The sequence below is a fragment of the Micromonospora sp. NPDC051924 genome (assembly GCF_055586005.1).
Window position 1 is genome coordinate 1 of sequence record NZ_JBVJJA010000014.1, and the last position, 110,891, is coordinate 110,891.

Annotated in this window: 108 protein-coding genes, 1 rRNA gene, 2 pseudogenes and 1 riboswitch (1 of these 112 running past the window's edge); of the genes and pseudogenes, 71 read left to right on the top strand and 40 right to left on the bottom strand. The window is 73.4% G+C overall.

What is annotated here, in order from left to right; genetic code table 11:
* Positions 1-142 precede the first annotated feature (142 nt).
* A 5S ribosomal RNA gene (gene rrf, locus ACZ6S5_RS13440) occupies positions 143-259 on the top strand.
* 114 nt (positions 260-373) lie between these two features.
* Here the strand turns inward: rrf and ACZ6S5_RS13445 are convergent.
* Positions 374-1,054 (bottom strand): hypothetical protein, encoded by a 681-nt coding sequence (locus ACZ6S5_RS13445; RefSeq protein ID WP_466000317.1) that lies wholly within the window; start codon positions 1,052-1,054, stop codon positions 374-376.
* Positions 1,055-1,123: 69 nt separating this feature from the next.
* Between ACZ6S5_RS13445 and ACZ6S5_RS13450 the strand changes: the two genes are divergently transcribed.
* Genes ACZ6S5_RS13450 through ACZ6S5_RS13460 form a run of 3 tightly spaced genes read left to right on the top strand, consistent with a single transcriptional unit; the run spans position 1,124 to position 5,513 of the window.
* Positions 1,124-3,742: a valine--tRNA ligase gene (locus tag ACZ6S5_RS13450; protein WP_466000319.1), complete on the top strand. Its 2,619-nt coding sequence runs from the start codon at positions 1,124-1,126 to the stop codon at positions 3,740-3,742.
* The gene (locus ACZ6S5_RS13455) at positions 3,739-5,073 is read left to right on the top strand and encodes a bifunctional folylpolyglutamate synthase/dihydrofolate synthase (RefSeq protein WP_466000321.1); all 1,335 of its coding nucleotides are present in this window, start codon (positions 3,739-3,741) and stop codon (positions 5,071-5,073) included. The genes ACZ6S5_RS13450 and ACZ6S5_RS13455 overlap by 4 nt, the downstream gene beginning before the upstream one ends.
* Complete coding sequence (locus ACZ6S5_RS13460) at positions 5,070-5,513, top strand: DUF4233 domain-containing protein (protein ID WP_466000323.1); 444 nt, start codon at positions 5,070-5,072, stop codon at positions 5,511-5,513. Before ACZ6S5_RS13455 ends, ACZ6S5_RS13460 begins: the two co-directional genes overlap by 4 nt.
* Before the next feature lie 30 nt (positions 5,514-5,543).
* Here the strand turns inward: ACZ6S5_RS13460 and ACZ6S5_RS13465 are convergent, their stop codons facing one another.
* Positions 5,544-6,788: a VOC family protein gene (locus ACZ6S5_RS13465; RefSeq protein WP_466000324.1), complete on the bottom strand. Its 1,245-nt coding sequence runs from the start codon at positions 6,786-6,788 to the stop codon at positions 5,544-5,546.
* A gap of 144 nt (positions 6,789-6,932) precedes the next feature.
* Between ACZ6S5_RS13465 and ndk the strand changes: the two genes are divergently transcribed.
* Positions 6,933-7,358, top strand: a complete 426-nt coding sequence (gene ndk / locus ACZ6S5_RS13470; protein WP_466000325.1) for a nucleoside-diphosphate kinase — start codon at positions 6,933-6,935, stop codon at positions 7,356-7,358.
* Positions 7,359-7,412: 54 nt separating this feature from the next.
* Here ndk and sigJ read toward each other — a convergent pair whose 3' ends face one another.
* Positions 7,413-8,297, bottom strand: a complete 885-nt coding sequence (gene sigJ / locus ACZ6S5_RS13475) for an RNA polymerase sigma factor SigJ (RefSeq protein ID WP_466000326.1) — start codon at positions 8,295-8,297, stop codon at positions 7,413-7,415.
* A complete protein-coding gene (locus ACZ6S5_RS13480; RefSeq protein WP_466000327.1) occupies positions 8,294-8,734 on the bottom strand; it encodes a carboxymuconolactone decarboxylase family protein in 441 nt (146 codons plus the stop codon). Before ACZ6S5_RS13480 ends, sigJ begins: the two co-directional genes overlap by 4 nt.
* Positions 8,735-8,939: 205 nt before the next feature.
* Between ACZ6S5_RS13480 and ACZ6S5_RS13485 the strand changes: the two genes are divergently transcribed.
* The gene (locus tag ACZ6S5_RS13485; protein ID WP_466000328.1) at positions 8,940-10,502 is read left to right on the top strand and encodes an alkaline phosphatase D family protein; all 1,563 of its coding nucleotides are present in this window, start codon (positions 8,940-8,942) and stop codon (positions 10,500-10,502) included.
* Positions 10,503-10,599: 97 nt separating this feature from the next.
* Here the strand turns inward: ACZ6S5_RS13485 and ACZ6S5_RS13490 are convergent, their stop codons facing one another.
* The 4 genes from ACZ6S5_RS13490 to ACZ6S5_RS13505 are packed head-to-tail and all read right to left on the bottom strand — an operon-like array spanning position 10,600 to position 14,248.
* Entirely contained in the window at positions 10,600-11,385 is a 786-nt protein-coding gene (locus ACZ6S5_RS13490; RefSeq protein ID WP_466000330.1) for an ABC transporter permease, read from the bottom strand.
* A gap of 11 nt (positions 11,386-11,396) precedes the next feature.
* On the bottom strand, positions 11,397-12,167 hold the full coding sequence (locus ACZ6S5_RS13495) for an ABC transporter permease (RefSeq protein ID WP_466000332.1): 771 nt from the start codon (positions 12,165-12,167) through the stop codon (positions 11,397-11,399).
* A complete protein-coding gene (locus ACZ6S5_RS13500; protein ID WP_466000333.1) occupies positions 12,164-13,174 on the bottom strand; it encodes an ABC transporter ATP-binding protein in 1,011 nt (336 codons plus the stop codon). The genes ACZ6S5_RS13495 and ACZ6S5_RS13500 overlap by 4 nt, the downstream gene beginning before the upstream one ends.
* Before the next feature lie 60 nt (positions 13,175-13,234).
* Complete coding sequence (locus tag ACZ6S5_RS13505) at positions 13,235-14,248, bottom strand: ArsR/SmtB family transcription factor (RefSeq protein ID WP_466000334.1); 1,014 nt, start codon at positions 14,246-14,248, stop codon at positions 13,235-13,237.
* 324 nt (positions 14,249-14,572) lie between these two features.
* Here ACZ6S5_RS13505 and ileS point away from each other — a divergent pair, with 324 nt between their 5' ends.
* Together ileS and ACZ6S5_RS13515 are read left to right on the top strand one after the other, a co-directional pair.
* Positions 14,573-17,719, top strand: a complete 3,147-nt coding sequence (ileS, locus tag ACZ6S5_RS13510) for an isoleucine--tRNA ligase (RefSeq protein ID WP_466000336.1) — start codon at positions 14,573-14,575, stop codon at positions 17,717-17,719.
* Between the two features lie 135 nt (positions 17,720-17,854).
* Complete coding sequence (locus tag ACZ6S5_RS13515) at positions 17,855-18,544, top strand: lysophospholipid acyltransferase family protein (RefSeq protein ID WP_466000337.1); 690 nt, start codon at positions 17,855-17,857, stop codon at positions 18,542-18,544.
* Positions 18,545-18,569: 25 nt separating this feature from the next.
* Here ACZ6S5_RS13515 and ACZ6S5_RS13520 read toward each other — a convergent pair whose 3' ends face one another.
* Both ACZ6S5_RS13520 and ACZ6S5_RS13525 read right to left on the bottom strand, forming a co-directional pair.
* Positions 18,570-20,039, bottom strand: a complete 1,470-nt coding sequence (locus tag ACZ6S5_RS13520; protein ID WP_466000339.1) for a cryptochrome/photolyase family protein — start codon at positions 20,037-20,039, stop codon at positions 18,570-18,572.
* Between the two features lie 85 nt (positions 20,040-20,124).
* Positions 20,125-21,732, bottom strand: a complete 1,608-nt coding sequence (locus tag ACZ6S5_RS13525; protein ID WP_466000341.1) for a hypothetical protein — start codon at positions 21,730-21,732, stop codon at positions 20,125-20,127.
* A gap of 167 nt (positions 21,733-21,899) precedes the next feature.
* On the opposite strand from ACZ6S5_RS13525, the gene ACZ6S5_RS13530 reads away from it, so the two are divergent.
* The 11 genes from ACZ6S5_RS13530 (at position 21,900) to ACZ6S5_RS13580 (ending at position 34,976) form a co-directional block, all read left to right on the top strand.
* Entirely contained in the window at positions 21,900-23,885 is a 1,986-nt protein-coding gene (locus tag ACZ6S5_RS13530; protein WP_466000343.1) for a TIGR03960 family B12-binding radical SAM protein, read from the top strand.
* 180 nt (positions 23,886-24,065) lie between these two features.
* Positions 24,066-24,509 (top strand): hypothetical protein, encoded by a 444-nt coding sequence (locus ACZ6S5_RS13535; RefSeq protein WP_466000345.1) that lies wholly within the window; start codon positions 24,066-24,068, stop codon positions 24,507-24,509.
* A 13-nt stretch (positions 24,510-24,522) separates the two neighbouring features.
* Positions 24,523-25,938: a hypothetical protein gene (locus tag ACZ6S5_RS13540; RefSeq protein WP_466000346.1), complete on the top strand. Its 1,416-nt coding sequence runs from the start codon at positions 24,523-24,525 to the stop codon at positions 25,936-25,938.
* 10 nt (positions 25,939-25,948) lie between these two features.
* Positions 25,949-27,373 (top strand): type VII secretion-associated serine protease mycosin, encoded by a 1,425-nt coding sequence (mycP, locus tag ACZ6S5_RS13545; protein ID WP_466000348.1) that lies wholly within the window; start codon positions 25,949-25,951, stop codon positions 27,371-27,373.
* A 245-nt stretch (positions 27,374-27,618) separates the two neighbouring features.
* The gene (locus ACZ6S5_RS13550; RefSeq protein ID WP_466000530.1) at positions 27,619-28,338 is read left to right on the top strand and encodes a TIGR03936 family radical SAM-associated protein; all 720 of its coding nucleotides are present in this window, start codon (positions 27,619-27,621) and stop codon (positions 28,336-28,338) included.
* Between the two features lie 131 nt (positions 28,339-28,469).
* Entirely contained in the window at positions 28,470-31,547 is a 3,078-nt protein-coding gene (locus ACZ6S5_RS13555) for an Rne/Rng family ribonuclease (RefSeq protein ID WP_466000350.1), read from the top strand.
* A gap of 121 nt (positions 31,548-31,668) precedes the next feature.
* Entirely contained in the window at positions 31,669-32,145 is a 477-nt protein-coding gene (locus tag ACZ6S5_RS13560) for a hypothetical protein (RefSeq protein WP_466000351.1), read from the top strand.
* Positions 32,146-32,332: 187 nt separating this feature from the next.
* Positions 32,333-32,647 (top strand): 50S ribosomal protein L21, encoded by a 315-nt coding sequence (rplU, locus tag ACZ6S5_RS13565; RefSeq protein ID WP_123240492.1) that lies wholly within the window; start codon positions 32,333-32,335, stop codon positions 32,645-32,647.
* 11 nt (positions 32,648-32,658) lie between these two features.
* On the top strand, positions 32,659-32,913 hold the full coding sequence (rpmA, locus tag ACZ6S5_RS13570; RefSeq protein ID WP_073838295.1) for a 50S ribosomal protein L27: 255 nt from the start codon (positions 32,659-32,661) through the stop codon (positions 32,911-32,913).
* 89 nt (positions 32,914-33,002) lie between these two features.
* Complete coding sequence (gene obgE / locus ACZ6S5_RS13575) at positions 33,003-34,466, top strand: GTPase ObgE (protein WP_466000353.1); 1,464 nt, start codon at positions 33,003-33,005, stop codon at positions 34,464-34,466.
* Between the two features lie 60 nt (positions 34,467-34,526).
* Positions 34,527-34,976, top strand: coding sequence for a GNAT family N-acetyltransferase (locus ACZ6S5_RS13580; RefSeq protein ID WP_466000355.1), 450 nt, complete (start codon positions 34,527-34,529; stop codon positions 34,974-34,976).
* A 7-nt stretch (positions 34,977-34,983) separates the two neighbouring features.
* Here the strand turns inward: ACZ6S5_RS13580 and ACZ6S5_RS13585 are convergent, their stop codons facing one another.
* Together ACZ6S5_RS13585 and ACZ6S5_RS13590 are read right to left on the bottom strand one after the other, a co-directional pair.
* Positions 34,984-35,643 carry a DUF6766 family protein gene (locus ACZ6S5_RS13585; RefSeq protein ID WP_466000357.1) on the bottom strand — a complete coding sequence of 220 codons (660 nt, stop codon included), beginning with the start codon at positions 35,641-35,643 and terminating at the stop codon, positions 34,984-34,986.
* A 118-nt stretch (positions 35,644-35,761) separates the two neighbouring features.
* Positions 35,762-36,244 carry a DUF4383 domain-containing protein gene (locus ACZ6S5_RS13590; protein ID WP_466000359.1) on the bottom strand — a complete coding sequence of 161 codons (483 nt, stop codon included), beginning with the start codon at positions 36,242-36,244 and terminating at the stop codon, positions 35,762-35,764.
* 199 nt (positions 36,245-36,443) lie between these two features.
* Between ACZ6S5_RS13590 and ACZ6S5_RS13595 the strand changes: the two genes are divergently transcribed.
* The 3 genes from ACZ6S5_RS13595 to ACZ6S5_RS13605 are packed head-to-tail and all read left to right on the top strand — an operon-like array spanning position 36,444 to position 38,390.
* Entirely contained in the window at positions 36,444-37,247 is an 804-nt protein-coding gene (locus tag ACZ6S5_RS13595) for a hypothetical protein (RefSeq protein WP_466000361.1), read from the top strand.
* A gap of 31 nt (positions 37,248-37,278) precedes the next feature.
* On the top strand, positions 37,279-37,743 hold the full coding sequence (locus tag ACZ6S5_RS13600) for a phage holin family protein (protein ID WP_466000362.1): 465 nt from the start codon (positions 37,279-37,281) through the stop codon (positions 37,741-37,743).
* Complete coding sequence (locus ACZ6S5_RS13605) at positions 37,740-38,390, top strand: DUF3618 domain-containing protein (protein ID WP_466000364.1); 651 nt, start codon at positions 37,740-37,742, stop codon at positions 38,388-38,390. The genes ACZ6S5_RS13600 and ACZ6S5_RS13605 overlap by 4 nt, the downstream gene beginning before the upstream one ends.
* Before the next feature lie 95 nt (positions 38,391-38,485).
* Here the strand turns inward: ACZ6S5_RS13605 and ACZ6S5_RS13610 are convergent, their stop codons facing one another.
* Positions 38,486-38,785, bottom strand: a complete 300-nt coding sequence (locus ACZ6S5_RS13610; RefSeq protein ID WP_466000366.1) for a hypothetical protein — start codon at positions 38,783-38,785, stop codon at positions 38,486-38,488.
* 152 nt (positions 38,786-38,937) lie between these two features.
* Between ACZ6S5_RS13610 and ACZ6S5_RS13615 the strand changes: the two genes are divergently transcribed.
* Positions 38,938-39,531, top strand: a complete 594-nt coding sequence (locus tag ACZ6S5_RS13615; protein WP_466000367.1) for an SRPBCC family protein — start codon at positions 38,938-38,940, stop codon at positions 39,529-39,531.
* Between the two features lie 118 nt (positions 39,532-39,649).
* On the top strand, positions 39,650-40,186 hold the full coding sequence (locus tag ACZ6S5_RS13620; RefSeq protein ID WP_466000368.1) for a dihydrofolate reductase family protein: 537 nt from the start codon (positions 39,650-39,652) through the stop codon (positions 40,184-40,186).
* A gap of 3 nt (positions 40,187-40,189) precedes the next feature.
* On the opposite strand, the gene ACZ6S5_RS13625 is transcribed toward ACZ6S5_RS13620, so the two are convergent.
* On the bottom strand, positions 40,190-41,437 hold the full coding sequence (locus ACZ6S5_RS13625; RefSeq protein ID WP_466000369.1) for a cytochrome P450: 1,248 nt from the start codon (positions 41,435-41,437) through the stop codon (positions 40,190-40,192).
* 263 nt (positions 41,438-41,700) lie between these two features.
* On the opposite strand from ACZ6S5_RS13625, the gene ACZ6S5_RS13630 reads away from it, so the two are divergent.
* Complete coding sequence (locus tag ACZ6S5_RS13630; RefSeq protein WP_466000370.1) at positions 41,701-42,096, top strand: hypothetical protein; 396 nt, start codon at positions 41,701-41,703, stop codon at positions 42,094-42,096.
* Positions 42,097-42,106: 10 nt separating this feature from the next.
* Here the strand turns inward: ACZ6S5_RS13630 and ACZ6S5_RS13635 are convergent, their stop codons facing one another.
* Positions 42,107-42,325 carry a DUF397 domain-containing protein gene (locus ACZ6S5_RS13635; RefSeq protein ID WP_466000371.1) on the bottom strand — a complete coding sequence of 73 codons (219 nt, stop codon included), beginning with the start codon at positions 42,323-42,325 and terminating at the stop codon, positions 42,107-42,109.
* A gap of 66 nt (positions 42,326-42,391) precedes the next feature.
* On the opposite strand from ACZ6S5_RS13635, the gene pepN reads away from it, so the two are divergent.
* Positions 42,392-44,908 carry an aminopeptidase N gene (gene pepN, locus ACZ6S5_RS13640; RefSeq protein WP_466000372.1) on the top strand — a complete coding sequence of 839 codons (2,517 nt, stop codon included), beginning with the start codon at positions 42,392-42,394 and terminating at the stop codon, positions 44,906-44,908.
* Between the two features lie 48 nt (positions 44,909-44,956).
* On the opposite strand, the gene ACZ6S5_RS13645 is transcribed toward pepN, so the two are convergent.
* Together ACZ6S5_RS13645 and ACZ6S5_RS13650 are read right to left on the bottom strand one after the other, a co-directional pair.
* Positions 44,957-46,153 (bottom strand): FAD-dependent oxidoreductase, encoded by a 1,197-nt coding sequence (locus tag ACZ6S5_RS13645; RefSeq protein WP_466000373.1) that lies wholly within the window; start codon positions 46,151-46,153, stop codon positions 44,957-44,959.
* 165 nt (positions 46,154-46,318) lie between these two features.
* Positions 46,319-46,957 carry a PadR family transcriptional regulator gene (locus ACZ6S5_RS13650; protein WP_466000375.1) on the bottom strand — a complete coding sequence of 213 codons (639 nt, stop codon included), beginning with the start codon at positions 46,955-46,957 and terminating at the stop codon, positions 46,319-46,321.
* Positions 46,958-47,131: 174 nt separating this feature from the next.
* Here ACZ6S5_RS13650 and nadD point away from each other — a divergent pair, with 174 nt between their 5' ends.
* The 6 genes from nadD to ACZ6S5_RS13680 all read left to right on the top strand — a co-directional run bounded on the left by nadD (position 47,132) and on the right by ACZ6S5_RS13680 (position 51,372).
* Positions 47,132-47,728: a nicotinate-nucleotide adenylyltransferase gene (gene nadD, locus ACZ6S5_RS13655; protein WP_466000377.1), complete on the top strand. Its 597-nt coding sequence runs from the start codon at positions 47,132-47,134 to the stop codon at positions 47,726-47,728.
* A 110-nt stretch (positions 47,729-47,838) separates the two neighbouring features.
* Positions 47,839-48,243: a ribosome silencing factor gene (gene rsfS / locus ACZ6S5_RS13660; protein WP_091197022.1), complete on the top strand. Its 405-nt coding sequence runs from the start codon at positions 47,839-47,841 to the stop codon at positions 48,241-48,243.
* Positions 48,240-48,887: a histidine phosphatase family protein gene (locus ACZ6S5_RS13665; RefSeq protein WP_466000379.1), complete on the top strand. Its 648-nt coding sequence runs from the start codon at positions 48,240-48,242 to the stop codon at positions 48,885-48,887. The genes rsfS and ACZ6S5_RS13665 overlap by 4 nt, the downstream gene beginning before the upstream one ends.
* A gap of 35 nt (positions 48,888-48,922) precedes the next feature.
* On the top strand, positions 48,923-49,771 hold the full coding sequence (locus ACZ6S5_RS13670; protein ID WP_466000381.1) for a DegV family protein: 849 nt from the start codon (positions 48,923-48,925) through the stop codon (positions 49,769-49,771).
* 105 nt (positions 49,772-49,876) lie between these two features.
* Positions 49,877-50,644 carry an SDR family NAD(P)-dependent oxidoreductase gene (locus tag ACZ6S5_RS13675; protein WP_466000383.1) on the top strand — a complete coding sequence of 256 codons (768 nt, stop codon included), beginning with the start codon at positions 49,877-49,879 and terminating at the stop codon, positions 50,642-50,644.
* A gap of 5 nt (positions 50,645-50,649) precedes the next feature.
* Complete coding sequence (locus ACZ6S5_RS13680; RefSeq protein WP_466000385.1) at positions 50,650-51,372, top strand: alpha/beta fold hydrolase; 723 nt, start codon at positions 50,650-50,652, stop codon at positions 51,370-51,372.
* Here the strand turns inward: ACZ6S5_RS13680 and ACZ6S5_RS13685 are convergent.
* Positions 51,369-52,460, bottom strand: a complete 1,092-nt coding sequence (locus ACZ6S5_RS13685; protein ID WP_466000387.1) for an IS630 family transposase — start codon at positions 52,458-52,460, stop codon at positions 51,369-51,371. The genes ACZ6S5_RS13680 and ACZ6S5_RS13685 overlap by 4 nt on opposite strands.
* A gap of 578 nt (positions 52,461-53,038) precedes the next feature.
* Between ACZ6S5_RS13685 and ACZ6S5_RS13690 the strand changes: the two genes are divergently transcribed.
* From ACZ6S5_RS13690 to ACZ6S5_RS13705, 4 genes and pseudogenes are all read left to right on the top strand, one after another.
* A complete protein-coding gene (locus ACZ6S5_RS13690) occupies positions 53,039-53,815 on the top strand; it encodes a ComEA family DNA-binding protein (protein WP_466000532.1) in 777 nt (258 codons plus the stop codon).
* Positions 53,815-56,187, top strand: a pseudogene (locus tag ACZ6S5_RS13695) (ComEC/Rec2 family competence protein); the annotation flags it as partial. The gene ACZ6S5_RS13690 and the pseudogene ACZ6S5_RS13695, both read left to right, overlap by 1 nt.
* Positions 56,188-56,338: 151 nt before the next feature.
* Positions 56,339-57,319, top strand: a complete 981-nt coding sequence (gene holA, locus ACZ6S5_RS13700; RefSeq protein ID WP_466000389.1) for a DNA polymerase III subunit delta — start codon at positions 56,339-56,341, stop codon at positions 57,317-57,319.
* Positions 57,316-57,789, top strand: coding sequence for a hypothetical protein (locus tag ACZ6S5_RS13705; RefSeq protein WP_466000390.1), 474 nt, complete (start codon positions 57,316-57,318; stop codon positions 57,787-57,789). Before holA ends, ACZ6S5_RS13705 begins: the two co-directional genes overlap by 4 nt.
* Before the next feature lie 244 nt (positions 57,790-58,033).
* Here the strand turns inward: ACZ6S5_RS13705 and rpsT are convergent, their stop codons facing one another.
* Complete coding sequence (gene rpsT / locus ACZ6S5_RS13710) at positions 58,034-58,300, bottom strand: 30S ribosomal protein S20 (protein ID WP_466000392.1); 267 nt, start codon at positions 58,298-58,300, stop codon at positions 58,034-58,036.
* Between the two features lie 361 nt (positions 58,301-58,661).
* The gene (locus ACZ6S5_RS13715) at positions 58,662-59,648 is read right to left on the bottom strand and encodes a phosphotransferase family protein (RefSeq protein WP_466000394.1); all 987 of its coding nucleotides are present in this window, start codon (positions 59,646-59,648) and stop codon (positions 58,662-58,664) included.
* Between the two features lie 103 nt (positions 59,649-59,751).
* Here ACZ6S5_RS13715 and ACZ6S5_RS13720 point away from each other — a divergent pair, with 103 nt between their 5' ends.
* From ACZ6S5_RS13720 to ACZ6S5_RS13755, 8 genes are all read left to right on the top strand, one after another.
* Positions 59,752-60,288, top strand: coding sequence for a DUF4240 domain-containing protein (locus tag ACZ6S5_RS13720; protein WP_466000396.1), 537 nt, complete (start codon positions 59,752-59,754; stop codon positions 60,286-60,288).
* A 95-nt stretch (positions 60,289-60,383) separates the two neighbouring features.
* Positions 60,384-62,261, top strand: a complete 1,878-nt coding sequence (lepA, locus tag ACZ6S5_RS13725; protein ID WP_466000398.1) for a translation elongation factor 4 — start codon at positions 60,384-60,386, stop codon at positions 62,259-62,261.
* A 314-nt stretch (positions 62,262-62,575) separates the two neighbouring features.
* The gene (locus ACZ6S5_RS13730) at positions 62,576-62,857 is read left to right on the top strand and encodes a GlsB/YeaQ/YmgE family stress response membrane protein (protein WP_466000400.1); all 282 of its coding nucleotides are present in this window, start codon (positions 62,576-62,578) and stop codon (positions 62,855-62,857) included.
* Between the two features lie 246 nt (positions 62,858-63,103).
* Positions 63,104-63,385, top strand: coding sequence for a GlsB/YeaQ/YmgE family stress response membrane protein (locus tag ACZ6S5_RS13735; RefSeq protein WP_466000401.1), 282 nt, complete (start codon positions 63,104-63,106; stop codon positions 63,383-63,385).
* A 222-nt stretch (positions 63,386-63,607) separates the two neighbouring features.
* Positions 63,608-64,900 (top strand): sugar ABC transporter substrate-binding protein, encoded by a 1,293-nt coding sequence (locus ACZ6S5_RS13740; protein ID WP_466000402.1) that lies wholly within the window; start codon positions 63,608-63,610, stop codon positions 64,898-64,900.
* Positions 64,897-65,883 carry a carbohydrate ABC transporter permease gene (locus ACZ6S5_RS13745; RefSeq protein WP_466000404.1) on the top strand — a complete coding sequence of 329 codons (987 nt, stop codon included), beginning with the start codon at positions 64,897-64,899 and terminating at the stop codon, positions 65,881-65,883. Before ACZ6S5_RS13740 ends, ACZ6S5_RS13745 begins: the two co-directional genes overlap by 4 nt.
* Complete coding sequence (locus ACZ6S5_RS13750; RefSeq protein WP_466000406.1) at positions 65,880-66,710, top strand: carbohydrate ABC transporter permease; 831 nt, start codon at positions 65,880-65,882, stop codon at positions 66,708-66,710. The genes ACZ6S5_RS13745 and ACZ6S5_RS13750 overlap by 4 nt, the downstream gene beginning before the upstream one ends.
* Before the next feature lie 42 nt (positions 66,711-66,752).
* The gene (locus ACZ6S5_RS13755; protein WP_466000407.1) at positions 66,753-67,397 is read left to right on the top strand and encodes an MOSC domain-containing protein; all 645 of its coding nucleotides are present in this window, start codon (positions 66,753-66,755) and stop codon (positions 67,395-67,397) included.
* Positions 67,398-67,445: 48 nt separating this feature from the next.
* Here ACZ6S5_RS13755 and ACZ6S5_RS13760 read toward each other — a convergent pair whose 3' ends face one another.
* The gene (locus tag ACZ6S5_RS13760; RefSeq protein WP_466000409.1) at positions 67,446-68,309 is read right to left on the bottom strand and encodes a hypothetical protein; all 864 of its coding nucleotides are present in this window, start codon (positions 68,307-68,309) and stop codon (positions 67,446-67,448) included.
* 104 nt (positions 68,310-68,413) lie between these two features.
* On the bottom strand, positions 68,414-69,199 hold the full coding sequence (locus ACZ6S5_RS13765) for an enoyl-CoA hydratase-related protein (RefSeq protein WP_466000411.1): 786 nt from the start codon (positions 69,197-69,199) through the stop codon (positions 68,414-68,416).
* A gap of 19 nt (positions 69,200-69,218) precedes the next feature.
* On the opposite strand from ACZ6S5_RS13765, the gene hemW reads away from it, so the two are divergent.
* Positions 69,219-70,442: a radical SAM family heme chaperone HemW gene (hemW, locus tag ACZ6S5_RS13770; RefSeq protein ID WP_466000412.1), complete on the top strand. Its 1,224-nt coding sequence runs from the start codon at positions 69,219-69,221 to the stop codon at positions 70,440-70,442.
* Between the two features lie 38 nt (positions 70,443-70,480).
* Here the strand turns inward: hemW and ACZ6S5_RS13775 are convergent, their stop codons facing one another.
* Positions 70,481-71,122: a DUF4870 domain-containing protein gene (locus ACZ6S5_RS13775; RefSeq protein ID WP_466000414.1), complete on the bottom strand. Its 642-nt coding sequence runs from the start codon at positions 71,120-71,122 to the stop codon at positions 70,481-70,483.
* Between the two features lie 193 nt (positions 71,123-71,315).
* On the opposite strand from ACZ6S5_RS13775, the gene hrcA reads away from it, so the two are divergent.
* The 3 genes from hrcA to ACZ6S5_RS13790 all read left to right on the top strand — a co-directional run bounded on the left by hrcA (position 71,316) and on the right by ACZ6S5_RS13790 (position 74,290).
* Positions 71,316-72,338: a heat-inducible transcriptional repressor HrcA gene (gene hrcA / locus ACZ6S5_RS13780; RefSeq protein WP_466000415.1), complete on the top strand. Its 1,023-nt coding sequence runs from the start codon at positions 71,316-71,318 to the stop codon at positions 72,336-72,338.
* A gap of 73 nt (positions 72,339-72,411) precedes the next feature.
* Positions 72,412-73,554: a molecular chaperone DnaJ gene (dnaJ, locus tag ACZ6S5_RS13785; protein WP_466000417.1), complete on the top strand. Its 1,143-nt coding sequence runs from the start codon at positions 72,412-72,414 to the stop codon at positions 73,552-73,554.
* Position 73,555: 1 nt separating this feature from the next.
* Complete coding sequence (locus ACZ6S5_RS13790; protein ID WP_466000419.1) at positions 73,556-74,290, top strand: 16S rRNA (uracil(1498)-N(3))-methyltransferase; 735 nt, start codon at positions 73,556-73,558, stop codon at positions 74,288-74,290.
* Positions 74,291-74,472: 182 nt separating this feature from the next.
* On the opposite strand, the gene ACZ6S5_RS13795 is transcribed toward ACZ6S5_RS13790, so the two are convergent.
* Entirely contained in the window at positions 74,473-75,234 is a 762-nt protein-coding gene (locus tag ACZ6S5_RS13795; protein ID WP_466000420.1) for an SDR family NAD(P)-dependent oxidoreductase, read from the bottom strand.
* Positions 75,235-75,280: 46 nt separating this feature from the next.
* Between ACZ6S5_RS13795 and ACZ6S5_RS13800 the strand changes: the two genes are divergently transcribed.
* From ACZ6S5_RS13800 to ACZ6S5_RS13835, 8 genes and pseudogenes are all read left to right on the top strand, one after another.
* Positions 75,281-75,631 (top strand): histidine triad nucleotide-binding protein, encoded by a 351-nt coding sequence (locus ACZ6S5_RS13800; protein WP_466000422.1) that lies wholly within the window; start codon positions 75,281-75,283, stop codon positions 75,629-75,631.
* Positions 75,632-75,652: 21 nt separating this feature from the next.
* Positions 75,653-77,029, top strand: coding sequence for a serine hydrolase domain-containing protein (locus ACZ6S5_RS13805; RefSeq protein ID WP_466000424.1), 1,377 nt, complete (start codon positions 75,653-75,655; stop codon positions 77,027-77,029).
* Between the two features lie 130 nt (positions 77,030-77,159).
* Positions 77,160-78,218, top strand: coding sequence for a PhoH family protein (locus tag ACZ6S5_RS13810; RefSeq protein WP_466000426.1), 1,059 nt, complete (start codon positions 77,160-77,162; stop codon positions 78,216-78,218).
* A gap of 17 nt (positions 78,219-78,235) precedes the next feature.
* Positions 78,236-78,709: an rRNA maturation RNase YbeY gene (gene ybeY, locus ACZ6S5_RS13815; protein ID WP_466000428.1), complete on the top strand. Its 474-nt coding sequence runs from the start codon at positions 78,236-78,238 to the stop codon at positions 78,707-78,709.
* Complete coding sequence (locus ACZ6S5_RS13820; RefSeq protein WP_466000533.1) at positions 78,685-80,094, top strand: hemolysin family protein; 1,410 nt, start codon at positions 78,685-78,687, stop codon at positions 80,092-80,094. The genes ybeY and ACZ6S5_RS13820 overlap by 25 nt, the downstream gene beginning before the upstream one ends.
* Entirely contained in the window at positions 80,087-80,473 is a 387-nt protein-coding gene (locus tag ACZ6S5_RS13825; RefSeq protein ID WP_466000429.1) for a cytidine deaminase, read from the top strand. The genes ACZ6S5_RS13820 and ACZ6S5_RS13825 overlap by 8 nt, the downstream gene beginning before the upstream one ends.
* Positions 80,474-80,478: 5 nt before the next feature.
* Positions 80,479-81,378 (top strand): GTPase Era, encoded by a 900-nt coding sequence (era, locus tag ACZ6S5_RS13830; protein WP_466000534.1) that lies wholly within the window; start codon positions 80,479-80,481, stop codon positions 81,376-81,378.
* Between the two features lie 152 nt (positions 81,379-81,530).
* A pseudogene (locus tag ACZ6S5_RS13835) lies at positions 81,531-82,536 on the top strand (acyltransferase family protein); the annotation flags it as partial.
* 56 nt (positions 82,537-82,592) lie between these two features.
* Here the strand turns inward: ACZ6S5_RS13835 and ACZ6S5_RS13840 are convergent.
* Complete coding sequence (locus ACZ6S5_RS13840; protein ID WP_466000431.1) at positions 82,593-83,372, bottom strand: DUF4097 family beta strand repeat-containing protein; 780 nt, start codon at positions 83,370-83,372, stop codon at positions 82,593-82,595.
* Positions 83,373-83,473: 101 nt separating this feature from the next.
* On the opposite strand from ACZ6S5_RS13840, the gene recO reads away from it, so the two are divergent.
* From recO to ACZ6S5_RS13860, 4 genes are all read left to right on the top strand, one after another.
* On the top strand, positions 83,474-84,322 hold the full coding sequence (recO, locus tag ACZ6S5_RS13845) for a DNA repair protein RecO (RefSeq protein ID WP_466000433.1): 849 nt from the start codon (positions 83,474-83,476) through the stop codon (positions 84,320-84,322).
* A gap of 53 nt (positions 84,323-84,375) precedes the next feature.
* Positions 84,376-85,152, top strand: a complete 777-nt coding sequence (locus tag ACZ6S5_RS13850) for an isoprenyl transferase (RefSeq protein WP_466000435.1) — start codon at positions 84,376-84,378, stop codon at positions 85,150-85,152.
* A 68-nt stretch (positions 85,153-85,220) separates the two neighbouring features.
* Positions 85,221-85,406, top strand: a complete 186-nt coding sequence (locus ACZ6S5_RS13855; RefSeq protein ID WP_466000437.1) for a hypothetical protein — start codon at positions 85,221-85,223, stop codon at positions 85,404-85,406.
* Between the two features lie 140 nt (positions 85,407-85,546).
* Complete coding sequence (locus ACZ6S5_RS13860) at positions 85,547-85,831, top strand: thioredoxin reductase (protein ID WP_466000439.1); 285 nt, start codon at positions 85,547-85,549, stop codon at positions 85,829-85,831.
* A gap of 3 nt (positions 85,832-85,834) precedes the next feature.
* Here the strand turns inward: ACZ6S5_RS13860 and gndA are convergent, their stop codons facing one another.
* Together gndA and ACZ6S5_RS13870 are read right to left on the bottom strand one after the other, a co-directional pair.
* Positions 85,835-87,277, bottom strand: coding sequence for an NADP-dependent phosphogluconate dehydrogenase (gene gndA, locus ACZ6S5_RS13865; protein WP_466000441.1), 1,443 nt, complete (start codon positions 87,275-87,277; stop codon positions 85,835-85,837).
* 96 nt (positions 87,278-87,373) lie between these two features.
* Positions 87,374-87,706: an MTH1187 family thiamine-binding protein gene (locus ACZ6S5_RS13870; protein ID WP_466000443.1), complete on the bottom strand. Its 333-nt coding sequence runs from the start codon at positions 87,704-87,706 to the stop codon at positions 87,374-87,376.
* Between the two features lie 245 nt (positions 87,707-87,951).
* On the opposite strand from ACZ6S5_RS13870, the gene ACZ6S5_RS13875 reads away from it, so the two are divergent.
* The gene (locus ACZ6S5_RS13875) at positions 87,952-88,197 is read left to right on the top strand and encodes a hypothetical protein (RefSeq protein ID WP_466000444.1); all 246 of its coding nucleotides are present in this window, start codon (positions 87,952-87,954) and stop codon (positions 88,195-88,197) included.
* Between the two features lie 110 nt (positions 88,198-88,307).
* Here the strand turns inward: ACZ6S5_RS13875 and ACZ6S5_RS13880 are convergent, their stop codons facing one another.
* From ACZ6S5_RS13880 to ACZ6S5_RS13890, 3 genes are all read right to left on the bottom strand, one after another.
* On the bottom strand, positions 88,308-89,108 hold the full coding sequence (locus ACZ6S5_RS13880) for an energy-coupling factor transporter transmembrane component T family protein (protein WP_466000446.1): 801 nt from the start codon (positions 89,106-89,108) through the stop codon (positions 88,308-88,310).
* Positions 89,105-90,520 carry an ABC transporter ATP-binding protein gene (locus ACZ6S5_RS13885; protein WP_466000447.1) on the bottom strand — a complete coding sequence of 472 codons (1,416 nt, stop codon included), beginning with the start codon at positions 90,518-90,520 and terminating at the stop codon, positions 89,105-89,107. The genes ACZ6S5_RS13880 and ACZ6S5_RS13885 overlap by 4 nt, the downstream gene beginning before the upstream one ends.
* Before the next feature lie 96 nt (positions 90,521-90,616).
* Positions 90,617-91,201 carry an ECF transporter S component gene (locus ACZ6S5_RS13890; protein WP_466000448.1) on the bottom strand — a complete coding sequence of 195 codons (585 nt, stop codon included), beginning with the start codon at positions 91,199-91,201 and terminating at the stop codon, positions 90,617-90,619.
* 74 nt (positions 91,202-91,275) lie between these two features.
* Positions 91,276-91,382: riboswitch (TPP riboswitch) on the bottom strand.
* A gap of 104 nt (positions 91,383-91,486) precedes the next feature.
* On the opposite strand from ACZ6S5_RS13890, the gene ACZ6S5_RS13895 reads away from it, so the two are divergent.
* The 5 genes from ACZ6S5_RS13895 (at position 91,487) to ACZ6S5_RS13915 (ending at position 96,698) form a co-directional block, all read left to right on the top strand.
* Positions 91,487-92,311: an alpha/beta fold hydrolase gene (locus ACZ6S5_RS13895; RefSeq protein WP_466000449.1), complete on the top strand. Its 825-nt coding sequence runs from the start codon at positions 91,487-91,489 to the stop codon at positions 92,309-92,311.
* Positions 92,308-93,120: an AAC(3) family N-acetyltransferase gene (locus tag ACZ6S5_RS13900; protein ID WP_466000450.1), complete on the top strand. Its 813-nt coding sequence runs from the start codon at positions 92,308-92,310 to the stop codon at positions 93,118-93,120. The genes ACZ6S5_RS13895 and ACZ6S5_RS13900 overlap by 4 nt, the downstream gene beginning before the upstream one ends.
* Positions 93,117-93,866, top strand: a complete 750-nt coding sequence (locus ACZ6S5_RS13905; RefSeq protein ID WP_466000451.1) for a sugar isomerase domain-containing protein — start codon at positions 93,117-93,119, stop codon at positions 93,864-93,866. The genes ACZ6S5_RS13900 and ACZ6S5_RS13905 overlap by 4 nt, the downstream gene beginning before the upstream one ends.
* A 148-nt stretch (positions 93,867-94,014) precedes the next feature.
* Positions 94,015-94,518, top strand: coding sequence for a DUF6328 family protein (locus ACZ6S5_RS13910; RefSeq protein WP_466000453.1), 504 nt, complete (start codon positions 94,015-94,017; stop codon positions 94,516-94,518).
* Between the two features lie 122 nt (positions 94,519-94,640).
* Entirely contained in the window at positions 94,641-96,698 is a 2,058-nt protein-coding gene (locus ACZ6S5_RS13915) for an acyl-CoA dehydrogenase family protein (protein ID WP_466000454.1), read from the top strand.
* A gap of 151 nt (positions 96,699-96,849) precedes the next feature.
* Here the strand turns inward: ACZ6S5_RS13915 and ACZ6S5_RS13920 are convergent, their stop codons facing one another.
* The 8 genes from ACZ6S5_RS13920 to ACZ6S5_RS13955 form a co-directional block, all read right to left on the bottom strand.
* Positions 96,850-97,020: a hypothetical protein gene (locus tag ACZ6S5_RS13920; RefSeq protein ID WP_466000456.1), complete on the bottom strand. Its 171-nt coding sequence runs from the start codon at positions 97,018-97,020 to the stop codon at positions 96,850-96,852.
* 9 nt (positions 97,021-97,029) lie between these two features.
* On the bottom strand, positions 97,030-97,635 hold the full coding sequence (locus ACZ6S5_RS13925) for a hypothetical protein (RefSeq protein ID WP_466000458.1): 606 nt from the start codon (positions 97,633-97,635) through the stop codon (positions 97,030-97,032).
* A gap of 48 nt (positions 97,636-97,683) precedes the next feature.
* On the bottom strand, positions 97,684-98,076 hold the full coding sequence (locus ACZ6S5_RS13930; protein WP_466000459.1) for a Fur family transcriptional regulator: 393 nt from the start codon (positions 98,074-98,076) through the stop codon (positions 97,684-97,686).
* A 52-nt stretch (positions 98,077-98,128) separates the two neighbouring features.
* Positions 98,129-98,422 (bottom strand): ArsR/SmtB family transcription factor, encoded by a 294-nt coding sequence (locus ACZ6S5_RS13935; protein ID WP_466000536.1) that lies wholly within the window; start codon positions 98,420-98,422, stop codon positions 98,129-98,131.
* Positions 98,423-98,474: 52 nt separating this feature from the next.
* Positions 98,475-99,359 (bottom strand): metal ABC transporter permease, encoded by an 885-nt coding sequence (locus ACZ6S5_RS13940; RefSeq protein ID WP_466000461.1) that lies wholly within the window; start codon positions 99,357-99,359, stop codon positions 98,475-98,477.
* A gap of 1 nt (position 99,360) precedes the next feature.
* Positions 99,361-100,122 carry a metal ABC transporter ATP-binding protein gene (locus ACZ6S5_RS13945; protein ID WP_466000463.1) on the bottom strand — a complete coding sequence of 254 codons (762 nt, stop codon included), beginning with the start codon at positions 100,120-100,122 and terminating at the stop codon, positions 99,361-99,363.
* Complete coding sequence (locus ACZ6S5_RS13950) at positions 100,119-101,060, bottom strand: metal ABC transporter substrate-binding protein (protein ID WP_466000464.1); 942 nt, start codon at positions 101,058-101,060, stop codon at positions 100,119-100,121. Before ACZ6S5_RS13950 ends, ACZ6S5_RS13945 begins: the two co-directional genes overlap by 4 nt.
* A 72-nt stretch (positions 101,061-101,132) precedes the next feature.
* Positions 101,133-101,390 carry a DUF6703 family protein gene (locus ACZ6S5_RS13955; protein ID WP_466000465.1) on the bottom strand — a complete coding sequence of 86 codons (258 nt, stop codon included), beginning with the start codon at positions 101,388-101,390 and terminating at the stop codon, positions 101,133-101,135.
* Between the two features lie 27 nt (positions 101,391-101,417).
* On the opposite strand from ACZ6S5_RS13955, the gene ACZ6S5_RS13960 reads away from it, so the two are divergent.
* The 4 genes from ACZ6S5_RS13960 to dusB all read left to right on the top strand — a co-directional run bounded on the left by ACZ6S5_RS13960 (position 101,418) and on the right by dusB (position 105,060).
* Entirely contained in the window at positions 101,418-101,759 is a 342-nt protein-coding gene (locus tag ACZ6S5_RS13960) for an antibiotic biosynthesis monooxygenase family protein (protein WP_466000466.1), read from the top strand.
* A gap of 24 nt (positions 101,760-101,783) precedes the next feature.
* Complete coding sequence (locus ACZ6S5_RS13965; RefSeq protein ID WP_466000467.1) at positions 101,784-102,341, top strand: Rv0361 family membrane protein; 558 nt, start codon at positions 101,784-101,786, stop codon at positions 102,339-102,341.
* A 115-nt stretch (positions 102,342-102,456) separates the two neighbouring features.
* On the top strand, positions 102,457-103,836 hold the full coding sequence (locus ACZ6S5_RS13970) for a glycine--tRNA ligase (protein ID WP_466000468.1): 1,380 nt from the start codon (positions 102,457-102,459) through the stop codon (positions 103,834-103,836).
* Between the two features lie 51 nt (positions 103,837-103,887).
* Complete coding sequence (dusB, locus tag ACZ6S5_RS13975) at positions 103,888-105,060, top strand: tRNA dihydrouridine synthase DusB (RefSeq protein WP_466000470.1); 1,173 nt, start codon at positions 103,888-103,890, stop codon at positions 105,058-105,060.
* 59 nt (positions 105,061-105,119) lie between these two features.
* Here the strand turns inward: dusB and ACZ6S5_RS13980 are convergent, their stop codons facing one another.
* Positions 105,120-105,779: a C39 family peptidase gene (locus ACZ6S5_RS13980; protein WP_466000472.1), complete on the bottom strand. Its 660-nt coding sequence runs from the start codon at positions 105,777-105,779 to the stop codon at positions 105,120-105,122.
* Between the two features lie 756 nt (positions 105,780-106,535).
* Entirely contained in the window at positions 106,536-108,305 is a 1,770-nt protein-coding gene (locus ACZ6S5_RS13985) for a family 20 glycosylhydrolase (protein ID WP_466000537.1), read from the bottom strand.
* Between the two features lie 372 nt (positions 108,306-108,677).
* Between ACZ6S5_RS13985 and ppdK the strand changes: the two genes are divergently transcribed.
* Positions 108,678-110,891, top strand: the 5' portion of a protein-coding gene (ppdK, locus tag ACZ6S5_RS13990; RefSeq protein WP_466000473.1) for a pyruvate, phosphate dikinase. The gene runs 495 nt beyond the window's last position; 2,214 of the gene's 2,709 nt are visible here — the first part of the coding sequence; its start codon is at positions 108,678-108,680; the stop codon falls past the right edge of the window.

Sequence of the window (110,891 nt, forward strand, 5' to 3'; positions counted from 1 at the left end):
CCCGGTAACGGGTTCAGTTGACCGGTACTAATAGGCCGAGGACTTGACTACTAAGCTGCTACGCGTCCACTGTGCAACTCCCGACAAACGAACAACGACACCAGCGAGTATTCGCGGTGGTTGTTTGATATGTCGATAGAGTTACGGCGGTCATGGCGGAGGGGAAACGCCCGGTAACATTCCGAACCCGGAAGCTAAGCCCTCCAGCGCCGATGGTACTGCACTCGGGAGGGTGTGGGAGAGTAGGACACCGCCGGACAATCTTTCGCTCAGGGCCACCCCGAAAAGGGGTGGCCCTGAGCGCATTTCGGTGTCCGTTCCGCAATGCGGAACGCCGCCGACGTGCGGCGGCGTTCCACGGGAAAGTCGAGACTCAACGACGCTGGATGCCCTCCCGCAGTTGGCGGAACAGGGCGGCGGAGTCGTCGACGGACCGCCCCGGGAACATCGCCATCACCACGCTGCCGTGGTCGGCCCAGCCGCACACCGCGAAGTCCCCGCCGTCGCCGCTGGTCGTACCGCACTTCATCACGCCGCCCAGGCGCCCGGCGTCCACCTCGCGCAGGCCGGTGACCTTGCCGGTCTCGTCGGCCATCAGCCCGAAGAGGCTGTCCAGGTCGTGCTCGGGTTGCCACAGCAGGGTCGTGCCGCCGAAGACGAGCACCGCCCGCTTGGCGTCCGCCGGATCGCTGTAGACGGTGCCGAAGCTCCGGTCCAGGTCGATGTCGGCGGCGAAGCCGTCCCGCAGGTAGTCCGCGGTGGTGCGGGCGCGGTCGCTGTCGTCCCGAATCAGCCCGGCGAGCTTCGCCGGCGGGGTCAGCGTGGTGTCCTTCTGCGCGAGGACCTGCCAACCCCCGACCCCGAGCGCGCCGAGGCCGGCGAGCCCGACGACCAGGGCGGCACCGAGCGCGATCCGGCGCCGACGGGAGGCCGGCCGTGCCGCGTCGGGCTCCAGCGCCGGGTCTCGGCGGCTCAGCTGGATCGGCTCGTCGGTCAGGTCGACGGGCTCCGCCCCGTCGCCGACCGGCCGCTCGGTGAGATGTGCGTCGGACATGTCCGCCACCGTACGCGAACAGGAGGTGGCGCACGTCGGGTCTCCGAAAGCGCTCCGTAGACTTCTAGGGTGACCGAGAGACTGGATGCCCGACGCCCCGACGCCCCGACCCTTGCCGGCCAGTACCAGCCCGGCGAGGTAGAGCAGCGACGGTACGAGCAGTGGGTAGCCGCCGGCCACTTCCGGGCGAGGGCGGAGAGCGACAAGCCCCCCTTCACCATCGTCATCCCGCCGCCGAACGTCACCGGTTCGCTGCACATGGGCCATGCGTTCGAGCACACGCTGATGGACGCGTTGAGCCGGCGCAAGCGGATGCAGGGCTACGAGGCGCTCTGGCTGCCCGGCATGGACCACGCCGGCATCGCCACCCAGAACTTGGTCGAGCGGCAGCTCGCCGGCGAGGGCCTGTCCCGGCATGATCTCGGCCGGGAGAAGTTCGTCGAGCGGGTCTGGCAGTGGAAGGCCGAATCCGGCGGCGCGATCCTGGGCCAGATGCGGCGCCTCGGTGACGCGGTCGACTGGGACCGCGAGCGCTTCACCATGGACGAGGGCCTGTCCCGCGCCGTCCAGACCATGTTCAAGAAGCTCTTCGACGACGGCCTGATCTACCGGGCGAACCGCATCATCAACTGGTGCCCGCGCTGCCTCACCGCACTGTCGGACATCGAGGTGGAGCACACCGACGACGAGGGTGAGCTGATCTCGATCCGCTACAGCGACGAGGTCGTGGTGGCCACCACCCGGGCCGAGACGATGCTCGGCGACACCGCGGTCGCGGTGCACCCGGACGACGAGCGGTACCAGCACCTGATCGGCACCGAGGTGGCGCTGCCGCTGACCGGCCGGCGGATCCCGATCGTGGCCGACGCGCACGTCGACCCCAGCTTCGGCACCGGCATGGTCAAGGTGACGCCGGCGCACGACCCGAACGACTTCGAGATCGGCCAGCGGCACGACCTGCCGGCCCTGACGATCATGGACGAGCGGGGCATCATCACCGCGCCGGGCCCGTTCGAGGGCCTGGACCGGTACGAGGCCCGCCCGGCGATCGTGGCGGCGCTGCGCGAGCAGGGTCTGATCGTCGCCGAGAAGCGGCCGTACGTGCACGCGGTGGGGCACTGCTCGAGGTGCAAGACGACGGTCGAGCCGCGGCTGTCGCTGCAGTGGTTCGTCAACACCGCCCCGCTGGCGAAGGCCGCCGGCGACGCGGTTCGCGACGGCCGGGTGAAGATCGAGCCGGCCGAGCTGGCCAAGCGCTACTTCGCCTGGGTCGACAACATGCACGACTGGTGCATCTCCCGGCAGCTCTGGTGGGGTCACCGCATCCCGGTCTGGTACGGCCCGGACGGCGAGATCGTCTGCGTCGGCCCGGACGAGCAGCCGCCGACCGGCGAGGGGTGGCGGCAGGACGAGGACGTCCTGGACACCTGGTTCTCCAGCGGGCTGTGGCCGTTCTCCACCCTGGGCTGGCCGGAGCGCACGCCGGACCTGGCGAAGTTCTACCCGACCAGTGTGCTGGTCACCGGCTACGACATCCTCTTCTTCTGGGTCGCCCGGATGATGATGTTCGGCCTGTACGCGATGGACGGCGTGCAGCCGTTCGACGTGGTCGCCCTGCACGGCATGGTCCGCGACGAGCACGGCAAGAAGATGTCGAAGTCGTTCGGGAACGTGGTCGACCCGCTGGACTGGATCGACCGGTTCGGCGCCGACGCCACCCGGTTCACCCTGGCCCGGGGCGCCAACCCCGGCCAGGACGTGCCGGTCAGCGAGGAGTGGTGCCAGGGCTCCCGCAACTTCTGCAACAAGCTCTGGAACGCCACCCGGTTCGCGCTGATGAACGGCGCGCACACCGACGGGCCGCTGCCCGAGGTGGGCACCCTGTCGACCGTCGACCGGTGGATCCTGTCCCGGCTGGCGCACGTCACCGCCGAGGTGGACGAGCAGTTCGAGGCGTACGAGTTCGCCAAGGTCTGCGACCTGCTCTACCACTTCGCCTGGGACGACGTCTGCGACTGGTACGTGGAGCTGAGCAAGCCGGTGCTCGCCGATGGCGGGCCGGCCGCCGAGGCCACCCGGCGGGTGCTCGGGCACGTGCTGGACCAGCTGCTGCGGCTGCTGCACCCGGTCATCCCGTTCGTCACCGAGGAGCTGTGGACCGCGCTCACCGGCGGCGAGACGGTGATGACGGCGGCCTGGCCGGTGGCCGACCGCACCCTCGTCGACGACGCCGCGGAGGGCGAGGTCGGCACCCTGCAGCGGGTGGTGACCGAGATCCGGCGGTTCCGTTCCGACCAGGGGCTGCGCCCGACGCAGCGGGTGGCGGCCCGGCTCGACGGCCTCGCCGCCGCCGGGATCGCCGCGCACGAGCCGCTGATCCGGTCGCTGGTCCGCCTCGACGCCGCCGGCGACGACTTCCAGGCCAGCGCCACCCTCGCCATGCCTGGCGAGGTGAGCGTCGCGCTGGACACCCGGGGGTCGATCGACGTGGCCGCCGAGCGGGGCCGGCTCACCAAGGACCGGGCGGCCGCCGAGAAGGAGGTCGCGCAGGCGCGGGCGAAGCTGGACAACCCGGCGTTCGTCGGCAAGGCCCCCGAGCACGTGGTCGCCAAGATCCGGGAGCGGCTCGCGGTGGCCGAGGCCGACCTGGTCCGCATCGACGCCGCCTTGGAGGCGCTGCCCTCGTGACCGATCGCACCGAATTTGCCGAGGTGGAAGCCGCGCTCAACGCGCGTGGCTTCACCCGCATGCACTTCGAGCTGGACCGCATCGAGAGCCTGCTCGACCTGCTCGGCAGCCCGCAGCGGGCGTACCCGTCGATCCACCTGACCGGCACGAACGGCAAGACCTCCACGGCCCGGATGATCGACTCGCTGCTGCGGGCGTTCGGGCTGCACACCGGCCGCTACACCAGCCCGCACCTGGAGACCGTCCGGGAGCGGATCAGCCTGGACGGCGAGCCGGTCAGCGAGGAGCGGTTCGTCGCCACGTACCGGGAGGTTGCGCCGCTGGCCGAGCTGGTCGACCAGCGCTCGGCCGAGCCGCTGACCTACTTCGACATGACCACGGCGCTGGCGTTCGCCGCGTTCGCCGACGCCCCGGTCGACGTGGCCGTGGTCGAGGTGGGGCTCGGCGGCGCCGAGGACGCCACCAACGTGATCCAGGCCGGGGTCGCCGTGATCACTCCGATCGGGCTGGACCACACCGAGTGGCTCGGCGACACCATCGAGGACATCGCGCTGCACAAGGCGGGCATCATCCACAAGGGCGCCACGGTGATCGCGGCGGCGCAGGAGGAGGAGGCCGCCCGGCCGATCCTGGAGCGCTGCGCCGAGGTCGGCGCCACCGTCGCCCGGGAGGGCGCCGAGTTCGGGGTGCTGCGCCGGGCGGTCGCGGTCGGCGGCCAGGTGCTCACCATCCAGGGCTTGGGCGGGGTGTACGAGGAGATATTCATCCCGTTGCACGGCGCCCACCAGGCGCAGAACGCGGCCGTGGCGCTCGCCGCCGTGGAGGCGTTCCTCGGCGCGGGGGCGCGCCGGCAGCTCGACGTCGAGGCGGTCCGGGAGGGCTTCGCCGCCGCCAGCTCGCCGGGACGGCTGGAGAAGGTGCGCAACGCGCCGACGATCCTGCTGGACGGCGCGCACAACCCGCACGGGATGACCGCCACGGTCACCGCGCTGCAGGAGGAGTTCGCGTTCAGCAAGCTGGTCGGCGTGCTCGCCGTGCTCGGCGACAAGGACGCGGCCAGCCTGCTGGAGCTGCTGGAGCCGGTGCTCGACACGATCGTGGTCACCGCGAACAGCTCGCCCCGGGCGATGCCCGTCGACGAGTTGGCCGCGTTGGCCCGGGAGGTCTTCGGGCCGGAGCGGGTGCAGGTCGCCGGGGAGATGCCGGACGCCATCGAGGCGGCCGTCGCCGAGGCCGAGTCCGACGTACCCGGCGAGCTGGCCGGCGTCGGGGTGCTGATCACCGGGTCGGTGGTGACCGTGGCCGACGCCCGCCGGCTGCTCAAGCGATGAGCGGCCCGGTGGAGGAGCGACCCGGCGCGGCTGGGGGGCCGGCCGGCGGGCCGGCGGACGTGTCACGGCCCGGGGGCGACGGGCCGGCCGGGCCGGGGGAGCGGCGCTCGGGGCTGCGCAACCCGGAGCGGGCCGTCCGGGGGTTGGGCGCGGGCACGCTCGCGCTCGAGGCGCTGGTGCTGCTGCTGGCCATCCAGCCGATCCGGGTGGTCGGCGGGCACCTGAGCGGTGCCGCCATCGGCGCGATCGTGGCGCTGGCGGTCGCCTGCGTCCTGCTGGCCGGGCAGATGAAGCGGCCGTGGGCCTGGCCCGTCGGCACCGCTCTGCAGGGCCTGCTGATGCTCTCCGGGCTGCTGCACTGGTCGCTGCTCGTGCTGGGCGTCATGTTCGCCCTGGTGTGGGCGTACGCGCTGCACGTGCGGCGGGTCATCCTCGGCTGACCGACCTCCTCCGCTGCCCGGCGGGGGAGGTCAGGCGTCGGCGAGGGTGCGCCACTGGGTGAGGGCGACGCCGTGCCCGTCCGGGTCCCTGAAGGCTGCCGCCCACACCTCCAGCTTGGTGCCCCGGTTCACCACCCGGGGGGCGTAGGTGAAGCGGACACCGGAGTTTCGCAGTCGCTGGTAGGCCGCCTGGATGTCGTCGACCTCGAGGTTGACGTGGACCAGCCGGCGGCTGATCGGGGCGGCCCCGGTCACCCGGCGCAGCACCAGGCGGGTCGGCCCGGAGGCGAGGACGGCGTTGCCGGCGCCCCGGTCCATCTCCTCGAAGCCGAGGTCGCGGTAGAAGTCGAGGGACTGGTCCAGGTCGGTGACGAGCAGGGTGATCCCGACGCCGCTGATCGGGCTGCCGACCACCTCGGCGGGCTCGTCGCCGGCCGGGCCAAAGATGGCCTCGTCCAGCTCCTCGGGCGTGGGTGGCGTCCCCGCGGCCGGCTCGTCCAGCGGGACGTCGATCGAGTCGACCGGCACGGTGTCGAACCGTTCCTCGGCGGGCGGGCGCGGCACCGGGGCCCGGCGGGGCAGCGGAGCGCTCATCGGCTCGACCAGCTCGCCCTCCAGGACCTTCGGGCCACCGGGACGCTGGTGGACCACGACCGGCTCGCGCTCCTCGGGCAGCCCGCCGACGTCGTCGAGGAGCGGGTCCGGCGCGGGCGGGAAGTCGTCGCGGAAGTCGTCCTCCGGGGTCCGGTCGGCCCACGGCGGGGGCTCCTGGGCGATCAGCACCTCTTCCACCGGGTCCGGGCCGGCGTACTCGGGCGGGAGGTCGGCGACCGCGGCGGCGCTCTCGGTGTGGGTGGGCACCTCGTCCCAGAGCACGCGGACGTGCCGCTGGTCGTCGAGGGCGACCCGGACCGGCAGGGCCTGGCCCAGCGACGGCCACTTGGCGACCGGGACCCGGGGTTCGATGATCTTCTTGGAGCGGGGCGGCAGCCCCGGCGCGTCGATCACCAGTTGCAGCTCGCAGCGGCCGAACGCGTACTGCGTGGGCGGCTCCGAGGCGCTGTGCACGTGGCCCAGCCCGACCACCCAGGTGCGCCCGCCCCCGCGTACGGTGGCCAGGGCGATCGCCAGCACGAGCAGCGCCACGCCGAGCGCCACGATGGCCCAGCTCGTCATGCCCAGGCCGAACAGCGTGATGAAGGTCGCCACGGTGCCCAGCACCGCGCCGATCAGCTTGCGTACCGGTGCGATGGGTCGGTTCCCGCCATTCGCCACAGTGGACCTCCCAGGGGTTCCAGGGCCAGGCTAGGCCGGATCGGCGACCGAGGGAAAGAGCGGCCGCCGACCTGGCGCCGGGACCGGGTCGCTAGGCTGACCGTACCCAGCCCGACCCGCTTCCGCGCACAGGAGGAACCCAGCGTGTCCAGCAGCAGCCCGGACGAGCGCACGCTCGTACTGATCAAGCCCGACGCGGTCCGCCGCGGTCTGGTGGGGGAGATCCTCGCCCGGTTCGAGCGCAAGGGCCTGCGGATCGACGCGATGGTGTCCCGGACCATGGACGGCGACTTCGCCGACCAGCACTACGCGGAGCACGTCGACAAGCCGTTCTACCCGCCGCTGAAGGCGTTCATGACCGGCGGTCCGCTGGTGGCCCTGGTGCTCTCCGGCGACCAGGTGATCGAGGTGGTGCGCGGCATGATCGGCAGCACCGACGGCCGCAAGGCCGCCGCCGGCACCATCCGGGGCGACTTCTCCCTCTCCAACCGGGAGAACCTGGTGCACGCCTCCGACTCGGGGGACAGCGCCAAGCGCGAAATCGCGCTCTGGTTCCCCGAGCTCGGCTGACCTCGTCGTCGACGGCCCCGGTCCCCGTCGCGGGGCCGGGGCCGTCGCGCGTGCTCAGCCAGGGACGCGGGTCAGCTTCTCCGGGTTGCCGACCAGGTAGAGGCCGGTGATCCGGCCCTCGGCGGCGGTGGCGGCGAGCGTGTAGCGGACGCCGGTCGGCCAGGTCACCAGCAGGGCCGGCGCGCCGTTCAGCTCGACCGGGGCCGCCTGCACGCCGGCTCCGGGGCGGCCGTAGATCCCGGCGAAGAAGCGGGCGATCCGGTCCGCCCCGTGGATCGGGTTGCGGGCCGCGCGGACCCGCCCGCCGCCGTCGCTCCACGCGGTCGCGTCGGCGGCGACCAGCGCGGTCAGCCGGGCCAGGTCACCCTCGCGGGCGGCGGCGAGGAAGGCGTCCAGCAGCCGCCGCTGCTCGGCCGGGTCGGCGGTGAAGCGCCGCCGTTCGTCGGCGAGCCGGGCCACCGCCCGGTGGTGCAGCTGGCGGCAGTCCGCCGCCGACCGGTCGAGCACCTCGGCGATCTCGGTGTACGGCAGGGCGAAGGCGGTGTGCAGGACGTACACCGCCCGCTCCGGCGGGGTGAGCCGCTCCAGCAGGTGCAGCAGGGCGGTGGAGACCGTCTCCCGCAGCTCGACGGTGTCCAGCGGCCCGAACGGTGACGGGTCGGTGGGCACCGGCTCGGGCAGCCACGGGCCGACGTACGTCTCCCGGGCGGCCTGCCGGGCACGCAGCCGGTCCAGCGCCAGCCGGGTGACCACCCGGGACAGGTACCGGCGCGGCTCGGCGACCGACTCCCGGTCGACGTCGAGCCAGCGCAGGTACGCCTCCTGGAGCACGTCCTCGGCGTCGTGCAGGCTGCCGAGCAGCCGGTAGGCCAGCCCGAGCAGCATCGGCCGGTGCGCGGTGAGCGCACCGGCCGCCTGCGCCGCCGCCGGAAGGGTCACCCCTCGACGGGGGGCTGGTTCTGGCTGGTCACCGAGATCCGGTTCCACACATTGATTGTGGCGATCGCGACGACCAGGTCGGCCAGTTCCTTCTCCGACCAGACTTTCGCGGCGGCGTCCCACACCTCGTCCGGCACGCCGTGCTCGCCCAGCCGGGTGACCGCGTCGGTCAGCGCCAGCGCGGCCCGCTCCCGCTCGGTGAAGAACGGCGCCTCCCGCCAGGCCGCGACGGCGAACAGCCGCCGGCTGGACTCGCCGGCCGCGAGCGCGTCCCGGCTGTGCATGTCGACGCAGAACGAGCAGCCGTTGAGCATCGACGCGCGCAGCTTCACCAGCTCCAGCACGGTGTGGTCCAGGTTGGCGTGGAGGTACTTCTCCAGTCCGAGCACCGCCTGGTAAGCCTGCGGGGCCACCGCCGCAATGTTGATCCGGCTCATCGCCGCCTCCCTCGTGTTCGTCGGTACGCCCACACGACGGGTGGGCCGGCGCCGGGCGTGACAGGTGGTGGGTGTGACCGTGGTCATGCCCGCCGGCCGTCGACGAGTGGTCAGCCGCGGTTCCCCCGCCGGACACCCCGCTCGGCGGTGCGCCTCACCTGTGCCCGGTAGACCTCGGGGGACCGACTCCCGACGGAGGGGACAGATGACTTCTCTCGACCGACGTACCGTGTTGCGCGCCGGACTGCTGACGGGTGCCGGGCTGGCCGGCGGCGGCCTGCTCGGCGGGGAGCCGGCCGGGGCCGCGCCGGCCTGGCGGCCGGCCGACCGGCCGGTGCTCACGCACGGCGTGCAGAGCGGCGACGTGACCGCCGAGTCCGCGCTGGTCTGGGCCCGTGCCGACCGCCCCGGCCGAATGTACGTGGAGGTGAGCCGCCGTCCCGACCTTCGCGGCGCCCGCCTGCTGCGCGGCCCGGTGGTGGACCCGTCGACCGACGGCACCGGCCGGGTCCGGCTGCGCGGCCTGCCCTCCGGCGAGCAGCTGCACTACCGGGTGAGCGTGGAGAGCCTGGACCGGCCCGGGCTGCACAGCGCGCCGCTTACCGGCTCCTTCATCACGGCGCCCGGCCCGCGGGACCGACGGGACGTGCGGTTCGTCTGGACCGGGGACATCGTGGGGCAGGGCTGGGGCATCAGCCCCGACTTCGACGGCCTGGCGATCTTCCGGGCGATGCGGGAGCGCCGCCCCGACTTCTATCTGTGCAGCGGGGACACCGTCTACGCGGACGGGCCGCTCACCGAGACCGTGACGCTGCCCGACGGCCGGATCTGGCGCAACCTGGTCACCCCCGAGAAGAGCAAGGTCGCCGAGACGCTGGCCGAGTACCGCGGCCAGTACGCGTACAACCTGCTCGACGAGCACCTGCGCGCGCTCGCCGCCGAGGTGCCGCAGATCAACCAGTGGGACGACCACGAGGTACGCAACAACTGGTACCCGGGGCAGATCCTCACCGACGACCGGTACACCGAGAAGCGGGTCGACGTGCTCGCCGCCCGGGCCCGGCAGGCGTTCCACGAGTGGGTTCCGGCGCCCGTCGAGGGGACGCTCTACCGCAAGCTGTCGTACGGGCCGCTGCTGGACGTCTTCGTGCTCGACATGCGCACCTACAAGGACCCCAACGACGGCAACAGGTACGCCGACCCGGGGCGCGGCCTGCTCGGCCGGGAGCAGCGGGAGTGGCTGATCCGGGAGCTGACCCGGTCCCGGGCGACCTGGAAGGTGATCGCCAACGACCTGCCGCTCGGCCTGGTGGTGCCGGACGGCGCCGCCGCGCAGGAGGGGGTGGCGCAGGGCGACCCGGGCGCGCCTGCCGGCCGCGAGTTGGAGTTCGCCGAGGTGCTGCGGGCCGTGCACCGGGCGGGCGTCACCGGCATCGTCTTCCTCACTGCGGACGTGCACTACACCGCCGCGCACCACTACGACCCGGCGCGCGCGGCGGTCGGCGACTTCACCCCGTTCTGGGAGTTCGTCTCGGGGCCGGCGCACGCCGGCGCGTTCGGCCCGAACGCCCTGGACGGCACCTTCGGCCCGCAGGCCGTGTTCACCCACGCGCCGCCGCGGGCGAACACCTCGCCCGCCGAGGGCTTCCAGCACTTCGGTGAGGTCGCGATCGACGGCGGGTCCGGCGACCTGACCGTGCACCTGCGCGACCGCGCCGGCGCCTCCCTCTGGACCACCACCCTCCCCGCCCCCACCCCCACCCGCTGACCCCTGACCCCGCCGGGGCGTCGCCCGTGTCGATCATGAAGTTGGCGGCGATGTGGATCTCCACAGGTGCCGCCAACTTCATGATCACCGGGGGGAGTTACAGGGTGTCGAGGGAGGCGCGGCGGCGGGATTCGGCTTCGAAGAGCTTGAGGAGGGCGGCGGCCAGGAGGGCGTAGCCGAGGCCGACGGCGGCCTCGGCGGCGAGCGCCGGGGCGGCCGCCGCGAGGCCCTCGCCGGCCGCCAGGTGGCGGGCGGCCTGCGCGGCGTGGGTGATGGGCAGCGCCTCGCCCACCGTGCGCATCCAGCCGGGCAGCCCGGCGGCGGGCACGTTCACGCCGGTGAGCAGGAGCAGCAGCGCCACCGAGACGTTGGAGACCACCCAGACGTCGCGGAACCGCAACCCCAGCGCGCCCAGGGTGAGGCCGAAGAAACCGCAGGACAGCGCCGCCACCGCGAGGGTCGCCAGCAGCGCCGGCAGCGCCTCCGGCGGCATCCGCAGGCCGAGCAGGAGCGAGCCGACGGTCAGCGTGCTCACCGCGATGAGCAGGCCGTTGCCCGCGTACGGAAGGACCCGGCCGAGGAAGACGGCGGTGCGGCTGCGCGGGGAGAGCAGCACGTGCCCGAGGGTGCCGAAGCGCCGCTCGTTGGCGACCGCCATGGTGCCGCCGAAGACACAGGAGAGCGAGGCGGCGAGCACCGCGTTGCCGACGATGTAGAAGCGGTCGTCGGCGACCCCGAGCTGCCGGCCCAGGTACGCGAAGAAGAGCAGCTGGAAGATCGGACCGACCAGCAGCGAGCCGATGAACATCGCCGGGGTGGTCCAGTTGAACAGGGCCCGGTAGGCGATCACGCCGCCGGTGCCGATCAGCCGGAAGAGTGCCATCGTCGTCCCCCTCAGGCCAGCGCGAGGGTCGCCGCGGCGCGGGCCCGTCGCTCGACGTACGTCATCATCAGCGCGCCGGCGACCAGGCAGCCGAGACTGATCGCCAGGCAGATGCCCAGCGACGGCCAGACCGGGCCGCCGACTGCCGCCTCGTGCACCGCGCGGGCGCCCCAGGTGGTGGGCAGCACGGCGGCGATCGGGCCGGTCCAGCCGGGCAGCACGGTGATCGGCACCAGCATCCCCGAGACCAGCCAGATCGGGTATTCGAGGGTGTTGGTCAGCGCGTTGGCGTTGCGCATCAGCACGAACGTGGAGGCGAGCAGCAGGCCGAACATGCCCAGCCCGAGCACGCAGCCGGGGACCGCGACCAGGAACAGCAGCGGGTGCGCGAAGGTCAGCGGGACGCCGTAGAGCAGCCGGCCCCAGAGTAGGGTGGCGAGCATGGCGTACGTGCCGGTGACCGCGGTGGCCAGGGTGATCGGGAGGATCATCAGCGCCGGCGGGCGGGGCGCCAGCATGATCATCTCCAGGGTGCCCTGCCAGCGCTGCCGCTGGACGGCGCCGCCGGAGCCGAAGAGCACCGACGACCAGACGCCCATCAGCCCGGCGCCCACGGCAGCCTCCAGCAGCCGGCCCGGCTCGCCGCCGGCGCGGAACAGGTGGACCGCCAGGGTCGCCTGCACCACCGGCACGATCAGCGCGGTGGCGATCTCGAACGAGGAGCGGCTGAGCTGCTTGGTGTGCAGCAGCAGGCCCACCCCGAGCATGCGGAGCAGGTTCACGCCGGCACCGCCTCCACCGGGCGGGCCGGGGTGTCCACCCGGTTGACGATCGCCACGTACGCGTCCTCGAGGGTGGGTTGGCGGGCGCTGACCCGGCCCAGCCGGACCCCGTTCAGCTCGCGCAGCACGTCCGCCTGCACGTCCACCCCCGCGTCGGACTGCACGGTCAGCACCTGCGCCGCGCCGGTGACCGTCACGCTCGCCTCGCGTACCCCGGGCAGGGCGTGGATGGCGGCGAGCCGGTCGTCGCTCACCCCGTACGCCTCGACCTCCAGCACCTGCCGGCCGTCGGCGTGGTGCCGCAGCTCGGCCGGGGTGCCCAGCGCCTGGATGGTGCCGTTGGCGATCACCGCGATCCGGTCGCAGAGCTCGTCCGCCTCGGCCATGTAGTGCGTGGTCAGCAGCACGGTGGTGCCGGTGGCGGCCAGGTCGGCGACGGTCTGCCGCAGCTCCCGGGCGGCCACCGGGTCCACCCCGATGGACGGCTCGTCGAGGAAGAGCACCTGCGGTCGGTGCAGCAGGCCCCGGGCGATGTGCAGGCGCTGCCGCATGCCCCGGGAGTAGGCCTCCACCCGCTCGTGCTCGCGGCCGGCCAGCCGGACCAGCTCCAGCAGTTCGGCAATCCGCCCCTTCTGCTCCCGCCCCGGCACGCCGTACAGCTCGGCGAAGTAGCGCAGGTTGTCCAGCGCGGAGAGCCGGTCGTAGAGGCCCCGGTCACCACCGAAGACGTAGCCGATCCGGCGGCGTACCTCCCGGGTCTCGGTGACCACGTCGTGGCCGCACACCCGGGCGGTGCCGGCGGTCGGGATGAGCAGGGTGTTCAGCAGCTTGATGGTGGTGGTCTTCCCGGCGCCGTTCGGACCGAGCAGGCCGAACAGCTCCCCGTTGCCGACCGTCAGGTCGACGCCGCGGACCGCCTCCACCTCCCGGCGCTGGGGTCGCAACCATCCCGTACGGCTGCGGTAGGTGCGGCGCAGCCCGGCCGCCTCGATCGCGTACTCGCTCATGGCCGGGAATCTAGAGACGGCAGGTGGGACGGGGAAACGAATTCGGTGTCGGGCGAATCCTCAGGCGGAGGCGGCCGCCGGGTCCGCCCCGATCAGGGTGACCAGGGCCAGGCCGGCCGGCTCCAGGCCGTACAGGACGCGCCTTCCGGCCCGGCGGCGGTGCACCACCCCGGCGCTCAGCAGCGCGGCGAGGTGCGCCGAGACGGTGCTCGGGGCGAGCCCGAGGGTGGCGGCCAGGCCGGCGGTGGTGGCCGGCCGGGTCAGCGCCCGCAGTACCTGGGCCCGGCCCCGGCCGACGAGCACCGCCAGGCGGTCGGGTTCGGCACCGGCTGACCGCGGCGGCGGACCCGCCTCGGCCAGTACGGCGGCGCCGCGGGCCTGGTAGGAGACCGCGACGATCTCCGGGTGGTCGGTGGAACAGGCCAGCGCACCCCGGGAGAAGATCAGCGGGATCAGCAGCAGCCGCTGGTCCACCGCCCGGAAGCTCTGCTCCAGGGGCTTGACCAGGGTGAGCAGCGGCCGCTCCCAACGCACCCGCTCGTGCAGGTCGGCCAGGAGCGCGTCCGGGCCGTCGGCGGCGAGCGCGCGGGCCCGGTGCAGCACCTCCTCGTCCAGCGCCGCCCGCATCGCCGGCCACCAGGGCGCGACGGCCGCGTCCCAGTACGCCTGGATGCCGTCGGCGAGCTGGTCGAGCGCGGCCTGCCGGTCGCTCACGAACGGGCGCAGCCAGTCCGGCAGGTCGTCGGGATCGTGGTAGCGGGGGATCTGCTCGGCGATCACCTCGGCCGGGGTGGCCCGCAGCGCGGCCAGCTCCTCGCCAAGGGTGGGGGCCGGCGACGGCGGGATCGGGGTGAGGAAGTCCGGGGCGCGGGAGTCGGCGGTGAGCACCCGCGCCGCGGCCGCCGCCGGGCCGGCCAGCGCCCGTCGGGCGTGCCGGGCCCAGCCGGTGTACGGCCAGGGCACCTCCGCCGGGTGGCGCGTCAGCAGGTAGAGGCTGGTCAGCACCTCCCAGAGCGGGCTGGTGGCGATCCGGGTACGCGCCAGCGTGGGCTCGTCCAACTCGATCCGGATCACCCGGCCAGCCTAGCCGTGGTCACGGGGTCGGCCCGGGCCGATACTCGGCGGCGGATCGCCCGCCCGGTCGAGTACGCTGGATCGCACACAGGCGACGACCCGGCCATCACCGGCGAGCCTCCGGAAGAACAGCCGGGTGACCGGCCCAGTAGAACCGGACGGGACCGGCCCGTCACAGCCGGCCAACGAGCGGGCGGTCGCACCTTGACCGCCAAGCGGGGTGGTACCGCGGGCCCGGCCCCGGGGCGCCGGTGACGGCGTACCGGAAAGGGCTCGTCCTCGCAGACCCACGACCGTGAGACTGCGCGAGGAGAGCGACCCCCGATGGCCTATCCGTTGCACGACCCGACCGCCGCCGGCGTGCCGGCGAGCCCGGACCTGCCCGCGGTCGAGCGCCGGGTCCTGGAGCACTGGACGGCCGACAAGACCTTCGAGGCCAGCGTCGAGGCCCGCCCAGCCGGGCAGGACGGCAAGAACGAGTACGTCTTCTACGACGGGCCGCCCTTCGCCAACGGCCTGCCGCACTACGGCCACCTCTTCACCGGGTACGTCAAGGATGTGGTGCCGCGCTACCAGACCATGCGCGGCAAGCACGTCGAGCGCCGGTTCGGCTGGGACTGCCACGGCCTGCCGGCCGAGGTGGTGGCCGAGAAGCAGCTCGGCATCACCAGCAAGGCGGAGATCCTCGACCTCGGCGTGGCCCGGTTCAACGAGGCCTGCCGCACCTCGGTGCTGGAGTTCACCCAGGACTGGGAGCGGTACGTTACCCGGCAGGCCCGCTGGGTCGACTTCGCCAACGACTACAAGACGCTCGACCTGGACTACATGGAAAGCGTCATGTGGGCCTTCAAGACCCTGCACGACAAGGGTCTGGTCTACGAGGGCTTCCGGGTGCTGGCGTACTGCTGGCGGTGCGAGACCCCGCTGTCGAACACCGAGACCCGGATGGACGACGTCTACAAGGACCGGCACGACCCGACCCTGTCGGTCTGGTTCGAGCTGACCGCGGACGAGTCGGCCCCCGAGCTGGTGCGCGGGCCGGTGCGGCTCGGCGTCTGGACCACCACGCCGTGGACCCTGCCGTCGAACCTGGCGCTCGCCGTCGGCCCGGACATCGAGTACGCGGTGCTGGAGCGCGACGGGCAGCGCCACGTCGTCGGCGCCGCGCGGCTCGGCGCGTACGCCAAGGAGCTGGAGGGGTACGAGCAGGTCGGCACGGTGTACGGCCGGGACCTGGTCGGGCGCCGCTACACGCCGCTCTACGACTTCCTGGTCGAGCAGGCCGGGCCGAACGCCTACCAGGTGCTGGGTGCGGACTTCGTGACCACCGAGGACGGCACCGGGATCGTCCATCTGGCTCCGGCCTTCGGTGAGGACGACCAGAACACCTGCAACGCGGCCGGCATCCCGACCGTGGTGACCGTGGACGACCACACCCGGTTCACCGCGCTGGTCCCGCCGTACCAGGGCGAGCAGGTCTTCGACGTGAACAAGCCGGTGATCCGCGAGCTGAAGGAGCGGGGGGTGGTGCTCAAGCAGGACACCTACACCCACTCCTACCCGCACTGCTGGCGCTGCGACACCCCGCTGGTCTACAAGGCGGTGTCGTCGTGGTTCGTCGCGGTCAGCCAGTTCAAGGACCGGATGGTCGAGCTGAACCAGCAGATCAACTGGACCCCGGGGCACATCAAGGACGGCTCGTTCGGCAAGTGGCTGGCCAACGCCCGGGACTGGTCGATCAGCCGGAACCGGTTCTGGGGCTCCCCGATCCCGGTGTGGAAGTCGGACGACCCGAACTACCCGCGGGTCGATGCGTACGGCTCGCTGGCCGAGCTCGAGCGGGACTTCGGCGTACGCCTGACCGACCTGCACCGGCCGGCGGTCGACGACCTGGTCCGCCCCAACCCGGACGACCCGACCGGGAAGTCGATGATGCGCCGGGTGCCGGAGGTGCTGGACTGCTGGTTCGAGTCCGGCTCGATGCCGTTCGCCCAGGTGCACTACCCGTTCGAGAACCGCGAGTGGTTCGAGCACCACTACCCGGGCGACTTCATCGTCGAGTACATCGGACAGACGCGTGGCTGGTTCTACACCATGCACGTGCTGGCCACCGCGCTGTTCGACCGGCCGGCCTTCCGCAACTGCCTCAGCCACGGCATCCTGCTCGGCTCGGACGGCCGCAAGATGTCCAAGAGCCTGCGCAACTACCCGGACGTCTACCACGTCTTCGACTCGTACGGGTCGGACGCGATGCGGTGGATGCTGATGTCCTCTCCGGTGCTGCGCGGCGGCGACATGGCGGTGACCGAGACGCTGATCCGGGACGCGGTGCGCCAGGTGCTGCTGCCGCTCTGGAACGTCTGGTACTTCTTCTCGCTCTACGCCAACGCGGACGGGTACACCGCGCAGCGGCGGGTGGATTCCACCCACCTGCTCGACCGGTATGTGCTGGCGAAGACGAACGAGTTGGTGTCGACGGTCCAGGCGCAGTTCGACGCGTACGACATCTCCGGCGCCTGCGCCACCGTGCGGTCCTACCTGGACGCGCTGACCAACTGGTACGTGCGCCGCTCCCGGGACCGGTTCTGGTCCGGCGACGCGGACGCGTTCGACACGCTGTCGACCGTGCTGGAGACGCTCTGCCGGGTGGTGGCGCCGCTGGCGCCGCTGACCGCGGAGGAGATCTGGCGCGGCCTCACCGGCGAGCGGTCGGTGCACCTGACCGACTGGCCGTCGGCGGACGAGTTCCCGGCCGACCACGACCTCGTCTCGGCGATGGACAACGTGCGGGCGGTCGCCTCGGCGGCGCTGTCGCTGCGCAAGGCCAAGGGGCTGCGGGTCCGGCTGCCGCTGTCGAAGCTGACGGTGGCCTCGCCGGTCGCCGCCCAGCTGCGGCCCTTCGCCGCCCTGGTCGCCGACGAGGTCAACGTGAAGGAGGTCGTCGTCACCGACGAGGTGTCCGCGTACTGCCAGCAGGTGCTGACCGTGGTGCCCCGGGCGCTCGGCCCGCGGGTCGGCAAGGCGGTCCAGCAGGTGATCAAGGCGGTGAAGGCGGGGGACTGGGAACTGGTCGACGGCGCCCCGGTCGCCGCCGGGGTCACCCTCGCCGAGGGCGAGTACGAGCTGCGCCTGGTCGCCGCCGACGCCGAGCACTCCGCGCCGCTGCCCGGCGGCGAGGGCGTGGTCGTGCTGGACACCGAGGTCACCCCGGAGCTAGCCGCCGAGGGGCTGGCCCGGGACGTGGTCCGGGTGGTGCAGCAGGCCCGGCGGGACGCCGACCTGGACGTCTCGGACCGGATCGCGGTGGCGGTCTCGGCCTCGGAGGAGGTCCGCGCGGCGGTGGCCGCGTACACCGACTTCGTGGCCCGGGAGGTGCTGGCCGACACGGTCGACTTCGCCGAGGGCGTCGACGGCTTCGCCGGCGAGGTCGGCGAGGGCGAGCGGGTGACGGTGGCCGTCCGGCGGGTATGAGGTCCTGATGGTGGTGGTCCGGCGGCGGGGACGTCGCCGGGCCACCCCACGGGCGGCCGGCCACCCGATCCGCCCGGCGTGGAACCGTCCGCTACCGTGACACCGCCTGCTCATGTACCGACCGCCGGAGGACCCGTGCCCCTGCTCTACACCATCGGCAAGCTCGCCGTGGCGCCCACGATCCGGTTGGCCTTCCGTCCGACCGTGGAGGGGTTGGAGCACATCCCGGCGACCGGTGGGGCGATCTTCGCGGGCAACCACCTCTCCGTCGCCGACGAGCTGCTGCTCGGCACGGTGGTCCCGCGGCACCTGGCGTTCTGGGCCAAGTCGGAGTACTTCACGGGCACCGGCGTGAAGGGCGCGTTCTCCAAGTTCGTGCTCACCGGGCTGGGCGCCATCCCGGTCGAGCGGGCCGGCGGGCGGGCGGCGCTCTCCGCGTTCGACGCCGCCATTCCGGTGCTCAAGGCCGGCGACCTGGTCGCCGTCTACCCGGAGGGGACCCGCTCCCCGGACGGGCGGCTATACCGGGGGCGGACCGGGGCGGCCCGGCTGGCGGTAGCGGCCGGCGTGCCGATCATCCCGGTCGGCGTGACCGGCACCGACAAGGCGCAGCCCATCGGGACGCGCGTGCCCCGGCCCGGGAAGGCCGAGATCAGCATCCGGTTCGGCAAGCCGCTGGACGTCACCGGCCGGTCCGACGACCGCACCACGCTGCGCGAGATCACCGACGAGCTGATGGCCGAGATCCAGAGGCTCACCGGCCAGGAGTACGTCCCGCGCTACGCCCCCAAGCGCGCCGAACCCACCACCGACCCGACGGCCTGACGCCCGGTCGGGCGGCGGGGACCGGTCACGGCGGGTCGCTGCCGCGCTCCTTCTCCTGGGCGACCACGGCGTCCAGATCGGTGAGGCGTTCCATCTGCTTCATGGTGCGGGCCATCCGGGCGTTGGCCGGGATCCGGCTGCGGTTGGCGGCCAGAAAGGCCCAGTAGCCGGCCGTGAACGGGCAGGCGTTCTCGCCGAGGCGCTTCCTCGGGTCGTACCGGCAGCCGCCGCAGTAGTCGCTCATCCGGTTGATGTACGCGCCCCCGGAGACGTACGGCTTGGTGGTCATCCGGCCCAGGTCGGCGTACTGGCTCATGCCGACCACGTTGCCGGTCATCACCCACTCGTAGCCGTCCACGAAGCGGGTCCGGAACCACTCCACCAGCTCGGCCGGGCGCCAACCCCGTTGCAGGGCGTAGTTGCCGAGCACCATGAGCCGGGGGATGTGGTGCACCCAGGCCCGGTCCCGGACGCCGGCGAACACGTCGTTGAGGCAGTGCGCGTCGACCGCGTCCGCGTCCAGCTCCTGCCACCAGCCCGGCAGCGACCGCCGCGCGCCCAGCTCGTTGCTGTTCCGCCAGGACGGCTCGAAGTACCAGTAGGTGTGCCAGATGTAGTCGCGCCAGCCCATCACCTGCCGGATGAAGCCCTCGACGCTGGCCAGCGGCGCGCCCTGCTTCCGGTACGCCTGCTCCGCGCCCCGGACCGCCTCCAGCGGATCCAGCAGACCCAGGTTGAACGCGGCCGACAGCATGCTGTGCGCCAGCCACGGGTCGGTGGCGAGCATGGCGTCCTCGTACGGGCCGAACGCGGCCAGCCGGTGCCGGAGGAAGTGCCGCAGCCGGGCCTTGGCCTCCGTGGCGGTGGCGGGGAAGCCGCGCGGGCCGTCCCGGCCGGCGAACCGGATGCCCTGCCGCTCCCAGCGGTCCAGGTCGGCCCGGACCTCCGCGTCGATGTCGTCCTCCTTCGGCATCGGTGCGGCCGGCACGTCGAGCTTGCCGTCCTTCGGCGGCGCCTCGCGGTTCTCGGTGTCGTAGCTCCACCGACCGCCCACCGGGTCGCGGCCGTCGAGGAGCACCCCGTGGTGCTCCCGGGCGAACCGGTAGAAGGCCTCCATCCGCAAGGTGCCCCGGCGGCCGTCGGCCCAGTCGGCGAAGTCCTCCAGGCTGGTCACGTACCCGCAGGCCGGCAGCACGGTGACCCGGTCCAGGTCGCGGACGAACGCCAGGGCGGCGCGCGAGGTCGGGTGGCAGACCTCCAGCGGTTCGCGGACCTTCCGCAGTGCCTGCCCGTACGTCTCGGTGCGCAGGAAGATCGCCTGGTCGCCCAGCTCGGCGGCGCGGTGGCGGAGCGCGGAGAGGATCAGGTGCGCCTTCTGCCGGTGGTAGACGCGGCGGCGGAAGACCGCCTTCGACTCGATCAGCAGGACCGGTTGCTTCCGGTCGTCGAGGAAGTGCGGCCCCAGCTGATCGGCGAATAGCCAACGCCGCGACATGTCCCGATTCTCCCCTGAAACGCCCAAAGTTCGAGGGAGGGACACAAGACCTTTACGTGTCCGAGACCTTACTCAGGGTGGCCGGTCAGGACTGCTTCGGGGTCACCACCTCGGTGCGCAACCGGTCGAGCAGGCGGGCGCTGTCGTCGACCGAGAGCCGGGTGAAGACGCCGGTGGTCAGGCTGCCGTGGTCGACCGAGGTGCAGACCACCACGGCGTCGCCGTCCGCCCGGCCCACCGCGCAGCGCTCGTAGCGGCCCCGGACGTTGGTCTCCATCGGCACGGCGTCGCCCAGCGCGTACTGCTCCTTCAGGCGGGCGAGCTCGGCGTCGGCGTCCGACTCCGGGGTCAGCCGGAACCCGGTGCCGCCGAAGAGCGTCACCCGCTTGCCGTCGCTCGTGTCGTAGACCCCGGCGAAGGTGTCCTCGGCGAGCAGGTGCGCCTGGCGTACCTCGGTCTTCAGTTTCTCGGCAGTGGCCTGGCTGCCCTCGTCGTCCCGCAGCCGCAGGCCGGCGACCCGGTCGGGCAGCGCCGCGCTGGCCGGGTACTGGCTGGAGACCGGCGCCGCCCACCAGAGTGGGACGCCGCAGCAGCAGGCGACGGTGAGCAGCAGCACCCAGGGCCAGCGGCGCCGGCGGCGGACCGGGACGGCCACGTACCCCTTGGGCGGCTGCCACCCGGGCGGCGCGGTGACCGGCGGGGCGGGCCGGCCGCGACGCTGCTTCGGCGGGACCGGCGGCGACACCGGCCTCGCGGGGACCGGCGGGGCCGGCGGGGCGGGCCGGGCGACCGGCGCTGGTGGCGGGAACGGCCGGGCGGCGACGGGGGGCGCGGGGGCCGGCGACGGGCTCACCGGCGGCGCCGGGTAGGGCGTGTGCTGCGGCGTCGGGTAGGGGAGCGTCGGCGGCAGCGCCGGCAGCTCGACCGAGTGCAGGTCCCAGCCCGTGGTGTCGACACCCTCCCAGGGGTCCACCGGCACCTGGTGCTCGGGCGAGTCGAGCGGCGGGAAAGGGGTCGGCTCCGCGGACTCGCCCCAGGCCCGCTTGCGCGGCGGCGGGGGTGGGACGGGGGCCGAGCCGCTCCACCGGGGCGCTTCGGCGCGGGTCTCCACCCGCGTCGGGTCGGGGTGGCCGGCGACCCGGGTCGGGTCGGGCGGGCCGGGCACCGGCGTGGCCTCGGTCGACGAATCCCGCGCCGCGGCCGTCGGCCGGCCCGGCACGGCGGCCGAGCCGGTGGGACGCGCCGGTACGGCGGTGGCCCCGGTCGGGCGTACCGGGAAGGAGCCGCGTGCCGGGGTGACCGGGGTCGCGCCCGCCGCCCCCTCTCCGGTCGGCGCGTCGGTGGGGGCCTCGGCCTGGGGTGCGGCGTCGCCGGCGGTCGCGGCCGGCGCGGCCTCGTCGCTCCTGCCCACCGCGTCGTCGGCGGCGGGGTCGGTCACGGTTGGCGCGTCGGTGAGACCGTCGCCCACGGACGACGGGTCGGCCGCGGGGGCGGCGTCATCAGCAGCAGAGACGTCGGCCCCGGGGGAAGTCTCCGTCGGGCCGGCGACGGTGTCGTCCGGGGCGTCCGCGCGCGGCTCCCGGGGCGACGGCGGTACGGGGGATCGGGTCGGCTCGGCGGTGCCCGGATCCTGGTCCGTGACCGGGATGTCCCCGTCGGCCGGCCGGTCCGCCCCCGGCTGCGGCTGCGGCATCGCGGCTATCTCCTCTCGCGCCCGTTGCGAGGTTAGTACCGGCGTGCCACCTCCGACGAATCACGGTCGGCGCGGACTTCTTGATCATCCCGGCGGGGCGTGCGGTGGCGGCGAGCTGCTGCGGTGCGGCGTGGTGACCGGCGGAGCACCGCGTACCCTTGGGCATCATGAGTGCCCCGTCCACGACGCCGCGCCCGGTCGCGGCCAATTCCGTGTGGCCCCGGCTGGAGCCGCTGCTGCCCCAGGTGACCAAGCCCATCCAGTACGTCGGTGGTGAGCTGGGTGCGGTGGTCAAGGACTGGGACGCGGCGACCGTCCGGTGGGCGCTGATGTACCCGGACGCGTACGAGGTGGGCCTGCCCAACCAGGGCGTGCAGATCCTTTACGAGGTGCTCAACGAGCTGCCGGACGTCCTCGCCGAGCGGACGTACGCGGTCTGGTCGGACCTGGAGAAGCTGATGCGCGCCCACAGCGTGCCGCAGTTCACCGTCGACGCGCACCGCTCGGTGCGCGACTTCGACGTGTTCGGCGTCTCGTTCTCCACCGAGCTGGGCTACACCAACCTGCTCACCGCGATCGACCTGGCGGGCATCCCGCTGCTCGCCGCCGACCGCACCGACGCCGACCCGGTGATCGTGGCCGGCGGGCACGCCGCGTTCAACCCGGAGCCGATCGCCGACTTCATCGACGCCGCCGTGCTCGGCGACGGCGAGGAGGCGGTGCTGGAGATCACCGCGATCGTCCGGGAGTGGAAGGCCGAGGGCTGCCCCGGCGGGCGCGACGAGCTGCTGCTGCGGCTGGCCCGCACCGAGAGCGTCTACGTGCCGCGCTTCTACGACGTGGACTACCTGCCCGACGGCCGGATCCAGCGGGTCGTGCCGAACCGCCCGGACGTGCCGTTCCGGGTGCACAAGCGCACGACCATGGACCTGGACGCCTGGCCGTACCCGAAGAAGCCCCTCGTGCCGCTCGCCGAGACGGTCCACGAGCGGTACGCGGTGGAGATCTTCCGCGGCTGCACCCGCGGCTGTCGGTTCTGCCAGGCCGGCATGATCACCCGCCCGGTCCGGGAGCGTTCGATCACCACCGTCGGCCAGATGGTCCAGCAGGGGCTGGAGTTCTCCGGCTTCCACGAGGTCGGCCTGCTGTCGCTGTCGTCGGCCGACCACTCCGAGATCGGCGACATGTGCTCCGGCCTGGCCCAGCAGTACGAGGGCACCAACGTCTCGCTCTCGCTGCCCTCGACCCGGGTCGACGCGTTCAACATCGACCTGGCTCAGGAGCTGTCCCGCAACGGCCGGCGGACCGGCCTGACCTTCGCCCCCGAGGGCGGGTCGGAGCGGATCCGCAAGGTGATCAACAAGATGGTGTCGAAGGAAGACCTGATCCGCACCGTGGTCACCGCGTACACCAACGGCTGGCGGCAGGTGAAGCTCTACTTCATGTGCGGCCTGCCCACCGAGACCGACGAGGACGTCCTCGAGATCGCCGACATGGCGCACGAGGTCATCCGGGCCGGCCGGGCCGCGACCGGTTCCAAGGACATCCGCTGCACAGTCTCCATCGGCGGGTTCGTGCCGAAGCCGCACACCCCCTTCCAGTGGGCCTCGATGGCGCGGCCGGAGGTCATCGACGGCCGGCTCAAGCTGCTCAAGCAGGCGATCAACGCGGACCGTTCGCTGGGCCGGGCGATCGGCTTCCGCTACCACGACGGTGAGCCGTCGCTGATCGAGGGCCTGCTCTCCCGGGGCGACCGGCGGGTCGGCGCGGTCATCCGCAAGGTCTGGGAGAACGGCGGCCGGTTCGACGGCTGGAGCGAGCACTTCTCCTACCAGCGCTGGGTGGACGCCGCCGCCGAGGTGTTGCCGGCCTTCGGCGTGGACCTCGACTGGTACACCACCCGGGAGCGCGAGGAGTTGGAGGTCCTGCCCTGGGACCACCTCGACTCCGGCCTGGACAAGGACTGGCTCTGGCAGGACTGGCAGGACTCCCTCTCGGAGTACGAGCAGGACGACTGCCGGTGGACGCCGTGCTTCGACTGCGGCGTGTGCCCGTCGATGGACACCGAGATCCAGATCGGCCCGACCGGCCGGAAGCTGCTGCCGCTGACCCCGGTCAACGGCCTGAAGCTGCCGACCGGCGCCCAGCAGTAGCGACGCCGCCGACCGGCCCGGAGCGCGGGAACCCGTGGGGTTCCCGCGCTCCGTCGTATCCGCGAGCGGTTGTCCCGTCGGCGTTCCGTGACGTGGGGTGGGGGTGCCTCGACTGGCCGTCACTCGATACGCTGCGTCCGTATTGGACCGACCGCGGTCGGCAGCGGGGAGGGCAGCAGCATGGGTGACATCAGGCCGCCGGACACCGGCGATCTGCACGTCAGCGTCGAGGACCTGGACGCCGCGGCGGAGTACGTGGAGCGCCTGAAGCAGTACGTCGACGACACCATCAGCTACGAGATGGAACGCGTCAAGGAGCGGATGAAGGGCGACAGCAACAATGCGCAGGCCGTCCCGAACGGCACCCCCTTCGGCGCGTACGAGGACGCGCGCATGCAGTGGCAGGCGCTGACCAGGTCGACGGCCAACATGGAGGCGCACCTCAAGGCGCTCTCCGGCAAGCTCGCGGCGCTGAAGAAGGGCACCGAGGACATCGCCAAGGCGTTCCGCGACACCGAGGCGCGCAACGCCGCCAACGGCAAGCAGATCGAGCGGATGCTGGAGTCCGCCGCGCCGCCGCCGACCGCGGGCGGCCAGCCGCCCACCTACCCGTACACGGCCTGAGGGGGAGACGACCATGGCAGGAGGGACCTGGGAGCGGTGCGTCCGCGAGGTGACGCTGTCCGCGGACCCGGAGACCGTGGGTTCGGTCGGGGTCGGGTGGAGCAACCTCGGCACCGGCCTCGGGCACCTGCGGGACGCGCTGATCGGGCGGTCGTTCGTCGGCCCGATCGCGCCCGGCACGGAGCGCCCGCACACCGGCGGCCTCACCGACATGCTCGCCGGCTGGAAGGGCAGCGGCGGCGACGCGTACCGGGAGCACCTGGGTGACATCGGCAAGGAGATCGAGGAGCTGGTCACCCACGCGACCAACGTCAGCGGGGCGTTGTCCCGGATCGAGGGGGACATCCGCAAGTCGGTCGCCAGCATCCCGATCCCGCTGATGGACGACTTCGGCTGGAACGAGTGGAGCCTGCCCAACGGCACCGAGCTGGACGACGCTCGGGACGGCGAGAGTTCCTCGGGCTTCCTCGCCGCGCTGCGCAAGGACTACCAGAGCAACCCGGCGTCGTACGCCGACGGCGCGTTCCGCGACAAGGCCGACGATCTCGAAGCGACCATGAAGATCGACGGCAACGCCGACGACAACAAGCGGGGCGGCTGGTGGGACACCAAGTCCCACCTGGACAACTGGTACCGGGACAACCAGACGGCGGCCAACACCGCCATGTCGCCGCTGCCCACCGCGGTGGAGACCGAGCGGCCCAAGCTGGTCGTGCCGGGGCCGGACGGCGGCAGCACCGACGACGGCTACCGGCCGGACGACCGGACCCCGCCCTCCGGCTACCCCGGTGGCGGGGGTGGCGGCGGCGGCGGCGGCGGGATGCCCGACCTCGGCAGCACGGGGATCAGCGGTGGCGGCACCCCGTACAGCGGTGGCCACTCGTCCATCGCGCCGCCCTCCACCGGCGGCAACTTCGGCAGCGGCAGCCCCGGCGGCGGGTCCCACCTGCCGTCCACGGGTGCCGGGCTGCCGGGCAGCGGCACGCCCGACTACGGCACCGGCCTGGCCGGCGCCGGCACGCCGACCATCGGCAGCGGTTACGGCGGCCCCGGCCTGGGCGGCTCCCCGGGCCTCGGCGGTGGTGGCCTCAGCGGCGGCATCGGCGGTGGCGTCGGCTCGGCCGGCGGCATCGGTGGCGGTGTCGGCGCGGCCGGCGGCCTCGGCATGGGCGGCATCCCCGGCATGGTCGGCGGGGGCAACGGCAAGGTGCCCCCGATGACCAGCGCGGCCAGCGCGCTGCGCAACGCGGCCGGCGCTGGCGCGGGCGCGAACGGCCTGCGCGGCGGCGGGATGATGGGCGGCGGCATGATGGGCGGTCACGGTGGCGCCGGGCACGGCGGGGCCGGCACCGAGCACTCGTCGTGGTTGACTGAGGACGACGATCCGTGGGGCACCGGTGACGCCGCGTCCCCGGGCATCCTGCGATGAGGACGGACGGATGAGGTTGAACGTCGGCGCGCTCCGGCCGGTCTCGGCTGCCCTGGTGGCCGGTCTCATGGTGTTGGGGGCCGCCCAACCGGCGGCCGCCGCACCCCGGCGGGCCGAGCAGTGGTATCTGGACGAACTCCGGATCGCCCAGGTGCACAAGCTCTCCACCGGGCGGGGCGTGATCGTCGGGGTGGTGGACAGCGGCGTGGACGCCACCCATCCCGACCTTCGCGGTCGGGTGCTGGCCGGTGGTCGCAGCTACGGCGCCTCCGGCGACGGGCGGGCGGACGAGGAGGGGCATGGCACCCACATGTCCGGCATCATCGCGGCCACCAACGCCAGCAGCGACGGCGTGGACGGTATCGCCCCGGCCGCGCAGATCCTGCCCATCAAGATCAAAAAGGGTCGAGGGACGAACACCGACGACGCGTCGGCCCTCGGCATCCGGATGGCCGTCGACGGCGGCGCCAAGGTGATCAACCTGTCCTACGGGGCGATGGGTGCGGCCAGCGCCGGAGAGGAAGCGGCCGTCCGGTACGCCCTCGAGCACGACGTGGTCGTGGTGGCCGCCGCCGGCAACACCGGCCGGGGAGACGTCGGCATCATCAACCCCGCCAACGTTCCCGGCGTGATCGCGGTGACCGGGACGACCCGGGGCGGCGCGTTCTGGTCCGGCTCCACCCAGGGGTCGGAGGCGGTGGTCGCCGCGCCGGGCGACGGCATCTACAACGTCGGCCCCGACCACGGCTACGGCTGGGGTGACGGCACCTCCGACTCCAGCGCGATCGTCTCGGGCATCGCGGCGCTGATCCGGTCGAAGTACCCCGACCTCGACGCGCCGAACGTGATCAACCGGATCATCCGGACGGCCCGGGACGCCGGCGCGCCGGGCCGGGACCCGCAGTTCGGCTTCGGCCGGATCGACCCGGTCGCCGCGCTGACCGCGAACGTGTCGAAGGTCTCCGCGAACCCGCTCCTCGACGCGAAGGGGGCCAGCCCGGCCCCGGCGCAGGCGGGCGAGGACGACAACTTCGACGTGACCCAGTACGGCGACCGGGGCGGCCCCACCGACCAGCAGGTGATGATCATCGGCATCGGCATCGCCGTGGTGCTGGTGATCCTGCTGGCGCTGGCGTTCTTCCTGATCTGGAACCGCCGCCGTTACCGCCGGGAGGCGGCCCGGGCGGCCGACGTCCCGGACGAGGTGCTCGACCGGATGGCCGTCGAGGGGCACCCGCCGGTCCCGGCCGGGTACGGCCCGCCGGGCGCGCCTTCCCCGCAGGGCGGCTACGGCCAGCCGGGCGGTCATGTCCCGCCGCCGGGTCACGCCCCCGGCCAGGGGTACGGCCCGCCGGGCGGTTACGCCCCGCCCTCCGGCTACGCCCCGCCGCCGGGTGGGCCGCCCGCGCCACCGCCGGGTGGGAACCGGCCCTGATCGTCGTGGCCGGCCGGGTGACCTGTGCGTCACCGGCCGGCCACCGGCGTTCCCGGCCTGGGCGCGAACGACCCCGCCGACCGGTTTCGACCGGCTTGTCTTGCCGCTGCGGCGGCCCCGGCTGCGTGCCGCCCGGGACGCTGCGCCAGGATGGGGCGGACACGCAGGTAGCACCCGAGGAGCTCACGATCGCCAGAAAGCCTCAACCCGAGGGCGGCCAGGCACCGGTCGTCCAGCGGGTCCGGATCCGGTACGCCAAGCGTGGACCGCTGCGGTTCACCTCGCACCGGGACTTCGCCCGGGCCTTCGAGCGCGCGCTGCGCCGGGCCGGCGTGCCGATCGCCTTTTCCCAGGGCTTCACCCCGCACCCCAAGATCTCGTACGCCTCGGCCGCGCCGACCGGCGTCGCCAGCGAGGCGGAATACCTGGAGATCGGCCTGCGCGAGCCGGTCGACCCGGAGCAGCTGCGGCAGGCCCTGGACGGCGCCCTCTCGCCCGGGCTCGACGTGCTCGACGCGGTGGCGGCCACCGGCGGCAGCCTCGCCGACCGGATCGAGGCGTCCCGGTGGCGGATCGAGCTGCCCGAGGTCGACCCGGCGCTGGTCGAGCAGGCGGTGGCCGCGTTCCGCGCCGCCGAGGAGATCCAGGTCGAGCGGATGACCAAGCAGGGCCGCCGGACGTTCGACGCCCGGGCGGCTGTCATGGCCATCGATGTGCTGCCGGAGTCGGAGACGCCTTCCGGGGTGGTGGCCGTACCGTGTGCGATACTCGAAGTGGTCGTGCGGCAGGTCACCCCGTCCGTACGGCCCGATGACGTCCTTTCCGGCCTCCGCGTGGTGGCCGCCCTGGAGCCGCCGGTCGCCCCGCGGGTGATCCGGCTGGCACAGGGCACGCTGACCGCGCAGGGCGAGATCGTCGATCCGTTGGATGCGGATCGCGACGGGGCAGCCATCGGAGAGCGCTGACCGACGGTCAGCGCTCTGGCAGGCAGACTTCGGCGGTCGCGCGCCTGCGCGCCCGGCGGAAACACCTTTTGCGGCGACCCTGCGTGGCAGCGCTCACCCGCGCCCGGGGCAGCCAGAACTGGAGAACGTCCATGCTCGAGAACGAGCCCGAGGGCGGCGAACGGACCGGCGCAGAACCGGCCGAGGCAACCGCCGCCAGCAGCACCGAGAGCACTCCCGAGGCCAAGAAGCCGGTCCGCAAGCGGACCAGCCGGCGCAAGACGGCCCCGCTCAACCAGCCGGAGCAGACCGAGGCGCCGGCCGAGGCGTCCACCGGCGCCGGCACCGCCAGCGGCGAGTCGCCCCAGGCCGAGGTGTTCGCCCCGGTCGCCGGTGAGCTGGAGGCCGCTCCGAAGACCACCCGGCGGCGCCGCAAGGCGACCCCCGCGAAGGCGGTCGAGGAGCCGGTGGCCGCCACCGGCGCGGAGGCGACCACCGAGGAGGTCGTCCCGCCGGTCAAGGTGACCCGGGCCCGTCGGCGCAAGGCCACCCCGCCGCCCGCCGAGACGCCGCTGGAGGAGTCCGCGACCGAGGCGCCGGCCGAGGCCGCCGCCGTCGAGCCGCACGCGGTGGCCGAGCCGCAGGCGGACGTCGAGGGCGCCGAGCCCCCGACCGCCCCGGCCGAGGAGCCCGCGCCGTCCGCCGGCGAGGACGCCGAGGGCGAGGACGCCGAGGAGGAGCCGACGCCCGCCGAGTCGGGCGCGCGGGTGAACGAGCAGCTGCCGCTCGACGAGGCCACCCTGGCCCGGGCCGGTGGCCTGGAGGACCGGACCGGCGAGATCGCGCCGGGGGCTGCCGTGCCGGCGGCCGCCGAGGAGCCGGCCCCGACCCGCCGCCGCCGGGCCGCGGTCTCCGCGCCGACTGTCCTGTTCATGGCGCCGCAGCCCGAGGAGATGCCGAGCGTCCGGGTCACCTACCCGGTCGCCGAGGAGGCCGCCGAGGAGCCGGTGGAGACCGGCCGGCGCCGCCGGCGGGCCCGCCGCGAGGCGGAGCCCGTCGAGGCCGAGGTCGAGGTCGAGGTCGACGAGGAGCCGGCCGTCGAGGCCGAGGAGATCGCCGAGGCGGAGGAGGACGAGGACGAGGCCGCCGGCCGTCGCCGCCGTCGCCGCGGCCGCCGGGGCCGGGGCCGCGGCAAGGGCGGCGCGGAGGAGGCCGAGGACGAGGAGGCCGAGGAGGCTGTCCGGGCCGAGGCCGCCGAGGCCGCCGAGGTCGAGGAGGAGGAGGCCGCCGAGGAGGAGGAGGCCGAGGGCGACGGGATGACCCGCCGCCGTCGTCGTCGCCGTCGCCGCGGCGCCGGCGACGTGGAGGCCGCCGCCGAGGACGGGGTGCCCACGGTCGTCAAGATCCGGGAGCCGCGCAAGGCCGTCGACGAGGTGCAGGGCGTCTCCGGTTCGACCCGGCTGGAGGCCAAGCGGCAGCGCCGCCGGGACGGTCGCGAGCAGCGGCGTACCCGGCCGCCGATCCTGAGCGAGTCGGAGTTCCTGGCCCGCCGGGAGGCGGTCGACCGGGTGATGGCCGTCCGCCAGCGCGGCGACCGGACCCAGATCGCCGTCCTCGAGGACGGCGTGCTGGTGGAGCACTACGTCACCCGCAACTCGTCCGGCACCATGGCCGGCAACGTCTACCTGGGCAAGGTGCAGAACGTCCTGCCCAGCATGGAGGCGGCGTTCGTCGACATCGGGCGCGGGCGCAACGCCGTGCTCTACGCCGGCGAGGTCAACTGGGACACCACCGGGCTGGAGGGCCGGGCCCGCTCGATCGAGCAGGCGCTCAAGTCCGGCGACTCGGTGCTGGTGCAGGTCACCAAGGACCCGATCGGGCACAAGGGCGCCCGGCTCACCAGCCACATCGCCCTCTCCGGCCGGCACCTGGTGTACGTGCCGCACGGCAACGCCTCGGGCATCAGCCGCAAGCTGCCGGACACCGAGCGCAAGCGGCTGCGGGACATCCTCAAGAAGCTGGTGCCGGACGGCGCTGGGGTGATCGTGCGGACCGCCGCCGAGGGCGCCAGCGAGGACGAGCTGGCCCGCGACGTCAAGCGGCTCCAGGCGCAGTGGGAGGACATCCAGGCCAAGGCGGCCGAGGGCGGCGCGCCGGTGCTCCTCTACGAGGAGCCGGACCTGGTCATCCGGGTGGTCCGGGACCTGTTCAACGAGGACTTCCGCGAGCTGGTCATCGAGGGCGCGCAGTCGTACGACATGGTCGAGTCGTACCTGTCGCACGTCTCGCCCGACCTGGTCGCCCGGCTGCGCCGGCACGCCGGCACCAGCGACGTGTTCGCCGAGTACCGGATCGACGAGCAGATCCTCAAGGGGCTGGACCGCAAGGTCTTCCTGCCCTCGGGCGGGTCGCTGGTGATCGACCGCACCGAGGCGATGACCGTCATCGACGTCAACACCGGCAAGTACACCGGCTCCGGCGGCAACCTGGAGGAGACGGTCACCCGGAACAACCTGGAGGCGGCCGAGGAGATCGTCCGCCAGCTCCGGCTGCGCGACCTCGGCGGCATCGTGGTGATCGACTTCATCGACATGGTGCTGGAGTCGAACCGGGAGCTGGTGCTGCGCCGGCTCACCGAGTGCCTCGGCCGGGACCGCACCAAGCACCAGGTCACCGAGATCACCTCGCTGGGCCTGGTGCAGATGACCCGCAAGCGGATCGGCGCGGGCCTGCTGGAGGCGTTCAGCGAGACCTGCGAGTGCTGCAAGGGTCGCGGCGTGATCATCCACACCGAGCCGGTGCCGGAGAAGCCGCGGGCCGGCGGCGGCGCGGGGGAGAAGGTCAAGGCGGTCGCCTCGGCCGTCACCACCCCGGCCACCGAGGAGAAGGGCCGGCGCCGGGGCCGCAAGGCCGCCCCGGAGAAGCCCGCCGCGGAGGCCGCGCCGGAGCAGCCGGCCGCCGAGGCCGCCCCGGAGCGGACCGTCGCCGAGGTCGTGGCGGCCCCGGAGGACTACTACGACACCCAGGGCTACGACCTCTCCCGGTACGAGACCGAGACGCCGGCCGCCCCGGCGGTCGCCGACAGCCAGGAGGGCGACTCGGCCCGGCTGGCCGCCGCGGACGACCCGGACGCGCTCGGCGACGGGGAGACCGAGGAGGAGGGCGCCGAGACCGGCCCTGGCCGGCGGCGCTCCCGACGCGGTGGCGCGCGGCGGCGTACCCGCCCGTGAGGCGCTGACCAGCACGGCGTTTGACAGGGCCCCTTCCTCGGCAACAGAGTCCGCAGGGAGGGGCCCTTGCCGTACCCGTCGACCCCCCGGTCGGGGCGGCGGGGCCCGGACGGGAGGAGACATGCGTCGGGTGTTCGCGCTCACCGCGCTGACCGGGGTCCTGCTGGCCGGTACGGGCTGCGCCGGGCGGGACGGCGACGACCCCTTCGCGGTGGGCTTCGCCTCACCGGCCCCAACGGCCACGACGGCCACCCCCGCCCCGACCGCGAGCGGCGACGTGGGAGTCTGCGCCCGCGCCAAGCAGGCCGGCTCCGCGGCCGTGCAGACGTACGTCCAGAAGCTGGCCGAGATGCTGCGCGCGAACGCGGTCCGGGACCGGAGGACGGAGGAGGCCGCCCGGCGGGACGCGGAGGCCGCCCTCGCGGGCTGGCGGGACGCTCTGCGGGAGCAGTCGGCGCGGGCCACCGACCCCCGGTTGCGTACCCTGTTGGCGGACCTGGCCACCGAGGTGGGCGGGCTCGGCACGGACGTGCGGGCGATCGACGAGACGGAGTTCGACCGGCTCCAGGGGCGCCTCGACGAGCTCTGCCCGGGCTGACCGGCGGCCCGGTTTGGGTAGCGGGCCCGGTATGGCGTACGCTGGCCTGCGGCGCACTTTGGTGTGCCGAGTTCCCGCGCGCCCGCGCCGCCGGTGTCACGGCTCCCGGCGAGACGCCGTGGGAACGACCGACCGGTAACGGTGGGAAAAGACGCTAGCAGCCTCAACGACAGGGAGTCCGCCTCCGATGTACGCGATCGTCAAGACCGGCGGCAAGCAGTACAAGGTCGCCGAGGGCGACGTGATCGAGGTCGAGAAGCTCACCGGTGCCCCCGGTGACGCGGTGAAGCTCACCGCGGTGCTCCTCGTCGACGGTGACGACCTGGTGACCGACGCGGCGAAGCTTGCCAAGGTTTCGGTGTCCGGCGAGATCGCCGCGCACACCAAGGGCCCGAAGATCCGGATCCACAAGTTCAAGAACAAGACCGGCTACCACAAGCGCCAGGGTCACCGCCAGCCGCTGACCCAGGTCAAGGTGACCGGCATCTCCAGCGGGAAGTAGGTCGTCCTCCAATGGCTCACAAAAAGGGTGCGTCCAGCTCGCGTAACGGTCGCGATTCCGCGGCCCAGCGGCTCGGCGTGAAGCGCTTCGGTGGTCAGGTTGTCAACGCGGGCGAGATCATCATCCGCCAGCGGGGCACCAAGTTCCACCCCGGTGACCTGGTCGGCCGCGGCGGCGACGACACGCTCTTCGCGCTGGCCGCCGGTGCGGTCCAGTTCGGCACCAAGCGCGGTCGCAAGACCGTCAGCATCGTGCCGCAGCAGTAGTTCTCCGGCGTAAGCGGGCCGCGGACCTCGTGTCCCGGCCCGCTTCGCTTTTCACGTGCGGGGCGGACCCCGCTGGAAGGATTGACAGCGTGACGACGTTCGTTGACCGGGTCGTCCTGCACCTGCAGGCCGGCGACGGCGGGCACGGCTGTGTCTCGATCCACCGGGAGAAGTTCAAGCCGTTCGGCGGACCGGACGGCGGCAACGGCGGGCACGGCGGCAGCGTGTCGCTGGTCGTCGACCCGCAGGTCACCACGCTGCTCGACTTCCACTACCGGCCGCACCAGAAGGCCGAGAACGGCAAGGGCGGCGCCGGCTCGAACCGGGACGGCGCCAACGGTCACGACCTGGTGATCAAGGTGCCGAACGGCACCGTGGTGCAGACCCCCGACGGCGAGGTGCTGGCCGACCTGGTCGGCGTGGGCACCACCTTCGAGGCGGCCCGGGGCGGTCGCGGCGGGCGCGGCAACGCCTCGCTCGCCAACGCGCGGCGCAAGGCGCCCGGTTTCGCCGAGCTCGGTGAGCCCGGTGACCGGCTGGACGTCGTGCTGGAGCTGAAGAGCGTCGCCGACGTCGGCCTGGTCGGCTTCCCGTCCGCCGGCAAGTCCTCGCTGATCTCGGTCATCTCGGCCGCCAAGCCGAAGATCGCCGACTACCCGTTCACCACCCTGGTGCCGAACCTGGGCGTGGTGCGGGTGGACAACCACACCTTCACGGTCGCCGACGTGCCGGGTCTGATCCCGGGCGCGGCCACCGGCAAGGGCCTGGGCCTGGAGTTCCTCCGCCACGTCGAGCGCTGCGCCGTGCTGGTGCACGTGGTCGACACCGCGACGCTGGAGCCGGGCCGGGACCCCCTCGCGGACATCGACACCATCGAGGCCGAGCTGGCCGAGTACGGCGGGCTCGCCGACCGGCCCCGCCTCGTCGCGCTCAACAAGATCGACGTGCCGGACGGGCGGGACCTCGCCGAGATCGTCCGGCCCGACCTGGAGGCGCGCGGTTTCCGGGTCTTCGAGGTCTCCTCGGCCACCCGCGAGGGGCTCAAGGAGCTGACCTACGCGATGGCGGAGGTGGTCGAGCAGGCGCGCAGCGCGGCGCCGCCGGCCGAGCCGACCCGGATCGTGATCCGCCCGAAGGCGGTCGACGACGCCGGCTTCACCATCGAGGCGGAGGCCGACGGCTCGTACACCGTGCGGGGCAACCGGCCCGAGCGCTGGGTCAAGCAGACCAACTTCGACAACGACGAGGCGGTGGGCTACCTGGCCGACCGGCTGGCCCGGCTGGGCGTCGAGGAGAAGCTGGCCAAGGCCGGCGCGCAGGCCGGCGACCTGGTCCGGATCGGCGACCGCGAGTTCGACTGGCAGCCCACCCTCTACGCGGGCGTGGACTTCACCCCGAGCATCCGGGGTGCGGACATCCGGCTGGAGGAGAAGTCGACCCGCGCCTCGGCCGCCGATCGGCTGGCCGCCCGCAAGGCGCGCCGGCGCCGGCCGGAGGACGAGCTGGAGGCCGCCCCCGCGGCGGACGCGGACGACGACGAGGACTGGGACTAGTCGGCTCCGGGTCGCACGCCGGAAACCTGCCCGAAACGGGCGCTGCCTAGCGTGGCAACCATGCTGATCGAGCCCCGTCCCGTCACCGACCCCGAGGTCGCCGCCCTGGTCGTCGCCCAGCAGCGCGAGCTGCGCGAAGCCGACGGAGGCCTTGACGGGCAGGTGACCGTCACCCACGACGACATCCACTACCTGGCCGTGGTGGCGGCCGGGCGCGTGGTCGCCTGCGGCGGCATCCAGGCCCTGGACGCCGGCACCGGCGAGCTCAAGCGGATGTACGTGCGGCCGGCGTACCGGGGGCGGGGCATCGCCCGGCAGTTGCTGGCGGCGCTGGAGGAGTTGGCCTTCCGGCAGGGGCACACCACGGTGTGCCTGGAGACCGGCACCTACCTGCCGGCCGCCATCGGCCTCTACCGGTCCTGCGGCTACCAGCCCATCCCGGTGTACGGCGAGTACGTCGACAACCCGTACAGCGTGTGCTTCGCCAAGCGCCTGCCGGTCGCGGCCTGAGGCGTTCTCACGCGCCGGTCGTGGCGTGCGCGGCGGTGACCGGCTTCGACTCCGGGCTGGCATGCTGCCGCAGCACGATGCTCAGCAGGATCAGCACCCCGACGGCGAGGAACTCGCTCTGCCAGTTCTGCATCGACTGGAACCAGAAGTCGCTGGTGCCGAGGAACTGCCAGGCGCTGATCGGGGCCGCCCCGCTCTGCAGTGCCTGCATCTCGTTGTACTCGACCACGCCGCCGAGCAGGTGGCCGAGGAACGAGCCGGCGAAGATCAGCAGCAGTGCGATCGACAGGCTGTTGCGGTAGATGACCAGCGGCAGCCCGCCGGCCCGGACCGGCCAGGGGGAGTCCGGGGTGGCCCGGCGCGCGTCGTCGTCGGGGCGGTCGGTCTGTCCCTCGGGCTTGGATTCGGCCGACCCCTTCTGCACCAGGTACGCGGTGAGCAGTACGTAGCCGCCCATCTGGAGGAACTCCGACTCCCAGTTCTCGAAGACCGCCTCCGCGAAGTGCCCGGTGCCGAGGTACGCCCACCAGCTCAGCGGGGCCGCCCCGTACTGGGCCAGCTCCTCGTTGTGCACCTGCCAGCCGGACACGCTCTGCAACACCAGGAAGATCAGGAACGCGCCGAGCATCGCGACCGTGAGCGCGTTCTCCCGCAACCACCGCGGCATCGCCGGACCTCCTCGTCAGGATCACTCCCCGTGGTGGTCCTCCGTTGCCCCGGGCAATGATCACGCAAACCCGTGCGGCGGCGTGTCGGGCCGTCACCACTCGCCCGGGTGACGCAGGTCAGGGTCGGTCGATCGGGGTGTCCAGCCGGCTGCCGGTGCCCACCTCGTTGTTGAGCAGCAGGCCCACGGCGAGCATCCCGAAGCCGAGGAAGAGGTGCAGCCAGTTGTCCGCGTCGTTGAACGGCACGAAGTTCGCCGCGCTCTCCCGGTCCACCGCGAAGCCGTACAGCCAGATGGCCAGGTAGACGGCGCCGCCGCCGGCCAGGAAGAGGCGGGCCCCGGAGACCGTGCGGGCCAGCACCAGCCCGACCAGGCCGAAGAGCAGGTGCACCAGGTTGTGCAGCACGGAGACCTGGAACAGGCCGATCAGCTTCGCCTCGGAGTGGTGACCGGCGAACGCCAGGTCCCCGTAGTGGGTGGTGAACCCGGGGACGAACCCGAGCACGCCGATCAGCACGAAGACGGCGGCCACCGCGAGGGCGACCTTCTGGAGCGCCGGACGGGACCGGGCCGGAGCGCGTCCGCGCACGTCACGTGCCATCGCTGTCACCTCCGTGGAGCAACCGCCACCCGGGTCGGGCAGACCCTCCATTGTGTGATCAGGGCGGGGCGCTTCCGCAGAGAAATCACGAATCAGGCATGGACCCCACCACGCGGGGTAGGTCAGTTGTCACGCCGAAAGTAATTCGGCGTGATCCCCCGAGCACAACCGCTACGACCATCCGAGCGGAAGGGACACCATGACTTACGATCTGTCACCCACGCCTGCCACGTACGAGTCGACCAACGGCGGCGGGGTTCGCGACCAGGCCCGCCAGGTCGGCTCGGAGGCCGCGAACGCCGGCGGCGCGGTCGCCGAGACCGCCAAGGAGCAGGGCAGGGAGGTCGTCGGCGAGGCGAAGCGGCAGGCCCGCAACCTCTACGGCGAGGCCCGTGACCAGCTGACCACCCAGACCGGCCAGCAGCAGCAGCGTGCCGCGGGCGGGCTCCGCTCGCTGGCCGAGGAGATGCGGTCGATGGCGCAGAACGGTGGCGGCTCCGGCCCGGTCACCGAACTCGCCCACCAGGCCGCCGACCGGGTGCACGGCGTGGCCGGCTGGCTGGAGCAGCGCGAGCCGGGCGACCTCCTCAACGAGGTGAAGAACTACGCCCGCCGCAACCCGGGCACCTTCCTGGTCGGCGCGGCGCTGCTCGGCGTGGTCGCCGGCCGGCTGACCCGGAACATCGCCGCCGTCGGCGACGGCACCGGCCAGCGGGCGTACGACCCGGACCGGACCGCGGTCATCCCGACCTCGCGCGCCGTGCCGGACCAGATCCCGCCGGGCGGCTACCTCGACCCGACCCCCGGCACCTACGCCGAGCCGACCCCCGGCACCTACGCCGAGCCGACCCCCGGCTACTCGGGCCAGGGCGCGACCTACCCCGACCCGGGCACCGCCGGCGGCTACGCCGACCCGGTCGGCGGCACCGGCCAGCCGCTGCCCCCGCCGGAGCGGACCGACCCGCTGCCGGGCGTCCCGTCCAGCGGTGTGAACCGCCGGTGAGCGGCCGAAGCGGCGGAAGGGAGGCGACGGCATGACCGCGCCGACGCAGGGGCCCGGCCTGGACTCCGGCTACCAGCCGGCGGGCGCCCCGCACACCGCGGACGAGGTCCGGGGCAGCTCGATCGGTGAGCTGATGCGCCAGGTGACCGCCGACCTGTCCACGCTGATGCGGCAGGAGGTGGAGCTGGCCAAGGCGGAGATCCGCCAGGAGGGGAAGAAGGCGGGCAAGGCCGCCGGCCTCTTCGGCGGCGCCGGCTTCGGCGGCTACATGGTCGCGCTCTTCCTCTCCATCGCGCTGTGGCAGGCCCTGGACAACGTCATGGATTCGGGCCTGGCCGCGCTGATCGTCGCCGTCATCTGGGCCGTGATCGCCGGGGTCCTCTATTCGATGGGCAAGAAGAACGCCGAGCGGATCCGCGGCCTCAAGCAGACCAACGACAGCGTGCAGCGCATCCCCGACGCGCTCAAGCCGCACCCGGAGGGAGTCACCCGATGAGCACCGACCCCGACCAGATCCGCCGGGACATCGAAGCCACCCGCAGCAACCTGAGCTCGGACGTGGACGCCCTGGCGTACAAGGTCAGCCCGAGCCGCATCGTCGACGACCGCAAGCAGCGCGTCCGCAGCGCGCTCTCCAACGCGAAGGACAAGGTGATGGGAACCGCATCCGACCTGGGCCACACCACCGGCCACCACGCCCACTCGGTGGGCGACCACGCCTCGTCGGCGGGGTCGACCGTCAGCGACAAGGCGCACGCCGCCGCCTCCACCGTCGGCGACGCCGCCCACCGGGCCCCGCAGGTGTTGCGGGAGAAGTCCGAGGGCAACCCGATCGCCGCCGGCGTGATCGCTTTCGGCGTCGGGATGCTGGTCTCCTCGCTGATCCCGGCGACCCGCCGCGAGCAGCAGGTCGCCGCGCAGGTCAAGGAGAAGGCCGCCGAGCACGGCGGGGTGGTGAAGGAGAAGCTGAGCGAGGTCGCCGGCGAGGTCAAGGAGGAGCTGCGGGGGCCGGCCCAGCACGCCGCCGAGTCGGTGAAGGCGACCGCCCAGGACGCCGCGCAGACGGTCAAGGAGGACACCCGGTCCGCCGCGTACGACGTCAAGGACACCGCGCAGCAGTCGCGCGAACAGGTCCGGTATTGACCGTTTCCGCACGCGACAGCTCGCGGTCACTTCCGGCCGGACGCCGGGGAGTGGCCGCGAGCTGTCGCGTGCGGTCGGGCCGACGGCCGTGGCGCTCAGCTCGGCAGCGGGCCGGTGGTCGGGCCTGGGCGGACCGGGACCGGTAGGTCGGCCGCCGCCACCCAGAGCCGCAGCTCGTCGGGCCCGCCCTGGGGTGGGGGCGGGCGGGCGGGCCCGCCCGCGTCGCCGGTCCGCCCGGCCGGCGGGGCGAGCAGGCCGGCCAGCCGCCGGCCCACCAGGGCGCCGGCCACCGTCACCGCCGCGGTCCGCGACCACCGCCCCCGCCGACCGGGGATGAGCGCGGCCGCCGCCGCACCCGCCGCCAGCAGTAGCGCCGGCCCGGGGTACGCATGCATGCGGTCCCTCGCCTCCTCATCAGTTCTGGACAGGGCGGCCGCAGCGTGCCCGAAATTTTGGTGATCAAACCATTTTCCCGTTTCGTTCGCCGGGTGCCGGGTAGCGCTCCGACGTACGGGCGGCCCACCGGCGCCCGGGTGGAGGAGGCGTGATGACCAGCAACGGAACGAGGTGGGCGCTGGCCGCGGCCGCTGCGGGGGCTGCGGTCGGTGTCGGCCGGGCGGTGGCCCGCCGGCGGCGTCGGCAGCGATCCGAGCAGGAGGACGGCTGGTACGTCGTCCACCGGAACATCACCGTGGACCGGCCGATGGACGCGGTGATCGGCTTCTGGACCGACCGGGAACGGCTGGACTGGGCGCTGGCCGAGTGGGCGACCCTGAAGCAGCTCGACGACAACCGCTGGCGGTGCGTGGCCAGAGACCCCGCCGTGGGCGGCGTCGAGTGGCGGGCCGAGGTGACCGTCGACGGCCCGGGCCGGCTGAGCTGGCGGGTGACCGACGGGCCGGTGATCCAACGGGGTCGGGTGGAGCTGGCGCCAATGCCGCAGAACCGGGGAACCGAGATCCGGACCGAGCTGCGCTGGCGGTCCGGCCCGGTACGCCGGGCGCTCGGCCTGGCCGCCGGTCACGATCCGGCGGTGGCCCTGGGTGGCGCGCTGCGCCGGATCAAATCGCTGATCGAGACCGGCCAGGCGCGCGACACCGCCCCGACCCTTCCGGGCGTGGTCCGAGGCAGGAGCAAGTGACCCGGGCGGAGGACGCCCCCGCAGGCCCTCGTGGTCGCGGAGTGACGCGCTGTCGTACCCGCCGTCCATGATGGAGGCCGGTCCCGCCCGACCGGGGTGGGCGGCACGAGGGGGCGCGATGGCGCGCATGATCTGGCACGTCACCATGTCGCTCGACGGGTTCATCGCCCCGCCGGACGACTCGGCCGACTGGATGTTCGGGCACAGCACGGCCGGGCCGCTGGGCGCCGAGACGATGCGCCGCACCGGCGCGATCCTCTCCGGCCGGCGCGGCCTCGATCTCGGCAACCGGCCCGGCGCGGGGGCCCGGGGGATCTACGGTGGGGCCTGGTCCGGGCCGGTCTTCGTGCTGACCCACCGGCCGGCCGAGCCCGTCGACGGGGTCACCTTCCTCTCCGGTGACGTGGTGAAGGCCGCCGACCTCGCCCGGGAGGCGGCCGGCGAGCGGGACGTGGGCGTGTTCGGCGCGGACGTGGCGCGGCAGTGCCTCCGGGCCGGGCTCCTCGACGAGTTGGTCGTGCACCTGGTGCCGGTTCTCCTCGGCGGTGGCGTACGCCTCTTCGACAGCCCGGACCTCGGGTCGGTGGTGCTGCGCAAGACCCGCTGCGACGACTCCGGTCAGATCATCGACCTGGCGTTCGAGGTGGCGCGCTGACGCTCACTCGGTGCGGCGCACCGCGTCGATGAGCAGACCGCTGGGCGGCAGGGCGGGCATCCGACCGAGGTCCAGCGCCAGGTCCTGCGGCGGGACCTGGTAGCTCATCGCGCCGGTGAGGGTGGCGACGGCCCGCTTCATCAGCTCGATGGTGATCCACTCGCCGGCGCAGCGGTGCCCGGTGAAGTGATCGCCCCCGCCCTGCGGCACCAGGCTGAACGCGTCGCCCGACCAGTCGGCGAAGCGTTCCGGCCGGAACCGCTCCGGCTCCGGCCACAGCTCCGGGTGGTGGTTGGTCGCGTACAGGCCGAGCAGGACCCGGCGGCCCTGCGGGAACGGGTACCCCTGCCACTCGAAGGAGCGCCGGACCCGGGCCGCGGCCACCGGGAAGAACGGGTAGTAGCGGCGTACCTCCTGCACGAAGTGCTCGGTGGCGGTGTCATCGCCGCGAACCCTGTCCCGCCAGTCGGGGTGGTCGTGCAGGGCCAGCGCGGCGAAGACCACGAACCGGTCGACGGCGACGGTCGGCCGCAGGATGTTCAGCAGGTCCACCGCCGCGACCCGGGGGGGCAGCGACCGGCCCCGCTCGTCGCGGTGCTCGGCGACCACCCGCAGCGCGCTGCCTTCCGGCGCGGGCAGGCCGCCGGCGCGGACCCGCCCGATCAGGTCCCCGATCCAATGTTCCGCCCGGCGGCGGGCGAGCACGCCCCGCCAGTGCCGGGGGCCGACCGCGGTGGGGCCCTCGATCATGGCGTGCAGCTCGGCGGTACGCCGGGCCACGTCCGCCTCGGCCAGCGGCACCCCGGCCCAGGCGCAGATCGCCCGGGTCAGGATCCGGGCGACCTCGTCGTAGAGCACGACCGGGCCGCGCTCGGCCCAGGCCGGGATCCGGGCCCGCCACTCGTCGTCGACGAGCTGCCCGAGGTGGCGGATCCCGGCGGGCCTCATGATCGACATCAGCATCGCCTTGCGGGCCCGGTGCGCGTCGCCGTCGAGCCCCTGGACGCCACCGACCCCGGTGAGCGTGCGCTGTCCCCGCATCGGCATGGCCCCGTGCCTGATGAAGCGGTCGTTGTCGTAGAACAGCTCGGCGGCCGGGCGTCCGCGCAGGCAGATGGTCGGTTCCAGCAGCAGCCGGGTCTGGATGATATTGCTGCCGTAGCGGTCGCAGCGGTCGCCGACGAACCGGTAGCCCGCGCGGAGGAACGCCAGCGTGCTCTCCGGGCTCCGGTCGGTGGGGATGACGCTCATCGGCTGCTCCTGACGGCGACGCGGCACGGTCTGTGCGCTTCTACCCCGGTCCGGCCGCGTGAATCCCGTCCCGGCGGCCACCCTGCCACCTTCCACCGGCCGGGGGAGGGGCCAGCCCCGGCGCCGAAGCTGGCCCCTCCCAGGACGGCGGAAAGCTGGTTCGCTCAGTTCCGGACCGGCGGCGGGCCGGTCGGGGGACACCGGCGGCGGGGCCGGCCGCGCCGCGGCCGGGCCCGGCGGCGGCACGGAGACGGGGAGGACACGTGCGCGACAAGAGGGCGGCGCGCTGGCGGCAGCGCGGGATGGCGGCCGGGCTCGGCGCGGGCCGGGGCGACCGGGAGGAGACGCTGATCGCGCCGCACCGCCGGGACGTGGCCCGGCCGGCCCGGTTCTTCACCGTGCACCTCGGCTTCGAGGCCGCCGACCTGTCCGTCGCGCGGGAGCTGGCCGTCGCGTACGCCGAGGCGCTGAGCCTGCTCCGCCCGGAGCTGGCGCTCGGTGCCGCGGCCCTCAGCCCGGCGGACGCCTGGCACCGCGCGGAGCGGCTGTTCTGCGGGGCGCCCGGCCCCGACCGCGAACGCTGCGCGGACGTGGCGGGCCACCCCGGCTTCCACCACGCCCCCGGCCTCGGCGGCCTCGGCTGGGGCGACGGTGACTGACCGCCGCCGCTCAGTCCAGGTCGAACTCGCCGTCCTGCGCGCCGCCCACGAAGGCGTCCCACTCGGCCTGGGTGAAGACCAGCACCGGGCCGTCCGGCTCGGCCGAGTTCCGCATTCCGATCAGGTCGTCGACGAAGGCCACCTCGACCGCGCTCTCGGAGGTGTCCCCCTCGGCCCGCTGCCAGACCGCCCGGGAGAGGTCGAAGTCGCCCTTGGGGTGCTGACCCATCGCTGTTCCTCCATCGCCACGCTTACCGGGGAGCCCGTCCGGACCCCCATCGGGCAGGATAAGCGGATGCCGAGCCTGACCCGTGTAGAGGCGACCGCGCGTGGCGCGGTGATTACCGTCGAGTCCTACCAGGTGGACCTCGACCTGACCGGCGACGGCGAGCGGTTCCGCTCCGCCGTCACCATCCGGTTCCGGGCGACCCCCGGCGCCGAGACCTTCGCCGAGGTCAAACCCGCGAAACTCCTCGGGGTACGCCTCAACGACCGCGACCTCGACCCGGGCGCGCTCGAGGACAACCGGCTGCCGCTGACCGGGCTGGCCGCGACGAACACGCTCACGGTCGAGGCCGAGATGGCGTACTCGAACACCGGCGAGGGCATGCACCGGTTCGTCGACCCGGCCGACGGCGAGAGCTACCTCTACGCCATGTCCTTCCTCGACGACGTGCAGCGGATCTTCGCCGCGTTCGACCAGCCCGACCTGAAGGCCCCGGTGACCCTCTCGGTCACCGCCCCGCCGGAGTGGACCGTCGCGGCCAACGGCGCGGTCGCCGCCCGGCCCGCCCCCGGCCGCTGGGAGTTCGCCCCGACCCAGCCCCTGGCCACGTACTTCTTCACGCTGATCGCCGGTCCCTGGCACGTCCGGCAGGACGAGCACGACGGGATCCCGCTCGGCCTCTACTGCCGGCGTTCGCTGGCCGCGCACCTGGACGCCGACGCCGACGAACTCTTCACCGTCACCCGGCAGTGCTTCGACCGGTTCCACGAGCTCTTCACCGAGCGCTACCCGTTCGGCAAGTACGACCAGGCGTTCGTGCCGGAGTTCAACGCCGGCGCCATGGAGAACCCGGGCCTGGTCACCATCCGGGACGACTACGTCTTCCGTTCGGCCGTCACCGACACCCAGCGGGAGCTGCGGGCCACCACCATCGCCCACGAGATGGCGCACATGTGGTTCGGCGACCTGGTCACCATGCGCTGGTGGGACGACCTGTGGCTGAACGAGTCGTTCGCGGAGTACCTCGGCACCCGGGTCACCGCCGAGGCCACCCGCTTCGACCAGGCGTGGACCACCTTCGCGATGCGCCGCAAGGCCTGGGGGTACGCGGCCGACCAGCGTCCCTCCACTCACCCGGTCGCCCCGGAGGAGGTCGCCGACGCCGCCCAGGGCCTGCTCAACTTCGACGGCATCTCGTACGCCAAGGGCGCCAGCGTGCTGCGTCAGCTCGTCGCCTGGCTCGGCGACGACGCCTTCCTCGCCGGCCTGAACGCGCACTTCGCCAAGCACCGGTTCGGCAACGCCACCCTCGCCGACCTGCTCGACAGCCTCGGCGCCGCGAGCGGCCGCGACCTCACCGACTGGGCGGAGCGCTGGCTGCGCCGTCCCCAGGTCAACACGCTGCGGATGGTCACCGCGGTGGACGCCGACGGCCGGTGGGCCGAGGCGGCCGTGGTGCAGACCGCGCCGGAGGCTTACCCGGTGCTGCGCCCGCACCGCATCGGCGTCGCCCGGTACGCCCCGGACGCCCCGACGCGCCGCTTCGAGGTGGACCTCGACCCGGACGCCGATCACGGCCGCACCGAGCTGGCCGAGCTGGTCGGCCACCCGGCCACCGGTCTGCTGCTGCCCAACGCCGGTGACCTCACCTTCGCCAAGATCCGGCTCGACCCGGCCTCGGCGGACGTGGTGCCGATGGTGCTTCCCGCGTTGGACGATCCGCTGGCCCGGGCGCTGCTCTGGGGGGAGGCGCTGGACGCCGCCACCGACGGCGAGCGGCCCGTCGCCGCCGTGGTCGCGCTCATCGCGGCGGCGCTGCCCGCCGAGACCGAGGTGATCATCGCGGAGGACGTGCTCACCCTGAGCCGGAACCTCGTCGACCGCTACCTGGAGCCGTTGGCCCGGGACGCCGCCCTGCTCCGGATCGCCGGGGCCTGCGCCACGCTGCTCGCCACCGCCCCGGCCGGCGGGTCGCTGCAACTCGCTGCGGCCCGGGGGCTGATCGGCGCCACCACCGACACCGGGCTGCTTACCGGCTGGCTGGCCGGCAAGGGCGTGCCGGAGGCGCTGGCCGTGGACGCCGACCTGCGCTGGGCGCTGCTGCAGCGGCTGGTGGTGCTGGGCGCGGCCGGCGAGCCGGAGATCGCCGCCGAGGCGGCTGCCGACCGCAGCGCCACCGGCGCCGAACGGGCTGCGGGCTGCCGGGCCGCCCTGCCCGACGCCGACGCCAAGCGGGTCGCTTGGGAGATCGTCACCAGCAATGCCGAGCTCTCCAACCGCCTCGTCGAGGCCACCGCGGAGGGCTTCTGGCGGCCGGAGCAGGGCGAGCTGACCGCCGGGTACGTCGAGCGGTACTTCGCCGACATGCCGGCGGCGGCGCGGCTGCGTACCCCCTGGACGGCCGACCGGGTGGCCACCCTGGCCTTCCCCCGCTACGCCGTGGCGCAACCCACCCGGGACCTGGCCGCCGCTCTGCTGGCCCGCGACGACCTCACGCCCGGGCTGCGCCGGCGGGTCGTCGACCTCGACGACGACCTGCGCCGCGCGCTGGTGGTCCGGACGGCGGTGGCCGCCGCGGGCGCCTGACCGGTGGCCGGGGTGGCGCACCCAAGCGGTACGCCACCCCGGTGCGGCTCAGCCCAGCGGCGCGCCCGCGGTCACCGGTGCCTCCCAGTCGATGACGTACCGCTGCTCGTGGCCGATCATCTTCTCCGGATTCATGGCGGCCTTGATGAACAGCGGCATGAGCACCGGCATGATCGCCCGGGCCACCGCTCCCGGGGCCTTCGCGTGGTTGATCCGGGCCGCCCGCCTGGCAACCTTCTCCACCCGCTCCCGCCGCAGCCGCTCGTACGCCGCGAAGGCGGACGGGACGTCCGGCAGGTCCCGCAGGCACCGGGCCAGCTGCACGGCGCTCTCGATGGAGAGCGACGCGCCCTGCCCGGAGCTGTTGGAGGGGGCGTGCGCCGCGTCGCCGACCAGTACCATCCGGCCGCGGTGCCAGTGCGGCACCGGCGGCATGATGTGCATCGATCCCACCGTCTGCAGCTCCGCCGCGCTGCTGGTCCGCATCAGGTCCCGGCCCGGGTCGTCGTCGCCGTACGCCCGCCGCAGCGTCGCCAGCCACTCGTCCGGCGGCACCGCGCGGGCCTCGGTGAGGCTCATCGGCCGCTCCTGCGGCAGGTTGACCCCCCACCGGGTGCCACCGCCCGGCTCCGGCCAGTAGAGGTAGTAGCCGCCCCGGCCGAAGGCGAAGGTCATCGTGCCGGGCTCCGCCGCCACCTCGTGCCGGGCCACCGCCTCGAAGCCCAGCACTCCGGTGAACCGGGGGCCGGGGGCGTGCGGGTCGATCAGCGTACGCACGGTCGAGTGGACGCCGTCCGCGCCGATCAGCACGTCCGCGGTGGCCGTGTCGCCGTCGGCAAAGGTGGCGGTCACCCCGTCGGGGGTCTCCCGTACGCCGACCAGGCGCTTGCCGTACGCGATTGTCACGCCCTCGGCGACGGCCCGGTCGTGCAGCACCCGGTGCAGATCGTTGCGGTGCACGACCCGCAGCGGGGGCATCCCGGCCAGGCCGGGCAGGGGGATGTGCTTGCGGCCCGCCGCCATCATCTGCGTGCGGATCGGGGTGGCGATCGCGATGACCGCCTCGTCCGCGCCGACCAGGCGCAGCGCCGCGACGCCGTTCGGGGCGAGGGCGAGCGTTCCGCCTCTGCCGTCGGTGGTGCTCGGGTACGCCTCGTACACCGTGGCGGCGATGCCGGCGCGGTGCAGGGCCAACGCGGTCACCGGGCCGGCGATGCCGCCGCCGATGACGATCGCTGTGCGCACTCTGGACACGGTCCCTCCCAGGGGTAGTCGGTGGTCGTGCGTGCCGAACCCACCTGGCGGGAGCGCCGGTATCCTCGTGGTTGCCGCTTCGGGCGGGCGCCGTCAGGTGTCGGTTCGAGGTAAGGGCCCCGGCGCGGTGTTGGCGCACCGGGCCGGGGCCGTCCGTCAGGTGCTGGTGCCGCTCCCTCCCGCCGGGTCCGGCTCGGGCGGTCCGGCCTCGTGGTAGGCCCGCCACTCGTCCAGCCCGGGGTAGCTGCCCGAGGCGAACTCGGCCAGCAGGGCGCGGATCCAGGCGGCCTCCGCCTCCCGGATCGTCAGGTCGTACTCGTTCTCGACCAGGAACAGCCGGGGCACCAGGCGCGCGTGCTCCGCGTACGCCGCCCGCTCACCCCGGATCCCCTCCTCGAGCAGCGCCAGCCGGGCGCGCAGCAGCGCGGTGGCCTCGTCCGGGTGCAGCGCGGCGAGCACTGACAGGCCGGCCCGGAACGAGGACCGCTCCACGGCCGGGGTGGCGACCAGTTCGCGGGCCCAGTCGACCAGTTCGGCCCGCCCGTCGCCGGTGATCCGGTAGACGGTGCGCTCCGGGCGCCGGCCCTCGCGGACGCTCTCCACGGCCGCGATCAACCCGTGCCGCTCCATGTTGCGCACGACCGTGTAGAAGGACCCCCACTTGATCCCCATGTCCTGGTCCTTGCCGCGGTCCCGGAGGGTGGTGGCCATCTCGTACGGGTGCATCGGGCGCTCGACGAGAACGGCGAGCACGGCCAACGCCGTGAGGTTGCCGACCTTGCGTCGCCCGGCCATGTCACTCCTCCGCTTGACACTCGCTGACGAGTACTCGTAGACGAGTATATGGCTCGCGACCCGTTCGGGGAAGCCCCTTCCGTGGCGCGGGTCGAGCGGCCGGCCCCGCCGGCGGCCGCGGCCGCGCGCCGGGCCGTTCCGGTGGGCCCCGGCAGGGCCGCCTACGATCGCGGGGTGGAGGAAGACATCCGGCGGATCGGCATCATGGGCGGCACCTTCGACCCGATCCACCACGGGCACCTGGTCGCCGCTAGCGAGGTGGCCGACCGGTTCGGCCTGGACGAGGTGGTCTTCGTCCCCACCGGGCAGCCCTGGCAGAAGGCGGACGAGCCGGTCAGCTCGGCCGAGGATCGCTACCTGATGACCGTGATCGCCACCGCCTCCAACCCGCGCTTCCAGGTGAGCCGGGTCGACATCGACCGGGGCGGCCCGACCTACACCGTCGACACGCTCCGTGACCTGCACGCCGAGTACGGCCCGAAGGCCCAGCTCTTCTTCATCACCGGGGCGGACGCGCTGGAACGCATCCTGTCCTGGAAGGACCTGGACGAGGCCCTCGCCCTGGCCCACTTCATCGGGGTGACCCGGCCCGGCTTCGAACTCTCCGACAAGCACCTGCCCGCCGACACGGTCAGCCTGGTCCAGGTCCCCGCCATGTCCATCTCGTCGACCGACTGTCGGGCGCGGGTGGCCCGGGGCGAGCCGGTCTGGTACCTGGTGCCGGACGGTGTGGTGCAGTACATCGCCAAACGGCGGCTCTACCAGCGGTGATTCCGCCCGGAATGCGGGCGTTTGTCCGCGTAATCGACCAGAACTGACAAGTCGTCGCCCCGCCGGGTGTGAGAGGCTTGGAGGGTCGCACGGTTGATCGAAGGAGAACGGTGACAGTTTCCGAACGCGCGCACGAGCTGGCGATGGCCGCGGCCCAGGCAGCGGCCGACAAGAAGGCGCAGGACATCGTCATCATCGACGTCGGCGACCAGCTCGCCATCACCGACGCGTTCGTCCTGGCCGCCGCTCCGAACGAGCGTCAGGTGCTCGCCATCGTCGACGCCATCGAGGAGCGGCTGCTGGAGCTGCCGGAGAAGGCCAAGCCGGTCCGGCGCGAGGGCGAGCGGGGCGGTCGCTGGGTGCTGCTCGACTACGTCGACATCGTGGTGCACGTGCAGCACACCGAGGAGCGCGAGTTCTACGCGCTCGACCGGCTCTGGAAGGACTGCCCGCAGATCCCGTTCGTGGACCGGGACCTGGCCGACTCCGCCGCCGGCACCGCCAGCGCCGAATGACCCGCCTGATCATCTGGCGGCACGGCAACACCGACTGGAACGCCACCAACCGGGTCCAGGGGCAGACGGACGTACCCCTCAACGACCTCGGTCGGGAACAGGCCCGCCTCGCCGCGCCCGTGCTGGCCGCGCTGCGCCCGGACGCCGTCGTCTCCAGCGACCTGCGCCGGGCGGCCGACACCGCCGCGGCGCTCGCCGCGCTCACCGGGCTGCCGGTACGCTCCGACGGCCGGCTGCGGGAGCGGCACTTCGGTCAGTGGCAGGGCCTGGCGCTCACCGAGGTGGCGGAGCGTTTCCCCGACGAGTACGCCCGCTGGCGGGCCGGCGACCCCGACCCGGGCGCGGGCATCGAGACGCTCGACGACCTGGGCAAGCGGCTCGGCGCCGCGTTCCAGGACGCGGCCGACCTGGCCGCCGGCGGGACGGTCGTGGTGACCACCCACGGCGGTGGCGCCCGGCAGGGCGTCGGTCACCTGCTCGGCTGGGACCACGCGGTGCTGCGCACCGTCGGGTCGCTGGCCAACTGCCACTGGACCGAGCTGCGATACGACGACGGTGTGCAGCGGCGCACCGCCCCGGGCTGGCACCTGCGGGCGCACAATGTCGGCCTCGTCACGCAGCCCGCGCCGGCCGACGCGGTCTGAGGCGCGTCGCCCCCGCATCGGCTAGCGTGCCGGGCATGCCCGTCGCGGTCGTCACCGACTCCACCGCCTACCTCCCGCCCGAGCTGGTCCGCGCGCACCGGCTCACCGTCGTCCCACTGACCGTCGTGCTCAACGGCGCGGAGGGGCTGGAGGGCGTCGAGACGTTCCCGGAGGACGCCACCCGGACGTTGAGCGGCCGGCGGGTCTCGGTGAGCACCTCCCGCCCGGCCCCCGAACAGTTCGCCGAGGTCTACCGCACGCTGCTCGCCGGCGGCGCCGACGCCGTGGTCTCCGTGCACCTGTCGGCCGAGCTCTCCGGCACGGTCGAGGCGGCCCGGCTGGCCGCCGCCGAGTTCGGCGACCGGATCGCCGTGGTCGACAGCCGATCCACCGGGATGGGCCTCGGCTTCCCGGTGCTCGCCGCCGCCACGGCCGCCGCCGGGGGCGCGGACCTCGACGGGGTACGCCGGGCCGCGGTCGACGCGATCGACCGGACCACCATCTTTTTCTACGTGGACACGCTGGAGTTCCTGCGTCGGGGCGGCCGGATCAACGCGGCCGAAGCGCTGCTCGGCACCGCCCTCTCGGTGAAGCCGATCATGCACATGCCGGACGGCGCCATCGTGGTCCGGGACAAGGTCCGCACCGCCGGCCGGGGCGTGGCCCGCCTGGTCGACCTGGCGGTCGAGGCGGCCGGCGACGCCGAGGTGGACCTGGCGGTGCACCACCTGGCCGCGCCGCAGCGCGCCGAACAGCTGGTGGCGGCGCTCACCGAGCGGCTCGGCGACCGCCTGCACGACACCTACGTCACCGAGGCCGGGGCGGTGGTCGCCGCGCACGCCGGGCCGGGCCTTGCCTGCGTCGTCATCCACCGCCGCCCGTGATCCACACCGCCTCGTCGAGGTGGCGGCATCCGGTGCGTCCCGGCACCGCCGGTTCGCCGATGTGCCGGTCCGGGACCGGCCCGCACGACCTGGCACGATGAGCTGGTGTCGTATGTGGTGACCGGCGGGGGCCGGGGCGTTGGCCGGGCCGTCGTCGAACGGCTCGCCGCGGACGGCGGCACGGTGGTCGTGGTCGAGCACGACCGGGCGGCGCTGGCCTGGCTCGCCGACCATCCCGCCGCCGACCGGCTGCTCCCGGTGACCGGCGACGCAGGCGACGAGGCGGTCACCGGGCGGGCCGCCGACCTGGCCGAGGCCGCCGCGCCGCTGGCCGGCTGGGTCAACAACGCCGCCGTCTTCCGGGACGCCTCCCTGCACAGCGCGCCCGTCGCCGAGGTCTGCGCGCTGATCGACCGGAACCTGCGCCCCGCCGTGGTCGGCGCCGCCACCGCGGTACGCCGTTTCCTCGCCGCCGGCACCGGAGGCGCGATCGTCAACGTCTCCTCCCACCAGGCCCGCCGGGCGGTGCCGGGGGCCCTGCCGTACGCCACCGCGAAGGCCGCCGTGGAAGGGTTGACCCGGGCGCTCGCCGTGGAGTACGGCCGGCGGGGCATCCGGACCAACGCGGTGGCGCTCGGTTCGATCCACACCGAGCGGCACGACGCCTATCTCGCCGGACTGGCACCGGCCGAGGCGGGCCGGGTCGGGGCGGAACTCGCCCGGCTGCACCCGGTGGGCCGGATCGGGCGTACCGGGGAGGTGGCCGACGTGGTGGCGTTCCTGCTCTCGGCCCAGGCCACCTTCGTCAACGGGGTGACTCTGCCGGTGGACGGGGGCCGGGCGGCGCTCGGCCTCGACCCGGAGGCACACTGAGCACTGTGGATCACCCGCCGATCGTGCTGGTGCACGGCACCCGGTTCGCCCGCGGCCAGTGGCAGCCGCAGCTCGCCGCCCTCGCCGCCGATTTCCCGGTGACGGCCGTCGATCTGCCCGGGCACGGCAGCCGCTCGGCCGAGCCGTGGGACCTGGACCGGGCCGCCGACCTGATCGCCGAGGCGGTCCGTGACCTCGACGCCGGCCCGGCCGTCGTGGTCGGACACTCGCTCGGCGGGTACGTCTCGCTGCACTTCGCGCGGCGGCACCCGGACCTGCTGGCCGGGCTGGTGGTGATGGGCGCGAGCGCGGCCACCACCGGGCCGCTGACCATCCCGTACCGGCTGGTGGCGGCCCTGGTCGCGCGGCTGTCGGCCGACCGGCTCACCCGGTGGAACGATCGGATGCTGCGCCGGCTGTACCCGCCGGAGGTCGTCGCCGCCACCATCGCCGACGGCTACGCCTTCCACACCCTGCCGGTCGCCTGGCGGGACCTGTTCGGCCGGTTCGACGCGGCCAGCCTCGCTGCGGTGCGCGCCCCGGTGCTCATCCTCAACGGGGAACGGGATCTGCTGTTCCGCACCGGCGCGCGGGCGTTCGCGCGGGCCCGTCCCGGCGCCCGGATCGAACTGATCCCGGGTGCGGCGCACCTGGCCAACTTCGACGCCCCGGCCGCCGTCACGGACGCCGTACGCCGCTTCGCCCGGGAGCTGTCGCCGGCTCGCTAGTGTCCCGCGTCTGAAATTCGCCGACAATATCGGGCGAGGGAGTCGAGGATTTCCTCGGCGGTCTTGGTCCACACGAACGGTTTCGGGTTGTGGTTCCAGTCCTGGATCCAGGCTCGGATGTCGGTTTCGAGGGCTTGGACGCTCTTGTGGACGCCGCGGCGGATGAGTTGTTCGGTGAGGTAGCCGAACCAGCGTTCGACCTGGTTGATCCAGGAGGATCCGGTCGGGGTGAAGTGCACGTGGAAGCGGGGGTGGCGGGCCAGCCAGGCTTTGATGGCGGGGGTTTTGTGGGTGCCGTAGTTGTCGCAGATCAGGTGGACGTCCAGCTCGGCCGGCACCGTCTTGTCGATCGTGGTCAGGAACTTCTTGAACTCGGTGGCGCGGTGCTGGCGGTGCAGTTCGCTGATCACGGTGCCGTCGGCGATGTTGAACGCGGCGAACAGGCTGGTGATGCCGTTGCGCACGTAGTCGTGGGTGCGCCGCTCAGGCATGCCGGGCATCATCGGCAGCACCGGTTGCGACCGGTCGAGTGCTTGGACCTGGCTCTTCTCGTCCACGCAGAGGACCACCGCCCGCTCGGGCGGGTTGTGGTACAGCCCCACCACGTCGACGACCTTGTCCACGAACAGCGGGTCGGTGGACAGCTTGAACGTCTCCGCCCGGTGCGGTTTGAGGCCGAAGTCGCGCCAGATCCGCCCGATCGTGGACTTCGACAGCCCGGACCGTGCGGCCATCGACGCCCGCGACCAGTGCGTGGCGTTGCGCGGGGTCTGCTCCAGGGTCGCCACCACCACGTCCTCGACCTGATCCAGCCTGACCGACGGCGGACGGCCCGGCCGGTCCTCATCGACAAGGCCGTCCAACCGCCGAGCAAGAAACCGCGACCGCCACTTACCGACCGTGGTGCGGTCCACCCCAAGCCGCTCAGCGACCTCCACATTGGATGCGCCGTCGGCACACGCCAACACGATCCGACACCGCAACGCGAGGGCCTGCGAAGACTTCGCCCGTTGCGACCAACGCCGCAACGTCGACCGCTCATCCTCGCTGAGAATCAACTCGGCCTTCGGACGCCCACGACCCGCCATTCACACAGCCTACAATTAGACGGCGAATTTCAGACGCACGACACTAGCACACCGTTAGCATGATCAGGGCGTCGTCCACAGCCCCGTCCGCCGTCCACAGCGGAGCCTCGTCGCGGTGATCCGCACCCGTGACCGCCGTAGCGTCCCGAGCCGTGCCAGACGACGAGGAGACGCGGGTACGGCAGCGCCTCGCCCGACTGTTCGACCGGGCCGGGCGGCATCCCGCCCCGGCGGCCACCCGGTCCGCTGTCGTGTCCGCCGACGAGCGGCCGCGGTCCGGGGCGGTCTCGTCGCCCAGCGGTGAACCGACGCCGTTCGGGTCGGCCCTCTGGCCCGCGGACCCGCCGCGACCCGAGGCGGTCGGGCCTTCCCGCCCCGACCGGCGGGTCTCCGGATCGGATCGGCTCTCCCGCCCGGACGGATCGGCCTCCGGCTCGGCCGCGTCCTTCCTCGGCGACGGGTCGGCCTCCGATTCGGATCCGTTCTCCCGTCCGGAGCGGCCGGCCACGGGCTCGGTCCCGTCCTTCCTCCCGGACAGGTCGGCTGCGGCGCTGCCCGCCGACTGCCCGCCGGACCGGATGCCCTCCGGCGTGCCCGGCCGGAGCCCGGCGGCGCCGTTCGGCCACGATGCTGCCGGCGACCCCGGACCGGTGTGGACCGGCGGGGAACGTTCCGACGCGGCCGGCGCCACGGGTCTCGGCCGCCTGGCGTCCCGGCTGCCCGGCCCGGGCGCCTTCGATCCCGGCCGGCGGGGTGTGCCCGCCCTCGCCGTCGTGGCCGCCGTCGTGGTGCTGGTCGCCGGGGTCTGGGCCTGGCGGTCCCGGCCACACGCCGAGCCGGTCCGCCCGGTGGCGGCCGCCGCGCCGGACGAACCGGAGCCGTCCCCGGCCGGGTCGTCCGCGTCCACGCAGCTGGTGGTCGCGGTCGCCGGCAAGGTACGCCGTCCCGGCCTGGTCCGGCTGCCGGCCGGTGCCCGGGTCGCCGACGCCGTCGAGGCGGCCGGCGGGGCGTTGCCCGGCGTGGACACCGCCCTGCTCAACCCGGCTCGCAAGGTCACCGACGGTGAGCTGATCCTGGTCGGCGTCGCCGCCCCGCCCGGGCAGGCGGCCCAGCCCGGCCAGCCGGCGGCGGGGCCGGCGGTCGGCGGCGCGGCGGCCCCGGGCGGGCCGGTCAACCTGAACACCGCCACCCTGGCCCAGCTCGACGCGCTGCCCGGGGTCGGGCCGGTGCTCGCCCAGCGGATCCTCGACCATCGGGAGCGGCACGGCGGCTTCCGGTCCGTCTCCGACCTGCGCCAGGTCGACGGCATCGGCGACGCCCGGTACGAGCAGCTCAAGGATCTGGTGACGGTGTGATGCCGGCACCCACGCCCGACCCGGAGGCGCCCGCGGCGGACGTCCCCGACCTGCGGCTGGCCGGGCTAGCCGTGGCCGCCTGGCTCGCCGCCCTCGCCGGTCTGCGGCTCACCGCCGGCGAGGGTGCCGCGCTGGCCGGAGTGGCCGCCGGCTTGGCCGTGGTCCTCGCCCTCCACCTGTGCGGCCTCCTCGGCAGACCGCCAGCCCCGGTCCGCCGGTACGGCTGGATCGCGGTCGCCGTGCTGCTCGGCGTGCTCTGCGGCGCGGCCGCCACCGCCGCCCGGGTCGCGGTTCGGGACGCCGCCCCGGTGCGGGCGCTGGTGGACGCGCGCACCCTGGTCACCGCCGACCTGCTGGTCCGGGACGACCCGCGCCCGGTCCGGGGTGTCCCCGGCCGCCCGGCCACCCTGCTGCTCCGCGCCGACCTGCTACGCCTCACCGACCCGGAGGGCCGCCGGTTGACCGGGACGGTGCGGGGCCTGGTGCTGGCGACCGACCCGGCCTGGCGGACCCTGCTGCCGGGGCAGCGGGTGACCGCCCACGGGCGGTTGGCCGCCCCGCGCGGTGGGGACCTGACCGCGGCGGTGCTCACCGCGACCGGGCCGCCCGCCCGGCACGGCCCGCCACCCTGGGCGCAACGGGTGGCGGGCGTGCTGCGGGCCGGGCTGCAACGCGCCTGCGAGCCGCTCCCCGAGGAGCCCGGCGGCCTGCTGCCCGGGCTGGTCGTCGGGGACACCAGCCGGCTGCCTCCGACCGTCGAGGAGGACTTCCGCACCACCGGCATGACCCACCTGAACGCCGTCTCCGGCTCGAACGTCGCGATCGTCGTCGGGGCGGTGCTGCTGCTGGCCCGGTGGGCCCGGGCCGGTCCCCGGACGGCAGCGGGGCTCTGCGTGCTGGCCCTGGTCGGGTTCGTCATCCTGGTCCGCCCGTCCCCGAGCGTGGTCCGCGCCGCGGCGATGGGAGCGATCGGGCTGGCCGGTCTCGCCGCCGGCCGGCCTCGGGCCGCGCTGCCCGCCCTCGCCGCCGCGGTCACCGTGCTGGTGCTGGTCGACCCGGAGCTGGCCGGCGACCCCGGGTTCACCCTGTCCGTGTGCGCCACCGGCGGGCTGCTGCTGCTCGCCCCCGGGTGGCGGGACGCGCTGCGTCGCCGGGGCGTACCGGCGGGGCTGGCGGAGGCGCTCGCCGTCCCGGGGGCCGCACAGCTCGCCTGCGGCCCGGTGATCGCCGGTCTCTCGGGGACGGTGAGCCTGGTCGCGGTGCCGGCGAACCTGCTGGCGGTGCCGGCCGTCGCGCCCGCCACCGTCTTCGGGGTGGCCGCCGCCGTGGTGTCGCCGGTCTGGCCGGCGGGTGCCGGGTTCGCCGCCTGGCTGGCGAGTTGGCCGGCCCGGTGGCTGGTGCTCGTGGCCGAGCAGGGTGCCCGGCTGCCCGCGGGGACGGTGCCCTGGCCGGGCGGGGTGACCGGAGCCCTGCTGCTGGCCGCTCTGTCCGTGGCGCTGCTGTTCGCCACCCGGCGACCGCTGCTGCGCCGGTTCGTCGCGGTCGGCGCGGTCGCGGTGGTGCTCGGCACGCTGCCGGTCCGGCTGCTCGCCCCCGGCTGGCCGCCGCCCGGCTGGGTGGTGGTGGCCTGCGCCGTCGGGCAGGGCGACGCCGTCGTGCTGCCGGTCACCGCCGGCCGGGCGGTGGTGGTCGACGCCGGCCCGGATCCGTCCGGCGTGGACGGGTGCCTGCGCCGGCTCGGCGTACGCGAGGTGCCGTTGCTGGTGGTCAGCCACTTCCACGCCGACCACGTGGGCGGGATCGCCGGGGTGTTCCGGGACCGGCGGGTGGCGGACGTGGTGACCCCGGCGTGGGCCGAGCCGCCCTACGGTGTGGCCCAGGTACGCGAAGCCGCACGCGGTGGTGCCGCCGCACTGCGTACCGTGCCGGTCGGCTGGCGCTGGCGGGCCGGGGGAGTGGAGCTCGCCGCCCTCGGGCCGCCGTACCCGCTGCGCGGCAGTCGGTCGGACCCGAACAACAACTCCCTGGTGCTGACGGCGACCGTCGCCGGGCTGCGGATCCTGCTGGCCGGTGATGCCGAGACGGAGGAGCAGCGGGCGCTGCTGGAGGCCGGTGGGCCCGCAGCTCTCCGGGCCGACGTGCTCAAGGTCGCCCACCACGGGTCGGCCTACCAGGACCCGGAGTTCCTGGCCGCGGTCCGGCCCACCGTCGCGTTGGTGTCGGTGGGCGCGGGCAACGACTACGGGCACCCCAACCCGGCCCTGCTGGACCGGCTGCGCCGCGGCGGCGCCCGGGTGCTGCGGACCGACACGTCGGGCGACGTCGCCGCCGTACGCGACGGGCAGGGGCTGGCGGTGGTGGCCCGGGGCATCGGGCCGGGACGCCGATCGGCCGCGCTGGGGGTCGATCATCTTGTGGGGATAGCGGGTGGATCGAATCAAATGTCTGGATTCGCGCTGAGTGCGGGCTGCGCCGTCACAGTCCTCGATGACCAGGCACGATCCGGTCGGAGCGCGTGCGAGTATGGGCGGCGTGACCCCCGCCAGCCTCCCTCCTATTCTGCTCGTTCTCGGCGACGAGGAGCTGCTCGCCACGCGAGCGGTCACCGAAGCCGTCACCCGGGCCCGCAGCGTCGACCCCGACGTCGACGTCCGGGAGTACCAGGCCGGCTCCCTGACGGTGGGCGAGATCGCCGAGATGCTCAGCCCCTCGCTCTTCGGCGGACGGCGGGTGCTGGTGCTCCGGTCCGGCCAGGACGCCCGCAAGGACCTGGTCGCCGCACTGCTCGACTACGCGAAGAACCCGGACCCCGACGTGCAGCTCGTGGTGCTGCACCTCGGCGCGGCGAAGGGGAAGGCGTTCGCCGACGGGCTGCGCGCCGCGGGCGCGACCGTCGTGCCGGCGGCGAAGCTCAAGGGGCACCGGGATCGGGTCGCGTTCGTGCGGGACGAGATCCGCCGCAGCGGAGGCAGGTGCACCGAGGACGCGGCCGAGGCACTGATCGCCGCCGTCGGCACCGACCTGCGGGAACTGGCCGCCGCCTGCTCGCAGCTCGTCGCGGACACCGACGGCCGGATCGGGGCGGACACGGTGGCCCGCTACTACAAGGGCCGGGTCGAGGTGACCGGCTTCACCGTCGCCGACGCGACGATGGTCGGTGACGTCCCCGCCGCACTGGAGGCGTTGCGCTGGGCGCTGCACGTCGGCGTCGACCCGGTGCCGATCGCCGACGCGCTCGCCGACGGCGTCCGTACGGTGGCCCGGGTCGCCTCCGCCGGGCGGGGCAGCCCGTACCAGCTCGCCAGCAGCCTGGGCATGCCGGCCTGGAAGATCGAGCGGGCGCAGCGGCAGGGGCGCGGCTGGACGCCGGAGGGCCTGGTCGAGGCGATGCGGGCGGCCGCCGAGTGCAACGCGGCCGTCAAGGGTGGCGCCGACGACCGGGCGTACGCGTTGGAGCGGGCGGTGTTCTCCGTGGCGGCGGCCCGGCAGGGCGGCGCCAGGTGACCCGATCGCGGTCCCGGGCGGCCGTGCCGACGGATCACGAGCGGTACCGGCCGCTCTACGCCCGGCTGCTGGCGTTGCGCTTCGTCAACCCGGGCGGGGTGCTCTGCTTCGTCTTCTTCGAAGGGGCGGTGGCGCTCGCCGCGCTACTCGCCCTCGCCGAACTGGTGAGCTGGTGGGCGGTGCTGGTGCTGCCGGCGGTGGTGGCCGCGATGGTCAAGATCAACGACGTGGTCGCCGAGCTGGTGATCCGCACTGCGGCACAGGTACCCGAGCAGGAACGGGACCGCTTCCGCCGGCAGATGGAGCCGGTCGTCGGGCGGGCGACGGTGCCGTCGACGGCCCGCGCGCTGCCCGGTGGCGTGCTCGCCAGGGATCCGGCGCTGCGACCGGACCGTCCCGGCGACCCGCCGCGCCGCCCCGATCAGGGAGAGCGCCGGGCATACCAGACCCGCCCCGACCCGCTGCGCTGACCACCCCGCCTCGACCCACGGTCGCGTCGCATGCTCCCGCGCCCGTCGCGCCTTGCCGGTTCCGGCCGGCAGGCTGAAGGCGGACAACCCTGCTGCCTCCTGCCAACCCCGGAGGCAGCACTGTCCCGGAGGTTGTGCGGATCTCGAGGGCGGCGGGAAGTCCGGCAGGGGCCGCCGGGAAAGCAGACAGCCGGAAGCCCCGGGGTGGTGCCCCGGGGCTTCCGGTCAGGTCTGAAGGCGCTCGTCAGGCCGAGAACGAGGCGACGCGCTTGGCGATCGCCGACTTCCGGTTGGCCGCCTGGTTGCCGTGGATGACGCCCTTGCTGGCAGCCTTGTCCAGCTTGCGGGCGGCGTCCCGCATGAGGGCGGTGGCCTTCTCGGTGTCGCCGGCCTCGGCAGCCTCGTTGAACTTCCGGATGGCGGTCTTCAGCGACGACTTGACCGACTTGTTACGCAGCCGGCGCTTTTCGTTCTGCCGGTTGCGCTTGATCTGGGACTTGATGTTCGCCACGCGACAGCCTCGTCTTGATAGCTCGGGTTGGTCTGCTTCCGCGCACGACGAGCATGCGTCATCGCCGCGCGAAGAGCCAGGTTACCAGGTCGCCCCGGGACGAGCCAAAACGGCTCGGACGGCCCGGCCCGGCCTGCCCACCGGCCGGCAGCGGGCCCGCCGGGATCGGCCGGCCCGCGTCCCGCTACGGCAATGCTCGTCGGGCGCGGCCGTGATCCACTCCGGTTGCGGAATGTCGCGGTATCCCCGGCGTGCGATACCGCGATCTGCGGCAGGTCGAGTGGATCAAGCGCCACTCGCGGCAGGTCGAGTGGATCACCCGCCACCTGCGGCGGCCGGAGCGGCCGGAGCGGGTCATGCGTCAGGTCCAGCCCTGCCGGGCGGCCAGCCAGGCGAGCGCCTGCTCGCCGCTCCACCGCTGGTGCGCCCGGATGTGCGGGGAGGCGGTCGACGGGCCGGCCGCCGCGCCGGTGAGGAAGTAGCCGGCGAGTGCGGCGAGCGTCACGTCCAGCGCGTCGGCGGGGGCGCCGGCCGCCGCCGGCTGGCCGGCGAAGGCCGCGTCCGCGTCCAGGCCGCTGGCGTACCCCGTGATCAACAGGCTGACCAGGTCGAACCAGGCCGGCCCGTGGCACAGCCAGGTCCAGTCGCAGAACCACGCCCGGCCGTCGGCGTCGAGCAGCACGTTGTCCACCCGCAGGTCGCCGTGGGCCAGTCCGCCGGTGTCGGCGTACCCGGGCAGCCGGGACTCCAGCGTGACCAGCTCGGGCAGCGGGGCCCAGGCCGGCAGCGCGGGTGTCGGCTCGCGGCCGGCCGCCACCTCGCCCCACCAGAGGATGTCGTCGCGGGCCAGGTCGGTGAGGCGGGGCAGCCCGAGCGCGACCAGTTCCGCGGGCGGGCCGGCGAGCGCGGCGGCCACCTCGGCGTAGCCGGCGAGGACGGCGTCCAGCGCGGCCGGCTGCCAGGGCAGCCGCGGGGTGTACCCGTCGACGGCGCTCAGCCCGACCGCGTACCAGCCGGCCTCGGTGAGCGCCCAGCGGGGCCGGGGGACCGGCAGGCCGGCGGGGAGCCGGGCCAGGATCCGGGCCTCGTGGAAGTACCAGTCGACCAGGTGCCGCTGCCCGTCCAGCGCCGCCGCCTTGACGAAGACCCGGTCGCCGTCGGGGCCGGTGAGCACTGCGGCGAAGCCCCGGGTGAAGCCGCCGCCGGCCACCCGGACCACCGCCGGGGGGCCGCCGAGCCGCGCGGCGATTCCGTCCCGCAGCGCGGCCGGCAGCGCGGCCCAGCCGGGGCGTACGGCCGTCGCGTCGTACGGCACCGGGGGCAGGGAGATCCGGGGCACAGCCGCCATTGTCGTACGGCAATGGCAGCATCCGTGCCGTGGACATGGAGGAGCCGCGACCCGCCCCGCTGCCGCGCCGGGACCGCCGGCCGGTCTGGGAGACTGCCAGGCCATGAGGACCGACGACTTCTGGCAGCTGATCGATCAGGCCCGCGCCGGCGCCGGGGGAGAGCCTGACGCGGTCGCCGCCCGGGCGGTCGCCCTGCTCGCCGAGCGGGCCCCGGAGGAGATCGTCGGGTACGCCCGGCACCAGGAGCGGGTGCTCGCCGCCTCCTACCAGGTCGACCTGTGGGGCGCGGCGTACCTGATCAACGGTGGTGCCTCGAACGACGGCTTCGAGTACTTCCGGGGCTGGTTGATGACCCAGGGTCGGGCGGTGTTCGCCCGGGCGGTGGCCGATCCCGACTCCCTCGCCGAGCTGCCCCGGGTCCGGGCGGCCGCGCTCAGCGGTGAGGAGTTCCACTGCGAGGACATGCTGGCGGTGCCGTGGCAGGCGTACCGGAAGGCGACCGCGGCCGACCTGCCGGGGGACCGCACCCCCGTGCCCACGCCCGACCTGAACGACTTCTGGGACTTCGACGACGAGGACGAGGCGCGGCGGCGGCTGCCGAGGCTCGCCGCGCTCTTCGTCGAGCCGCCGGAGGAGTGACGGGGGAGCCCCGGCGTGCCCCGGGCGACGTGGGAGCATAGAGGGGGCCGGCGTCGCGCCGGCCCGCTCACGTCAGCCGACCAGAACGGACCGCTGTGCCACCGACGCTCGATCCCGGCGCGAACGCTCCTGGTGCCACCGACCCGGCGCGCATCAGGAACTTCTGCATCATCGCCCACATCGACCACGGGAAGTCGACCCTGGCCGACCGGATGCTGCAGCTCACCGGCGTGGTCGACCCCCGGCAGATGCGCGCGCAGTACCTCGACCGGATGGACATCGAGCGCGAGCGCGGCATCACCATCAAGAGCCAGGCCGTCCGCATGCCGTGGACCGTTCGGGAGGGCGACCGGGCCGGCGAGACCGCCGTGCTGAACATGATCGACACCCCGGGCCACGTCGACTTCACCTACGAGGTGTCCCGGTCCCTGGCCGCCTGCGAGGGCGCGATCCTGCTGGTCGACGCCGCCCAGGGCATCGAGGCGCAGACCCTGGCCAACCTCTACCTGGCCCTCGAGAACGACCTGCACATCATCCCGGTGCTCAACAAGATCGACCTGCCGGCCGCCCAGCCGGAGAAGTACGCCGAGGAACTCGCCCACCTGATCGGCGGCGACCCGGCGGACTGCATCAAGGTCTCCGGCAAGACCGGTGAGGGCGTGCCGCACCTGCTCGACGAGATCGTCCGGCAGTTCGTGCCCCCGGTCGGTGTCGCGCAGGCCCCGGCCCGGGCGATGATCTTCGACTCGGTGTACGACGTCTACCGCGGCGTGGTCACCTACGTCCGGGTGGTGGACGGCCGGATCGGCGCCCGGGACCGGATCAAGATGATGTCCACCGGCGCGGTCCACGAGCTGCTGGAGATCGGCGTCATCTCGCCGGAGATGGTGAAGGCCGACGCGCTGGGCGTCGGCGAGGTGGGCTACCTGATCACCGGCGTGAAGGACGTCCGGCAGTCCCGGGTCGGTGACACGGTCACCATCAACGGCAACCCGGCCAAGGAGGCGCTCGGCGGCTACAAGGACCCGAAGCCGATGGTCTACTCGGGGCTCTACCCGATCGACGGGTCGGACTACCCGAACCTGCGCGAGGCGCTGGACAAGCTCAAGCTGAACGACGCCGCGCTGGTCTACGAGCCGGAGACCTCGGGTGCCCTGGGCTTCGGTTTCCGCTGCGGCTTCCTCGGCCTGCTGCACCTGGAGATCATCCGGGAGCGGCTGGAGCGGGAGTTCAACCTCGATCTGATCTCCACCGCCCCGAACGTGGTCTACCGGGCCATTACCGAGGACGGTCAGGAGATCGTGGTCACCAACCCGAGCGAGTACCCCACCGGCAAGATCGCCGAGGTGTACGAGCCGACGGTGCGGGCCACCGTGCTCACGCCGAACGACTACGTCGGCGCGGTGATGGAGCTGTGCCAGGGCCGCCGGGGCAGCCTGCTCGGCATGGACTACCTCTCCGCCGACCGGGTGGAGCTGCGTTACACCCTCCCGCTCGCGGAGATCATCTTCGACTTCTTCGACCAGTTGAAGAGCCGCACCAAGGGTTACGCCTCGCTGGACTACGAGCCTTCCGGCGAGCAGTCGTCCGACCTGGTCAAGGTGGACATCCTGCTGCACGGCGAGCCGGTGGACGCGTTCAGCGCCATCGTGCACAAGGACAAGGCGTACAACTACGGCACCACCATCGCCGCGAAGCTGCGCACCCTGATCCCGCGCCAGCAGTTCGAGGTGCCGATCCAGGCCGCCATCGGCAGCCGGGTGATCGCCCGGGAGACCATCCGCGCCATCCGCAAGGACGTGCTCGCCAAGTGCTACGGCGGTGACATCAGCCGGAAGCGCAAGCTGCTGGAGAAGCAGAAGGAAGGCAAGAAGCGGATGAAGATGGTGGGCCGGGTGGAGGTCCCGCAGGAGGCCTTCATCGCCGCGCTCTCCTCCGACTCCGGGGACGCCAAGGCCCCCGGCAAGAAGTAGGTCCGCCCGACGCCGACGTGACGGCCGGCGCTCCGCTCGCGACGACCCGTGCCGGGTCGCGGCGACGGGGCGCCGGCCGTTTCCGCGTACCGGGAAGGAATTTTTCCGCCGCCGACGCCCGCCCCCGGATTCCGACCGCATCCCTGGTGACCTGCGCGATCGTCTGCTTCGGACGGAAATCGACGCAGCGGCGCCCGGACGCCCGGGACAGGTGTTGCTCGATGAGTCGGTTTGGGTTTTCGGCGGCTCGGGAACTTACCGGTCACGACAGGAACCACACAGAAGGTGTGAACCTACTTCAAAGGAGAACGACCGTGACCGTCTGGGGCATTCTTACCGCGCTGGTGGTTGGTCTGATCGTCGGGGCTCTGGGTCGCCTGGTCGTTCCGGGCCGCCAGAACATGCCGATCTGGCTGCACATGCTGATCGGCGTGGGTGCCGCGCTGCTCGGCACCGTGCTGGCCCGGGCCCTGGGTATCGCGACCGAGACCTCCGGTATCGACTGGATGGAGCTGCTGGTGCAGGTCGTGCTGGCCGCCATCGCCGTGGCCCTGGTGGCCGGCGTGGGTCGTCGGCGGAGCGTCTCGCGCTACTGACCCCACCCCCTGAACGCTGAGCGGGCGTCCGACCTCCGGGTCGGGCGCCCGCTGGCGTGCGCGCTCACGATTCCGTCGGTGCGCCGCCCCCAGGATGGCTGCGGTCGGGGGAAAGCGCAGGCCAGCGAGGTTCGGTCCAGTTCATCACCGAAGTCGGTTTGGGTTTTCGGCGGGTCGGGAACTTAGCGGTCACGACAGCGAACACACGACCCCCGTGTGACACATCTTTCGAGGAGGAGAACGACCATGACCGTCACGGGCATCATCACCGCGCTCATCGTTGGTCTGATCGTCGGCGCTCTGGGTCGCCTGGTCGTTCCGGGCCGCCAGAACATGCCGATCTGGCTGCACATGCTGATCGGCGTGGGTGCCGCGCTGCTCGGCACCGTGCTGGCCCGGGCCCTGGGTATCGCGACCGCCACCAAGGGCGTCGACTGGATGGAGCTGCTGGTGCAGGTCGTGCTGGCCGCCATCGCCGTGGCCCTGGTGGCCGGCGTGGGCCGTCGGCGGAGCGTCTCGCGCTACTGACCCGCATCACCGCAACGCCGAGCGGGCGTCCGACCTCCTGGTCGGGCGCCCGCTGTCGTGTGCGCCCCTGACCTGCCCGGACGGCACCCCTGCCGCCCGGGCGGCAGGCTGCGATACGGTCGCCTCGCCCGACCGTCGCGAGAACCCCCTGTTGTAAAGGAAATTTTCCTACTAAGGTGCGGCGGAGAAGGTTAGTGCCAAGCGGCGCGAGGGAGATATGGCGTGAACAGGTGGAAGCGGCTGGTTCCGGTCACCGCCATCGTGGCCTCGGCCGCGATGGTGCTGGCCGGGTGCGGTGGCTCCGGGGACGACGACAAGGCCGCGGACAACAGCAAGCTGACGGTCTGGATGATGGGTGAGGGCGGCGACGCCCAGACCAAGTTCCTCGACAGCGTCGAGGCGGAGTTCAAGAAGAAGCACCCCGAGACCGACGTGGTGGTGCAGTACATCCCCTGGCTCGAGGCGCCGAAGAAGTTCCAGGCCGCGCTCGCCGGTGGGGAGGGCCCCGACGTCACCGAGCTGGGCAACACCGAGACCCAGGGCTGGGCGGCCCAGGAGGCCCTCGCCGACGTCTCGGGCAAGTTCAACGGCTGGTCCGAGGGGAAGGACATCCTCCCCGGGCTGGTCAAGAACGCCCAGCTCGACGGTAAGCAGTACGGCGTCCCGTGGTACGCCGGCGTGCGCGCCGTCTACTACCGCACCGACTGGTTCGCCGAGGCCGGCGTGAAGCCGCCGACGACCTGGGACGAGCTGGTCACCGTCGCCAAGACCGTCCAGGCCAAGAAGCCGGGCACCTACGGCATCGCCCTGCCCGGCAACTCCGAGCTGCCGTTCTACTCCTTCCTCTGGGGCGCCGGCGCCGAGATCGCCACCAAGCAGGGCGACACCTGGAAGTCCGGCTACAACACGCCGGAGGCGCAGAAGGCGGTCAAGTTCTGGACCGACCTGGTGACCGTGCACAAGGTCGCCCCGCCGGCCGCCGCCGGCTGGAACGAGGTCGACGCCCGGACCCAGTTCGCCACCGGCAAGGCCGCCATGGCGTTCGCCGGTAGCTGGCAGGGCGGCGCGATGAAGAAGGACAACCCGGACATCGAGAAGGTCTGGGGTACGTTCCCGATCCCCGGCCCGGACGGCAAGCCGGCCCCGGCCTTCGCCGGCGGTTCCGACATCGCCCTCTGGAAGGACAGCAAGAAGCAGGACCTGGCCTGGGACTACCTGACCGTGCTGCTGAGCAAGCAGAAGGACCAGGAGTTCGCCAGCAGCCTCGGCTTCTTCCCGGTCTACCAGGACCTGGTCGGCGGCGGCAACTACGCCAACGACAAGGTGATGGCCGCGTTCGCCACCGCCATGCAGAACACCAAGCTGACCCCGCTCACCCCGAAGTGGGTCGAGGTCAGCCGGACCAAGACGGTGACCCAGGCGATGAACAGCTCGGTCATCAAGGGTCAGAAGACGGTCGAGAAGGCCACCGCCGACGCGGCCACCGAGATGGAAGGCATCTTGAACAGCAAGTGAGCTTACTGACCAAGAGCCCCGGCGAAGCCGCCGCGCGGGAGACCCCCGCGCGGCGGCGCCGTCGCGTGGACCGCCTCCCGTACCTGCTGCTCCTGCCCTGTCTGGCGATCATCGCGGTGCTGCTGCTCTGGCCGCTCGGCCAGGTCGTGATGATGTCCTTCTACAAGCTGAACAGCGTCCGGCAGCTACGGGGGGACCGCGAGTGGCCGTGGGTCGGCCTGGCCAACTACGCGCAGATCCTCGGCGACCCGTTCTTCCGTACGGTGCTGCGCAACACCGTGCTCTTCGCCGTGGCGAACGTGGTGCTCACCATGATCCTCGGCACCCTGGTCGGGCTGCTGCTCAACCGGCTGGGCCGGAAGATGGCCACCTTCGTGGCCAGTTGCGTGATGCTGGCCTGGGCCACCCCGGCGCTGACCGGCACCATCGTCTGGAAGTGGATCTTCGACGACACCAGCGGCCTGGTCACCTGGCTGTTCAACAAGCTCCCGGACGGGCTGTCGACGGCGCTCTTCGGGCGCAGCGACTGGACCGGCTACGGCTGGTTCAACGACCCGCTGCTCTTCTTCGCGATCCTCACCCTGGTGGTGGTCTGGCACTCGTTCCCGTTCATCGCGGTGAGCGTGCTGGCCGGGCTCAAGAGCGTGCCGAGCGAGCTTCAGGAGGCCGCCCGAGTTGACGGGGCCGGGCCGTGGCGGGTGTTCTGGTCGGTGACCTTCCCGATGCTGCGCCCGGTCTTCGGCATCCTGGTGGTGCTCTCCACCATCTGGGACTTCAAGGTCTTCACCCAGCAGTTCGTGCTGGCCGGCGGCACCCAGGACCGCTCGACCTTCATGCTGTCGATCTACTCGTACGCGGAGGCGTTCTCGCCCCCGCCCAAGTACGGCCTCGGCTCGGCGATCGCGGTCATCCTCACCCTGATCCTGCTCGTCGTGACCGCCCTGTACGTCCGCATGGTGCTCCGGCAGGAGGACGAGTCGTGAAAAAGATCGCCCTCAACGCCGCCGGCCTGCTGGTCGCGCTCTTCGCGGCCTTCCCGGTCTACTGGATGGTCGCCACCTCGCTGAAGCCGAACCGGGAGATCTTCTCGGCCACGCCACGCCCGGTGCCGGCGAAGCCGACCCTGGAGCACTACCGGGAGATCCTCACCGGGAATCTCATCCCCGGCGTGACCTTCACCGACTTCTTCCTCAACAGCGTGCTGGTCGCGGTGGCCACCGTGCTGCTCAGCGGGCTGGTCGCGCTGCTGGCCGCGACCGCGGTGGCACGGTTCCGGTTCCGGCTGCGCACCACGTTCCTGATCCTGCTGCTCGTGGTGCAGATGATCCCGCTGGAGGCGCTGGTCATCCCGCTCTTCCTGATGATCCAGCGGCTTGGGCTCTACAACACCCTGCCCAGCCTGATCCTGACGTACCTCGGCTTCTCCCTGCCGTTCGCGGTCTGGATGCTGCGTGGCTTCGTGGCCGCGGTGCCGAAGGAACTGGAGGAGGCGGCGGCGATCGACGGTGCCAGCCGGGCCCAGACCTTCCGCCGGATCCTCTTCCCGCTGGTCGCCCCCGGGCTGGTCGCCACCAGCATCTTCTCCTTCATCACCGCCTGGAACGAGCTGATCTTCGCGTTGACCTTCGTGAACGACCAGCACAAGTACACCCTGCCGGTGGCGATGACCTTCTTCTTCGGGCGGGACGACACCGCGTGGGGCTCGGTGATGGCCGCCTCCACGCTGTTCACCCTGCCGGTGATCGTGTTCTTCCTGCTGGTCCAGCGCCGGATGGTCTCCGGACTGGTGGCCGGTGCCGTCAAGGGCTGACCGTCGGCGGTCCGGACGGCCCGTCCCACTAGGCTGACCGCCATGACGGGCAGGCTGGCGGCGGTGAACCTCGCCGTGGTGACCGAGGCGGAGTGGGCGGGCGACCCGAGCGGCCGCAGCGGGATCGACAAGCGACCGGCCGGTGGCCGGGTGGCGGTCCGGTTCGCCGGCCTGGAAGGCGACTTCATCGGCGAGCGGGCCCACCACGGTGGGCCCGACCAGGCGGTCTACGCGTACGCCGAGGAGGACGCCGGCTGGTGGGCCGCCGAGCTGGGCCGGTCGCTGCGGCCGGGCGCCTTCGGCGAGAACCTGACCACGTACGCGGTGGACGTCACCGGCGCGGTGATCGGCGAGCGCTGGGCGGTCGGCACCGCCCTGCTGGAGGTGACCAAGCCGCGCACGCCGTGCACCACCTTCGCCGGGTTCTGGGGCGTGCCCGACCTGATCAAGCGGTTCACCGTGCGGGCCGCGCCGGGAGCCTACCTGCGGGTGCTGCGGGAGGGCGAGGTCGGCGCCGGCGACCCGGTCGAGGTGGTGGACCGCCCGGCGCACGGGGTCACCATCGGTCAGGTGTTCCGGGCCACCACGCTGGAGCCCGAGCTGCTGCCCACCCTTTTCGACGTGCCGGAGCTGCCCGAGGCGGTCCGGGAGAAGGTCCGCCGTCGCCTCGGCGTCGCCCCCGCCTGAGCCGCCCGCGGCGCGGCCCCGGACCGGTCGGCCGAGGGCCCGGCCGGATCAGGTCGCGGCGAAGACCTCCGCGCTCACCTGGGCCGGTGCGTCGCCGTTCTTCACCTTGTCCCAGGTGCCGTGCTCGGCGGTCCACTCCAGGCCGCCGAAGCGGACCCGCTTCACCCCGTGGTCGTCGGCGTGCGAGACCAGCCAGTGGGCGTACCGCCAGCCGATCCGGCTGTCCGCGGCGGGCAGCGTGAAGTCGGTCAGGTCGGTCGGCGCGGTGAGACCGGGCAGGCCCCAGTCAAGGACCAGGTTCTGCACCAGCGCGGTCGCGGCGGCCGGGCCACGCATCGTCGGCGTCGGTCCGACCGTGCAGGCCACCGCGCCGGTCGCGTCGCCGAGCAGGGCCCGGGTGAGGACCTCGGCCTCGTCCGCCCACTTCTGGTACGCCTCGGGGTAGGCCGACCGCTGCACCCGCTGGGCGGCCTCGGTGACCCGCATCTTCTGCCAGCCCTTGACCTTCTTCAGCGCGGCGTAGAACTTGTTCGCCGCGTAGCGCGGGTCGCGGATCTCCTGCGGGGTGCCCCAGCCCTGGCTCGGGCGCTGCTGGAACAGCCCCAGCGAGTCCCGGTCGCCGTGCGCGATGTTGCGCAGGTGCGACTCCTGGTACGCGGTCGCCAGCGCCACCACCACGGCCCGCTCGGGCATCTGCCGCTGCACGCCGATGGCCGCGATGGTGGCCGCGTTGGCCATCTGGTCGGCGCCGAGCACGACCCGCCCGTCGGCCTGGACGGTGCAGGTGCGGCTGGCCATCGGCAGCCGCAGCGGCTGCCCGAACTGCCTGGCCACGAACCAGACGCCGAGCAGGGCCAGCACGCACACCGCCACCCCGGCCGCCACGATCGCCACCCTGGTTCGCACCCGCACCTCCTGTCCCGACAGTCCGCAAGACTACGTGCCCGGATGGGCGGATCGGGTCGGCCGACCGGCTGCCTCCCGCTCCGTCACCGCCCGACCACGCGCCGGTGCTCTCAGTCTTCGGCGGGCACCCAGGCGGCGGGCCGCTTCTCGCGGAACGCCTGGACACCCTCCCGGCCCTCCTCGGACAGGAAGTACCCGGTGGAGAGGGCGGCCAACTCGGCGATCTCCGTGCGCAGGTCGGTGGCGGCCGGCCGGCGCAGCAGCTCCTTGGTCCCGGCGAGGGCCCCCGGCGCGCCCTTCACCAGCGAGGCGCAGTAGCGCGCCACCGCGGCGTCCAGCCCGTCGGCCGGCACCGCCGCGGTGACCAGGCCGATCTCGGCGGCCCGGTGGCCGTCGAAGGTGTCGCCGGTCAGGTACAGCTCGGCGGCGGCCCGGGGGTGCAGCCGGGGCAGCACGGTCGCCGAGATCACCGCCGGGATCACCCCGATCCGGACCTCGGTGAAGGCGAACGTGGCCTCCTCCGCGCAGACCGCCAGGTCGGCCGCCGCGATCAGGCCCAGCCCGCCGGCCCGCGCCGGCCCGGCCACCTTCGCCAGCACCGGCTTCGGGCACTCCCGGACCGCGACCAGCACGTCGCCGAGCATCCCGGCGGGCACCGTGCCGCTGGCGTACGCGGCGGCGGTCTCCTTCAGGTCGGCCCCGGAGCAGAAGACCGGCCCGGTGTGGTCCAGCACGATCGCCCGGACCGCGTCGTCGGCGACCGCCGCGGCCAGCCCGGCCAGCAGCTCGGTCATCAGCGGGGTGGAGAGCGCGTTGCGGTTGTGCGGGCTGTCCAGGGTGAGGGTGGTCACCCCACGGGCCGTGGCGACCCGCACGAGAGCGTCCGGAGAGGTCATGCCGGGCACACTAGTGGCCATGCCCGGCGCTCTTCCAGAAGGTGAATCCGTCCCGCGCGACGGATCGCTGCCCGTTGCCGCCCGCCGCGCCGTCGGCGCCCGCGGCTTCGGCGTGTACGTGCACGTCCCGTTCTGCGCGAGCCGCTGCGGCTACTGCGACTTCAACACGTACACCGCCGCCGAGCTGGGCGGTGGGGCGAGCCGGGAGACGTACGCCGACACGGTGCTGGCCGAGCTGGCACTGGCCGGGCGGGTGCTCGGCGACACCCCGCCGCCGCGGGTGGACACCGTCTTCGTCGGCGGCGGCACGCCCACCCTGCTGCCGCCCGACGACCTGGCCCGGATCCTCGACGGCATCGACCGCACCTGGGGGCTGGCCGCCGACGCCGAGGTGACCACCGAGGCCAACCCGGAGTCGGTCAACCCGGAGTCGCTGAAGACGCTGCGGACGGCCGGCTACACCCGGATCTCGCTGGGCATGCAGTCCGCCGCGCCCGGGGTGCTGGCGATCCTCGACCGGCAGCACAGCGCCGGGCGGGCCGCCGCCGCCGCCCTCGAGGCGCGGGACGCCGGTTTCGACCACGTCAACCTGGACCTGATCTACGGCACCCCGGGGGAGAGCGCCGCGGACTTCGCCGCCTCGCTGGAGCAGGTCGTCGCGGCGGGCGTCGACCACGTCAGCGCGTACGCGCTGATCGTGGAGGACGGCACCCGGCTGGCCGCGCGGATGCGCCGGGGCGAGCTGCCGTACCCCTCGGACGACGTGGCGGCGGACCGCTACCTGGCCGCGGAGGCCGCCCTCGACGCGGCCGGCTTCTCCTGGTACGAGGTCTCCAACTGGGCCCGCTCCGAGGCGGCCCGGTGCCGGCACAACCTGCTCTACTGGACCGGCGCGGACTGGTGGGGCCTCGGCCCCGGGGCGCACAGTCATGTCGGCGGGGTGCGCTGGTGGAACGTCAAGCACCCCACCACGTACGCGCAGCGCCTGGCGGCGGGGGAGTCACCCGGCCTGGCCCGGGAGCTGCTCACCCCGGCGGAGGCGCACATGGAGGACGTGATGCTGCGGCTGCGGCTCGCCTCCGGCCTGCCCCTGGACGTGCTGGACGAGGCGGGGCGGGCGGCGGCCGACCGCGCCCTGGCCGACGGCCTGCTGGACGCCGACGGGTACGCGGCCGGCCGGGCCGTGCTCACCCTGCGCGGCCGGCTGCTGGCCGACGCGGTGGTCCGCGACCTGGTGTCCTGACCGGGACCCGGCCGGCCCGGAAGCCGGCCGGGCCGGGGTCACTTGATCAGGCTGGCCGACATCGGGTAGCGGTAGAGCTGCCCCTCGTTGGCCTTCACCCCGGCGAGCACGCCGAAGATGATGCCGACGAGCATCGCGCCGAGACCGATCACGAAACCGATCAGGATGCAGGCGAGGATCCAGCCGACCAGCGCGATGATCGACCAGATGAGCTGGAAGTTCAGCGCGGCGACCGCGTGTGCGCGGACGGTCGGCGACTGGTTGCCGCGGGCGAGCAGGGCGATGAGCGGGGCCACCCAGCCCAGCACCCCGCCGCCGACGAACATCCCGGCCGCGCCGCCGAAGTGCGCGACCAGGGCCCAGGTCTTGTCGTCGTTGTTCGCGTAGCCGGTCGGCGCGCCGTACGCGCCGCCGGTCGGGTACCCGACACCCGGCGGGGGCTGGCCGCCCGGCGGGGGGTAGCCACCAGGGGGCGGGTAGCCGCCTGACGGGGGCTGGCCGCCGGAGGGCGGCGGAGAGTCACCGGGCGGGGGATAGCCGCCCCCGCCCGGTGCCCCGGACAGTGGTGCGGTGGGAGGCTCGTCCGCCGACGACGAGCCGTACGGGGCCGACGGCGGGGTCGCCTCCGGCGGCTGGGCGCCGGAGTCCCCCGCTCCGGGAGGGCGAGGAGGTTCAGTCATGGACGTCACGGTAGGTCCGGTACGCAAGGGCGCACCAGAGCGACATCGCCCGCGATGTCCGGCTGAACGGCTCTGGCGGACTGTGCGCGGGGCCGCACCCGGGGTCCGTCGCTGATCATCGCGTCGGCGGGTCCGCCGACGTAGACTGGCACTCGCTACAGTCGAGTGCCAGTCGGCATCAGGAGGTGGGGAAATGGGTCTCGACGACCGCAAGCTCGCCGTGCTGCGCGCGATCGTCGAGGACTACGTCGCCACGCAGGAGCCGGTGGGCAGCAAGGCGCTGGTCGAGCGCCACCAGTTGGGCGTCTCCCCGGCGACCGTGCGCAACGACATGGCGGTGCTGGAGGAGGAGGGCTACATCCGGCAGCCGCACACCAGCGCCGGCCGGGTGCCCACCGACCGCGGCTACCGACTGTTCGTCGACCGGCTGTCTCGGGTCAAGCCGCTCAGCCCGGCCGAGCGCCGGGCGATCGAGCGCTTCCTGTTCGGCGCGGTCGACCTGGACGACGTGGTGCACCGCACGGTCCGGCTGCTGGCCCAGCTCACCCGCCAGGTCGCCGTCGTGCAGTACCCGAGCCTGGCCCGCTCCAAGGTGCGCCACCTGGAACTGGTGCCGATCTCCACCACCCGGCTGATGGTGGTCATGATCGCCGACACCGGCCGGGTCGAGCAGCGGCTGGTGGAGATGCCCGGCCCGATCCCCGCCGACGACGTCACCGACCTGCGCCGCCTGGTCAACGAGAAGCTGGTCGGCACCCGGCTGTCCGAGACCCCGCCGCTGGTCCAGGCGCTGGTCGACGAGGCCGTGCCGCAGCTGCGCCCGGCCATGGTCACGCTCTCCACCGTGCTGCTGGAGACGCTGGTCGAGCGGCACGAGGAGCGCATCGCGCTGGCCGGCACGGCCAACCTCACCCGGGGCGGCCTGCTCGACTTCCAGGGCTCGCTGCGCCCGATCCTCGAGGCGCTCGAGGAGGAGGTCGTGCTGCTCAAGCTGATCGGTGAGGCCGAGCCGAGCACCACCCGGGTGCTGATCGGCGACGAGAACGAGATCGACAACCTGCGCGCCGCCTCGGTGGTGAGCACCGGGTACGGCCCGGGCAGCACCATCGTGGGTGGGCTCGGGGTGCTCGGGCCGACCCGGATGGACTACCCCGGCACCATTGCCACGGTGAGGGCCGTGGCACGCTACGTGGGCGAACTGCTGGCCCAGAACTGACCAGTCAGGGCCGACGGCCGACCTGCGGCCGGCGCGGCGCAACGCGAGACGAAACACGAGGACACCGAACGCAGTGGCCAGGGACTACTACGGCATTCTCGGCGTCAGCCGGGACGCCTCCGACGACGAGATCAAGCGCGCCTACCGCAAGCTGGCGCGGCAGTTCCATCCGGACGTGAATCCGGACCCGGAGGCACAGGAGAAGTTCAAGGACATCAACGCCGCGTACGAGGTCCTGTCGGACGACCGGAAACGGCAGATCGTCGACCTGGGCGGCGACCCGCTCGCCCCGGGCGGCGGGGGCGCCGGTCCGGGCGGTCCGGGCGGCACCGGCCCGTTCGTCGGCTTCCAGGACATCATGGACGCGTTCTTCGGCGGCGCGGCCGGCGGAGCGCGCGGGCCGCGGCCGCGTACCCGGCCGGGCGCCGACGCGATCCTGCGGCTGGAGCTGGACCTCAACGAGACCGCGTTCGGCGTCGAGGCGCCGATCACCGTGGACACGGCGGTGCTCTGCACCACCTGTTCCGGCGCGGGCACCGCGGCCGGCACCCACCTGGCCACCTGCGAGGCGTGCGGCGGCCGGGGCGAGGTGCAGTCGGTGCAGCGGACCTTCCTCGGCCAGGTGGTCTCCGCCCGGCCGTGCACGGTCTGCCAGGGCTACGGCACCACCATCCCGCACCCCTGCCCGACCTGCGCCGGCGACGGCCGGGTGCGCACCCGCCGCTCGCTCACCGTCAAGATCCCGGCGGGCGTCGAGGACGGCATGCGGATCCGGCTGGCCCAGCAGGGCGAGGTCGGCCCGGGCGGTGGCACCGCCGGCGACCTCTACGTGGAGATCCACGAGCGGCCGCACGACGTCTACTCCCGCAAGGGCGACGACCTGCACTGCCGGGTCACCGTGCCGATGACCGCCGCCGCGCTGGGCACCCGGCTGACCATCAAGACGTTGGACAGCGAGGAGACGGTCGACGTCAAGACCGGCACCCAGCCGGGCAGCACGCTGCGGCTGCGCGCCCGGGGCGTACCGCACCTGCGCGGCACCGGCCGGGGTGACCTCTACGTCCACCTGGACGTGCGCACTCCGACGAAGCTCGACGCCGAGCAGGAGCGGATGCTGCGCGAGTTCGCCAAGACCCGGGGCGAGGAGGTCGCCGAGCTGACCAAGCAGGGCGGCTTCTTCTCCCGGATGCGCGACGCCTTCAACGGGCACGCCTGAGGTGTCGGCGCCGCTGTTCCTGGTCGAGGCGCTGCCCACCGGCGACCGGCTGACCCTGGACGGCCCGGAGGGGCACCACGCGGCCACCGTGCAGCGGCTGCGCGTCGGCGAGGAGCTGCTGCTCGCCGACGGCCGGGGCGGCACGGCCGCCGCCGTGGTCGACGCTGTCGGCAAGGGCACCCTCGACCTGCGGGTCACCTCCCGGGGGTACGTCGACGCGTCCGTGCCCCGGCTCGTGGTGGTGCAGGGCATCGCCAAGGGCGACCGGGGTGAGCTGGCCGTGCAGGCGATGACCGAGGTCGGGGTGGACGAGATCGTCCCCTGGTCGGCGTCCCGCTCGGTGGTGCAGTGGCGCGGTGACCGGGGCGTACGGGCCCGGGAGAAGTGGGCGGCCACCGCCCGCGAAGCGGCCAAGCAGGCCCGCCGGGCGTGGCTGCCCGTGGTGGCCGGCACGCCCGACGAGTCCACGACCACCGTCGCGCGCCGGCTCGCCGGGGCGGCCGCCGCGTTCGTGCTGCACGAGGAGGCGCAGGAGCGGCTGACCACCGCCGAGCTGCCGGAGACCGGCGAGATCGTGCTGGTGGTCGGCCCGGAGGGTGGCATCGCCGACCCGGAGCTGGCCGCGTTCCGCGAGGCCGGCGCCCGCCCCGTCCGCCTCGGCCCCGCGGTCCTGCGCACCTCCACCGCCGGCGTCGCCGCGCTCAGCGTCCTCGCCACCCGCCTGTCCCGCTGGTGACCGGCCAGGCTCCCGTTCGGCCCTGAGCCCACCGGTTTCCGTCCTGCGCGGCCGGCCGGCCGCGCAGGACGCGGCGACGACCGGCACGGTGCCGGGCCGGCCCCCCGGTGAGCGTCCGCCCTGCCTGTTTCCGGCCCGTTCGGCCTGTTCCCGGCCGGCGGGCGGCCGTAGGGAGGGGGCGGTCAGCTGCGCAGGTAGGAGGCGCCGTTGAGATCGACGATGGTGCCGGAGGCCCACTCGGCCTCGGGGCTGGCCAGCCAGTGGACGGCGGCGGCGATCTCCTCGGGGCGGGCCACCCGGTTGAACGGGGACTGGGCGCGGATCGCCGCGCCCCGCTCGCCGCTGAGGTGCGTGGTCGTCATGTCCGTCTCGACGAAGCCCGGCGCGACGGTCGCCACGGCGATGCCGTAGGGCGCCAGGGCGAGCGCCAGGGACTGCCCGAGCGCGTTCAACCCCGCCTTGCTCGCCCCGTACGCGGGCTGCTCCGGCTCGCCGCGGAAGGCCCCCCGCGACGACACGTTGACGATCCGCCCACCGCGCCCACGCATGTGTTGGGCGGCGCACCAGGTGACGTTGGCGGCGCCGGTCAGGTTGGTCTCCAGCACCAGCCGCCACTGCTCGCGCCACTGCTCGTAGGTGTTGCCGAAGACCGGGTGGGGGAGGTCCCGGGGCCCGTACACGCCGGCGTTGTTGACCAGGACGTCCAGGCCGCCCAGGCGCTCGGCGGCCGCGTCGACCATGGCGCGGACGGCGTCCGGGTCGGCCAGGTCGGCGCGGACCACCACATGCCCCTCGCCGGGCAGCTCCGCCCGGAGCGCCTCGGCCAGCTCGGCCGAGTCCCGGTGGTGGATCGCCACCCGGTCCCCGCCCGCCGCGAACGCCCGCGCCACCGCGCGCCCGATGCCGCGCGAGGCCCCCGTCACCAGTACCGCCCGAGAAGTCACGCGGCACATCATGCCGGACCGCCGTCGCGGCACTTACCATGCCCCGATGGGAACCGACTGCCTGTTCTGCCGGATCGTCGCGGGTGAGATCCCGGCCACCATCGTGCGCGAGACCGACACCACCCTCGCCTTCCGGGACATTGACCCCAAGGCGCCCGTCCACGTGCTGGTGATCCCGAAGGAGCACTACGCGGACGTGGCCACCCTCGCCGAGGCCGACCCGGGACTGGCCGGTGAGGTGCTCGCCACCGCCGCCGTCGTGGCCGAGGAGGAGGGGGTGACCGGCGACGGTTTCCGGCTGATGTTCAACACCGGACCGTACGGCGGCCAGGAGGTCTTCCACGCGCACGCGCACCTGCTCGGCGGTGCCCCGCTCGGTCCGATGCTGTGCCGCTGACGCCGTCCCTAGACTGCCCTCATGATCACGGTGCATGACCGGCTCGGCCGGATGGTGCGGCAGGCCCAGGCCCAGGGCCGGATCCCGGCGGTCTCGGCGGCCCTGCACCGGGCCGACCGGCCGCTCTGGACCTGCACGGCCGGCGAAACCGGCAACGACACCCCGCTCGTCCCGGAGACGGTGTTCCGGATCGGCTCGGTCACCAAGACCTTCACCTCGGTGCTGGTCATGCAGTGCCGGGACGACGGGCTGCTCGACCTGGACGACCCGATCGGCCGGCACCTCGAGCTGCCGGCGCACGGCGAGCTGACCGTACGTCGGCTGCTGTCGCACACCGCGGGCCTGCAACGCGAGCCGCACGGCGACGTCTGGGACACCCTGCGCGCGCCCGACGTCGCGCAGCTGCTCGCCGACCTGGCCCGGGTGGAGCGGGTGCTGCCCACCGGGCGGCGCTACCACTACTCCAACCTCGGCATGGCGCTCCTCGGCGAGCTGGTCGCCCGGCTGCGCGGCGGCACCTGGGCCGAGGTGCTGGCCGACCGGGTGCTCGCCCCCCTCGGGCTGGCCGCCACCGGCCCGACGCCGGGGGAGCGGGCCGCCACCGGGTTCCTGGTCGACGCGTACTCCGACGAGGCGCATCCGGAGCCGCCGACCGACTTCGGCGCGGTGGCCCCGGCCGCGCAGCTCTGGAGCACCGCGACGGACATGGCCCGGTGGGCGGCGTTCCTGGCCGACCCGGCCGCGCTCGACCCGGCCGGCGCGGTGCTCGCCCCGGGCACCCTGGACGAGATGCGCTGGCCGCTCACCACTACCGACGAGGCGCTCTGGGCGGCCGGTTTCGGGCTCGGGCTGATCCTGGTGCCGCAGCCGGGACGGGTGGTGCACGTGGGGCACGACGGGGCCATGCCCGGTTTCCTGGCCGCCGTCTACGGCCGTCGGGGCGGGGACGGCACGGCCGGCGCGATGGGCTGCGCCGTGCTCGGCTCCTCGGGCACCGGCACGGACGTGTTCGAGCTGACGCACCGGCTGCTCGCCGCCGCCGCCGAGCACGACCCGGCCGAGATCGAGCCGTGGCGCCCCGGCCCGGCCGCCCCGGCGCAGCTGCGGGGTGTGCTGGGCCGCTGGTGGGGCGAGGGCTTCGAGTACGTCTTCTCCTGGCACGACGGGACGCTGCGGGCCCGCGGCGCGGACGACCCGGCCGGTAAGCCGCCGGCGGTGTTCGCCCCGCTGCCGGACCGGCTGGACGTGTTCCGCACCGTGTCCGGCCGGGAGGTGGGCGAGCTGCTCCGGCTGACCCGGGACGAGCGCGGCGTGGTCGTCCGGATGCACTGGGCCACCTACCGCTTGAGCCGCCACCAGGAGACCTTCGACGGGTACGACTTCCGAACCGGCAGTTGATCTCCTACCGGCGGAAATGGGCGAGTTGCGGGCGGTGTTGGAACGATACGATGGATGTCACGACCGCCGCGCCAGCAGGGCCCGGCGCCGAGATCGAGAGCAGGTGGCGTAGGGCCCGACGGCCCGACCTATGACCGGCACCCCACCTCCCGGCCCGCCCCGGGTGCAGACCAGGATCACGGTCCCCGACCAGAAGATCATGGTGAACCTGCTCGGCGCGGGCGACGAGATCCTCCGCCTCGTCGAACGCTCGGTCAACAGTGACGTCCACGTGCGGGGCAACGAGATCACCATCACCGGTGCGCCCGCGGACAACGCCCTCGCCGAGCGTCTCTTCAGTGAGCTGCTCGAACTCATCGAGAAAGGCGAGACCCTGACCACTGACGCCGTGCGGCGTACCGTCGGCATGCTCGAGCAGGGCAGCACCGAGCGGCCCGCCGAGGTCCTGACGCTCAACATCCTCTCCCGGCGCGGCCGCACCATCCGCCCCAAGACGCTCGGGCAGAAGCGCTACGTCGACGCGATCGACGAGCACACGATCGTCTTCGGCATCGGCCCCGCCGGCACCGGCAAGACCTACCTGGCCATGGCGAAGGCCGTCCAGGCGCTCCAGGCCAAGCAGGTCAACCGGATCATCCTGACCCGGCCGGCGGTCGAGGCGGGGGAGCGGCTGGGCTTCCTGCCCGGCACCCTGAACGAGAAGATCGACCCATACCTGCGGCCGCTCTACGACGCGCTGCACGACATGCTCGACCCGGAGTCCATCCCGAAGCTGATGGCCGCCGGCACCATCGAGGTGGCGCCGCTGGCGTACATGCGAGGCCGTACGCTCAACGACGCGTTCATCATCCTGGACGAGGCGCAGAACACCACGCCCGAGCAGATGAAGATGTTCCTCACCCGGCTCGGCTTCGGTTCCAAGATCGTGGTCACCGGTGACGTCACCCAGGTGGACCTTCCCGGCGGGACGACCAGCGGCCTGCGGGTGGTCCGGGAGATCCTGAGCAACGTCGAGGACGTGCACTTCGCCCAGTTGTCCAGCTCCGACGTGGTCCGCCACAAGCTGGTGGGCGAGATCGTCGACGCGTACGCCCGCTGGGACGCCGAGCGGGAGAACCAGCAGGCGCAGAGCGTGCACGCCGTTCCGGGGCGGACCGCCCAGGGCGGCCGCGCCGGCCGGCGCCGCTAACCACCAGAGGAAGACAGTTGTCCATCGAGATCGCCAACGAGTCCGGTGTCGAGGTCGACACCGACGCCGTGCTCGCCGTCGCCCGGCACGCCCTCGACGAGATGGGGGTCAACCCCCTCGCCGAGCTCTCCGTCCTGCTGGTCGACATCGAGTACATGTCCGAGCTGAACCACCGCTGGATGGGTGGCGACGGCCCGACCGACGTGCTCGCCTTCCCCATGGACGAGGGCAGCGTCGACCACGGCCCGGGGGAGAGCGGCCCGACCGGCGGTGAGCCGGCCCTGCTCGGCGACATCGTGCTCTGCCCAGAGGTGGCGGCCAAGCAGGCGGCCACCGCCGGGCACTCGTCCGCCGACGAGCTGCACCTGCTCACCGTGCACGGCGTGCTGCACCTGCTCGGCTACGACCACGCCGAGCCCGAGGAGGAGCGGGAGATGTTCGGTCTCCAGGCCCGGCTGCTGGACAGCTGGCGGGCGACCCGGTCGAAGTGATGGCCACCCTGGCGGCCGGCGGCGCCCCCGCCGGCCTGCCCGATTTCCAGCTCATCGTCTTCGCGGCGGGGCTGGTGGTGCTGGCCGGCCTGATCGCGATGACCGAGGCGGCGCTGGCCGCCGTCTCCCCGGCCCGGGCCGCCGAACTCGCCCGGGACGGGGCACGCGGCGCGCGTACCCTCCAGGCGGTCGCCGGTGACGTGGTGCGCCACCTCAACCTGCTGCTCCTGCTCCGGCTGCTGGCCGAGCTGACCGCCACCACGCTGGTCGCGCTGGTGGCGGTGGACAGCTTCGGCGCCGGCTGGCGGGCCGCCCTGGTCACCGCCGGGGCGATGACCGTGGTCAGCTTCGTGGTGGTCGGCGTCGCGCCGCGCACCATCGGCCGCCAGCACGCGTACGCGGTCGGCCGCGCGGTCGCCCCGCTGGTGCGCTGGCTGGGGCGGGCGCTCAACCCGCTCGCCTCGCTGCTGATCCTGATCGGCAACGCGGTCACCCCGGGCAAGGGCTTCCGGGAGGGCCCGTTCGCCAGCCAGGTGGAGCTGCGCGAGCTGGTCGACCTGGCCGAGCAGCGCGGTGTGGTGGAGCACGGCGAACGGCAGATGATCCACTCGGTCTTCGCGCTCGGCGACACCATCGCCCGCGAGGTGATGGTGCCGCGCACCGAAATGGTGTGGATAGAGGAGCGCAAGACGCTGGCCCAGGCGCTGGTGCTCTTCCTGCGCTCCGGGTTCTCCCGCATCCCGGTGATCGGCGAGAGCGTGGACGACGTGCTCGGGGTGCTCTACCTCAAGGACCTGATCCGGCGTACCCAGGGCGGCGATCCGCGTACCGCGCAGCTGCCGGTGTCCGAGCTGATGCGGCCGGCGACCTTCGTGCCGGAGTCCAAGCCGGTCGACGACCTGCTCTCCGAGATGCAGGCGGCCCGCAACCACCTGGTCATCGTCGTCGACGAGTACGGCGGCACCGGCGGCCTGGTCACCATCGAGGACATCCTGGAGGAGATCGTCGGCGAGATCACCGACGAGTACGATGTCGAACGCCCGCCGGTCGAGCACCTGGCGGACGGGTCGGTACGGGTGGCCGCCCGACTGCCGGTGGAGACTCTGGGCGAGCTGTTCGACACCGAGCTTCCCACCGACGAGGTGGAGACGGTCGGCGGTCTGCTCGCCCAGTCGCTCGGCCGGGTGCCGATCCCCGGCGCCGCGGCCGAGGTGGCCGGGCTCCGGCTGATCGCCGAGGGCACCACCGGTCGGCGCAACCGGATCGACACCGTGCTGGTGAGCCGGGCCGCGTCGAGCGACACATCCGACAGCGCGGGGCGCGGCGAGCACGCCGAGGCCCGCGGCAACCACCGTTCCGAGGAGAGGCAGCCTGCCGATGCCTGAGTCTTCCGCCGTGCCGGCCGCCCGGCCCACCCCCTCCGACCCGGCCGAGCTGAGCGCCGAGGACGCCAAGCTGGTCGTCCTGGCCCGCGGCGCGCGGGGCCGGGTCGGCGCCGTGGAGGGCGCGGCCGTCCGCGACCAGGACGGCCGGACGTACGCGGCGGCCAGCGTGGCGCTGCCCTCGCTGACCCTGACCGCGCTGCAGCTCGCGGTCGCCTCGGCGGTGGCCGCCGGGGCGAGCCGGTTGGAGGCGGCGGTGGTGGTGACCGAGGCCTCGACGCTGGACGGCGCGGGACACGCGGCCGTCCGGGACCTCGCCGCCGACGCGCCGATCCACGTGGCCGCGCCGGACGGCGCCGTCCTCGGCACGGTGGTCGAGTGACCGGGGTGGTGGACCCGGACCAGCCGCGTCCGTACCGCGCCGGGTTCGCCTGCTTCGTCGGGCGGCCGAACGCCGGCAAGTCGACGCTGACCAACGCGATCGTCGGCACCAAGATCGCGATCACCTCGAGCAAGCCGCAGACCACCCGGCACGTCATCCGCGCGGTGCTGCACCGGCCGGACTCGCAGCTCGTCCTGGTCGACACCCCGGGGCTGCACCGGCCCCGGACGCTGCTCGGCGAGCGCCTCAACGACCTGGTCCGGGAGACCTGGAGCGAGGTCGATGTGATCGGCCTCTGCATCCCGGCGAACGAGCCGATCGGCCGGGGCGACCGGTTCATCACCGGCGAGCTGGCCAGTCTCAAGGCGACGGTGCTGGCCGTGGTCACCAAGACCGACCTGGTGGACCGGAAGCGGCTGGCCGAGCAGTTGCTCGCGGTGAGCGAGCTGGCCGACTTCGCCGACGTGGTGCCGGTGAGCGCGGTCTCCGGGCACCAGGTGGACACCCTGGTCGACGTGATGACCAAATACCTGCCCGAGTCGCCGCAGCTCTACCCGGATGACATGCTCACCGACGACCCGGAGCAGGTGCTCGTCGCCGAGCTGATCCGGGAGGCGGCCCTGGAGGGGGTCCGGGACGAGCTGCCGCACTCCATCGCCGTGGTGGTGGAGGAGATGATCCCGGAGGGCAACCTCACCAAGATCTACGCCGACGTGTACGTCGAGCGGCCCAGCCAGAAGGCGATCGTGATCGGTCACCGGGGCAGTCGGCTCAAGCAGGTCGGCACCACCGCGCGCCGGCAGATCGAGGAACTGCTCGGCACCCGCATCTATCTCGACCTGCACGTCCGGGTCGCCAAGGACTGGCAGCGCGACCCGAAGCAGCTGCGCAAGCTCGGTTTCTGAGGCGGTACGTCCGATCGCCGGCCCGGTTCTCCGGGCCGGCGATCGGTCTTATGGGAAGTGTCACTTCCGACCCGGGCCCGTTGATCGTTTCTCCGGGTCGAACCGGAGGGTAGGGAAACGCCGCCCCCGCCCCCGGACATAGATGCAGGCTGATGCGAAACCGATACCTGGACCTGCTCCGCTTCCTGGCCATCGTCCGAGTCGTCGTCTATCACGTCACCGGTCACGCCGCGCTCACCCTGGTGTTCCCCGCGATGTCGGTGATGTTCGCGCTCGCAGGCTCGCTGATGGCCGCGTCGCTGGACCGGAGCGGGGTGCCCGCGGTGGCGCGCCGGCTGCGTCGCCTGCTGCCGTCGCTCTGGGTGCTGGCCGCGGTCTTCGTACCGGCCATGCTGCTCACCGGGCTGTCGCTCACCCCGAAGGTGCTGCTCTGGCTCTTCCCGGTCAGCGACCCGCCGGCCAACCACTGGGGCGGGCTGGCCCTGAGCCCGATCTGGTACCTGCGGGACTACCTGTGGTTCGTGCTGGCCTCGCCGCTGGTCCTGGGGCTGTTCCGCCGCGCGCCGCTGCCCACCCTGCTCGCCCCGTACGTGCTGCTCGCCGCGATCGAGTTCGGCATCTTCCCGGACGCCCCGACCGTGCTGCGCGAGTTCGGCCTGTACTTCGGCGCCTGGCTGCTCGGCTTCGCCCACCACGACGGAATGCTCCGCCGGCTGCGCGACCGGGTCCTCGTCCCCACCGCGCTCGGCCTCGGCGTCGCCGGCCTGGCCTGGATCTTCACCCACCCCGGCCCGCGCGGCTACGACCTGAACGACATCCACCTCGGCAACGCGCTCTGGTCGGCGGCGTTCATCCTGATCGCCATCGGCCGGGCCCCGGCGGAGGCGCCCTGGGTGGACCGTCACCCGCTGGTGGGCCGGGCGGTCACCGGGCTGAACCGGCGCGCGCTGACCGCCTACCTGTGGCACATGCCGTTCGTGGTGGCGCTCACCCCACTGGTCGGCCTGGTCGGCTGGACACCGCGCGACCCGCTCGGCCTCGCCGTCCGGGTGGTGCTGGTGTTCGCGCTGGTCGGGGTGGTCGCCCTGCTGGTCGGCTGGGTGGAGGACGTGGCGGCCCGGCGTACGCCGGAACTGCTCCCCGGCCGTCCCCGGCGGACCGTCGCCGACCGGGCCGCGGCCGCCCCGGCCAGCCCCGCCCCCGCCGGCGCGGCGTCAGCGGCGGTTGACCGTCACGTTGCCGCTGGTGGCGGCGACGTCCAGCACCAGGGACGCGGTCGGGTCGTCGGGGACAGCCAGCTCGGTGTCGCCGGAGTCGGCGTGCGCCCGCACCCGGTACCGGCCGTCGGGCACGGTCAGCTCGACGTCGCCGCTGGTCGCACGCAACAGGACGGAGGTCGGCCGGTCCAGCTCGACGGTGACGTTGCCCGAGGTGGCCTCGGCGTCCACCCCGGCGGCGAGCCGACGCCCGTCGATGTTGCCCGAGGAGGCGCGCAGCCGGACCGCGCCGGCCGCGTCGACCACCTCGATGTTGCCCGAGGTGGTCTCGGCGCGGACGTCGGCGCGCGCCCCGGTCACGCTGATGTCGCCGGAGCGCAGCGTGAACTCCACCGGGCCGACCTGGCTGAGCGTGACGTTCCCGGAGCTGGTCTCGCCGCGTACCGCCACGCCCGCCGGGGCGGTCACCTCGTAGGAGACGGTGCACCGGGGGCCGCAGTCGGTCTTCAGCACCAACTCGTCGCCGTTGACCTCGTACCGGGTGTCCGGCTGCCCGCCCTGGTAGCGGATCACCCGCCTGACCCGTACCTGACCGGCCGGGCCGGTGGCGTCGACCGTCACGTCGCCGGCGCCGCCGGCCGCCACGGTGATCCGGGTGATCTTCACGGACTCGGTGTCGTCGTAGTCGAGCCGGCGGAACGAGAGGGTGTCACACCCGGCGAGGAGGATCAGGGTGGTGGCCGCGGCGGCGGCGACGGCGGTCCGGTGCAGAGCCATGCCGAGACGCTACGGCCGGTCCCTGCGGCCGCACATCCGGGTCCGACCGCCGATCCACCCCGAACCGACCCTGAGATCGCACCCCGAGGGAGAATGATCGGATGGCCGGGTACCGCCGACAGCTCTACCGCGACGACGCGGTGGTGCTGCGCGTGCAGAAGCTGGGCGAGTCCGATCGGATCATCACCCTGCTCACCCGCCGGCACGGCCGGCTGCGCGCGGTGGCCCGGGGCGTCCGCCGCACCTCCAGCCGGTTCGGCGCCCGGCTGGAGCCGTTCGGGCACGTCGACCTCCAGCTCGCCGGCGACCCCAAGGGCAACCTGGGCAGCTCGCTGCACACCATCAGCCAGGTCGAGGGGATCGACCTCTACGGCAAGCGGTTCCTCGGCGACTACCCCCGCTACACGGCGGCCAGCGCGATCGCCGAGACCGCGGAGCGGCTCACCCCGGTCGAGCGGGAGCCGTCCATGCGGCTGTTCCAGCTCACCCTCGGCGCGTTGCGCTCGCTGGCCCGTGGCGACCACGCCACCACCCTGGTGCTCGACGCGTACCTGCTGCGCGGGATGGCCTTCGCCGGCTGGGCGCCGGCGCTGACCGCCTGCGCGGTCTGCGGCACCCCGGGGAAACACCGGGCGTTCTCCGTGCCGGCCGGGGGCGCGGTCTGCCCGGACTGCCGGCCGCCCGGCGCCGCCCATCCCGCCCCGGCCACCATCGACCTGATGTCCGCGCTGACCACCGGCGACTGGGCGTACGCCGACGCCACCGAGACCGGCGTACGCCGGGAGTGCAGCGGCCTGGTCGCGGCGCACCTCCAGTGGCACCTGGAGCGCGCGCTACGCTCGCTGCCGCTGGTCGACCGGGGTGGCCCGGCGTCCGGCGCGGCCCCGCCGCCCGGCGGCGCGGGGCCGGGTGTGGTCCCGCCGACGCCGGGCCCGCCGCCGCTGGTGTGAACAGGGAGAAGACTTCAGTGATCCGATCGACGAGGGCCGTCCGGCGTGCGCCGGTGCCACCGACTCCGCACCCGTCGGGTGCCCGGCCGCCGGCCCTGCCGAGAGAGGCGCTGCCGAAGCACATCGCCGTGGTGATGGACGGCAACGGCCGCTGGGCCAAGGAGCGCGGCCTGCCCCGCACCAAGGGTCACGAGCAGGGCGAGCACAGCCTCTTCGACACCATCGAGGGCGCCATCGAGCTGGGCATCCCCTACCTGTCGGCGTACGCCTTCTCCACCGAGAACTGGCGGCGCTCGCCGGACGAGGTCCGCTTCCTGATGGGCTTCAACCGGGACGTCATCCGCCGCCGCCGGGACCAGCTCGTCGACCTCGGCGTCCGCGTGGTCTGGTCCGGCCGGGCCGGCCGGCTGTGGAAGAGCGTGATCTCCGAGCTGCAGACCGCCGAGGAGATGTCCCGGGGCAACTCGACACTGACCCTGCAGTTCTGCGTCAACTACGGCGGCCAGGCGGAGATCGCCGACGCCGCCGCGGCGATCGCCCGCGACGTGGCCGCCGGCAGGCTCGACCCGGGCAAGGTCACCGAGAAGACCATCGCGAAGTACCTCTACCACCCGGAGATCCCCGAGGTGGACCTCTTCCTGCGCCCCTCCGGCGAGCAGCGCACCTCCAACTTCCTGCTCTGGCAGAGCGCGTACGCCGAGCTGGTCTTCCTCGACACCCTCTGGCCGGACTTCGACCGCCGCCACCTCTGGTACGCCTGCGAGCTCTACGCCCAGCGGGACCGTCGCTTCGGTGGCGCGCTGCCCAACCCGGTGGCTCCGGGAGCCTGAGGTCACGCTTACCGACACGGCGCGCTGGGTACCAGTACGGACAGCAGCCGAACGCGGAGGTGAACCACATGATTCAGAAGCGGATCGCGCAGTGGGCGGTCATGGCGGTCGCCGTGCCGCTGGCGGCGGCCGGCGCACGCCGGCTCAGCCACTCGATGGAGGCCCGGCGGGGCCCGACCGGGGTGAGTCGACTGCTCGCCAAGGGCGCCGACATGCTCCGGCCGCAGAAGGCCAAGCGCCGCCGGTTCTTCTGACGTCGACGGCCGCCGCGGCGTCGCGGCGGACCGTCTCCGTGGGCGCCCCGCATCCGGCTTTCCGGCCGGGAGCGGGGCGCCCACGCGTACGATCGGCGCAAGGGCGCGCCGCCCGGAGGCGCCCGCCACGGGGGTGGAGGATGCGCGATCTCCGGTACGAGATGACGGCCGCCCTGGCCGGGGCCGACCTGGCCGATCCGGCGCAGCGGGAGCGGATCGCCGACCTGTGCGCCGGGGTGGCCGAGCGGTACTGCGCGGACCTGGGGCACACCCCGGCCCTCCGCTCGGGCGAGATCGCCGAGCTGGCCACCGGCGAACCCGCCGCCGGTTGGGCGCCCACCCCGCCCGACAGCTCCGGGTCGCGGCGCGGCGGTAGACGCGCCGAGCCGGAGTTGTCGCCCGGAGAGACCCAGCGGGCCTGGTGAGTCTCACGCCTCCACTTCGGAGCGGTCGGCCGCCCAGAGCGTGTGGAACGAGCCGTCCCGGTCCACCCGGCGATAGGTGTGCGCCCCGAAGTCGTCTCGCAGCCCCTGGATCAGCGCGGCCGGCAGCCGCTCGGCGCGGAGCGCGTCGAAGTAGGCCAGAGAGGACGAGAAGGCCGGGGTCGGCACGCCCGCCCGGGCCGCGTCGGCCACCACCCGCCGCCAGCCCGGCACCCCGGCGTTGACCCGGTCGGCGAACCACGGCGCCACCAGCAGCGTGGCCAGCTCCGGCCCGGCGTCGTACGCCTCCCGGATCCGGTCCAGGAAACGGGCGCGGATGATGCAGCCGCCCCGCCAGATGGTGGCGGTGCCACCCAGATCGATGTCCCAGTCGTACTCCCGGCTGCCGGCGCGGATGTGGTCGAAGCCCTGCGCGTACGCGACGATCTTGCTGGCCAGCAGCGCGCGTCGGACGTCCTCGACGAAGGTGTCCCGGTCGTCGACCTGCCACTTCTCGCCCGCGTCGGGGAAGGCGCGGCGGGCGGCGGCGCGCTGGTCGGCGTGCCCGGACAGCGACCGGGCGAAGGTGGCCTCGGCGATGCCGGTGATCGGGATGCCCAGGTCCAGGGCGCTCTGCACGGTCCAGCGACCGGTGCCCTTCTGCTCGGCCTGGTCGAGCACGATGTCGACGAAGGGCCGGCCGGTCGCCGCGTCGGTGTGCCCGAGCACGTCGGCGGTGATCTCGATGAGGAAGGACTCCAGCTCGCCGCCGTTCCACTCCCGGAAGATCTCCGCGATCTCCCCGGGGCTCGCCGACAGGCCCGCCCGCAGCAGGTCGTACGCCTCGGCGATGAGCTGCATGTCGGCGTACTCGATGCCGTTGTGGACCATCTTCACGAAGTGGCCGGCGCCGTCCGGGCCGATGTGCCGGCAGCACGGGACGCCCTCCACCTGGGCCGCGATCTTCTCGAAGATCGGGCCGAGCTTCCGGTAGGACTCCGCCGAGCCGCCCGGCATGATGCTCGGGCCGCGCAGCGCGCCCTCCTCGCCGCCGGAGACGCCGGTGCCGACGAAGTGCAGCCCGTGGCCGCGCAACGCCTCCTCCCGGCGGCGGGTGTCGGCGAAGTGCGCGTTGCCGCAGTCGACCACGATGTCCCCCTCTTCGAGCAGGGGGATCAGCTCGTCGATCACCGCGTCGGTGGGGCCGCCGGCTTTCACCATCACGATCACCGCTCGCGGGCGCTCCAGCGAGGCGACGAAGTCGGCCATGGACTCCGACGGCACGAAGGTGCCCTCGTCGCCGTGCTCGGCGACGAGGCTGCGGGTGCGCTCCGGCGAGCGGTTGTGCACCGCCACGGTGAACCCGTTGCGGGCCAGGTTCCGGGCCAGGTTGCGGCCCATCACCGCCAGACCGGTGACCCCGATCTGCGCCGTCGCCTGCTGTGCCATGCGTACCGCCACCTCTCGTCTCCGCTGCCCGTCCTGCGACCGTATCGCGGTCTCCGCAGGCCCGGGTGGGGACGTCGACGGCCGGTGTGCGTGGCGTTACTCCTGGACGGGCGGCATGGTCGCGGTCGGGCCCGTGTCCTCGGCCAGCCGGGCCTCGACGTGGGCGACCTTGGCGGTCATCGCGTCGGTGACCCCGGGGCGGAGGTCGGCCTTGAGCACCAGGTTGACCCGGGGCGCCTGCGCCGCCACGGTGTCCACGGCGCGCTTCACCACCGCCATCACCTCGTCCCACTCGCCCTCGACGGTGGTGAACATGGCGTCGGTCCGGTTGGGCAGGCCGGATTCGCGGACCACCCGGACGGCGTCGGCGACCAGGTCGCCCACGGACTCACCCACGCCGAGCGGGGTGATCGAGAACGCGATCAGCATGCCGTCGATCGTGCCAGTAAATCGGGTGCGGGGCGGGCGGGCGGCGGCTTAGGCTGCTGGCATGCGTAACTGACGCCCTTCCGCCGAGCCCGGTCCACCGCCGTACGCCGTGGACCTGTCCCGCTCCGGGCGTCCGCATCCTCCCCGCCGCCGTCGGTCGCGGTGTCTGTCGTGGTCGGACCCACCGGAGCTCGCCCGCTCGCCCGCGCCGGCAACGGCGCGCCCGACACTCAGGAGGTTCGCGTATGCCCGCCAAGCGCAGTCCGAAGAAGTCCCGCAAGCCGTCGCCGTCCCTGACGGACGTGACCCCGACGGATCTCGACACCCTCACCGTGGCGCCGGTCGCCGGCTCGGTGGCGCTGCCGACGCCGGTCGGCGCCACGCCACCCGCGCCGCCGAAGGCCGGCCCGCCGGCCGGGCGCGACGCCCGCCTCGCCGGGCGCAGCAAGCGCGCCGGCCAGACCAAGTTCTACGCGTTTCGGCGCAGCTGACCGGTCCTTGATCGACCCCCGGGTTGCGGCCGTCCGTGGTGTCCCGTCGTCGGGAAGACCCGCGGTGCCGCAACCCGGGGTGGATCAACCGACGGCGGGTGGTCGCGGGGTCAGCCGATCAGCGGGCGGAAGGTGCCCAGCACCACGCTGACCGTCAGCGCCGTGCCGGCCAGCACCGTCGCGCCGAGGATCAGCAGCCCGTCCGCCCGGGTGAAGCGCTGACGGCGGGCGACCGTACGCGGGGTGCCGGCGTCGAACCCGCGGGCGTCCATCGCGACCGCGAGTCGGGTGCCCCGCCGGATCGCCCCGACCAGCAGGGCGAACGCCGTCGATACGAAGAGCCGCAGCCGGGCCACCGGGTTGCGGCCGGCGTCCACGCCCCGGGCCCGCCGGGCCATGCTGATCATCCGCCACTCCTGTTCGAGCAGCGGCACCAGCCGGAACGCGGCCAGCGCGCCGATGGCGAACCGGGCCGGCGCCTTCGCGTTCTGGATCAGCGCGTCGGCCAGGTCGGTGGCGTCGGTGGTGGCGAAGACGATGATTCCGGGCAGCGCCACCGCGAGCATGCGCAGCACCAGCCCCAGGGCGGTGACCAGCACCCCTTGGGTGATCAGCACCGGGCCGGCCTCGACCAGCACCGGGCCGGACCGGTCGGCGGCGAAGAGCACCAGGGTGACCAGGATGCCGCCGGCGCCGGCCAGCAGCGGCCAGGCCCGCCGGGACAGCACGCGGTAGCGGACGCCGAACAGCGGCAGCACCGCCAGCTCGACCGCGATGGCGATCGCCGGGGCCACCGGGTCCAGGGTGGCGATCAGGATGAACGAGAAGACCAGCGCGGCGGCCAGCTTCGCGACCGGGTTGCGCCGGGCCAGCGGCGCGCCCGGGACGGCGACCGGCTCGACATTGATCATGCCCGCTCCAGGGTGAGGGTGCGGTCCGCCAGCGCCGCGACGAAGTCCGGGTCGTGGGTGACCGCGACGACGCCGTGGCCGGCGTCGCGCAGCTCGGCGAAGAGGTCGACCAGCTCCCGCCAGGTCCGTCGGTCCTGGCCGAAGGTGGGCTCGTCGCAGATGAGCAGGCGGGGCGCGGTGGCCAGGGCGGTCGCCACGCTCAGCCGCCGCGCCTCGCCGCCGGAGAGGGTGTACGGGTTGGCCCCGGCCAGCCGGGCCAGCCCGAGCCGGTCCAGCAGCCCGTCCACGGTGGCCCGGACCGCCGCCTCGTCCTGCCCGGTGCGGCGCGGCCCGAGCGCCAGCTCGTCGCGGACCGTGCCGGTGACGAACTGGTGTTCCGGATCCTGGAAGACCGAGCCGATCCGCCGGGCTAGGGCGGGCGCCCGCCAGCGGTGCGGGGGAGTACGGGCGTCCCGGCCGGCCAGGGCGGCCGTGGCGGTGGCCGTACCGGCGCCCGGGCGGAGCAGGCCGCCGAGGAGCAGCGCCAGGGTGGACTTGCCGGCGCCGTTCGGGCCGAGCACGGCCAGCGCCTCGCCGGCGCGTACCTGAAGGTCGGTGGGGGCCAGCCGGGGTGGCAGGCCGAGCCGGTCGGCGGTGAGCAACACCTCGCCGGGCGGCGCGGTGGCGTACCGGGACGGCACGGTGTGGCCGGGCACCCAGACCCCGGCCGCGGCGAGCGCCTCGCCGTGCGCGGCGAAGACCGCCTCGGGTGGTCCGTCGGCCCGCACCCCGCCGCCGGACTCCAGCACCACCACCCGGTCGACCAGCGGCAACGCCTCGGCCACCCGGTGCTCGACCAGGATCAGCGTGGTGTCGGCGTCGAGGGCGTCGGCGACGGCCCGCCGGATCAGGGTGGCGCCGGCCGGGTCGAGGTTGGCGGTCGGCTCGTCGAGCAGCAGCAGCCCCGGGCGCAGGGCGAGCGCCCCGGCCAGGGCGAGGCGCTGCTGCTCGCCGCCGGAGAGCGCGGCGGTGGGCCGGTTCCGGTGGTACGGAAAGCCGACCCGGCGCAGCGCCTCGTCCACCCGGGGCCAGATCTCCTCGGCCGGTACGCCCCGGTTCTCCAGCCCGAACGCGACGTCGTCACCGGCGCGGGCCATCACCAGCTGGGTCTCCGGGTCCTGGAAGACGATGCCGACCCGTTCCCGGGCCTTGCGCGGGTCGAGCCCGTCGATCTCGACGACGCCCTCCTGCTCGCCGGAGTCCTCCGGCAGCAACCCGGCGAGCGCCGCCAGCAGCGTGCTCTTGCCGGCCCCGGAGGGCCCCAGCAGCAACACCCGCTCGCCCCGGTCGATGCGCAGGTCCACCCCCAGCACCGCCCACGCCTTGCGGCCCGCATGCCGCCACCCGAACCCCCGCAGCTGCACCGCGCTCACCACCACACCCCCTTCCCTCCGGTGATCATGAAGTTGGCGGCAGTTCCGGAGATCCACATCGCCGCCAACTTCATGATCGACACGATGGGGTGGCCGTCAGACCGTGGCGCGTTCGCGGCCGGCGGGGAAGCGGTCCAGGACGCCGGTGTTGGCCAGGGCGCGGGTCAGGAACCAGCTGCCGAGGCCGGCGATGACGGTGGCGCTCACGATGGTCAGCAGCGCGTACGGGATGCGGTAGCTGGCCAGGTCGTAGGTCTTGTTCCAGTAGACGAAGTCGAAGATCGCCGCGCTCAGGCCGGTCAGCGCGCCGGCCAGCAGGGCCGTCGGCAGCCGGTACGAGCGGTAGCGGAACGCGGCGAACGCCAGCTCGGCGCCGACGCCCTGCATCAGCCCCTGCACGATCACGATGCCACCCCACTGGCTGCCCAGCAGGGCCGAGATGATCGCCGCCACCAGCTCGCAGTAGAGCGAGGCGCCGGGCTTGCGGACGACCAGGCCGCCCAGGACGGCCGGCACCAGCCAGACGCCGTAGATGAGGGTCTGCGCCGGCGGGAAGAAGGCGAACGCGGCGTCGGTGGCGCCCCAGAGGAGGCCCCAGGCCCAGAAGATGACGCCGAAGGCGACCGCGATCACCGAGGCGACCACGATGTCGATGGTGCGCCAGCGGTTGCTGTTGTCCATTGGTGAGCTCCCAGTCCAGAAGAGGAACCAGGAGAAGACGCACGCCGCGCCCGGTGTCACCGGACGGCGGCGCGGCTGGAGGTCGACCGAACTCCCTGCGCTGGCATTACCCAGATCAGGTTCGAGGGTCTGCGGGCACCGGCCCGCACTCTCAGCGCTGTGCGCTCCCCTGTCGGATGTGAAGTTGTCTCGGCAGACGCTAGCACCAGGTGGCGGGCGTGGTCACCCTGCACCCGCGCCGCCGGGCCACACTGCCCGCCGCCCCGGCTGGGTAGGCTGCCGATCATGCGGGTCGACGCGCGAGGTCTGACGTTCGAGGTACGCACCGGCGGCCCCGAGGACGGCGAACCCGTCCTGCTGCTGCACGGCTTCCCGCAGCACGGCGGCGAGTTCGACGGGGTGGTGCCCGCGCTGCACGCCGCCGGCCTGCGCACCTACGCGCCCGACCAGCGCGGCTACTCGCCGGGCGCCCGGCCGCCGGCGGTCGAGGCCTACCGGATCCCGGAGCTGGTGGCCGACGCGGCCGCGCTGCTCGACGCGCTCGGGGTGACCACCGCGCACCTGGTCGGCCACGACTGGGGCGCGATCGTGGCGTGGGGCCTCGCGGCGGCGCACCCCGAGCGGGTGCGCACCCTGACCGCGGTGTCGGTGCCGCACCCGGCGGCGATGGGGCACGCGTTGGCCACCGACCCGCAGCAGAAGGCCCGCTCCTCCTACATCGCGCTGTTCCGCCAGCCCGGCAAGGCGGAGAAGGTGCTGCTGGCGTTCCGCGCGGCGACCCTGCGCCGGATGCTCGGCGGGGTCGGCGACCCACGCCGGGTGGCCCGCTACGCCGACCCGATGCGCGAGCCGGGCGCGTTGACCGCCGCCCTGAACTGGTACCGCGCCATGACCGGGGCGGACATGAAGGCGGTCGGGCCGGTGGCGGTGCCGACCACGTTCGTCTGGAGCGACAAGGACATCGCGATCGGCCGGACCGCGGCCGAGGCGTGCGCCCGGCACGTGACCGGCGACTACCGCTTCGTCACGCTCACCGGCGTCACCCACTGGATCCCCGACGAGGCGCCCGCGCCGCTGGCCGAGGCGGTCCTCGCCCGCGCCGGCCGATGACCGCGGCCACCGCGCTGGCCCGGCCGCACACCCGTGCGTCGCTCGCCACCCAGCTCCGCGCCCTCGGCGTAGGCCCCGGCGGGACCGTGCTGGTGCACGCGGGCCTGCGCGGCCTCGGGTTCCTCGCCGGCGGCCCGGAGGCGGTGCTGCTCGCCCTGCGCGACGTGCTCGGGCCGGCGGGCACCGTGGTCGTGCCCACCCACACCCCGGAGAACAGCGACCCGGCGGGCTGGACCAACCCGCCCGTGCCGGCGGACTGGTGGCCGGTCATCCGGGCGGAGCTGCCCGGCTTCGACCCGGCGGTCACCCCGAGCCGGTTCATGGGGGCGTTCGCGGAGCTGGTCCGCACCTGGCCGGGAGCGCGGCGCAGCGACCACCCGCACGTCTCCTTCGCCGCGCTCGGGCCGGTCGCGACGCGGATCGTCGCCGGGCACGCCCTCGCCGACATGCTCGGCGAGAGCTCTCCGCTGGCCCGCCTCTACGACCTCGATGCCGACGTGCTGCTGCTCGGCGTCGACCACGGCTGCAACACCTCGCTGCACCTGGCCGAGTACCGGCAACCCGCGCCGCCCCGGCAGCGCTGCGGCGCGGCGGTGCTGACCGCCGACGGCGGGCGGGACTGGGTGTGGTGGGACGACGTCCGGGTGGACGACGACGGATTCGCCCGGCTCGGCGCCGACCTGGAGGAGACCGGTGCGGTGCGGCTCGGGCCGGTCGGGGACGGCACGGGCCGGTTGATGAGGCAGCGGGCGGCGGTCGACTTCGCGGTGGACTGGCTGGCCCGCAACCGACGGACGGAGGAAAAATGACGGTGAGCGCCGAGGCGTACCTGGCGGTGGTGACCGAGGCGATCGGCCGGGTGGCCGCCGCCCAACGCGACAACGTGGGCCGGGCGGCGGACCTGATCGCCGAGTCGCTGCGCGCCGACGGCGTCGTGCACGCGTTCGGCACCGGGCACTCGGAGGCCCTGGCCATGGAGATCGCCGGCCGGGCCGGCGGGCTGGTGCCGACGAACCGGATCGCCCTGCGCGACCTGGTCCTCTACGGCGGCGAGCCGGCCGACGTGCTCGGCCCGAAGCTGGAACGCGAGCCGGCGGTGGCGCACCGCCTCTTCGAGCTGGCCCCGGTGCGGCCGCAGGACGTCTTCGTGCTCGCCTCCAACTCCGGGGTGAACGGCGCGATGGTGGAGTTCGCGTCCATCGTCAAGGAGCGCGGGCACGCCCTGGTCGCGATCACCTCGGCCGAACACTCCGCCCGGATGACCTCGCGCCACCCGTCCGGGCGCAAGCTGGCCGACTTCGCCGACGTGGTGCTCGACAACGGTGCCCCGTACGGCGACGCCACCCTGCCGCTGCCCGGCGGCGGCGCGGTCGGCGCGGTCTCCTCGATCACCGCCGCGCTGCTGGCCCAGCAGATCGTGGCGGAGGTGGTGGCCCGGCTGCTGGCGGCGGGGGAGCGGCCCCCGGTCTACCTGTCCGCCAACGTCACCGGCGGCGACGAGCACAACGCCGAGCTGGAGGCCCGGTACGCCGGCCGGATCCGCCGGGGGGCGTGAGCGCGAGGAGTGAGCCGGGTTTGCGAGCCCCGCAGTCGCGAACGAAGGCAGCACAGTGACCGGTTTCGCGACCGGCCGGGCCGGGCACTGGCGTTGCTGCCGACGGGGTGCTCTCCGCCGGCAGTACCGTCTTCTCCGGAGGTAGTGCGTGTCCAAGGAATCCGAGAAGCAGCGCTGGCAGCGCAACTTCGCAGACCTGCTCCAGGAGCTGCGGGTGGCGCAGACCGGCGTGCAGATCCTCTTCGCCTTCCTGCTCACCCTGCCGTTCAGCACCGGTTTCACCCGTACCACGGAGTTCCAAAGGGACGTCTACATCGTCGCGTTGCTGGCCGCCGCCGCGGCCACCGCGATGATCATCTCGCCGGTCGCCTTCCACCGGGCGCTGTTCCGGCAGGGCCGCAAGCCCGAGCTGGTCCGGTTCGCCCACCGGATGGCCAGCAGCGGCCTCGCGTTCATGCTGATCTCGATGGTGAGCGCGGTCCTGCTGATCACCGACTTCGTGCTGAGCCGGCCGATCGCCTTCCTGCTCAGCGGGATCACCGCGGTCTGGTTCCTGGCGTTCTGGGCGATCCTGCCGTTCGCCCGGCGCAACTGGGGTGAGGACGACATCGACGACGAGGACGACGACCCGCAGGTGCTGCACGGCGACTGAGCCGCCCCGGTCCGCGCCAAATCGGACGTGCACGCGACGCTACCCCTGGGTAACAACCGGGGGTAGCGTCGTTTCCGTCGAGCACGTCGACGCAGCCGGACCGAGGTCCCCAGGAGGCAGCCGTGACCACGACACAGAACAGCCGACCCGATCCCGCGAACGCCGGCGGCCCCACCGGTCGGGTGGCCCCGATCGACGACACCGATCCGCCGGCCGGCACCGCCGCGGCCGTCGATGCGGCGGGCGGGGCGGGCCTGCTGCCCACCGAGGCCGGCCAGGTGTCCGAGAAGGAGGCCCGGCAGGTCGCCGAGGCGGCCCGGGAGGCCGCCTGGGACCGGCCCAGCTTCGGCAAGGAACTCTTCCTCGGCCGGTTCCGGCTGGACCTGATCAACCCCTGGCCGCGGTCGGATCCGGAGGATGTCGCCCGGGCCGAGGAGTTCCTCGACGCGTTCGGGGCGTACCTGGACGCCGAGGTGAACGGTGCGGCCATCGAGCGGGACGCCCGCATCCCCGACGAGGTCTTCCGCGGGCTGGCCCGGCTGGGCGCCTTCGGCATGAAGATCGACCGCGGGTACGGCGGCCTCGGGCTGAGCAACCTGCACTACTGCCGGGCGTTGATGCGGGCCGGCTCGGTCAACCCCGCGATCGGCGCGCTGCTCTCCGCGCACCAGTCGATCGGCGTGCCGCAGCCGCTGAAGATGTTCGGCACCGCGGAACAGAAGCAGCGCTTCCTGCCCCGGCTGGCCGCCGGGGAGGTCTCCGCGTTCCTGCTCACCGAGCCCGACGTCGGCTCCGACCCGGCCCGGCTGGCCACCACCGCCGAGCCCACCGAGGACGGCACCGGCTACCGGCTCAACGGGGTGAAGCTCTGGGCCACCAACGGCACGGTCGCCACCCTGCTCGTGGTGATGGCCCGGGTGCCGGCCGGCGACGGGCGGCGCGGCGGCATCACCGCCTTCGTGGTGGAAGGCGACAGCGAGGGCATCACCATCGAGCGGCGCAACGCCTTCGTCGGCCTGCGCGGCCTGGAGAACAGCCTCACCCGGTTCCACGACGTCTTCGTGCCGAAGGAGAACATCATCGGCGGCGAGGGCAAGGGCTTGAAGATCGCGCTGACCACGCTGAACACCGGGCGGCTGTCGCTGCCGGCGATGTGCGTCGGGGCCGGCAAGTGGTCGCTGAACGTGGCCCGGGAGTGGGCCGCCGACCGGGTCCAGTGGGGACGGCCGGTGGGCGAGCACGAGGCGGTCGCCAAGAAGTTGGCCTTCATCGCCGCCACCACGTACGGCATGGAGAGCATGCTCGACCTCAGCTGCCTGCTCGCCGACGATGACCGCAACGACATCCGGATCGAGGCCGCGCTGGTGAAGCTCTACGCCAGCGAGATGGCCTGGAAGATCGCCGACGAGCTGATCCAGATCCGCGGCGGCCGGGGTTACGAGACGGGCGAGTCACTGGCCGCCCGGGGCGAGCGGCCGGCCGTGGCCGAGCAGATCCTGCGCGACCTGCGGATCAACCGGATCTTCGAGGGTTCCACCGAGATCATGCACCTGCTGATCGCCCGGGAGGCGGTCGACGCGCACCTCTCGGTGGCCGGCGACATCATCGACCCGGACGCCGGGCTGGGCCGCAAGGCGAAGGCGGGCGCCCGGGCCGGCGTCTTCTACGCGAAGTGGCTGCCCACCCTCGCGGTCGGCCGGGGCCAGGCACCCGGGGCGTATCACGAGTTCGGCCCGCTGGCCGGGCACCTGCGGCACGTCGAGCGGACCTCCCGCAAGCTGGCCCGCTCCACCTTCTACGCGATGTCCCGCTGGCAGGGAAAGATGGAGCGCAAGCAGGCCTTCCTCGGCCGGGTGGTGGACATCGGCGCGGAGCTGTTCGCGATGTCGGCGGTCTGCGTCCGGGCGGCCGCCGAGCGGGCCGAGCACCCGGAGAACGTGGAGCTGGCCGACCTGTTCTGCCGGCAGGCCCGGCTCCGGATCGACGAGCTGTTCACCGGCCTGTGGTCCAACACCGACTCGCTCGACGTGGCCGCCGCGAAGCGGATCCTCGCCGGCCGGTACGCCGCTCTGGAGGAGGGGATCAGCACCCCGCCCGCGGACCTGCCCTGGGTGGCCCGCTGGCAGCCGGGCCCGTCCACGGCCGAGGACGTCCGCCGCCGCATCCCGCCGGCCGGCTGACGCCGCGCCCCGCCGCCGGATCCCCGGCGGCCACGCGGGCCAGCCGGCCCGAGGGTCCGCGCGTGTCGCGGCATGTCGCGGTGTCCGACCGATCGGAGACCGCGACCTGCCGCATCCCGCGCCGCCAGCCGGCGCCCGGCGCGGGGATGCGTCAGGCGCGGGCGATCGCCCAGGCGATCACGCCGGCCAGGATCAGGCCGTTCAGCGCCGCCAGCACCAGGTACGCCGCCGGGGGGATCTTGCGGCCCTTGCGCACGAAGCGCACCAGGACGCCCGCGTAGATCAGCAGCAGCACGGCGACGGCGATCAGGAAGTACAGCACCGCTGTACCTTAACGGCTGTCCTTCAGGCCGAGCCTGCGCAGCTCCAGCGCGGCGAGCGCGTCGACCGTCGCGTCGTCGCCGCGCCGCCACGCCTCGGCCACGTCGGGGGCGATCCGGGTCAGCTTGCCCAGCGGCTGGCCGGCGAGCGCGCGCAGCGCCAGCAGGTCCCGGCCGGCGGGGGCGGCGGCGAGGGCCTGAGCCGAGCCGGCCCGGCGCATCCAGCGCAGCCGCAGCGGCAGCCAGCCGAACAGCACCAGGCCGAGCGGGAAGACCAGCACCGCGACGCTCAGCGCGAGGGCCAGCTGGCCGACCAGCTCCTGCTGGTCGCGTCCGGCCTCGGCGACCGCCCGGGCGGCGTCGGCGGCCTTGGTGAACGGGGCGGTCAGCTCGTCGCCGACCAGCGGCACCCGGCCGACCTTGCCGCCCGCCTCGGCCAGGTTGTCGGCGAGGCCACTGCCGGCCCCCTCCAGCTTCCGTCCGGGTACGGCGAGCTTCTCGACCAGGTCGTACAGCCAGAGCGCGAAGCGGATCGACGCGTACACCCAGACGACCACGAGCAGGTCGGTGAGGAGCTGACGGAGGGCGGTCGGGAAGCGATCAGCGTAGATCTTCACGCCGGACAGCGTGCCACGGTCCGGCCCCGGTGGCACGGCGAGATTTTCTCAGCGGGCGCAGGCCGGACAGGTGCCGAAGATCTCCAGGGTGTGGCTGACCTCGGCGTACCCGTGCTCGGCGGCGACCCGCTCCGCCCAGCTCTCCACCGCCGGCCCGGCCACCTCGACCGTCCGCCCGCAGGCCCGGCAGACCAGGTGGTGGTGATGGCCCTCGCTGCACCGCCGGTAGAGGTGCTCACCGCCGGGTGGCCGCATCACGTCGATCTCGCCGGCGTCGGCGAGGCCCTGCAGAGTGCGGTAGACGGTGGTCAGGCCGACCCGCTCGCCGCGCTGGCGCAGCATCGCGTACAGGTCCTGGGCGCTGTGGAAGCCCTCCACCTCGCCCAGCAGCGCGCTCACCGCGGTCCGCTGCCGGGTGTTCCGCAGCGCCCCCTCGGTCATGCCGCCACCTCTCCGCGGCCGGCGCCGGCCGGCGGTCCGGCGCTGCGCTCGTTCACGACGATCCCTCCCCGGCGTGGCTGACCGCGTCCGCGACGATGTGCGCGACGTGCTCGTCGACCAGGGCGTACGCGATCTCGCGCCCCCGCCGGGAGCCGCGCACCACACCCGCCCCGCGCAGCACCCGCAGGTGCTGGGAGACCAGTGGCTGCGGGGCGCCGAGCTTCTCCACCAGCTCGTGCACGCAGCGCTCACCCGCGGCCAGCTCGCTCACGATCGCCAGCCGGATCGGCGCCGACAGCGCGCGCAGCAGGTCACCCGCGCCCTCGAAGGCGTCATACCCGTTCATGGCGGTCACCCCGTAACGGTAACCAATACCGACTGGGTCGGCCGGGGGTGGTTCACCGGAGCACGACCTCGTGCTCCGGCGGCTCGACGACCGACTCGGCGACGGGCGTGGCGACCGGCCGGGACCACCGGCGCAGCGCCCGCCGTCCGGCGGCGGCCAGCGCGACCACCAGGAACGAGGCGATGGCCAGCAGCACCACCGAGGCGCCGGGCGCGGTGTCGGCGGTGGCCGCCACCACGACGCCCGCCCCGGCGGCGAAGAGTCCCAGCGCCATCGCCGCCGCCATGGTGCCCCGGAAACCCCGGGTCACCTGCTGCGCGGTCGCCACCGGCACCACCATCAGCGCGCTGATCAGCAGCACCCCGACGGCCCGCATGGCGATGGTCACGGTCACCGCGGTGGTCACCGCGAGCAGCAGGTTGAGCGCCCGCACCGGCAGGCCGGAGACCCGCGCGTACTCCTCGTCGTGGCAGACCGCGAAGAGCGCCGGCCGCAGCACCAGCATGGTCACCAGGATCGCCACGCCGAGCACCAGGATGGTGGTCAGGTCGGCCGCCGACGTCGTGGTCAGCGACCCGAAGAGGTACGAGTTGAGCGACGCGCTGCTGGCGTCGGAGAGCCCGACCAGCATCACGCCGCCGGCGATGCCGCCGTAGAAGAGCAGCGCCAGGGCCAGGTCGCCGGAGGTACGCCCGCGCGAGCGGACCAGCTCGATGACGATCGCGCCGAGCGTGGCGGCGAGCACCGCCACCAGCACGGGGGAGCGGTTGAGCAGCAGCCCGGCGCCGACGCCGGTGAGCGCCACGTGCCCGATGCCGTCGCCGATCAGCGCCAGCCGCCGCTGCACCAGATAGATGCCGAGCGCCGGGGCGGCCAGCCCGATGACCAGCGCGCCGACCAGCGCGCGGAGCATGAAGTCGTACTGGAAGAGGTCCATGTCAGATGCTCCTCCACAGCCCGGCGGGCTCCTCGTCGCAGTGCGGGTGCACGTGTTCGTGGTCCGGGTCGGCGTGGTGGCCGGCCGGCTCGGGCACCGGGCCGTCGTGGCAGATGCCGCCCTGGTGGACGACGACCGCCCGGCTGATCAGCGGGCGCAGGGGGCCGAGCTCGTGGGCGACCAGCAGCACCGTGCCGCCGCCGCCGAGGAAGCCGCGCAGCGCCCCGGCGAACGCCTCCTGGCTGGCCGCGTCCACCCCGGCGGTCGGCTCGTCCAGCACCAGCAGCTCCGGCTGGCCGGCCAGGGCCCGGGCGATCAGGGTGCGCTGCTGCTGCCCGCCGGAGAGGGTGGCGACGGGGTCTCCGGCCCGGTCGGCGAGGCCGACCGTGCGCAGCGACGCGGCGACCGCCTCGCGGTCGGCCCGGCCCGGCGGCCGCAGCACGCCCCGGCGGGCCAGCCGCCCCGACGCCACCACCTCGCCCACCGTGGCCGGTACGCCGCTGCCCGCGCCGAGCCGCTGCGGGACGTACCCGATCCGGTGCCACTGCCGGAAGCGGCGCTGCGGGGTGCCGAAGAGGGTGACCGACCCGGCGCCCAGCGGGACCAGGCCCAGCACGGCGCGGATCAGGGTGGATTTGCCGGAGCCGTTGGCGCCGAGCACGGCGACCACCTCGCCGGCGGTGACGGTGAGTGAGACGTCGCGCAGCACGGGCCGGGCGTCGTAGCCGACGGCGGCGTGCGCGACCTGGATCACGGGTGTCATGAGCAGTCCAAGGCGGTGCGCAGGGTCTGGAGGTTGGTCCGCATCGCGGCGAGGTAGTCACCCTCGGCCGGCGGGCCCTCGATCGGGTCGAGCACGGCCGTCCTGGCCCCGACCTCGCGGGCCACGGTCTCGGCGACCTTCGGGCTGACCAGCGTCTCGAAGAAGATGGTGGTGGCCCCGTGCTCGCGCGCCTCCTTCGCCACCTCGGCGAGGCGCTGCGGGGAGGGCTCCCCCTCCGGGCTGAGCCCGGTGATGCCGACCTGTTCGAGCTGGTAGCGGGCGGCGAGGTAGCCGAAGGCGGCGTGGCTGGTCATGATCTCCCGCCGCTGGCAGGTGCGCAGGCCCCGGGCGTAGTCGGCGTCCAGCCCCTCCAGTTCGGCGCGGAGCGCCTTCGCCCGGGCGGTGAAGTCGGCGGCCCGGTCCGGGGCGGCCCGGCCGAGCCGCTCGGCGAGCCGGTCGCCGGCGGTGGCCAGCCGGGTCGGGTCGAGCCAGAGGTGTGGGTCCCGGCCGCCGCTCTCCGCCGCGTGGCCGGCCTCACCCTCGTGCTGGTGCCCGCCCTCGGCGGCGTCGCGCAGCGGCTGCACACCGGCGACGTCGAAGGCCCGGTCGCCGCCGTTCTGCGCGACGGCCTCGTCCACCGCCGGCTGGAACCCGGCGAGATAGACGATCAGCTCCGCGTCGGCGACCTGGCCGACCTGGCGCGGGTTGAGCTCCAGGTCGTGCGGCTCCGCGCCGGGCTTGACCAGGTTGGCGACCGTGACGGCGTCGCCGCCGATCCGCTCGGCGAGGAACTGGAGCGGATAGAACGCCGCCACCACGTCGACCCGGGTCGGGTCGGTCCCGCTGCCGCCGCCGCCCGAGCAGGCGGCGGCGCCGCCCAGGGTGAGCAGGGCGGCGGTGGCGGCGGCGAGGGCGCGCGGGGCGGTGCGGACGGTCATGTCGTCAACTGTCCGCGATAACGAAATTGATTGTCAAAAACGCATGATTGCATGTCAGCGCGGTGCGCCGGGTCACAGCAGCTTGGCGAGGGCGAGCGCGATCAACAGGGTGAGCATCACCAGCCGCAGCACCCGGGTCGCCGGCCGCTGCACCGCCCAGGTGACCGTCATGAGCCACACCAGCAGCCCGGCCAGCAGGAGCAGCAGCACGCCGCCCGCCGGACCGGGCGCGAAGAGCGCCACCAGCACCAGGACCAGGGCCGCCAGGAACACCGTCGTCGGGTTGAGCCGGGCCAGCCGGGCCAGCAGGGGACTCTGCGTAGGCTGCATGCCACAGACTCTACGAGGAGGAAGCCGGTGCTGGTCACCAACCGGTTCGTGGTGGACGCCGAGGTGGCGTCCGAATTCACCGAACGGGCGCACGCGGCGCTGGCCGCCCTCGCCGCCCGCCCCGGTTACCTGCGGGGTGAGCTGATGCGGGCGCTGGACGACCCCACGCACTGGTGCCTGCTCACCGAGTGGGAGTCGGTCGGGGCGTACCGGCGGGCGCTGGGCGGGTTCGACGTCAAGGTGACCGCCGTGCCGCTGCTCGCCCAGTCCGTCGACGAGCCGTCCGCCTACGAGACGCTCGCCAGCGCCGCGCCGGAGGGCGAGATCGTCATCGTCGCCAGTGATCGGGCCGCAGGTCCTTACCGCTGAGGCCGGGGCACTACCCTCTGGCGTATGACCGCTCCCGGGGCCGTCCCACCCCCACCACCCGTACCGTCCGGCGGCCCGCCGGCACCCGGGACGCCGGCGGAGCCCGGCGTTCCCGCGCCGCCCGCGGGCCCCGGGGTCACCCCGCCGTTCGCCGCCCCGCCCACCGAGGGCGGGCGGAACCGGCTCTGGCTCGGGCTCGGCGTCGGTGCGCTGGCCGTGCTGCTCTGCTGCGGCGGAGGCGGCGCGGCCGTGGTCGGGCTGGCGGTGAGCAACGTCCAGGCCGTCGAGGAACAGGGCCGGGCGGTCACCGACGACTACTACCAGGCCCTCGTCGAGAAGGACTGGTCCAAGGCGTACGACCAGCTCTGCGACGACGCCCGGCGGCGCGAGTCCCGGCCGGAGTTCGAGCAGCGGGTGGCCACCGAGCCGCAGATCTCCGGTTACCGGGTGGGCAAGGTCGACACCCAGACGCTGACCGTGCCGGTGAACGTCACCCTGGCCGGCGGCAAGCAGGAGAGCCAGACGGTGACGCTGGCGCCGGACCAGCAGACGGGCGGTATGGAGGTCTGCGGGGTGAGCTGACCCGGCCCCGGTATTCTGCTGGGCTCGGGACGCCGTTAGCCGTACCGTTGTCCCGAACCGTCCGGTTCCATCCACACATCGCCCCCGCCGACCGCCAGCCGGCGTAGGAGGAAACATGCCAGCCGACCGTATCGACGCCGTCGTCAGCCTCGCCAAGCGCCGAGGCTTCGTCTTCCCCTCCAGCGAGATCTACGGGGGCACCCGATCGGCGTGGGACTACGGTCCGCTCGGCGTGGAGCTCAAGGAGAACGTCCGCCGGCAGTGGTGGAAGACCATGGTCCAGCAGCGCGACGACGTCGTCGGCCTGGACTCCGCGGTCATCCTGGCCCGCCAGGTCTGGGAGGCCAGCGGCCACATCGCCGAGTTCGTCGACCCGCTGACCGAGTGCCAGTCCTGCCACAAGCGGTTCCGCGCCGACCACCTCGAGGAGGCGTACGAGGCCAAGCACGGCCGGCCGCCGACCTCGCTGTCGGAGATCAACTGCCCGAACTGCGGCAACAAGGGCACCTTCACCGAGCCGAAGATGTTCAACGGCCTGATGAAGACCTACCTGGGCCCGGTCGAGAGCGAGGAGGGCCTGCACTACCTGCGCCCGGAGACCGCCCAGGGCATCTTCGTCAACTACAAGAACGTGGAAACCGTCGCCCGCAAGAAGCCGCCGTTCGGCATCGCGCAGACGGGCAAGTCGTTCCGCAACGAGATCACCCCGGGCAACTTCATCTTCCGGACCCGCGAGTTCGAGCAGATGGAGATGGAGTTCTTCGTCGAGCCGGGCACCGACGAGAAGTGGCACGAGTACTGGCTCCAGGAGCGCTGGAACTGGTACCTCGACCTGGGTCTCTCCACGGACAACCTGCGCTTCTACGAGCACCCCAAGGAGAAGCTCTCCCACTACTCGAAGCGCACCGTCGACATCGAGTACCGGTTCCAGTTCGGCGGCACCGAGTTCGCCGAGCTGGAGGGCATCGCCAACCGCACCGACTTCGACCTGTCCACGCACAGCAAGCACTCCGGCGTCGACCTGTCGTACTTCGACCAGACCAAGGGCGAGCGCTGGATGCCGTACGTGATCGAGCCGGCCGCCGGCCTCACCCGCGCGGTGCTCGCCTTCCTGCTCGAGGCGTACGACGAGGACGAGGCGCCGAACACCAAGGGTGGCGTCGACAAGCGGACCGTCATGCGGTTCGACCCGCGGCTGGCCCCGGTCAAGGTGGCGGTGCTGCCGCTGTCCCGCAACGAGGCGCTCTCGCCCAAGGCCAAGGGGCTCGCCGCCGACCTGCGCAAGCGCTGGGTGGTCGAGTTCGACGACTCGCAGGCGATCGGCCGCCGCTACCGCCGCCAGGACGAGATCGGCACGCCGTTCTGCGTCACCGTCGACTTCGACACGTTGGACGACAACGCGGTGACCGTGCGGAACCGGGACACCATGGGTCAGGAGCGGATCTCCCTGGACCAGGTCGAGCGCTACCTCATCGAGCGACTCCCCGGCTGCTGAGCTGGTCACGGGGCCCCGGCCGGGCAGGTCGGGGCCCCGTACACTTGTCCGGTGACCGCCCCGACCCTGCCCGCGCTGCGCCCGCTGACCCTCGGCCCGCACCAGGTGTGGCCGCCGGTGGTGCTCGCGCCGATGGCCGGGATCACCAACGTCGGCTTCCGGCGGCTCTGCCGGGAGCAGGGCGGCGGCATCTACGTCTGCGAGATGATCACCACCCGGGCGCTGGTCGAGCGGAACCCCAAGACGCTGCGCATGATCGCCTTCGGGGCGGAGGAGCAGCCGCGCAGCCTCCAGCTCTACGGCACCGACCCGGAGATCACCGCCGCCGCCGTGCGGATCGTGGTCGAGCGGGACCTCGCTGACCACATCGACCTCAACTTCGGCTGCCCGGTCCCCAAGGTCACCCGGCGCGGCGGCGGGTCGGCCCTGCCGTGGCGGCGCCGGCTCTTCGCCCGGCTGGTCAAGGCCGCCGTGGACGCCGCGTCGCCCGCCGGGGTGCCGGTCACCGTCAAGATGCGCAAGGGCATCGACGACGACCACCTGACGTACGTCGAGGCCGGGCTCGCCGCCCAGGACGCCGGGGTGGCAGCGGTCGCCCTGCACGGGCGTACGGCCGCACAGCGTTACTCGGGCACCGCCGACTGGGACGCCATCGCCAACCTCAAGCAGGCGCTCGACGTGCCGGTGCTCGGCAACGGCGACATCTGGGAGGCCGACGACGCGCTCCGGATGGCGGCCCACACCGGAGTCGACGGGGTGGTGATCGGGCGCGGGTGCCTGGGCCGGCCGTGGCTCTTCGCCGATCTGGAGGCCGCCTTCAACGGCCGCACCGAGCGACGGCTGCCCACCCTCGGCGAGGTGGCCGTGACCATGCGGCGGCACGCCGAACTGCTGGTGGACCAGTTCGTCGCCGGCGCCCGCAACCCGGCCCGGGGCGAGCGGGATGGCTGCACCGACTTCCGCAAGCACGTCGCCTGGTATCTCAAGGGCTTCCCGATCGGCAGCGAGCTGCGCCGCTCCCTCGCGATGATCGACAGCCTGGCTCAGCTCGACGACCTGCTCGGCAAGCTCGACCCGACCGTACCGTTCCCGGTCGAGACCCTGGGCCAGCCGCGCGGCCGGACCAACTCCCCGGGCAAGGTCTTCCTGCCCGACGGCTGGCTGGCCAGCCGCGACGACGACACCCCGCCGGACGGCGCCGAGCTGGACGACTCCGGCGGCTGAGACGCCGAAAGGGCCCGGCCCCTGGTGGGGGTCGGGCCCTTTTGTGGTGCTGGGGATCGTCAGGAGGCGGTGTAGCCGCGGGTGGCGATCCAGTCGGCGAGGTTGTCGACGCTGATGCGGTAGGAGGCCATGTTCGGGTCGGCGGAGTCGGCGATGGTGACGGTCTTGCCACCGTCGCGGTAGCCGACGACGCTGATGTAGTGGCCGCCTTCGAAGGAGTGGGTGTTGCCGTCGGTGTCGGTGGTGGTGCCGGCGATGTTGGCGACCACGGCGCGGTCGTCGTCGATGGTGCGGACGATGTCGGTGCGCAGCTTGTCGGTCTGCTTGTCGTCGGCCTTGGGGGTGCTGATCTCCACCGAGTGGTAGGCGTCCTTCTTGCCGGTTTCCTTGTTCAGGACCGGGGTGATGTCGTTGATGCTGTTGGTGCCGTTCTCGGTGGTGCCCATTTCCTTGGCCATGGCGTCGACGTCGATGTTCTTGCCCTGGACGGACAGGGCGTTGCGGGTGGCGGCGGGGCCGCAGTAGTAGAAGTTCGGCTGGGCCTCGTAGCGGACGTTGAGTTCCCGCTCGCCGCCGGGCTTGCGCTCGGTGGTGACCGAGGAGGCGGCCTTTTCGGCGGGGGTGGCCTGGGCGGCGATGGCGGGGCCGGCGATCCCGCCGGCGGTGGCGGCGAAGCCGGCAGCGGTCAGGACGGTCTTGCGAAGCAGAGTGGTGGCCATGATGAGTCACGCCTTCCATTCGGGGGTTTCGCGGCACCCGCGAAGGGGGGTGCGGTGCTGCCGCGTGAAAAGGTCTTGGGAGGGGCGGGCCCGGCGGTCGGGGGTGACCTGCTCGGGTGGCCCGGGGGTGTAACGACCGGGGGCCGGGAGTGATTCCCGGTGGCCTCACCGGCGGGACCAGTGTTCGCGGTCCGGGGAGGTAACGACGGCCGGTGGCCGGTCATTCCGACCGGCGGCCCGCCGGCCCGTGGGGGCGGGGGTTGCCGCGCGGTCTGCCATGTTCAACGACCCCGCCCCCGGCATGATTCCGCCGTGCGGGTGGCCCCGACCACGCGACACCCCGCCGTCAACCGCCCATCCGGGGCCGACGGAGGACATCCCCGCCCCCGGCGATCCGGACATTCGGCGCATGCGGCGCGGCCGGTCGGGTGGGTGATCGACTCGGATTGCGGCACGTCGGGGCGTCCCGGGCCTCGAGATGCCGCCGAATGCGGCACCCCGAGTGGATCACGGCCGGGCGCTTGCCACCCGACCCCCGCCCGCCACCCGGACATTCTCCGCACACGGCGACATTCCCCCCGTGCGGGTTCGAGCGGGGGTGTTCATCGACTCGGTGTGCGGCATGTCGGGGTGGCCGCCCCGCCGCCCCGCCGGGCCGACGGGCCACGCAACTTCGCCGAAAGTGCTGCCTCCCGGGGCGGGGAGGCAGCACTTTCCCCGATGTTGGTCGATGGGCGACCCCGCGGTGGGCCGAGGTCAGTGGGTGTCGGCAGGGGTGGTGGAGGAGGGGCGCTGGGTGGGGATGGGGTGCGTCGCCGGCCAGGGGACGTCGGGCGAAGGGTGGAAGGTGATGCCGGCGGCGGTCCAGCGCGGCCCGTGTCCGGCCAGGCGCTCCCGGAAGGCGGCCCAGTCGTGCGTCGACCGGGGTGACCAGGCCAGTTCGGCGATGGCGGGCAGGCGCGGGAAGAGCATGAACTCCACCTCGGCCAGCGTGGTGACCGACTCGGTCCAGAGCGGCGCCTCCACGCCGAGCACCGCCTCGATCGGTACGCCGGCGACGTGCGTGCCCGGATCCCAGTCGTACGCGCGCCGCACGTCGATCAGCCCGGCCCAGTCATGTCCGATCGGGGTGTCCGGGGCGTACTTCATGTCGAGGTAGGCGCGGTTGCCGGGGGAGAGGATGACCCGGGCGCCCCGGCGTACCGCCTCGGCGGTCTCGGGGTCGTCGCCGTTGGTGCCCCACCACTGGAGGACGCGCCCGTCGAGGTGTTCCGCCGGGGCGAGTTGGTGCCAGCCGACCACGGTCTTCCCGGTGTCCGCCACGATCCGCTGCGCCCGCTCGACGAAGCCGGTGTAGGCCGCCCCCTTGACCTTGAACGCCTCGTCGCCGCCGAGGTGCAGCCACGGGCCGGGGGTCAGCGCGGCGACCTCGCCGATCACGTCGGCGACGAAGTCGTACGTCCGCTCGTCGGCCGGGTCGACGTAGCTGAAGCCGACCTCGGTGCCGGTGTACGGCGGCGGCGGGATCTTGCCGGGCGCCAGCTCGGGGTACGCGACCAGCGCCGCGTTGGTGTGCCCCGGCAGGTCGATCTCCGGCACCACGGTGACGTGGCGGCGGGCGGCGTACGCGACGATCCGGCGGTAGTCGTCCTGGGTGTAGCAGCCGCCGGGGCCGCCGCCCACCTGGGTGACTCCGCCCACCTCGGCCAGCCGGGGCCAGGAGTCGACGGCGATCCGCCACCCCTGGTCGTCGGTGAGGTGCAGGTGCAGGTGGTTCAGCTTGTACCGGGCCAGGTGGTCGACCACCCGCAGCACGTCCTCGACGCCGAAGAAGTGCCGGGCCACGTCGAGCATCGCACCCCGGTACGCGAAGCGCGGCCGGTCGACGATCGTGCCGCCGGGCACCACCCAGCGTTCGGTGACCGGGGTGGCGGCCTCGACCGCCGCCGGCAGGAGCTGCCGCAGCGTCTGCGCGCCGTGGAACAGGCCGGCCGGGGTGGCGGCCGTGATCCGGACGCCATCCCGGGTGACGTCGAGGCGGTAGCCCTCGTCGCCCAGGTCGTCGCCGTCCGGCAGCCCGGTGCCGGGTTCCGGTCCACGGCCCGCCGCATCCCCGGCCCACTCCGCGCCGGCCGGACCGGGCGCGCCGGCACGAGCGGCGGCGCCGACCGGATCGGCCGCGCCGACGGAAGCGGCCTCGGCCCGGCTCCCCGCGTCCGACAGGGTGAGTGTCAGCAGGCCATCCGGCCCGGCGGCCGCCGTGTCGGCGACGGGGATCGGGTGACCGGTGGCGGGGCGCAGCCAGCCGGCGAGCTGCTCCGCCACGTCCCGGGCGGCCGGGTCGAGGCTGACCCGGACCGTCGCGTCCGCGGGGAGTGCGAAGTCCGCCGCCGCGGCCGGAAACACCTGCTCGGGTGCGGGCACCACGTCGCCGAGCCGGACCGGGCCGGGCGGCGCGAGCAGGTCACCGGCGCGCCGGGCGGCGGTGCGGGCCAGGTCGGCGGCGGTCGGTTGCTGGGTGGGCAGGCCGGCCCGGTCGAGCGGTTCGGGACCGGTCTCGGACGGGGCGGTGGGGGTGGTCGACACGGCGACAGCTCCCGGGGGTGTATTTGCGCGGAATATGGCAAAGGTCAGGTTCAGCGAATTCCAGTGCCGTCAAGAGTACGAGGGGAATCGGACTTGCGTGATCGTGCGCGTGGAAGCGTTCCCAAAAACCGGTACGGACGCGGATAGTGGTGACCGTTGTGCCGATTGTCACCGAACGGTCCCAGGCCACTCGAAGTTCGCTTAACCTTCGCCCACCGATCGCTGACGACGCCGGGATTACCGGCGGTTGGTCTCGGGGTATGTCCGAACTGAACCTTCGTTAAGTGTCAATGGCGCGCGTGGGAGGCTCTGGTGGCAGCGCAAGAGACGGTCGATCACAAGTACGTCTACGACTTCGCCGAGGGCAACAAGGACCTCAAGGACCTGCTCGGCGGCAAGGGGGCCAACCTCGCCGAGATGACGAATCTCGGCCTTCCGGTCCCGCCCGGCTTCACCATCACCACCGAGGCGTGCAAGGCGTACCTGACCACCGGCCGGGAGCCGGACGGGCTGGCCGGGCAGATCGAGGCGCACCTGGAGTCCCTGGAGCGCGGCATGGACCGCAAGCTGGGCGACCCGGACGACCCGCTGCTGGTCTCGGTCCGCTCCGGGGCCAAGTTCTCCATGCCGGGCATGATGGAGACTGTCCTCAACGTCGGGCTCAACGACCGCAGCGTCGTCGGGCTGAGCCGGCAGGCGGGCGGGAACGACCGGTTCGCCTGGGACTCGTACCGCCGCCTGATCCAGATGTTCGGCAAGACCGTCTGCGAGGTGCCGGGCGAGGAGTTCGAGCACGCCCTCGACGACGCCAAGCGCGCCAAGGGCACCACCGACGACCTCGACCTGGACGCCGACGACCTGCGCGGGCTGGTCGACGCGTACAAGAAGATCTTCGCCGAGCACACCGGGCGGGAGTTCCCGCAGGAGCCGCGCGAGCAGCTCGACCTGGCCATCCGCGCCGTCTTCGAGTCGTGGAACGCCGAGCGCGCGGTGGTCTACCGCCGGCAGGAGCGCATCCCCGCCGACCTGGGCACCGCGGTCAACGTGGTGGCCATGGTCTTCGGCAACCTCGGTCCCGACTCCGGCACCGGCGTCGCCTTCACCCGCGACCCCGCCAGCGGCGCGCAGGGCATCTACGGCGACTACCTGGCCAACGCCCAGGGCGAGGACGTGGTCGCCGGCATCCGCAACACCGTGCCGCTGCAGGAGCTGGAGCAGATCGACAAGAAGTCCTACGACGAGCTGCTCAGCTACATGGCCCGGCTGGAGGAGCACTACAAGGACCTCTGCGACATCGAGTTCACCATCGAGCGCGGCAAGCTCTGGATGCTCCAGACCCGGGTCGGCAAGCGCACCGCCGCGGCGGCCTTCGTCATCGCCGGCCAGCTCGTCGACGAGGGCCTGATCGACCTCAACGAGGCGCTGCACCGGGTCAACGGCGCGCAGCTCGCCCAGCTGATGTTCCCCCGGTTCAAACTCGACCACGAGTTCGAGCCGGTGGCGAAGGGCATCGGGGCCTCGCCGGGCGCGGCGGTCGGCAAGGTCGTCTTCACCTCCGCCCGGGCGGTCGAGCTGGCCGCCGAGGGCGAGCCGGTGATCCTGGTCCGCCGGGAGACCAACCCGGACGACCTGAACGGCATGATCGCCGCCAAGGGCATCCTCACCTCGCGCGGCGGCAAGACCAGCCACGCCGCCGTGGTGGCCCGGGGGATGGGCAAGACCTGCGTCTCCGGCGCGGACGAGCTCGACGTCAACATCCCGGCGAAGAAGTTCACCGTCGCCGGACAGGCCGTCAACGAGGGCGACGTCGTCTCCATCGACGGCACCACCGGCAAGGTCTACCTGGGCGAGGTGCCGGTCATGCCCTCCGAGGTGGTGCAGTACTTCGAGGGCACCCTCGACGCGGAGCAGACCGGCGACCCGCTGGTCCGGGCCGTACACCGGATCATGACGCACGCCGACGCCACGCGGCGGCTGCTGGTCCGGACGAACGCCGACACCGGTCCGGACGCGGCGCGGGCGCGGCGGTTCGGCGCCGAGGGCATCGGCCTGTGCCGCACCGAGCACATGTTCCTCGGCGACCGGCGGGAGCTGGTCGAGCGGCTGATCCTCGCGGCCACCGACACGGAGCGGGAGGACGCCCTCGCCGCGCTGCTGCCGCTGCAGCGGGAGGACTTCATCGAGATCCTCCGGGAGATGGACGGCCTGCCGGTCACCGTCCGGCTGATCGACCCGCCACTGCACGAGTTCCTGCCCCCGCTGGAGCAGCTCGCGGTCAACGTCGCGGTCGCCCAAGAGCGCGGCGAGGACGTGGCCAAGGAGGAGGCGCTGCTCGCCGCCGTCCGGCGGATGCACGAGGAGAACCCGATGCTCGGCCTGCGCGGCGTCCGGCTCGGCCTGGTCATCCCCGGCCTGTTCGCGATGCAGGTCCGCGCGATCGCCGAGGCCGCCGTCGCGGTCGTCCAGGCCGGCGGGTCGGCCTGCCCGGAGATCATGGTCCCGCTGGTCGGCGCGGTCCAGGAGCTG

What these genes read in the sequence shown, in the direction of transcription:
- ACZ6S5_RS13445 (WP_466000317.1), bottom strand. Translation starts at nt 1,054, where the DNA reads ATGTCCGACGCACATCTCACCGAGCGGCCGGTCGGCGACGGGGCGGAG.
- ACZ6S5_RS13460 (WP_466000323.1), top strand. Translation starts at nt 5,070, where the DNA reads ATGAGCGGCCCGGTGGAGGAGCGACCCGGCGCGGCTGGGGGGCCGGCC.
- ACZ6S5_RS13480 (WP_466000327.1), bottom strand. Translation starts at nt 8,734, where the DNA reads ATGAGCCGGATCAACATTGCGGCGGTGGCCCCGCAGGCTTACCAGGCG.
- ACZ6S5_RS13485 (WP_466000328.1), top strand. Translation starts at nt 8,940, where the DNA reads ATGACTTCTCTCGACCGACGTACCGTGTTGCGCGCCGGACTGCTGACG.
- ACZ6S5_RS13490 (WP_466000330.1), bottom strand. Translation starts at nt 11,385, where the DNA reads ATGGCACTCTTCCGGCTGATCGGCACCGGCGGCGTGATCGCCTACCGG.
- ACZ6S5_RS13500 (WP_466000333.1), bottom strand. Translation starts at nt 13,174, where the DNA reads ATGAGCGAGTACGCGATCGAGGCGGCCGGGCTGCGCCGCACCTACCGC.
- ileS (WP_466000336.1), top strand. Translation starts at nt 14,573, where the DNA reads ATGGCCTATCCGTTGCACGACCCGACCGCCGCCGGCGTGCCGGCGAGC.
- ACZ6S5_RS13520 (WP_466000339.1), bottom strand. Translation starts at nt 20,039, where the DNA reads ATGTCGCGGCGTTGGCTATTCGCCGATCAGCTGGGGCCGCACTTCCTC.
- ACZ6S5_RS13525 (WP_466000341.1), bottom strand. Translation starts at nt 21,732, where the DNA reads ATGCCGCAGCCGCAGCCGGGGGCGGACCGGCCGGCCGACGGGGACATC.
- ACZ6S5_RS13530 (WP_466000343.1), top strand. Translation starts at nt 21,900, where the DNA reads ATGAGTGCCCCGTCCACGACGCCGCGCCCGGTCGCGGCCAATTCCGTG.
- ACZ6S5_RS13535 (WP_466000345.1), top strand. Translation starts at nt 24,066, where the DNA reads ATGGGTGACATCAGGCCGCCGGACACCGGCGATCTGCACGTCAGCGTC.
- ACZ6S5_RS13540 (WP_466000346.1), top strand. Translation starts at nt 24,523, where the DNA reads ATGGCAGGAGGGACCTGGGAGCGGTGCGTCCGCGAGGTGACGCTGTCC.
- mycP (WP_466000348.1), top strand. Translation starts at nt 25,949, where the DNA reads ATGAGGTTGAACGTCGGCGCGCTCCGGCCGGTCTCGGCTGCCCTGGTG.
- ACZ6S5_RS13555 (WP_466000350.1), top strand. Translation starts at nt 28,470, where the DNA reads ATGCTCGAGAACGAGCCCGAGGGCGGCGAACGGACCGGCGCAGAACCG.
- ACZ6S5_RS13560 (WP_466000351.1), top strand. Translation starts at nt 31,669, where the DNA reads ATGCGTCGGGTGTTCGCGCTCACCGCGCTGACCGGGGTCCTGCTGGCC.
- rplU (WP_123240492.1), top strand. Translation starts at nt 32,333, where the DNA reads ATGTACGCGATCGTCAAGACCGGCGGCAAGCAGTACAAGGTCGCCGAG.
- rpmA (WP_073838295.1), top strand. Translation starts at nt 32,659, where the DNA reads ATGGCTCACAAAAAGGGTGCGTCCAGCTCGCGTAACGGTCGCGATTCC.
- ACZ6S5_RS13580 (WP_466000355.1), top strand. Translation starts at nt 34,527, where the DNA reads ATGCTGATCGAGCCCCGTCCCGTCACCGACCCCGAGGTCGCCGCCCTG.
- ACZ6S5_RS13585 (WP_466000357.1), bottom strand. Translation starts at nt 35,643, where the DNA reads ATGCCGCGGTGGTTGCGGGAGAACGCGCTCACGGTCGCGATGCTCGGC.
- ACZ6S5_RS13590 (WP_466000359.1), bottom strand. Translation starts at nt 36,244, where the DNA reads ATGGCACGTGACGTGCGCGGACGCGCTCCGGCCCGGTCCCGTCCGGCG.
- ACZ6S5_RS13595 (WP_466000361.1), top strand. Translation starts at nt 36,444, where the DNA reads ATGACTTACGATCTGTCACCCACGCCTGCCACGTACGAGTCGACCAAC.
- ACZ6S5_RS13600 (WP_466000362.1), top strand. Translation starts at nt 37,279, where the DNA reads ATGACCGCGCCGACGCAGGGGCCCGGCCTGGACTCCGGCTACCAGCCG.
- ACZ6S5_RS13605 (WP_466000364.1), top strand. Translation starts at nt 37,740, where the DNA reads ATGAGCACCGACCCCGACCAGATCCGCCGGGACATCGAAGCCACCCGC.
- ACZ6S5_RS13610 (WP_466000366.1), bottom strand. Translation starts at nt 38,785, where the DNA reads ATGCATGCGTACCCCGGGCCGGCGCTACTGCTGGCGGCGGGTGCGGCG.
- ACZ6S5_RS13615 (WP_466000367.1), top strand. Translation starts at nt 38,938, where the DNA reads ATGACCAGCAACGGAACGAGGTGGGCGCTGGCCGCGGCCGCTGCGGGG.
- ACZ6S5_RS13620 (WP_466000368.1), top strand. Translation starts at nt 39,650, where the DNA reads ATGGCGCGCATGATCTGGCACGTCACCATGTCGCTCGACGGGTTCATC.
- ACZ6S5_RS13625 (WP_466000369.1), bottom strand. Translation starts at nt 41,437, where the DNA reads ATGAGCGTCATCCCCACCGACCGGAGCCCGGAGAGCACGCTGGCGTTC.
- ACZ6S5_RS13635 (WP_466000371.1), bottom strand. Translation starts at nt 42,325, where the DNA reads ATGGGTCAGCACCCCAAGGGCGACTTCGACCTCTCCCGGGCGGTCTGG.
- pepN (WP_466000372.1), top strand. Translation starts at nt 42,392, where the DNA reads ATGCCGAGCCTGACCCGTGTAGAGGCGACCGCGCGTGGCGCGGTGATT.
- ACZ6S5_RS13650 (WP_466000375.1), bottom strand. Translation starts at nt 46,957, where the DNA reads ATGGCCGGGCGACGCAAGGTCGGCAACCTCACGGCGTTGGCCGTGCTC.
- ACZ6S5_RS13665 (WP_466000379.1), top strand. Translation starts at nt 48,240, where the DNA reads ATGACCCGCCTGATCATCTGGCGGCACGGCAACACCGACTGGAACGCC.
- ACZ6S5_RS13670 (WP_466000381.1), top strand. Translation starts at nt 48,923, where the DNA reads ATGCCCGTCGCGGTCGTCACCGACTCCACCGCCTACCTCCCGCCCGAG.
- ACZ6S5_RS13685 (WP_466000387.1), bottom strand. Translation starts at nt 52,460, where the DNA reads ATGGCGGGTCGTGGGCGTCCGAAGGCCGAGTTGATTCTCAGCGAGGAT.
- ACZ6S5_RS13690 (WP_466000532.1), top strand. Translation starts at nt 53,039, where the DNA reads ATGCCCTCCGGCGTGCCCGGCCGGAGCCCGGCGGCGCCGTTCGGCCAC.
- holA (WP_466000389.1), top strand. Translation starts at nt 56,339, where the DNA reads ATGGGCGGCGTGACCCCCGCCAGCCTCCCTCCTATTCTGCTCGTTCTC.
- ACZ6S5_RS13715 (WP_466000394.1), bottom strand. Translation starts at nt 59,648, where the DNA reads ATGGCGGCTGTGCCCCGGATCTCCCTGCCCCCGGTGCCGTACGACGCG.
- ACZ6S5_RS13720 (WP_466000396.1), top strand. Translation starts at nt 59,752, where the DNA reads ATGAGGACCGACGACTTCTGGCAGCTGATCGATCAGGCCCGCGCCGGC.
- ACZ6S5_RS13735 (WP_466000401.1), top strand. Translation starts at nt 63,104, where the DNA reads ATGACCGTCACGGGCATCATCACCGCGCTCATCGTTGGTCTGATCGTC.
- ACZ6S5_RS13755 (WP_466000407.1), top strand. Translation starts at nt 66,753, where the DNA reads ATGACGGGCAGGCTGGCGGCGGTGAACCTCGCCGTGGTGACCGAGGCG.
- ACZ6S5_RS13765 (WP_466000411.1), bottom strand. Translation starts at nt 69,199, where the DNA reads ATGACCTCTCCGGACGCTCTCGTGCGGGTCGCCACGGCCCGTGGGGTG.
- hemW (WP_466000412.1), top strand. Translation starts at nt 69,219, where the DNA reads ATGCCCGGCGCTCTTCCAGAAGGTGAATCCGTCCCGCGCGACGGATCG.
- ACZ6S5_RS13775 (WP_466000414.1), bottom strand. Translation starts at nt 71,122, where the DNA reads ATGACTGAACCTCCTCGCCCTCCCGGAGCGGGGGACTCCGGCGCCCAG.
- hrcA (WP_466000415.1), top strand. Translation starts at nt 71,316, where the DNA reads ATGGGTCTCGACGACCGCAAGCTCGCCGTGCTGCGCGCGATCGTCGAG.
- ACZ6S5_RS13800 (WP_466000422.1), top strand. Translation starts at nt 75,281, where the DNA reads ATGGGAACCGACTGCCTGTTCTGCCGGATCGTCGCGGGTGAGATCCCG.
- ACZ6S5_RS13805 (WP_466000424.1), top strand. Translation starts at nt 75,653, where the DNA reads ATGATCACGGTGCATGACCGGCTCGGCCGGATGGTGCGGCAGGCCCAG.
- ACZ6S5_RS13810 (WP_466000426.1), top strand. Translation starts at nt 77,160, where the DNA reads ATGACCGGCACCCCACCTCCCGGCCCGCCCCGGGTGCAGACCAGGATC.
- ACZ6S5_RS13825 (WP_466000429.1), top strand. Translation starts at nt 80,087, where the DNA reads ATGCCTGAGTCTTCCGCCGTGCCGGCCGCCCGGCCCACCCCCTCCGAC.
- ACZ6S5_RS13840 (WP_466000431.1), bottom strand. Translation starts at nt 83,372, where the DNA reads ATGGCTCTGCACCGGACCGCCGTCGCCGCCGCCGCGGCCACCACCCTG.
- recO (WP_466000433.1), top strand. Translation starts at nt 83,474, where the DNA reads ATGGCCGGGTACCGCCGACAGCTCTACCGCGACGACGCGGTGGTGCTG.
- ACZ6S5_RS13855 (WP_466000437.1), top strand. Translation starts at nt 85,221, where the DNA reads ATGATTCAGAAGCGGATCGCGCAGTGGGCGGTCATGGCGGTCGCCGTG.
- ACZ6S5_RS13860 (WP_466000439.1), top strand. Translation starts at nt 85,547, where the DNA reads ATGCGCGATCTCCGGTACGAGATGACGGCCGCCCTGGCCGGGGCCGAC.
- gndA (WP_466000441.1), bottom strand. Translation starts at nt 87,277, where the DNA reads ATGGCACAGCAGGCGACGGCGCAGATCGGGGTCACCGGTCTGGCGGTG.
- ACZ6S5_RS13870 (WP_466000443.1), bottom strand. Translation starts at nt 87,706, where the DNA reads ATGCTGATCGCGTTCTCGATCACCCCGCTCGGCGTGGGTGAGTCCGTG.
- ACZ6S5_RS13875 (WP_466000444.1), top strand. Translation starts at nt 87,952, where the DNA reads ATGCCCGCCAAGCGCAGTCCGAAGAAGTCCCGCAAGCCGTCGCCGTCC.
- ACZ6S5_RS13880 (WP_466000446.1), bottom strand. Translation starts at nt 89,108, where the DNA reads ATGATCAATGTCGAGCCGGTCGCCGTCCCGGGCGCGCCGCTGGCCCGG.
- ACZ6S5_RS13890 (WP_466000448.1), bottom strand. Translation starts at nt 91,201, where the DNA reads ATGGACAACAGCAACCGCTGGCGCACCATCGACATCGTGGTCGCCTCG.
- ACZ6S5_RS13895 (WP_466000449.1), top strand. Translation starts at nt 91,487, where the DNA reads ATGCGGGTCGACGCGCGAGGTCTGACGTTCGAGGTACGCACCGGCGGC.
- ACZ6S5_RS13900 (WP_466000450.1), top strand. Translation starts at nt 92,308, where the DNA reads ATGACCGCGGCCACCGCGCTGGCCCGGCCGCACACCCGTGCGTCGCTC.
- ACZ6S5_RS13905 (WP_466000451.1), top strand. Translation starts at nt 93,117, where the DNA reads ATGACGGTGAGCGCCGAGGCGTACCTGGCGGTGGTGACCGAGGCGATC.
- ACZ6S5_RS13930 (WP_466000459.1), bottom strand. Translation starts at nt 98,076, where the DNA reads ATGACCGAGGGGGCGCTGCGGAACACCCGGCAGCGGACCGCGGTGAGC.
- ACZ6S5_RS13935 (WP_466000536.1), bottom strand. Translation starts at nt 98,422, where the DNA reads ATGAACGGGTATGACGCCTTCGAGGGCGCGGGTGACCTGCTGCGCGCG.
- ACZ6S5_RS13940 (WP_466000461.1), bottom strand. Translation starts at nt 99,359, where the DNA reads ATGGACCTCTTCCAGTACGACTTCATGCTCCGCGCGCTGGTCGGCGCG.
- ACZ6S5_RS13945 (WP_466000463.1), bottom strand. Translation starts at nt 100,122, where the DNA reads ATGACACCCGTGATCCAGGTCGCGCACGCCGCCGTCGGCTACGACGCC.
- ACZ6S5_RS13950 (WP_466000464.1), bottom strand. Translation starts at nt 101,060, where the DNA reads ATGACCGTCCGCACCGCCCCGCGCGCCCTCGCCGCCGCCACCGCCGCC.
- ACZ6S5_RS13955 (WP_466000465.1), bottom strand. Translation starts at nt 101,390, where the DNA reads ATGCAGCCTACGCAGAGTCCCCTGCTGGCCCGGCTGGCCCGGCTCAAC.
- ACZ6S5_RS13965 (WP_466000467.1), top strand. Translation starts at nt 101,784, where the DNA reads ATGACCGCTCCCGGGGCCGTCCCACCCCCACCACCCGTACCGTCCGGC.
- ACZ6S5_RS13970 (WP_466000468.1), top strand. Translation starts at nt 102,457, where the DNA reads ATGCCAGCCGACCGTATCGACGCCGTCGTCAGCCTCGCCAAGCGCCGA.
- ACZ6S5_RS13980 (WP_466000472.1), bottom strand. Translation starts at nt 105,779, where the DNA reads ATGGCCACCACTCTGCTTCGCAAGACCGTCCTGACCGCTGCCGGCTTC.